General features: G+C 72.4%; 92 protein-coding genes (1 of these 92 running past the window's edge). 44 read left to right on the forward strand and 48 right to left on the reverse strand.

The window, feature by feature from the left end; translation table 11 throughout:
• Positions 1-63: 63 nt before the first annotated feature.
• The 9 genes from ABZ840_RS11760 to ABZ840_RS11800 form a co-directional block, all read right to left on the reverse strand.
• A complete protein-coding gene (locus ABZ840_RS11760; protein WP_361557162.1) occupies positions 64-234 on the reverse strand; it encodes a hypothetical protein in 171 nt (56 codons plus the stop codon).
• 16 nt (positions 235-250) lie between these two features.
• The gene (locus tag ABZ840_RS11765; RefSeq protein WP_361557165.1) at positions 251-826 is read right to left on the reverse strand and encodes a hypothetical protein; all 576 of its coding nucleotides are present in this window, start codon (positions 824-826) and stop codon (positions 251-253) included.
• A gap of 100 nt (positions 827-926) precedes the next feature.
• Entirely contained in the window at positions 927-3,077 is a 2,151-nt protein-coding gene (locus tag ABZ840_RS11770) for an acetate--CoA ligase family protein (protein WP_361557168.1), read from the reverse strand.
• A complete protein-coding gene (locus ABZ840_RS11775) occupies positions 3,074-4,258 on the reverse strand; it encodes a Glu/Leu/Phe/Val dehydrogenase dimerization domain-containing protein (RefSeq protein ID WP_361557171.1) in 1,185 nt (394 codons plus the stop codon). The genes ABZ840_RS11770 and ABZ840_RS11775 overlap by 4 nt, the downstream gene beginning before the upstream one ends.
• Entirely contained in the window at positions 4,255-5,874 is a 1,620-nt protein-coding gene (locus ABZ840_RS11780) for a 5-guanidino-2-oxopentanoate decarboxylase (RefSeq protein ID WP_361557174.1), read from the reverse strand. Before ABZ840_RS11780 ends, ABZ840_RS11775 begins: the two co-directional genes overlap by 4 nt.
• On the reverse strand, positions 5,874-7,031 hold the full coding sequence (locus tag ABZ840_RS11785) for an acyl-CoA dehydrogenase family protein (RefSeq protein ID WP_361557177.1): 1,158 nt from the start codon (positions 7,029-7,031) through the stop codon (positions 5,874-5,876). The genes ABZ840_RS11780 and ABZ840_RS11785 overlap by 1 nt, the downstream gene beginning before the upstream one ends.
• Before the next feature lie 164 nt (positions 7,032-7,195).
• On the reverse strand, positions 7,196-7,525 hold the full coding sequence (locus ABZ840_RS11790; RefSeq protein ID WP_361557180.1) for a hypothetical protein: 330 nt from the start codon (positions 7,523-7,525) through the stop codon (positions 7,196-7,198).
• A gap of 108 nt (positions 7,526-7,633) precedes the next feature.
• Positions 7,634-9,031 carry a condensation domain-containing protein gene (locus ABZ840_RS11795; RefSeq protein ID WP_361557183.1) on the reverse strand — a complete coding sequence of 466 codons (1,398 nt, stop codon included), beginning with the start codon at positions 9,029-9,031 and terminating at the stop codon, positions 7,634-7,636.
• Between the two features lie 149 nt (positions 9,032-9,180).
• Positions 9,181-10,530, reverse strand: coding sequence for an MFS transporter (locus ABZ840_RS11800; protein WP_361557186.1), 1,350 nt, complete (start codon positions 10,528-10,530; stop codon positions 9,181-9,183).
• 290 nt (positions 10,531-10,820) lie between these two features.
• On the opposite strand from ABZ840_RS11800, the gene ABZ840_RS11805 reads away from it, so the two are divergent.
• Positions 10,821-11,573: an IclR family transcriptional regulator gene (locus ABZ840_RS11805; RefSeq protein WP_361557189.1), complete on the forward strand. Its 753-nt coding sequence runs from the start codon at positions 10,821-10,823 to the stop codon at positions 11,571-11,573.
• Between the two features lie 215 nt (positions 11,574-11,788).
• Here the strand turns inward: ABZ840_RS11805 and ABZ840_RS11810 are convergent, their stop codons facing one another.
• Positions 11,789-12,226, reverse strand: a complete 438-nt coding sequence (locus tag ABZ840_RS11810) for a MarR family transcriptional regulator (RefSeq protein WP_361557192.1) — start codon at positions 12,224-12,226, stop codon at positions 11,789-11,791.
• A gap of 134 nt (positions 12,227-12,360) precedes the next feature.
• On the opposite strand from ABZ840_RS11810, the gene ABZ840_RS11815 reads away from it, so the two are divergent.
• The 12 genes from ABZ840_RS11815 to ABZ840_RS11870 all read left to right on the forward strand — a co-directional run bounded on the left by ABZ840_RS11815 (position 12,361) and on the right by ABZ840_RS11870 (position 23,815).
• Entirely contained in the window at positions 12,361-13,203 is an 843-nt protein-coding gene (locus ABZ840_RS11815) for a CoA-transferase (protein WP_361557195.1), read from the forward strand.
• The gene (locus tag ABZ840_RS11820) at positions 13,203-13,982 is read left to right on the forward strand and encodes a CoA-transferase (RefSeq protein WP_361557198.1); all 780 of its coding nucleotides are present in this window, start codon (positions 13,203-13,205) and stop codon (positions 13,980-13,982) included. Before ABZ840_RS11815 ends, ABZ840_RS11820 begins: the two co-directional genes overlap by 1 nt.
• A 9-nt stretch (positions 13,983-13,991) precedes the next feature.
• A complete protein-coding gene (gene pcaH, locus ABZ840_RS11825; RefSeq protein WP_361557201.1) occupies positions 13,992-14,762 on the forward strand; it encodes a protocatechuate 3,4-dioxygenase subunit beta in 771 nt (256 codons plus the stop codon).
• Positions 14,762-15,340: a protocatechuate 3,4-dioxygenase subunit alpha gene (gene pcaG / locus ABZ840_RS11830; RefSeq protein ID WP_361557204.1), complete on the forward strand. Its 579-nt coding sequence runs from the start codon at positions 14,762-14,764 to the stop codon at positions 15,338-15,340. The genes pcaH and pcaG overlap by 1 nt, the downstream gene beginning before the upstream one ends.
• Entirely contained in the window at positions 15,327-16,715 is a 1,389-nt protein-coding gene (gene pcaB, locus ABZ840_RS11835) for a 3-carboxy-cis,cis-muconate cycloisomerase (RefSeq protein WP_361557207.1), read from the forward strand. The genes pcaG and pcaB overlap by 14 nt, the downstream gene beginning before the upstream one ends.
• On the forward strand, positions 16,712-16,909 hold the full coding sequence (locus tag ABZ840_RS11840; protein ID WP_361557210.1) for a hypothetical protein: 198 nt from the start codon (positions 16,712-16,714) through the stop codon (positions 16,907-16,909). The genes pcaB and ABZ840_RS11840 overlap by 4 nt, the downstream gene beginning before the upstream one ends.
• A gap of 60 nt (positions 16,910-16,969) precedes the next feature.
• Positions 16,970-18,145, forward strand: coding sequence for a 3-oxoadipate enol-lactonase (gene pcaD, locus ABZ840_RS11845; RefSeq protein ID WP_361557213.1), 1,176 nt, complete (start codon positions 16,970-16,972; stop codon positions 18,143-18,145).
• A gap of 141 nt (positions 18,146-18,286) precedes the next feature.
• Positions 18,287-19,555 carry a sugar ABC transporter substrate-binding protein gene (locus tag ABZ840_RS11850; RefSeq protein WP_361557216.1) on the forward strand — a complete coding sequence of 423 codons (1,269 nt, stop codon included), beginning with the start codon at positions 18,287-18,289 and terminating at the stop codon, positions 19,553-19,555.
• The gene (locus ABZ840_RS11855) at positions 19,552-20,466 is read left to right on the forward strand and encodes a sugar ABC transporter permease (protein WP_361557219.1); all 915 of its coding nucleotides are present in this window, start codon (positions 19,552-19,554) and stop codon (positions 20,464-20,466) included. The genes ABZ840_RS11850 and ABZ840_RS11855 overlap by 4 nt, the downstream gene beginning before the upstream one ends.
• 3 nt (positions 20,467-20,469) lie before the next feature.
• Positions 20,470-21,306 (forward strand): carbohydrate ABC transporter permease, encoded by an 837-nt coding sequence (locus ABZ840_RS11860; protein WP_361557222.1) that lies wholly within the window; start codon positions 20,470-20,472, stop codon positions 21,304-21,306.
• Positions 21,307-21,584: 278 nt separating this feature from the next.
• Entirely contained in the window at positions 21,585-22,523 is a 939-nt protein-coding gene (locus ABZ840_RS11865; protein WP_361557225.1) for a TauD/TfdA family dioxygenase, read from the forward strand.
• Between the two features lie 125 nt (positions 22,524-22,648).
• Positions 22,649-23,815, forward strand: a complete 1,167-nt coding sequence (locus ABZ840_RS11870) for an alkaline phosphatase PhoX (RefSeq protein ID WP_361557228.1) — start codon at positions 22,649-22,651, stop codon at positions 23,813-23,815.
• Here the strand turns inward: ABZ840_RS11870 and ABZ840_RS11875 are convergent.
• From ABZ840_RS11875 to ABZ840_RS11885, 3 genes are all read right to left on the reverse strand, one after another.
• Positions 23,793-24,800: a winged helix-turn-helix domain-containing protein gene (locus ABZ840_RS11875; RefSeq protein WP_361557231.1), complete on the reverse strand. Its 1,008-nt coding sequence runs from the start codon at positions 24,798-24,800 to the stop codon at positions 23,793-23,795. The genes ABZ840_RS11870 and ABZ840_RS11875 overlap by 23 nt on opposite strands.
• A 488-nt stretch (positions 24,801-25,288) precedes the next feature.
• Positions 25,289-28,036: a pyruvate, phosphate dikinase gene (gene ppdK, locus ABZ840_RS11880; protein ID WP_361557234.1), complete on the reverse strand. Its 2,748-nt coding sequence runs from the start codon at positions 28,034-28,036 to the stop codon at positions 25,289-25,291.
• A 391-nt stretch (positions 28,037-28,427) separates the two neighbouring features.
• Complete coding sequence (locus ABZ840_RS11885; RefSeq protein WP_361557237.1) at positions 28,428-29,168, reverse strand: gamma-glutamyl-gamma-aminobutyrate hydrolase family protein; 741 nt, start codon at positions 29,166-29,168, stop codon at positions 28,428-28,430.
• A gap of 169 nt (positions 29,169-29,337) precedes the next feature.
• Here ABZ840_RS11885 and ABZ840_RS11890 point away from each other — a divergent pair, with 169 nt between their 5' ends.
• A complete protein-coding gene (locus ABZ840_RS11890; protein ID WP_361557240.1) occupies positions 29,338-30,288 on the forward strand; it encodes a TIGR03619 family F420-dependent LLM class oxidoreductase in 951 nt (316 codons plus the stop codon).
• Between the two features lie 65 nt (positions 30,289-30,353).
• Here the strand turns inward: ABZ840_RS11890 and ABZ840_RS11895 are convergent, their stop codons facing one another.
• From ABZ840_RS11895 to ABZ840_RS11905, 3 genes are all read right to left on the reverse strand, one after another.
• Positions 30,354-30,983, reverse strand: coding sequence for an MBL fold metallo-hydrolase (locus ABZ840_RS11895; RefSeq protein WP_361557243.1), 630 nt, complete (start codon positions 30,981-30,983; stop codon positions 30,354-30,356).
• Positions 30,983-32,068, reverse strand: a complete 1,086-nt coding sequence (locus ABZ840_RS11900; protein ID WP_361557246.1) for an S-(hydroxymethyl)mycothiol dehydrogenase — start codon at positions 32,066-32,068, stop codon at positions 30,983-30,985. Before ABZ840_RS11900 ends, ABZ840_RS11895 begins: the two co-directional genes overlap by 1 nt.
• Positions 32,069-32,196: 128 nt before the next feature.
• Entirely contained in the window at positions 32,197-33,114 is a 918-nt protein-coding gene (locus ABZ840_RS11905; protein WP_361557249.1) for a LysR family transcriptional regulator, read from the reverse strand.
• A gap of 329 nt (positions 33,115-33,443) precedes the next feature.
• On the opposite strand from ABZ840_RS11905, the gene ABZ840_RS11910 reads away from it, so the two are divergent.
• The 3 genes from ABZ840_RS11910 (at position 33,444) to ABZ840_RS11920 (ending at position 37,503) form a co-directional block, all read left to right on the forward strand.
• Positions 33,444-35,156, forward strand: coding sequence for an amidohydrolase (locus ABZ840_RS11910; RefSeq protein WP_361557252.1), 1,713 nt, complete (start codon positions 33,444-33,446; stop codon positions 35,154-35,156).
• Positions 35,157-35,221: 65 nt separating this feature from the next.
• Positions 35,222-36,751, forward strand: coding sequence for an aldehyde dehydrogenase (locus ABZ840_RS11915; RefSeq protein WP_361557255.1), 1,530 nt, complete (start codon positions 35,222-35,224; stop codon positions 36,749-36,751).
• The gene (locus ABZ840_RS11920) at positions 36,748-37,503 is read left to right on the forward strand and encodes a gamma-glutamyl-gamma-aminobutyrate hydrolase family protein (RefSeq protein WP_361557258.1); all 756 of its coding nucleotides are present in this window, start codon (positions 36,748-36,750) and stop codon (positions 37,501-37,503) included. Before ABZ840_RS11915 ends, ABZ840_RS11920 begins: the two co-directional genes overlap by 4 nt.
• Before the next feature lie 4 nt (positions 37,504-37,507).
• Here ABZ840_RS11920 and ABZ840_RS11925 read toward each other — a convergent pair whose 3' ends face one another.
• Positions 37,508-38,080 carry a MarR family winged helix-turn-helix transcriptional regulator gene (locus tag ABZ840_RS11925; protein WP_361557261.1) on the reverse strand — a complete coding sequence of 191 codons (573 nt, stop codon included), beginning with the start codon at positions 38,078-38,080 and terminating at the stop codon, positions 37,508-37,510.
• Positions 38,081-38,338: 258 nt separating this feature from the next.
• Here ABZ840_RS11925 and ABZ840_RS11930 point away from each other — a divergent pair, with 258 nt between their 5' ends.
• Both ABZ840_RS11930 and ABZ840_RS11935 read left to right on the forward strand, forming a co-directional pair.
• On the forward strand, positions 38,339-39,877 hold the full coding sequence (locus ABZ840_RS11930) for an APC family permease (RefSeq protein ID WP_361557264.1): 1,539 nt from the start codon (positions 38,339-38,341) through the stop codon (positions 39,875-39,877).
• Between the two features lie 65 nt (positions 39,878-39,942).
• Complete coding sequence (locus ABZ840_RS11935) at positions 39,943-41,064, forward strand: MBL fold metallo-hydrolase (RefSeq protein WP_361557267.1); 1,122 nt, start codon at positions 39,943-39,945, stop codon at positions 41,062-41,064.
• Between the two features lie 18 nt (positions 41,065-41,082).
• Here the strand turns inward: ABZ840_RS11935 and dusB are convergent, their stop codons facing one another.
• The gene (dusB, locus tag ABZ840_RS11940) at positions 41,083-42,222 is read right to left on the reverse strand and encodes a tRNA dihydrouridine synthase DusB (RefSeq protein ID WP_361557269.1); all 1,140 of its coding nucleotides are present in this window, start codon (positions 42,220-42,222) and stop codon (positions 41,083-41,085) included.
• 161 nt (positions 42,223-42,383) lie between these two features.
• Between dusB and ABZ840_RS11945 the strand changes: the two genes are divergently transcribed.
• Positions 42,384-43,862, forward strand: coding sequence for an MFS transporter (locus ABZ840_RS11945; RefSeq protein WP_361557272.1), 1,479 nt, complete (start codon positions 42,384-42,386; stop codon positions 43,860-43,862).
• 142 nt (positions 43,863-44,004) lie between these two features.
• Complete coding sequence (locus ABZ840_RS11950) at positions 44,005-44,733, forward strand: alpha/beta fold hydrolase (RefSeq protein ID WP_361557275.1); 729 nt, start codon at positions 44,005-44,007, stop codon at positions 44,731-44,733.
• Here the strand turns inward: ABZ840_RS11950 and ABZ840_RS11955 are convergent.
• Both ABZ840_RS11955 and ABZ840_RS11960 read right to left on the reverse strand, forming a co-directional pair.
• Positions 44,705-46,069, reverse strand: a complete 1,365-nt coding sequence (locus ABZ840_RS11955; RefSeq protein WP_361557278.1) for a class II 3-deoxy-7-phosphoheptulonate synthase — start codon at positions 46,067-46,069, stop codon at positions 44,705-44,707. The two genes, ABZ840_RS11950 and ABZ840_RS11955, sit on opposite strands and share 29 nt — an antisense overlap.
• Positions 46,070-46,289: 220 nt before the next feature.
• Positions 46,290-47,681, reverse strand: coding sequence for a PLP-dependent aminotransferase family protein (locus tag ABZ840_RS11960; RefSeq protein WP_361557281.1), 1,392 nt, complete (start codon positions 47,679-47,681; stop codon positions 46,290-46,292).
• Positions 47,682-47,800: 119 nt separating this feature from the next.
• On the opposite strand from ABZ840_RS11960, the gene trpD reads away from it, so the two are divergent.
• Complete coding sequence (gene trpD, locus ABZ840_RS11965; protein WP_361557284.1) at positions 47,801-48,862, forward strand: anthranilate phosphoribosyltransferase; 1,062 nt, start codon at positions 47,801-47,803, stop codon at positions 48,860-48,862.
• Here the strand turns inward: trpD and trpC are convergent.
• Entirely contained in the window at positions 48,859-49,665 is an 807-nt protein-coding gene (trpC, locus tag ABZ840_RS11970; protein ID WP_361557287.1) for an indole-3-glycerol phosphate synthase TrpC, read from the reverse strand. The two genes, trpD and trpC, sit on opposite strands and share 4 nt — an antisense overlap.
• Positions 49,666-49,915: 250 nt before the next feature.
• On the opposite strand from trpC, the gene ABZ840_RS11975 reads away from it, so the two are divergent.
• Positions 49,916-50,734 (forward strand): FkbM family methyltransferase, encoded by an 819-nt coding sequence (locus ABZ840_RS11975; protein ID WP_361557290.1) that lies wholly within the window; start codon positions 49,916-49,918, stop codon positions 50,732-50,734.
• A 143-nt stretch (positions 50,735-50,877) separates the two neighbouring features.
• On the opposite strand, the gene ABZ840_RS11980 is transcribed toward ABZ840_RS11975, so the two are convergent.
• The 14 genes from ABZ840_RS11980 to sbnB form a co-directional block, all read right to left on the reverse strand.
• Positions 50,878-51,828, reverse strand: coding sequence for a TauD/TfdA family dioxygenase (locus tag ABZ840_RS11980; protein ID WP_361557293.1), 951 nt, complete (start codon positions 51,826-51,828; stop codon positions 50,878-50,880).
• A gap of 1 nt (position 51,829) precedes the next feature.
• Complete coding sequence (locus ABZ840_RS11985) at positions 51,830-53,134, reverse strand: cytochrome P450 (RefSeq protein ID WP_361557296.1); 1,305 nt, start codon at positions 53,132-53,134, stop codon at positions 51,830-51,832.
• Positions 53,135-53,166: 32 nt separating this feature from the next.
• A complete protein-coding gene (locus tag ABZ840_RS11990; protein WP_361557299.1) occupies positions 53,167-54,018 on the reverse strand; it encodes an ABC transporter permease in 852 nt (283 codons plus the stop codon).
• Positions 54,015-65,591: an amino acid adenylation domain-containing protein gene (locus ABZ840_RS11995; RefSeq protein WP_361557301.1), complete on the reverse strand. Its 11,577-nt coding sequence runs from the start codon at positions 65,589-65,591 to the stop codon at positions 54,015-54,017. The genes ABZ840_RS11990 and ABZ840_RS11995 overlap by 4 nt, the downstream gene beginning before the upstream one ends.
• Before the next feature lie 113 nt (positions 65,592-65,704).
• Entirely contained in the window at positions 65,705-66,412 is a 708-nt protein-coding gene (locus ABZ840_RS12000; protein ID WP_361557304.1) for a DsbA family protein, read from the reverse strand.
• A gap of 55 nt (positions 66,413-66,467) precedes the next feature.
• Positions 66,468-67,214, reverse strand: a complete 747-nt coding sequence (gene fabG, locus ABZ840_RS12005; RefSeq protein ID WP_361557307.1) for a 3-oxoacyl-[acyl-carrier-protein] reductase — start codon at positions 67,212-67,214, stop codon at positions 66,468-66,470.
• Between the two features lie 99 nt (positions 67,215-67,313).
• Positions 67,314-68,414, reverse strand: coding sequence for a beta-ketoacyl synthase N-terminal-like domain-containing protein (locus tag ABZ840_RS12010; RefSeq protein ID WP_361557310.1), 1,101 nt, complete (start codon positions 68,412-68,414; stop codon positions 67,314-67,316).
• Entirely contained in the window at positions 68,414-69,649 is a 1,236-nt protein-coding gene (locus ABZ840_RS12015) for a beta-ketoacyl-[acyl-carrier-protein] synthase family protein (protein WP_361557313.1), read from the reverse strand. The genes ABZ840_RS12010 and ABZ840_RS12015 overlap by 1 nt, the downstream gene beginning before the upstream one ends.
• A 26-nt stretch (positions 69,650-69,675) precedes the next feature.
• Positions 69,676-69,954 carry an acyl carrier protein gene (locus ABZ840_RS12020; RefSeq protein ID WP_361557316.1) on the reverse strand — a complete coding sequence of 93 codons (279 nt, stop codon included), beginning with the start codon at positions 69,952-69,954 and terminating at the stop codon, positions 69,676-69,678.
• A gap of 49 nt (positions 69,955-70,003) precedes the next feature.
• Positions 70,004-71,017, reverse strand: a complete 1,014-nt coding sequence (locus tag ABZ840_RS12025; RefSeq protein ID WP_361557754.1) for a LysR family transcriptional regulator — start codon at positions 71,015-71,017, stop codon at positions 70,004-70,006.
• A gap of 152 nt (positions 71,018-71,169) precedes the next feature.
• On the reverse strand, positions 71,170-71,961 hold the full coding sequence (locus ABZ840_RS12030) for an AfsR/SARP family transcriptional regulator (protein ID WP_361557319.1): 792 nt from the start codon (positions 71,959-71,961) through the stop codon (positions 71,170-71,172).
• A gap of 174 nt (positions 71,962-72,135) precedes the next feature.
• The gene (locus tag ABZ840_RS12035) at positions 72,136-74,355 is read right to left on the reverse strand and encodes an MMPL family transporter (protein ID WP_361557322.1); all 2,220 of its coding nucleotides are present in this window, start codon (positions 74,353-74,355) and stop codon (positions 72,136-72,138) included.
• A 247-nt stretch (positions 74,356-74,602) separates the two neighbouring features.
• The gene (sbnA, locus tag ABZ840_RS12040) at positions 74,603-75,580 is read right to left on the reverse strand and encodes a 2,3-diaminopropionate biosynthesis protein SbnA (protein ID WP_361557325.1); all 978 of its coding nucleotides are present in this window, start codon (positions 75,578-75,580) and stop codon (positions 74,603-74,605) included.
• A 14-nt stretch (positions 75,581-75,594) separates the two neighbouring features.
• Entirely contained in the window at positions 75,595-76,656 is a 1,062-nt protein-coding gene (gene sbnB, locus ABZ840_RS12045) for a 2,3-diaminopropionate biosynthesis protein SbnB (RefSeq protein ID WP_361557328.1), read from the reverse strand.
• 337 nt (positions 76,657-76,993) lie between these two features.
• On the opposite strand from sbnB, the gene ABZ840_RS12050 reads away from it, so the two are divergent.
• The 8 genes from ABZ840_RS12050 to ABZ840_RS12085 all read left to right on the forward strand — a co-directional run bounded on the left by ABZ840_RS12050 (position 76,994) and on the right by ABZ840_RS12085 (position 85,262).
• On the forward strand, positions 76,994-78,544 hold the full coding sequence (locus tag ABZ840_RS12050) for a tryptophan halogenase family protein (protein ID WP_361557331.1): 1,551 nt from the start codon (positions 76,994-76,996) through the stop codon (positions 78,542-78,544).
• 36 nt (positions 78,545-78,580) lie between these two features.
• The gene (locus ABZ840_RS12055; protein ID WP_361557334.1) at positions 78,581-79,867 is read left to right on the forward strand and encodes a cation:proton antiporter; all 1,287 of its coding nucleotides are present in this window, start codon (positions 78,581-78,583) and stop codon (positions 79,865-79,867) included.
• Positions 79,864-80,391, forward strand: coding sequence for a flavin reductase family protein (locus ABZ840_RS12060; RefSeq protein WP_361557337.1), 528 nt, complete (start codon positions 79,864-79,866; stop codon positions 80,389-80,391). Before ABZ840_RS12055 ends, ABZ840_RS12060 begins: the two co-directional genes overlap by 4 nt.
• A 183-nt stretch (positions 80,392-80,574) precedes the next feature.
• Positions 80,575-80,901, forward strand: a complete 327-nt coding sequence (locus tag ABZ840_RS12065; RefSeq protein WP_361557340.1) for a winged helix-turn-helix domain-containing protein — start codon at positions 80,575-80,577, stop codon at positions 80,899-80,901.
• Positions 80,898-81,131: a hypothetical protein gene (locus ABZ840_RS12070; protein ID WP_361557343.1), complete on the forward strand. Its 234-nt coding sequence runs from the start codon at positions 80,898-80,900 to the stop codon at positions 81,129-81,131. Before ABZ840_RS12065 ends, ABZ840_RS12070 begins: the two co-directional genes overlap by 4 nt.
• Positions 81,128-81,916: a sensor domain-containing protein gene (locus tag ABZ840_RS12075; protein ID WP_361557346.1), complete on the forward strand. Its 789-nt coding sequence runs from the start codon at positions 81,128-81,130 to the stop codon at positions 81,914-81,916. The genes ABZ840_RS12070 and ABZ840_RS12075 overlap by 4 nt, the downstream gene beginning before the upstream one ends.
• Positions 81,913-82,710 carry an ABC transporter ATP-binding protein gene (locus ABZ840_RS12080; RefSeq protein WP_361557349.1) on the forward strand — a complete coding sequence of 266 codons (798 nt, stop codon included), beginning with the start codon at positions 81,913-81,915 and terminating at the stop codon, positions 82,708-82,710. Before ABZ840_RS12075 ends, ABZ840_RS12080 begins: the two co-directional genes overlap by 4 nt.
• Entirely contained in the window at positions 82,707-85,262 is a 2,556-nt protein-coding gene (locus ABZ840_RS12085; RefSeq protein WP_361557352.1) for an FtsX-like permease family protein, read from the forward strand. The genes ABZ840_RS12080 and ABZ840_RS12085 overlap by 4 nt, the downstream gene beginning before the upstream one ends.
• A gap of 108 nt (positions 85,263-85,370) precedes the next feature.
• Here the strand turns inward: ABZ840_RS12085 and ABZ840_RS12090 are convergent, their stop codons facing one another.
• From ABZ840_RS12090 to ABZ840_RS12125, 8 genes are all read right to left on the reverse strand, one after another.
• The gene (locus ABZ840_RS12090; RefSeq protein WP_361557355.1) at positions 85,371-86,327 is read right to left on the reverse strand and encodes a winged helix-turn-helix domain-containing protein; all 957 of its coding nucleotides are present in this window, start codon (positions 86,325-86,327) and stop codon (positions 85,371-85,373) included.
• Between the two features lie 111 nt (positions 86,328-86,438).
• Positions 86,439-87,371, reverse strand: coding sequence for an ATP-binding cassette domain-containing protein (locus ABZ840_RS12095; RefSeq protein WP_361557757.1), 933 nt, complete (start codon positions 87,369-87,371; stop codon positions 86,439-86,441).
• 44 nt (positions 87,372-87,415) lie between these two features.
• A complete protein-coding gene (locus ABZ840_RS12100) occupies positions 87,416-87,634 on the reverse strand; it encodes an MbtH family protein (protein ID WP_361557358.1) in 219 nt (72 codons plus the stop codon).
• A gap of 136 nt (positions 87,635-87,770) precedes the next feature.
• Positions 87,771-89,336: an amino acid adenylation domain-containing protein gene (locus ABZ840_RS12105; RefSeq protein WP_361557361.1), complete on the reverse strand. Its 1,566-nt coding sequence runs from the start codon at positions 89,334-89,336 to the stop codon at positions 87,771-87,773.
• Between the two features lie 128 nt (positions 89,337-89,464).
• A complete protein-coding gene (locus ABZ840_RS12110) occupies positions 89,465-90,454 on the reverse strand; it encodes a TauD/TfdA family dioxygenase (protein ID WP_361557364.1) in 990 nt (329 codons plus the stop codon).
• A 275-nt stretch (positions 90,455-90,729) separates the two neighbouring features.
• Positions 90,730-90,963, reverse strand: coding sequence for a hypothetical protein (locus ABZ840_RS12115; RefSeq protein ID WP_361557367.1), 234 nt, complete (start codon positions 90,961-90,963; stop codon positions 90,730-90,732).
• Positions 90,960-91,331: a winged helix-turn-helix domain-containing protein gene (locus tag ABZ840_RS12120; protein WP_361557370.1), complete on the reverse strand. Its 372-nt coding sequence runs from the start codon at positions 91,329-91,331 to the stop codon at positions 90,960-90,962. Before ABZ840_RS12120 ends, ABZ840_RS12115 begins: the two co-directional genes overlap by 4 nt.
• 163 nt (positions 91,332-91,494) lie before the next feature.
• Complete coding sequence (locus ABZ840_RS12125) at positions 91,495-92,940, reverse strand: AMP-binding protein (protein WP_361557373.1); 1,446 nt, start codon at positions 92,938-92,940, stop codon at positions 91,495-91,497.
• A 227-nt stretch (positions 92,941-93,167) separates the two neighbouring features.
• Between ABZ840_RS12125 and ABZ840_RS12130 the strand changes: the two genes are divergently transcribed.
• The 8 genes from ABZ840_RS12130 (at position 93,168) to ABZ840_RS12165 (ending at position 107,593) form a co-directional block, all read left to right on the forward strand.
• On the forward strand, positions 93,168-94,763 hold the full coding sequence (locus ABZ840_RS12130) for an anthranilate synthase component I family protein (RefSeq protein WP_361557376.1): 1,596 nt from the start codon (positions 93,168-93,170) through the stop codon (positions 94,761-94,763).
• A complete protein-coding gene (locus tag ABZ840_RS12135) occupies positions 94,760-95,332 on the forward strand; it encodes an aminodeoxychorismate/anthranilate synthase component II (RefSeq protein WP_361557379.1) in 573 nt (190 codons plus the stop codon). Before ABZ840_RS12130 ends, ABZ840_RS12135 begins: the two co-directional genes overlap by 4 nt.
• Positions 95,333-95,459: 127 nt before the next feature.
• Positions 95,460-96,464, forward strand: coding sequence for an aldo/keto reductase (locus ABZ840_RS12140; RefSeq protein WP_361557382.1), 1,005 nt, complete (start codon positions 95,460-95,462; stop codon positions 96,462-96,464).
• An 87-nt stretch (positions 96,465-96,551) separates the two neighbouring features.
• Positions 96,552-97,148, forward strand: a complete 597-nt coding sequence (locus ABZ840_RS12145; protein WP_361557385.1) for a TetR family transcriptional regulator — start codon at positions 96,552-96,554, stop codon at positions 97,146-97,148.
• A 297-nt stretch (positions 97,149-97,445) separates the two neighbouring features.
• A complete protein-coding gene (locus ABZ840_RS12150) occupies positions 97,446-98,057 on the forward strand; it encodes an EF-hand domain-containing protein (RefSeq protein ID WP_361557388.1) in 612 nt (203 codons plus the stop codon).
• 96 nt (positions 98,058-98,153) lie between these two features.
• A complete protein-coding gene (locus tag ABZ840_RS12155) occupies positions 98,154-103,490 on the forward strand; it encodes a type I polyketide synthase (RefSeq protein ID WP_361557391.1) in 5,337 nt (1,778 codons plus the stop codon).
• A 15-nt stretch (positions 103,491-103,505) separates the two neighbouring features.
• Positions 103,506-104,903 carry a hypothetical protein gene (locus ABZ840_RS12160; RefSeq protein ID WP_361557394.1) on the forward strand — a complete coding sequence of 466 codons (1,398 nt, stop codon included), beginning with the start codon at positions 103,506-103,508 and terminating at the stop codon, positions 104,901-104,903.
• The gene (locus tag ABZ840_RS12165; protein WP_361557397.1) at positions 104,900-107,593 is read left to right on the forward strand and encodes a cytochrome P450; all 2,694 of its coding nucleotides are present in this window, start codon (positions 104,900-104,902) and stop codon (positions 107,591-107,593) included. Before ABZ840_RS12160 ends, ABZ840_RS12165 begins: the two co-directional genes overlap by 4 nt.
• 174 nt (positions 107,594-107,767) lie before the next feature.
• Here the strand turns inward: ABZ840_RS12165 and ABZ840_RS12170 are convergent, their stop codons facing one another.
• Complete coding sequence (locus ABZ840_RS12170) at positions 107,768-109,150, reverse strand: glycine--tRNA ligase (RefSeq protein ID WP_361557400.1); 1,383 nt, start codon at positions 109,148-109,150, stop codon at positions 107,768-107,770.
• A gap of 201 nt (positions 109,151-109,351) precedes the next feature.
• Between ABZ840_RS12170 and ABZ840_RS12175 the strand changes: the two genes are divergently transcribed.
• The 4 genes from ABZ840_RS12175 to ABZ840_RS12190 all read left to right on the forward strand — a co-directional run bounded on the left by ABZ840_RS12175 (position 109,352) and on the right by ABZ840_RS12190 (position 112,647).
• Complete coding sequence (locus ABZ840_RS12175; RefSeq protein WP_361557403.1) at positions 109,352-110,332, forward strand: metal ABC transporter substrate-binding protein; 981 nt, start codon at positions 109,352-109,354, stop codon at positions 110,330-110,332.
• A gap of 29 nt (positions 110,333-110,361) precedes the next feature.
• Complete coding sequence (locus tag ABZ840_RS12180) at positions 110,362-111,156, forward strand: metal ABC transporter ATP-binding protein (RefSeq protein WP_361557406.1); 795 nt, start codon at positions 110,362-110,364, stop codon at positions 111,154-111,156.
• A gap of 1 nt (position 111,157) precedes the next feature.
• The gene (locus ABZ840_RS12185; protein WP_361557409.1) at positions 111,158-112,111 is read left to right on the forward strand and encodes a metal ABC transporter permease; all 954 of its coding nucleotides are present in this window, start codon (positions 111,158-111,160) and stop codon (positions 112,109-112,111) included.
• 110 nt (positions 112,112-112,221) lie between these two features.
• Positions 112,222-112,647, forward strand: a complete 426-nt coding sequence (locus ABZ840_RS12190) for a transcriptional repressor (RefSeq protein WP_361557412.1) — start codon at positions 112,222-112,224, stop codon at positions 112,645-112,647.
• Positions 112,648-112,713: 66 nt separating this feature from the next.
• Here ABZ840_RS12190 and ABZ840_RS12195 read toward each other — a convergent pair whose 3' ends face one another.
• From ABZ840_RS12195 to ABZ840_RS12210, 4 genes are read right to left on the reverse strand one after another with little or no spacing between them, the layout of a single operon-like run.
• Complete coding sequence (locus tag ABZ840_RS12195) at positions 112,714-113,556, reverse strand: isoprenyl transferase (protein ID WP_361557415.1); 843 nt, start codon at positions 113,554-113,556, stop codon at positions 112,714-112,716.
• Positions 113,557-113,585: 29 nt separating this feature from the next.
• Positions 113,586-114,332, reverse strand: a complete 747-nt coding sequence (gene recO, locus ABZ840_RS12200) for a DNA repair protein RecO (RefSeq protein ID WP_361557418.1) — start codon at positions 114,330-114,332, stop codon at positions 113,586-113,588.
• A 43-nt stretch (positions 114,333-114,375) separates the two neighbouring features.
• A complete protein-coding gene (locus tag ABZ840_RS12205; protein WP_361557421.1) occupies positions 114,376-114,591 on the reverse strand; it encodes a hypothetical protein in 216 nt (71 codons plus the stop codon).
• On the reverse strand, positions 114,588-114,869 hold the full coding sequence (locus tag ABZ840_RS12210; RefSeq protein WP_361557424.1) for a hypothetical protein: 282 nt from the start codon (positions 114,867-114,869) through the stop codon (positions 114,588-114,590). Before ABZ840_RS12210 ends, ABZ840_RS12205 begins: the two co-directional genes overlap by 4 nt.
• 80 nt (positions 114,870-114,949) lie before the next feature.
• Here ABZ840_RS12210 and ABZ840_RS12215 point away from each other — a divergent pair, with 80 nt between their 5' ends.
• Positions 114,950-115,343, forward strand: the 5' portion of a protein-coding gene (locus ABZ840_RS12215; protein WP_361557427.1) for a helix-turn-helix transcriptional regulator. Its footprint extends 434 nt past the window's final position; 394 of the gene's 828 nt are visible here — the first part of the coding sequence; the start codon lies at positions 114,950-114,952; its stop codon lies off the right edge, out of view.

Below are 115,343 nucleotides of genomic sequence, written 5' to 3' on the forward strand. Positions count from 1 at the left end.
CAGCGGGTAGCGGACTACCTGCACGACCGAGGGGTCGGCCGATGCATCGGCCGACCCCCTCGCTCATTTGTCTCTGGTACGCATCGCAGAGAACCGGAATACCCCACCGACAATCGCACCGACCACGACCCCCGCGATCAGCTGCGCCGGTTCACCCATGTCCGGCCACAGAAAGTGCGCGAGGCCGAACATCACGAGAACGGTGACGACTCCTGCGATCAATGCCTTTCCCACGACTCGCCCCTCACCCTCAGCAGTCGGCCAGGGAAAGGACGGCTCCGGACACGAGACCGCCGAACGCCCCTGCCGTCGCCCCGGGCGCACAGCCCGTTTCCGCGCCGGCAATGCACCCACCGATACCGCCGGACACCACATAGTCCTTTATCTTGCCGTTGGCGCACTCGGCATAGCTTTTCTTGGCGAGCATTGCCGACGTGGCCCCCAGCTGTTTGAACGTCTTCGAAGAGTGCACACGCACCGTCGAGCCCTTCGCCTTGTATGTGACGTGGGCCGTCTTCCCGTTCTTGAGCTCGATCGTCCTGCCGACCTTGCCCACCCGGTGCCCACCAGGGCTGATGAGCACCAGCGAGCCGTGCGCAACGGTGAAGTGGTAGCCCTTCGGCATGGCGAGGGTCGCCGTGAGGGTCCTGTCGTTCGGCGACTTCAGCGTCTTGAGCTTGATTTTCCCCCCGGTGCGCGCAGAGCTTTGCGACACCTGATGCGCCGTAGCGGCGGACGGACCCGCCTCATGAGCGGATGCCGGTGCGATCGCCGCGCTCAACGCCAAGGCGGCAACCGCGAGAACGGCAGACTTCCGGAAATGCATCTTCCCCGCTTTCCCCGTGTTGTGTGGTCCCCTCCAACCTACGAGCGGGCGCCGTAAATGATCAATCATTCGTGTGCAACTGCGGGGTAAAGGGGGGCGGTTATTCCAACACCGCCGCCGCGTCCAGTGCCACCGTTCCTCCGGGGTGGGTGAGGAGGGGGTTGATTTCTATGTCGGAGAGTTCGGGGTGTTCGGTGGCGCAGTGGGACAGGGCGCAGAGGGCGGTTGCCGCCGCGTCGAGGTCGACGGCGGGGGTGCCGCGCCAGCCGGTGAGGAGGGGGGCGTGGCGCAGGGAGAGGAGGAGGTCGCGGGCGTGGTCGGGGGTGAGCGGGGCGAGGGCCAGGGCGGTGTCGGCGAGGAGTTCGGCCCGTACGCCGCCGATGCCGGCCATGAGGACCGGGCCGAAGGCGGGGTCGCGTCGTACGCCGGCGATCAGTTCGACCGCGTACGGGGGCGTGGCCATGGCTTCGACGGCGTAGCGGTGCGCGCCCGTCGCCGTGGCCATCCGGGCGAAGGCGGCCCGCAGCGCCGTCTCGTCGGCCAGGCCGAGCGCCACCCCGCCCGCCTCCGTCTTGTGGGCCAGCCCCATCGCCTTCAGGGCGAGCGGGAAGCCGACCCGATGGGCGGCGGCCACCGCCTCGTCCGCGGAACGGACGAACTCCGCTGCGGGGAAGGTCAGCCCATAGGAGCAGAGCAGGTCGCGGGTGGTTTCGTAGTCGCCGGTGAGGAGGCGGCGGGGGGACGGCGGCGGGAGCGGCAGCGGCGGTCCGGGGCGGGTGGCGCTCAGTCGTGCCGCGCCGGACAGGGCCGCCGCGGCCTGCTCGATCCGTTCGTAGACCGGCACACCGCGCTGCCGCAGGACGGCGAGGGCCGGGGTGTCGCGGGCCATGGTGTGGACGAGGAGGGGGCGGCCGGAGTCCTCGGCGGCGGTGGCGAGTTCCCGGGCGATCTCCGTCTCGCGGGCGGCCCGGTCCGGCGCGTCGGTGGCGTAGTCGCCGAAGTAGCCGGTGAGGACGACGGCGTCGGCTTCGCCGCAGGTCAGGAGCGTACGGGTGAGGCGCGCGTAGGTGGCCAGGTCGGCTTCGCCGGCGCCGGCGAGGTCCACGGGGTTGCCGCAGCCGGCGCCGGGCGGGAGGAGCGCGGCAACTGCCTCGGCGGTGGCTGCGGAGAACGCCGGTACGTCCGCACCGCGGGCGGCGAACGCGTCGGCGGCCAGCGCCCCTTGTCCGCCGCTGTCTCCGACGACGGCGACGGTAGGGCGCGGCTGCAGGGGCGCGGGGAACTGCGCGACCGGCCGCGGTGGTGGGGCTGTCGCCGGCGGCGGGGCAGGGACCGGCCCGGTCGCCCGACCGTGCGCCCCCAGGAGGCACAGCGCCGTATCCACCACCTCCCCCGCCGTGTCGAGGAGCAGGGCGCCCGCGTCGCGGCAGACCGCTTCGACCGTGGCGCGGGGGCTGACCAGGGCGCCCGTGTGGGAGGCGGCGGCGCGGGCGGATGCGGCGGCGCGGCCGACGGTCAGCAGCAGGACCGGTTTGCCCGCCGCGTGGGCCGCGGCAAGCGCGCGGGCCAGCCGTCGGCCGTCGCGGAAGTCCTCCACGTACGCGGCGACGACGCGCGTCGGGCCGTGCCGCACCAGCGCTTCCAGGGCGTCGGCGGCGTCGATGTCCCGCTGGTTGCCGAGGGAGACGAAGCGGGAGAAGCCCTGGCCGGCGCGGGCCAGCAGGCGGCCGATCTCCAGCGCGAGGTTGCCGCTCTGGGAGACCAGGCCGACCTGGCCGGCCGGGAAGTCGCCCCAGCTCAGCCGGAGGTCGCTGGTGGTGTCGACGACGCCCATGCAGTTCGGGCCGAGGAGCCGGGCGCCGTGTGCCCGGACCAGGGACGACAGTTCCGCTTCCGCCTCGGGGGCCGGGCCGCCCGAGGTGATGACGGTGAAGCAGCGTGCACCGGCCGCCAGCCCTTCGGCGACGATCGCCCGCACCTGGGACGGCGGTACGGCCACGACCACCTGCTCCGGCGGTTCCGGCAGCGCGCCGAGATCCGGCAGGAACGGCACGCCGGACAGCTCGCCGCCCCGGTGGTTGATCAGGTGCACCCTACGGCGCGCCCGTCCGGCCAGCGCCCCGGACGCGAGCCAGTACCCCCATTTCTCGGGGTTGGCCGAGGCCCCGACGACGGCCACGGACCGGGGGTCGAAGAGCGAGGTCAGGGAAGCGGCAGCGGCCGGTGGGCACGGCTCGGGCACGGGCGTCATCGGTACCACCCGAACCGCTCCGCGATCACCGGCAGCCGGTTGGCGACGATGCCGTGGGCGGCCGCGCGCGGTGTGCAGCCGACGGCCTCGGCGCGGGCCAGCATCTGGTCGATCAGAGCGCGCATCGAGCGGCGGGTGTACGCGAACGCCTCGTCCGCGTCGGCGCCGATGTCCCCGAAGAGGGTCCACCACCACCAGGCGTTCGTACCGGAGTTGACGACCACGTCGGGCAGGACGGTCACCCCGCGGGCGGTGAGCAGCGCCTCGGCCTCCTCCCGTACCGGCATGTTCGCCGCCTCGATCACCCAACGCGCGGTGATGTCCGCCTGGTTCCCGGCATCGATCGCGTACGAGACGGCCGCCGGTATCAGCACGTCGGCTTCGGCCGACAGCCAGGCGTCGCCCGGCAGTTCGTGGTCCCCGGGACGCAGCGCGGCACGGTCCACGGTGCCGTGCGCGTCGCGCGCGGCGAGCAGCGCCTCGACGTCCAGCCCGGCGGGGTTGGCGAGGGTGCCCTTGATGTCGGCGACGGCGACGACGCGCAGCCCGGCGCGGGCGAGGAAGCGCGCCGTCGCGCCGCCCATGGTGCCCAGGCCCTGCACGGCCACCCGGGCGCCCGCGTACGGGACGCCCGCGCGGTCCAGCGCGGCGAGCGCGGCCTCCGCGACGCCGCAGCCGCCGACCAGCTCGTCCAGCCCGATGCCGTCCACGTCGATGCGGAAGGCGTCGGCGAGCCGCTGCCGGGCGGCCGTCTCGTCGTCGAGCAGCGGGTAGACCGCCTGGATGGAGGAGACCAGCCCGGCTTCGCCGGCGGCCTTGTCCACCAGGTCCTGGGTCAGGCCCAGGTCCTCGCCGGTCGTCCAGAAGTGCTCGATGTAGGGGCGCATGGCACGCAGGTAGCGCACGAGGACGCCGTACGCCTCCGGCGCGCGCGGGTCGCAGTCGATACCGCCCTTGGCTCCGCCGAGCGGGACGTACCGGCCCTCGGGGTTGTAGTGCAGCACTTCCTTCATGGTCATGCCGCGGGCCAGCCCGGTCACCTCTTCGAGGGAGCAGCCGGCCCGCATCCGGAGCCCGCCGCTGGCCACGCCGCGCACGAGGCGGTCGATGACCAGGTGGCCCCGGTGGCCGGTCTCGTGGTCGGTCCAGGTGAGCGAGGTCAGGGGCGGTTGCTGGGTCATCGGACGGGCTCCTCGGGGACGGTGATGACGGTGGGGCCGGGCGTACGGAGCGCCTTGTGGAGGGCGTCGGCGAGTTCGGCGGGGGTGCCGGCGCGTGCTCCGTGGCCGCCGTACGCGCGGGCCAGCGCGGACAGGTCGACGGGCGGTACGCCGGGCGGTGGCAGGTCTACGGCGACCGGCCGGTCACCGCGGGCCGCCATCTCGTCGCGGATCTCGCCGTACCCCCCGTTGTCGAACACGACGACGGGGAGCGGCAGCCGGAGCTGTACGGCGGTGGCCAGCTCCTGCACGGAGAACTGCAGGCCGCCGTCGCCGCTCAGCGCGACGACCTGGCGCTCGGGGGCCGCCGCCTTGGCGCCGATCGCGGCGGGCAGCGCGTACCCGAGGGTGCCGAATCCGGTGGGGTGCAGGTAGCGGCCTTCGGGGCCGACCGGGAGGTGCGGGAGCGCGCCGTAGTAGCAGCACTGGGCGCTGTCGGAGGTGAGCACGGCGTCCGCCGCCAGCTCCTCGCGGATCGCCCGCAGGTACGGGAGCCAGCGGGCGTCCCGCTCGGCCGTCTCCGCGTCCCGCTCGGCACGCAGCGCCGCGGCCGTACGCGCGGCAGCACCCGCCTCCCGGCCCGCCCCCAGCCCCGCGAGCAGCGCCCGTACCGTCTCCCGCGCGTCCCCCACCAGCGCGATGTCGGCCGGGAGGCCCGCGTACATCTGCGCCGGGTCCAGGTCGGCGCGGAGCAGCGGGCCGCGGAGGGCGAGTGGTTCGGTGGTCCACAGGTCCGCCTCGGCCAGCTCCGTACCGACCGCGAGCAGCGCGTCGCACTCCTCCGCCAGCCGGCGCCGGACCGCCGGGCTGTGCAGCGAGACGCCCAGCGAGAGGGGGTGCGTCTCGGCGAGGATGCCCTTGCCGTTGGCGGTGGCGACCACCCAGGCGTCCAACTCCTCGGCCAGCGCCCGGCATTCGGGCGCCGCGGCCCGGGCGCCGCCGCCCAGGACGAGGGCCGGGCGGCGGGCGCCCCGCAGCGCCTCGGCCGCGGCGGCCAGCGCGCCCGCGCCCGGCGTCGCCGGCACAGCGGGCGGTGCGAGCCGTACGGGACCGGCCGCCGCCGTCTCCGTGAGCAGGTCCAGCGGCACTTCGATGTGGGCCGGCCGGGGCCGCTCCGTACGGAACAGCGTCCAGGCACGGGCGACCGCGGCACCGATCTCCTCGACCGTCGAGACGCGGTGGCTGAACGCCGCCACCGCCCGCAGCGCGTCCGTCTGGCTGCGCATCTCGTGCAGCAGGCCGGTCGCCAGGCGCGGGTGGCGCAGCGGCATCCCGGGCGAGACGACGAGCAGCGGGACGCTGTCGGAGTACGCCTGGCCGACGGCCGCCGCGATGTTGAGGAGGGCCGGGCCCGTCGTGGTGATCGCGACGCCGGGACGCCCCGTGACCCGGGCGTACGCGTCGGCGGCGTAGCCCGCGCCCTGCTCGTGGCGGGGGTTGAGGTGGGCGATGCCGTACGCGTCGAGGTGGCGGTAGATCTCCAGGTTGTGGGTGCCCGGGATGCCGAAGGCCTGCGTGACGCCGTGCGCGGCCAGCGCCCGGACGAGGGCGCGGCCGCCCGTCATGTCCGTCGTCATCACATGCCCCGCGCGATGACGAGGCGCATGATGTCCGAGGTGCCTTCCTCGATCTCCTCCAGCTTGGCGTCGCGCATCCACTGCTCGACCGGATACTCCCGCGAGTAGCCCCAGCCGCCGAGCGTCTGGACGGCCGCCCAGGTGCAGTACGCGGCGGTCTCCGAGGCGGTGAGCTTGGCCATCGCGGCCTCGGAGGTCGCGTCCAGCCCGGCGTCCAGCCGCTTGGCCGCGCGCCAGGTCATCAGCCGGGCCTGCTCGACGCGGGTCCGCATGTCCGCGAGGCGGAAGGCGACGGCCTGGTGTTCGATGATCGGCTTGCCGAACTGGCGCCGGGTGGCGGCGTAGTCGCGGGCGTACTCGTAGGCGGCGCGGGCGATGCCGGTGGCCGCGGCGCCCAGGACCGCGCGGGAGATGTCGAAGGTGCGCATGAGGCCGTGGAAGCCCTGGCCCTCGTCGCCGAGCCGGTTCTCCTCCGGTACGAACGCGTCGCGGAAGAAGATCTCGCGGCAGACGATCGCACGCTGCCCCATCTTCCGCATGGGCGCGCCGAACTCGACGCCCGCGGTGTCCTTGCGCAGCAGGAACGCGGTGACGCCGCGGGCGCGCAGGGCGGGATCGGTCTTGGCGAAGACGACGTAGCTCTCGGCCTCGCCCGCGTTGGAGATCCAGGCCTTCTGGCCGTTGAGCAGGTAGCCGCCGGCGGTGCGGACCGCCGTGGTGGTGATCGACGCGGCGTCGGAGCCGGCACCGGGCTCGGTGGTGGCGAGCGCGGTCATGGGGGTGTCGGGGCCGGTGAGCGGGGTGAGCCAGGTGCGCTGCTGCTCCTTCGTGCCGAGTTCCAGCACCGGGTCGGCGAAGAAGCCGTTGGAGCAGAGGAGGTTGCCGATGCCGAGATCGCCGGCGCACAGCTCCTCCTGGACGAGCACCTGCGTGAACACGTCGGTGAAGCCGCCGCCGCCGTACTCGGCCGGGAGCATGAAGCCGGTGATGCCGACCTCGGCGGCCTTGCGCCACAGGTCCCAGGGGGTGCGGGTGTCGGCCTCGTCCACGTCGCGGGCCCGGGGCCGGATCTCGTCGCGGGCGAAGGCGCGGGTGAGGTCGACGATGTCCCGTTGCTCGTCGCTCAGCGGGACCAGCTCGGTGGGCAGCTCTGGCATGGGCTCTCCCTCTCCGGATGCGACGGCCGCGCCGGGCACGGCGACGGCGGCACCTTACTGAATCGTGAGTCAGTATTTGGAGCGGGAACCGGGCATGTCAATGAGCCCGCTTACTGAATCACCAGTCAGCGGGCGGTTCCGGTGGGAGCGGTGCGGCGGGCGGGTCAGCCGTGGCGGCCGAGGCGCCGGTCGAGTGCCCGGTCCGCCCGGTGGACCGCGTCGGCGGTGGCCCGGCGGGCGGCGTCCGCACCGGGCAGCCCGAGCGCGTCGGCGATCTCGTCCCAGCCGTGCCCGGAGGCCAGCAGGGCCCGCACGGCGGCACCGAGCGCGGAGTCGGCGGCAGCCCGTACCCGCCCGATCTCGGCAAGGGTGGCCAGCAGGTCGGGAGCGGTGCGCGCGGCGGCGCCGTGCTGCTGGACGAGGCCCAGCGACTGGTCGGTGGTGACCCACCAGTCGCCGGCGGTGGCGGCGGGGAGTTCCGGTATCAGGGTCATGAAACCAGCGTAACGACGCCGGACCACGTGACGGGCCACTTGGTCCACTGAGCGGACCTGCACGGACCCGTATCGCCGGCTCTCTCCCGCCCCTCGGAAGGTCCCGTTTCAGAAGGTCCCGTTCGTCCTCATGTTCCTCAGCGTGCCGGCGAGGGTCGTGCCCAGGGCGTGCTTGGTCTTGTGGGCCTGGGGGGTGTCGACGTGGATGGCGTTCATGTGGAGGCCGGCGTCGTTGCGGTGGAACCAGAAGCAGATGCCGTTGCTGCGGGACACCCAGAGGTGCTTCTGGGCGTTGCGGGCCACGTGCTGCTCGGCGCCGGGGGACTTGCGGAAGTCCAGGTAGGAGAAGAAGTTGACCGCGTACGGCCAGTAGCGCAGTGCGGTGTCCTCCTGGGGTGCGAGCAGGTGCCACGCCTTGACGAAGGGCACGTCCGCGTGGCGCTGCATCTCCGCGAAGGCGTCCCGTACGCCGAGCATGACGTCGGGGAAGTCCCTGTCCTCGGCCACCGAGAACTCGATGGGCATCGTGTTGATGAACCAGCCCATGGTGTGCGCGTAGGCGCCCCGGCCCCGTTCGTTGACCGGCATCAGCCCCCGGTAGACGTCGGGCCCGCCCTCCTTGCGCAGGGCCACCCCGACGGCGGCCAGTACGCCCATGAACAGCCTGCCGCCGGCCGCCTCGCACCGGGCCGCCAGTTCGTCGGCCTCCCGGTCGTGCAGAAGCGTTTCCGTAACGTTGACGGAGGGGTACAGCCGGTCCGGTTCTACGCCGAGGTCCAGCGGGAACGGCGGGAAGAAGCAGTCGCCGCGCGCGACGAACTCCTTCCAGTGGTCCAGCCGTTCGTCGTCAACGTCCATGGTGTCGGTGGCGGCGCGCTGGGCCCGGCTGAATTCGAGGTAGCTGCCCACCTCGGGCAGGGCGGGCTCCTCGCCCCGGGCGTACGCCTCGTACGCGGTGGCGATGTCGTTCACCGCGATCGGCGTCGACAGGCCGTCGGTCACCAGGTGATCGCAGGCGAAGAAGACGGTGGTGGAGTCGTCCCTGACCACCGCGCCCATGGTGATCAGCGGCCAGGAGAGCGTGTCGACGCGCTGGAAGAACCGGTGCACGTACTCCCGTACCTCTTCGGCGGAGCCGGTCGGCCCCACGTCGACACACTTCAGCTCGATGTCCTCCGGCGCCAGCGCGTCGCAGGACAGGTCGCCGGCGAGCTGCTGGAATGTGCAGCGCAGCACTTCGTGGCGGCGCACGAAGTGGAGCAGTGCCGCATCCAGCGCGGCCCGGTCGAGCGGTCCGGGGATCTCGAACGTGCCCGCCACGTACGCACAGACGGCGTCCTCGTCGCCGTGCGTCTCGTGGGCCACCGCGAAGTGTTTCGCCTGGTTGTACGTCGTCGTCTCGTACGGCGGTGCGGGGTCGGCCGCGCGCATCCGCGCGCTCACCACCGACCACTCGAAGACATGTCCCGGGGCGATCTCCACGTCTCCGATGGGTACCTGAAGCACTATGGCTCTTTCCGTCGCCTGTCAGTTGCCATGTCGCTCGCGCGGCCGGGGCGGCCAGGCCCCGGACAAGCGCTTCTTCACCCAACGAGCCGGATTGCTGACAGAAACGGGGTACCGAAGGCGGCACCGGCCGGGACGCCGGCCCGCGGTCAGCCCTCGACCCGCTCGACCTTGTCGATGAGCAGGGCGTATGCGAGCAGGCCGACCAGGACGACGACGGCGATGTAGCCGAGCGCCCAGGCGAAGGACCCGGTCCGGTCCACGATCACGCCGATGACCAGCGGGGTCAGCACGCCCCCGGCGTTCGCGGCGAAGCTGAAGACGCCGCCGCCGGTGCCGGTGAGGCGGCGCGGCACCGCGTCGGAGAAGAGCGCCCAGCTGTTCTGCATCAGGCCCTGCGCGAAGAACGCGACGGACATGAAGGTGATCACCAGCGGTACGGAGTCGGTGAAGTTCGCGCAGACGATGACCGAGGCGAGCACGAAGCCGATCATGACGGGGGCCTTGCGGGCGAACGTACGGGAGAACCGGCCCGAGTTCAGCATGCGGTCCGACCAGGCGCCGCCGGCCAGCGTGCCGACCAGCGCGGCGAGGTAGGGCGCCGAGGCCCAGAAGCCGGCCTTGATGATGCCCAGCTGCTTCTCCTCCACCAGGTAGCTGGGGAACCACGTGAGGAAGAAGAAGAGAACCGAGGCGCTGGCGAACTGGCCGATGTACATGCCCCACAGCCGCCGGTCGCTCAGCAGGACCCGCAGGTCGGCGCGGATGCTGGTGTCCAGCACCGCCGCCTCCTCCTTGGCCGCGGCGATCTCCTCGGCGGACTCCAGTTCGTCCGCCTGCCGGATGTGCGCCAGCTCCGCCGCGCTCACCTTCGGACTGTGCTCGGGCCGGTCGTAGACCTTGGCGAACCAGACCACGGAGAAGAGCAGGCCGACGACGCCGGTGATGACGAAGACCGAACGCCAGCCGAAGTGCACGGTGAGGAGGGAGAGGACGGGAGCGGCGACGGCCAGGCCGATGTACTCGCCGGAGGTGTACGTGGCGGTGGCGCGGCCGCGCTCGCGGCCCGGGAACCAGTTCACGACCAGCCGGTTGTTGGACGGGAAGGCGGGTGCCTCGAAGGCGCCGAGCGCCACGCGGATGCCGACCAGCGGGACGAAGCTGCGCGCGGCGGCGACCACGATCGTCGCCAGTGACCAGCCCACCAGTGCGTACCCGAAGGCGAGCTTGGCGCCGATCCGGTCGATGAGCCGGCCCGCCGGGACCTGGAGGAGCAGGTACGCCCAGCCGAAGGAGGAGAGCAGCAGGCCCTGCTGGGTGCCGGAGAGGTGCAGCTCCTCCTTGATGTGCGGCAGGGCGACCGAGAGGTTCGTGCGGTCCAGGTAGTTGATCGCCGTGATGACGAAGAGGCAGGCGAGCAGTCCGTAGCGGGCACGGCTGAGCGCGGGGCGGGCGGCATCGTCCACGACAGGCGGCGCGGGGCGCACGGTCGTGCTCATACGGAGACTCCTTCGTCTCGGGCCCCCGGCCGGGAGCGCGTGGGGGCGCGCGGGGAGGTCCCGGTGCGGGGCGGGAGGCGGCAAGGGGTGGGGGTGCGGGTGCGAGGGGGGCGGCGCCGTCGGGGGTGACCCGGTGGGGTGGTCCGCTGAGTGGACCGATGGGTCCGTGTGACGGCGACGATAGAACGTGTGCTGAGCATCTACAAGAGGTTGCCGGCGAGTAACCGGGCCGTTGCGGGCACGGGCGGCGCCCCTGGTCCGCGGAGCGGACCTCATCCCATACTGTCGCCATGAGCGAGAGCGAGCGCGGCGGCATGCGGACGGTTCAGCGGGCCATCGACATCCTGGGGCTCTTCGGTGAGGAGCGCCCCGCACTGACCCTCCGCGAGATCGTCGAGGGCAGCGGCCTGCCCAAGACCACCGCACTCCGCCTGCTCCAGACGCTCCGCATGAACGGCCTGCTCTGGCTGGACGAACACGGCAGATACACCGCGGGGCCGACGTTCCTGCGCTGGGTCCGGCTGGCGGACCAGGGCTGGCGCCTCCCGGCCACCGCCCGGCGCGCGCTGCGCGAGCTGGCCGCCGAGCACCGGGAGACGGTGCACCTGTACGTCCGGCGCGACGTGCACCGGATCTGCATCGCGCAGGAAGAGGGCCCGCAGGCCCTGCGGCACGTCGTCCGCGTCGGCGACGAGCTGCCGCTGTGGGCCGGCGGGCCGTCCAAGGTCCTGCTGATCGGCGCGGACCCGGCACTGGTCGAGCGGGTCGCGCGCCGCTCCCCGCACGGCACGCGGCACGCCCGCACGCTGACCGAATGGGCGGCGGAGGCGGCCCGTGCCGGGTACGCGGTCAGCCACGGCGAGCACGAGGAGGGGCTGTCGTCGGTGGCCGTACCGGTGCGCTCGCGCAGCGGCGAGGTGGTCGCCACGCTCTCCTTCGGGGGCCCGTCGGCCCGCTTCACCGCCGAGCGACTGCCGCGCTTCGTGTCCTCGCTGACGGCGGCGGCCCGCACGGTGAGCGGCGGCCTGCCCCTCACGGGATGAGGGCGCCGCACACCCTGATGGCCTAGGGTCTGTCGTTTGGATCAGGCTGGATCAGTGAGCGGCGTCTGGTGCCGTGCATCGCAAGGCGGAGGAGGGAGCCACTGCGGAGCGATGGGGGTCCCCCCGCGCCGTTCAGGCGCGGGGGAGAGTGACGACAACGCCGCGAGGTGCGGTGTCCAGGCGTCGCGAGCCCAGCAAGATCCGAACGAGAGGCCCTAGCCCCGCAGCTCCTCCGCCGCGTCCGCGACCCGGGCGATCAGGCGGAGGAGCGTCTCCTGCTCGTCCTCCTCCAGCGGGGCCAGGAAGACCCGGTTCATGCGGGCCGTGCGCGTGACGAGCCTGCGGTGGTGCCGGGCGCCCTCCTCGGAGAGCTTCAGGACGTTGCGGCGGCCGTCGAGCGGGTCGCGCACCCGTTCCACGAGGCCGCGGCGGACCAACCGGGCTACCACGTCGGCGATGGTCGAGCGGTCCAGGTGGACGTGCTCGCTCAGCGTGCGCTGGTCGATGTCCGGCTTCTCCACCAGCGCGTTGAGGACCGCGAACTGCGGAGAGGTGGTCTCCTCGGACACCATCGCGCCCCACAGCAGCGAGTGCGCCTGCTGCAGACGCCGGGCCAGGTGCCCGGGGTGGGTGCTGAGATCGACCGCGGCCATGGGGCCTCCATTGACGAATGAGGAAGTCGATGGAAGTCTACGGCCCATCGACGAATTAATCAGTGCACTGAGCATTCCTTCGGCAGTGCGCGCATCGTCGGTACCTCTTCTGGACCCACACCCGCGGAGTGATGATGGCCGAGATTCGCAGCCTCCACGACGCCGTGGCGGACCTCATCCACGACGGGGACACCGTCGCCATGGAGGGCTTCACCCACCTGATCCCGTTCGCCGCCGCGCACGAGATCATCCGCCAGGGCATCACCGACCTGACCCTCGCCCGGATGACGCCCGACGTCATCTACGACCAGCTGATCGGCGCAGGCCTGGTCAGGAAGCTGATCTTCTCCTGGGGCGGCAATCCCGGCGTCGGCTCGCTGCACCGCTTCCGCGACGCCGTCGAGAACGGCTGGCCGCGCCCCCTGGAGCTGGACGAGCACAGCCACGCCGGCATGGCCAACCGCTACGTCGCGGGCGCCTCCAAGCTGCCGTTCGCCGTGCTGCGCGGCTACCGCGGCAGCGACATCCCGAGCCGTACGGACACCGTCTCCACCGTGACCTGCCCGTTCACCGGCGAGAAGCTGGCGGCGGTCGCGGCGCTCAACCCCGATGTCACCGTCATCCACGCCCAGCAGGCCGACCGCGCGGGCAACGTGCAGCTGTGGGGCCTGACCGGCGTGCAGAAGGAAGCCGCGCTCGCCGCGAGCCGGGTGCTGGTCACCGTCGAGGAGATCGTGGACGAGCTGGAGCCGCGCCCCGGCGGCGTCACCCTGCCCACCTGGGTACTGGACGCGGTCGCCCACGTGCCCGGCGGCGCCCACCCCTCGTACGCCACCGGCTACTCCGTCCGGGACAACGCCTTCTACCAGGCCTGGGACCCGGTCGCGCGGGACCGCGAGGCCTTCACGCAGTGGATCGAGACGCACGTACGCGGGGCCGGGTCCGCTGCCCGTACGGCCGAAGGAGCGAACGCCTGATGTCCGAAGCGAGCGCCCCCGGGGCGGAGTTCACCCGCGACGAGCTGATGGAGGTCAACGCGGCCCGCGCGCTGGCCGGCGCGAAGACCTGCTTCGTCGGCATCGGCCTGCCCAGCACCGCCGCCAACCTGGCCCGTGCCACCGTCAATCCGGACCTCGTCCTCATCTACGAGTCCGGCACGATCGGCTCCAAGCCGACCGCGCTGCCGCTCTCCATCGGCGACGGCGAACTGGCCGAGACCGCCGACGCGGTGGTCCCGGTGCCGGAGATGTTCAACTACTGGCTGCAGGGCGGCCGGATCGACGTCGGCTTCCTCGGCGCGGCCCAGGTCGACCGGTACGCGAACATCAACACCACCGTCGTCAGCCGTGGCGAGGACCGGCCCGAGGGCCGGCTGCCCGGCGCGGGCGGCGCGCCGGAGATCGCGTCCAACTGCGGCCGGGTGCTGATGGTGCTGCGCCACTCGACGCGCAACTTCGTCCGGGCGCTGGACTTCGTCACCACGCTCGGCCACGGCGCCGGGCCCAAGGACCGCGCCGCGCTGGGCATGCCGGGTGCCGGACCCACCGCCGTCATCACCGACCTCGGCGTGCTGCGGCCCGACCCGGAGACCGCCGAACTGGTTCTCACCGAGCTGCACCCCGGCGTCACCGTCGCGCAGGTACGGGCCGCCACCGGCTGGGAGCTGCGGGTCGCGGACGAGGTCGGCGGCACCGCGCCGCCCACCGCAGCGGAGCTGGCCGCGTTGCGCGCACTCAAGGCAGCAGGGAAGAGCTAGGAGACCCCCATGGCACTCACACAGGCCGACATCGACCGCGAAGTCAGCGAGCTGCAGGAGGCGTACGACAAGGCGCGGGCCGGCGGCGCCCCCGCCGCGCACCACCCGCCGCGGGACTACGCCCCCTACCGCTCCAGCACCCTGCGCCACCCCAAGCAGCCGCTCGTCGCGGTGAGCGGCGGCGACCCGGAGACCGTCGAGCTGTCCGGGCCGGTCTTCGGGAGCACCGACGTCACCGCCCTCGACAGCGACCTCACCAAGCAGCACCACGGCGAGCCGCTCGGCGAGCGGATCACCGTCTCCGGGCGCCTGCTGGACAGCGGCGGCCGTCCCGTGCGCGGCCAGCTCGTCGAGATCTGGCAGGCCAACGCCTCCGGCCGGTACGCCCACCAGCGCGACCAGCACCCGGCGCCGCTGGACCCCAACTTCACCGGCGTCGGCCGCGTGCTGACCGGGGACGACGGCAGCTACTCCTTCACCACCGTCAAGCCCGGCGCCTACCCGTGGCGGAACCACGAGAACGCCTGGCGCCCGGCCCACATCCACTTCTCGCTGTTCGGCAACGCGTTCACCCAGCGCCTGGTGACGCAGATGTACTTCCCGAACGACCCGCTCTTCCCGTACGACCCGATCCTGCGTTCGGTGACCGACGAGACCGCCCGGCAGCGGCTGATCGCCACCTACGACCACGACCTGTCCCGGCCGGAGTTCTCGCTGGGCTACCGCTGGGACATCGTCCTGGACGGCCCGTCCGCCACCTGGATCGAGGAAGGCCGCTGATGACCGAGCAGCACTCCCCCGCGCTCGCCCCCACGCCCTCGCACACCGTGGGCCCCTTCTACGGCTACGCGCTGCCCTTCCCCGACGGCGGGAACATCGCGCCCGCCGGCCACCCGGACACCATCACCGTGCACGGCTGCGTGTACGACGGCGCCGGCGAGCCGGTCCCGGACGCGCTGCTGGAGTTCTGGCAGGCGGACCCCGCGGGCTCGCTCGCCGGGGCGCCGGGCTCGCTCCGCCGCGACCCGGTGACCGGCGGCCACTACGGCCGCAACGGCGTGGACTTCACCGGCTTCGGCCGGGTGCCCACCGACGCCGACGGCCACTACGCGGTCCGCACGCTGCCGCCGGGCGGCGCCCCGTACCTCTCCGTCTGCGTCTTCGCGCGCGGCCTCACCCACCACCTCTTCACCCGCGCCTACCTCGCCGAACCCGCCGGCGACACGCTGCTGTCGGGTCTGGAGCCCGCGCGGCGGGAGACTCTTCTCGCCAGGTCCGAGGCGGACAAGCACCGTACGTACCGCTTCGACATCCACCTCCAGGGCGACAAGGAGACGGTCTTCCTTGCCTTCGACTGATCCCGCGGCAGCGGCGCCGGAGGACGTGGGGCTGCTCGCCCCCGTCCGGGCCGGCACGGCCGCCGAGGCCGCGACCCGGGACACCGCGTTCCTCCAGGCCATGCTGGACGCGGAGGCCGCGCTCACCCGGGCGCAGGCCGCGCTCGGCGAGGCCCCCGCCGCCGCGGCCGACGCCGTGACGGCCGCGGCGGACGTGCACCGGTTCGACGTGCGGGACCTGGCGCTGCGTGCCCGCTCCGGCGGCAACCCGGTGATTCCGCTGGTCGCCGACCTCACCGCGGCGGTCAAGGAGACCGCGCCGGACGCCGCCGGGTACGTCCACCGGGGTGCCACCAGCCAGGACATCTGGGACACCGCCGCGATGCTGGTCGCGCGGCGGACGGTGGCGACGGCGCTGGCCGATCTGGCCCGTACGGCGGAGACGCTGCACGGACTGGCGGACACGCACCGCGAGACGGTCATGCCGGGCCGCACCCTCACCCAGCACGCCGTGCCGACCACCTTCGGGCTGAAGGCGGCGGGCTGGCGGGCGCTGGTCCTGGACGCGTACGAGCGGCTGGCCGCGGTCCGGCTGCCGGTCCAGCTGGGCGGCGCGGCGGGCACGCTGGCCGCGTTCGGCGCGCTGTCGGAGACGTTCGCGCCCGCGGACGGGCCCCGGCTGATCGCCGCGTACGCGGCCGAGGCCGGGCTCGACGCGCCGGGCCTCCCCTGGCACACGCTGCGCACGCCCGTCGCCGACCTGGCGTCCGCGCTCGCGTTCACCACCGGCGCGCTCGGCAAGATCGCCGCGGATGTGCTGGTGCTCTCCCGCACCGAGTGCGGCGAGGTCGCCGAGGGCAGCGGCGGGGGCTCCTCCGCGATGCCGCACAAGGCCAACCCGGTACGCGCCACGCTGGTCGCCGCCGCGGCCCGGCAGGCGCCCCAGCTTGCCGCGACCGTACTGGGCTCGCTGGCCGCCGAGGACGAGCGCCCGGCCGGCGCCTGGCACGCCGAGTGGCAGCCGCTGCGCGAGCTGCTGCGGCTGGCGGGCGGCGCCGCCGAGCAGGCCGCCGAACTGGCCGGGGGCCTGCGGGTCTTCCCCGACCGGATGCGCGCGAACCTGATGCGCACCAAGGGCCTGATGGCCGCCGAGCGGCTGTCGGCCGCGCTCGCGCCGGCGCTCGGCCGGCAGGCCGCCAAGGCCGCGCTGACCCGCGCCTCCCGCACCGCCGTCGAGGAGGACCGCACGCTGGCCGAGGTGCTCCGGGCCGATCCGGAGGTGGCAGGCGCGCTGCCCCCGGAGGAGCTGACGGCGCTGGCCGACCCGGCCGGCTACACCGGCTCGGCCACCGCCCTCACCGACCGGGCGCTGCGCCGGCCCGGACCGGCCGCATGACGGTCGCCCGGGCCGGCGCCACGGCCTCGGCCCCGGAACGCCCGCGCGACGGCCACCGGGCACCGCCGCGGCGCAACGGCCCGGCAGGAGCCGCCCCGCAGCCGCCCCGCACCGCGGCGCCGCAGCCGGCCCCGGACCGCCGCACGACCGTCACCGCCCCGGCCGCACCCCCGCCGTACGCAACCGGCGCCTGACCGCCGCCCCGCCGGGCACCCGTACCCCACCCGTACCCGTCACTCCCCCGAGGAGACCCCGTGACCGAGCTCCCCCACCACCGACTCGACGGACCGCAGGACGCCCCGCCGCTGATCCTCGGCCCGTCCATCGGCACCTCGCTCGACGTCTGGGAGCCGCAGCTGGCGGCCCTGACGCGGACGCACCGGGTGCTGCGCTGGGACCTGCCCGGACACGGCGGCTCGGCGGCCGGGCTGGTGTCCGGCGAGCCGGCCATGGCCGACCTCGCCCGCCTCGTGCTGGGGCTGGCCGACGCGCAGGGCTGGGACACCTTCGCGTACGCCGGGATCTCCATCGGCGGCGCGGTCGGCCTGACGCTGGCCGCCGATCACCCCGAGCGGCTGACCCGGCTGGCGGTGGTGTGCTCCTCGGCCCACTTCGGCGGTGCGGACACCTGGCGGGAGCGGGCCGCGCTCGTCCGCGCCGAGGGGACGGAGGCGATGGCGGCGAGCCGTCCGGGCACCTGGTTCGCGCCCGAGTTCGCCGCTGCGCCCCGCGGGCAGGCGCTCATCAAGGACCTGCTGGACACCGACCCGGCCGGGTACGCCGCCTGCTGCGAGGCGCTGGCCTCGTACGACGTCCGGGACCGGCTCGCCGGGATCACCGTGCCCACGCTGGTCGTCGCGGGCCGCGAGGACCCGGCGACGCCGCCCGCGCACGCCAGGGAGATCGCCGACGCCGTCCCCGGCGCGAGCCTGACCGAGGTCGGGGGCGCCTACCACCTCGCGGGCGTGGACCGGCCGGGCCCGGTGACCGCCGCGCTGGCCGCGCACTTCGCGCCGGAGCCGGACGCCGCCGCCGAGGCGGCCGGGCAGCCGGCCGACGACGCGGGCCGCCGGGCCGCGGGCATGGCGGTGCGCCGGGCCGTGCTGGGCGACCCGCACGTGGACCGCGCCGAGGCGAAGAAGACGCAGTTCACCGCCCGCTTCCAGGACTTCATCACGCGCTACGCCTGGGGCGAGATCTGGACCGGCAGCACGCTGGACCGCCGTACCCGCAGCTGCATCACGCTGACCGCGCTGATCGCCCACGGCCACCACGCCGAACTCGCCATGCACGTACGGGCCGCGGTACGCAACGGCCTGACCCCCGAGGAGATCGGCGAGGTGATCCTGCAGAGCGGCATCTACTGCGGCGTCCCGGCCGCCAACACCGCCTTCGGCATCGCCCAGGACGTCCTCGCCGAGCTGGAGTGACGTGCGCGGCCCGGGGTGTCGCCGCCCCGGCCGGAATGATCCCCCGCGCGTTTCATGTTGTTGCCATGCGTGCATCACACCGGTGCGGCAGAGTGGTCGCCGCACCGGTCGATCATTGACGAGCGCTGGGGGACAGCAGGCATGACGGACATCGGCAGACGGCGGCTGTTGGCGGCCGGCGGCGGTATCGCGCTCACCGGCGCCCTGGCGGCCTGCGGCTCCAACACCGGCCGTGGTGGCGGCGGTTCGGGGCCGGCGCTGAGCCAGTGGTACCACCAGTACGGCGAGACCGGCACCGAACAGGCGGTGAAACGGTACGCCGATGCGTACGACAAGGCCGATGTCACCGTTCAGTGGCGGCCGGGCGACTACGACCGGCAGACCTCCGCGGCCCTGCTGACCGACTCGGGTCCGGACGTCTTCGAGGTCAACGGGCCGACGCTGGACCAGATCCGCGGCGGCCAGGTCATCGATCTGACGTCCGCCGTCGAGCCCGTCAAGGACGACTTCAACCAGGCCGTCCTCGCGCCGAAGATCTGGCAGGACAAGATCTGGGCCATCCCCCAGGTCGTCGACATGCAGCTGCTCTACTACCGGAAGAGCATGCTGAAGGACGCCGGGGTGCGGCCGCCCCGGACCTTCGACGAACTGGTCGACGCGGCCCGCGAACTGACCGCCAAGGGCAAGAAGGACAAGGTCAAGGGGCTGTTCCTGGGGAACGACGGCGGCGCGGGCGCGCTCGGCGGCACTCCCCTGTACGCCGCAGGCCTCTCGATCGTCACCGAGGACGGCAAGGTCGGCTTCGACGACCCGGCCGCGGCCCGCACCCTCGCGAAGATCCACGCCCTGTACGCCGACAGGTCGCTGCTCCTCGGCGCGCCCACCGACTGGTCCGACCCGGCCGCCTTCACGCAGGGCCTGACCGCGATGCAGTGGTCGGGGCTGTGGGCGCTGCCGCAGGTGAAGAAGGCCCTGGGGGACGACTTCGGGGTGCTGCCGTTCCCCAAGGACGGTTCCGGCGGCAGGAACGCCGTACCGGTCGGCGCGTACGGCTCGGCGGTCAGCGCGCGCAGCAAGCACAAGAAGGAGGCGGCGGCCTTCGCGAAGTGGCTGTGGATCGACCGCACGGACTACCAGCGGGACTTCGCGCTCTCCTACGGCTTCCACATCCCGGCCCGGATCTCGCTCGCCGAGAAGGCCAAGGAGCTGCGCTCCGGCCCCGCGGCCGACGCCGTCGCCTACGCCACCGACCTCGGCCACGCCGAGCCGCTGCTGTGGACCACCGCGTCGAAGACCGCCTACCAGGACGCGGTCAGCCGGATCATCAAGGACGGCGCGAACCCGGAGAGCGAACTGAAGGCGGTCGTCCGGAAGACCCGTACCGAGCTGGACCGGGTCAAGAAGAAGTGATCCGCACGCTGCTGGGACCCCAGAACCGCAACCTGTGGTTCTGGGTGTTCGTCGGCCCGTTCGCGGTCGGGCTGGCCCTGTTCACGTACGTACCGCTGCTGTGGAGCGTCTGGCTCAGCTTCTTCGACGCGCACAACACCGTCACGCCCACGGAGTTCGTCGGGCTGGACAACTACGCCTCGATGCTGGGCGACGGCGCGTTCCTCCGCAGCCTGGGCACGTTCCTGCTGTTCTCGGCGTTCATCGTGCCCGCGACGTACGTGCTGTCGCTGGGGCTCGCGCTGATGGTGAACCGGGTGCGGTTCGCGCAGGCGTTCTTCCGGTCGGTCTTCTTCCTGCCGACCGCGTGCAGTTACGTCGTCGCCTCGCTGGTGTGGAAGCTGTCGATCTTCAACGGGGTGCGGTTCGGGCTGGCCAACACCGTGCTGGGGTGGTTCGGCGCGGACCAGACGGCGTGGCTGTCGACGACCCACCCGCCCTGGTACTGGCTGGTGATCGTCACCGTACGGCTCTGGCTCCAGGCCGGCTTCTACATGATCCTCTTCCTGGCCGGGCTGCAGCGGATCTCGCCGCGGCTGTACGAAGCGGCCGCGGTGGACGGCGCGAAGCCCGGCTGGCAGACCTTCCGGCACATCACCTTCCCGCAGCTGCGGGCCACGTCCGTCGCGGTCGTCCTGCTCCTCGTCATCAACGCCTTCCAGGCCTTCGACGAGTTCTACAACCTGCTCTCCGACTCCCGCGGCTACCCGCCGTACGCCCGGCCGCCGCTGGTCTACCTGTACTACATCGCGCTCGGCAGCGAGCAGAACCTCGGGCTGGGCAGCGCGGGCGCCGTGATCCTCGCGCTGATCATCGCGGTGGCGACCATCGTCCAGGCCCGCTGGTTCGGGCTGGGCCGCAAGGAGGACTGACCGGTGGACCAGGCACTCATCCGGGCGGGCCGGGCCTTGCGGCTGGTCGTGCTGCTCGTCCTCGCGCTGCTCTTCCTGATCCCGTTCTACCTGCTGCTGCGCAACGGGCTGGCGACCGAGGCCGACATCACGGCCCCGGACTGGACGTTCTTCCCGCGCTCGCTGCGGTGGGACAACATCGGCGAGCTGTTCGCGGACCCGAACCTGCCGATGGCGCGGGCGCTGCTGAACTCCACGGTGATCGCGGTGGCCACGACGCTGGGCACGCTGCTGCTGGCCTCGCTGGCGGGGTACGGCCTGGCCCGCATCCCGTACCGGCACGCGAACGCGGTGTTCTACGCGATCCTCGGCACGCTGATGGTCCCGGCCGCGGTCACCTTCGTACCGAGCTTCGTCCTCGTCTCGTCCCTCGGCTGGATCTCGACCCTGCGCGGCCTGATCATCCCCACCCTTTTCTCCGCCTTCGCGTGCTTTGTCTTCCGGCAGTACTTCGTCGGCTTCCCCCGTGAGCTGGAGGACGCGGCGCGGGTGGACGGGCTGGGGTACTGGCGGACGTACTGGCGAGTGGTGGTGCCGAACTCGCGGCCGGTGTTCGCCGCGGTCGGCACGATCGTCTTCATCGGGGCGTGGAACGCCTTCCTGTGGCCGCTGGTGATCGGCCAGGACCGGGAGGCATGGACGGTGCAGGTGGCGCTGTCGACGTTCACCACCGCGCAGAACGTCAATCTGCACGAGCTGTTCCTGGCGGCCGCGGTCTCGATCCTCCCCCTGATCCTGGTGTTCTTCCTGCTCCAGCGGTACATCGTCGCGGGGGTGGAGCGGACAGGCATCGATGATTGATGTACGGTGCACAGCATGATGGCGCGACCGACCTCCCGTGTGCGGGAGCCGCAGACCTGCGGCCCCCACGGTGAGTGCGCGCCCCGCGGCGTGAGCTTCCTGCGCCGCCGCGGCCGGGTGGGTTCGCCCCCGGCCTGCTGTTTCCCGCGCCGCTGAGCCACCGGCTCCGGCGCTTTCTCCCTCCCCTTTTCCACCCCGCTCCGCCCTTTTCACCCTTTCTACCCTTTTCCCGTGCTTCCGCACGTTCCCTGTCCCTTGGTCTCTTTCAGGAGGATCAGATGACGGCTCTCGCCGTGCCCACCGCCCCTGCCCTGCGCGACCACCGCATCCCCGCCGACGGCCTCTACGAAGGGCAGCGGGTCCTGCACCGGCTGCCCGACGGCTGGGAGGAGCGCCCGTACGAACGCTTCGAGGTCGTCCCGCAGGCCCGCACCATCGGCGCCGAGCTGCGCGGCGTCGACCTCTCCCGTCCGCTGGACGACGGGCTCCGCGCGGAGCTGAACCGGGCACTGCTGGAGTGGAAGGTGCTCTTCTTCCGCGGCGCGCACCTCACCTCCGCCCAGCAGCGCGACTTCGCCCGCAACTGGGGTGAGCTGGAGACCAACCCGCTGCTCGCGCGGGGCGACTCCGAGGACGTGGTGCGGTTCGACAAGAAGGACCCCACGGCGCCCACCTTCGAGAACGTCTGGCACACGGACGTGACCTTCCGGGAGCGGCCCGCGCTGGGCGCGGTGCTCCAGCTGCGCGAGGTGCCGCCGTTCGGCGGGGACACGATGTGGGCGGACATGGCCGCCGCGTACGACAACCTGCCGCGGGACATCAAGGAGCGCATCGACGGGGCCCGCGCGGTGCACGACTTCATCCCGGGCTTCGAGCGCTTCTACCCGGCCGAGCGGCTCGCCCCGCTCCAGGAGCAGTTCCCGCCGGTCGAGCACCCAGTGGTGCGCCGGCACCCGGAGACCGGCCGGAAGATGCTCTTCGTGAACACCTCCTTCACCACCCGCATCGTGGGCTGGGAGCGGGCGGAGAGCGACCGCGTGCTGCGGCTGCTGTTCCAGCAGGCCCATGTGCCGGAGTACCAGGTGCGGTTCCGCTGGCAGCCGGGCGACATCGCCTTCTGGGACAACCGGGCGACGCAGCACTACGCGGTCGCCGACTACGCGCCGCACGGACGAGTGGCGGAGCGGGTCGCCATCGCGGGCGACCGGCCGCAGTAGGACTGTCCGGCCTGCCGTTACCGCTTGTTGAGGTCACGTCAACTCGGGGCTTCTACGGTGCACTTCGCGTCTCCCCCGGCCGCCGTCCCGGCGGCCGGGGCTCTCACGACACACGTGGAGTGACCGTGGAACGTCGTACCTTCCTGCGCGGAGCCGCCATCGGTGCCTCGGCGGCCGCCTTCGGCGGGACCCTGATGCCCGGTGCCGCGTACGCGGCGCCCGCCCAGCCGGGCTCCGGCCCGTACGGCGCGCTCGGCGCCGCGGACGCCAACGGGATCCAGCTGCCCGCCGGTTTCACCAGCCGGGTCATCGCCCGGTCCGGCCGGCAGGTGGGCAGCACCGGCTACACCTGGCACAACGCCCCCGACGGCGGCGCCTGCTTCGCCGATGCCTACGGCACGGGCTGGATCTATGTCTCCAACTCGGAGATCAACCCGGGTGGCGGCGTCAGCGCGGTGAAGTTCGACGCGACCGGTGCGATCACCGGCGCGTACCGCATCCTCGCCAACACCCGGCAGAACTGCGCGGGCGGCAGAACCCCCTGGAACACCTGGCTCTCCTGCGAGGAGGTCGCGCTCGGCGCGGTGTACGAGACGGACCCGTACGGGGCCGAGGCGGCCGTCCGCCGGGACGCGCTGGGCAGGTTCAAGCACGAGGCGGCCGCGGCCGACCCGGTGCGCAAGGCGATCTATCTGACCGAGGACGAGTCGGACGGCTGCCTGTACCGCTTCGTGCCGACCACGTGGGGCGATCTGTCGGCCGGCCGGCTGCAGGTGCTGGTCGCGGGGACCGCCACGTCCGGCTCCTTCGGCTGGGCGGACGTGCCCGACCCGGACGGTTCGCCGGCCACCACCCGTACCCAGGTCTCCGGAGCCAAGCACTTCAACGGCGGCGAGGGCTGCCACTACGCCAACGACACGGTGTGGTTCACCACCAAGGGCGACAACCGCCTCTGGCAGCTGAACCTGACGAACGACACGTACGAGCTGGCGTACGACGACTCGCTGGTCACCGGCGGGAACGCGCCGCTGACCGGGGTCGACAACGTCACCGGCGCGTCCTCCGGCGACCTCTACGTCGCCGAGGACGGCGGCAACATGGAGATCTGCGTGATCACGCCGGACGACGTCGTGGCGCCGTTCGTGCGGATCAACGGCCAGTCGGGCTCGGAGATCACCGGTCCGGCGTTCTCGCCGGACGGGAAGCGGCTGTACTTCTCCAGCCAGCGCGGCACGACCGGCAGTTCGTCCGGTGGCATCACCTATGAGGTCACGGGGCCGTTCCGGGCGTAGCCGCCGGTACCGGGTCCGCCGGGGCGCCGCCGCGGATCAGGGCGGCGCCCAGCGGGGTGAGGGTGTGCAGTACCGCGTTGCCCTGCCGCAGGGTGACCAGCAGCCCGGCCTCCCGCAGGACGGTCGCGTGCTGGCTGGCGGAGGCCAGCGACACCTCGGCGCGCCGGGCCAGTTCGCTGGTGGTGCAGCCGCCGCCGATGCCCCGCAGGATCGCGGAGCGGGTGCGGCCGACCAGCCGGCCGAGCGAACGGCCCGGCGCCGCCGCCGTGGTGGGCCGCGGGGCGTGGTGCTCGACGGGGTAGACCAGGACGGGCGTGAGCTCCGGGTCGTACAGGGTGACCGGGGTGCGGCGGCAGAAGAACGACGGGACCAGCAGCAGCCCCCGCCCGTCCAGGTACAGGTCCCGGTCGACGGGGTAGTCCGCCTCCAGGACGGGCGGCCGCCAGCGCATCATGGGCGGCAGCGAGCCGAGCAGCCGGTCGGCGCCGCCGTCCAGCAGGGCCCGGCCGCGGGCCGCCCGGTCGGCCTCGATCCGGGCCTGTACGTGCGGCCAGTACGGTGCGACGGCCGCGTCGTGGTAGTGCCGCAGGACGCCGGTGAGCCGGTGCAGCGGCCGGGTGTCGCCCTGGGCGAGGTCGGCGAGCCACGGCTGGGGCTGGCGGCCGTCGGCGAGCCGGGTGAGATCCCGGTGCAGCCGCGGGGCCGGAGTGGCTTTCAGCGCGTCGAGTGCGTCATCGATTCCGAGCAGCCCTTCGGGGGGCGTCAGGAAATCGGGAAAATATCCCTTGGCCGGTATCAGCGGGGCGAGGTACCGTGTTTCACCATTCAACCGGGAGCGGGTTTCCGTACGCCATTCGTTGAGCGCCGTACCACCCTGCCGGTCGCGAAGTCGGTGAAAACTTAAAACGGTCTCCCAGAGCACATCAGGGCGTGCGGCAATCCGCACGCGGGCCAGATCCGGTCCACTGAAATGGACGCGCAGCACCGAAACCCCACCATCGCCATCAGTCGTCGGCCCCCCGAGCACCCGAGTATGCACACGGCCACACGGCGTCACCACGTCCTTTTGGCCAGTCTTGAAAAGGGTCGCGCCGGGACCGAACTCCCGGAATGCTGATACTCAATTCGGCGGCGATACGGACGGCACGGATTGCTCGGACCCGTGGGGGGTGACGAGCCATCACCGGCAGTCCCGCTACCCGCCGAAGGCCGCCGCCCGGGCCGAGCTGGCGGCGGCAGCTCCCGAGGGGGGAGTCCGGAAAAGGCGAGGGCGGCACCTCCGCACAGGTGCCGCCCTCGTTTCGCACGAACCGGAGCCCCTACGATCGGCTGAGGGTCGGGGGCCCATCCAGCGGCTCCGGTCGTCCACGGCCGGTGTCCGGCCGCTTGCCGCCTGCCGACCGGTGTTTCGTGCACCGGCCGGCAGACGAGTCTTCGTGCGGCCGGCGCGCACGGCGCCGGCCACTGTCCGCGTCAGCGGCTGTCGCTGCCCTTGGACTCGGCCGCCGCGCGGCCCGCCTCCAGCCGCGCCACGGGGATGCGGAACGGCGAGCAGGAGACGTAGTCCAGGCCCACCTCGTGGAAGAAGTGCACCGACTCCGGGTCGCCGCCGTGCTCGCCGCAGACGCCGAGCTTGAGGTCGGGGCGGGTGGCCCGGCCGGCCTCGGCGGCGTTGCGTACGAGCGAGCCCACGCCGTCCTTGTCGATGGTCTCGAACGGGCTGACGCCGAAGATGCCCTTCTCCAGGTATGCGGTGAAGAAGCTGGCCTCCACGTCGTCCCGGGAGAAGCCCCACACGGTCTGCGTGAGGTCGTTCGTGCCGAAGGAGAAGAAGTCGGCGGACTCGGCGATCTGCCCGGCGGTGAGCGCCGCACGCGGCAGTTCGATCATCGTGCCGAGGGTGAGCCCCAGGTCCACGCCGTGGGCGCGCTCGACCTCGGCGATGACCTGCTCGGCCTCCTCGCGGACGATCTCCAGCTCCTGGACGGTGCCGACCAGCGGAATCATGATCTCCGCACGCGGGTCGCCCTTGGCGGCCCGGCGCTCGGCCGCGGCCTCCGCGATCGCCCGTACCTGCATGGCAAACAGGCCGGGGATGACCAGGCCGAGGCGGACGCCGCGCAGTCCCAGCATCGGGTTCTGCTCGTGCAGCCGGTGGACGGCCTGGAGCAGGCGCAGGTCGTTCTCGTTGGAGTCCTTGCGGGACTCGGCGAGCGCGACGCGCACCGACAGCTCGGTGATGTCGGGCAGGAACTCGTGCAGCGGCGGGTCGAGGAGGCGCACCGTGACCGGCAGCCCGTCCATCGACTCGAAGAGCTCGACGAAGTCGCCCTTCTGCAGCGGCAGCAGCTCGGAGAGCGCGGCCTCGCGCTCCTCCTCGGTGTCGGCGAGGATCAGGTGCTCGACCATCTCGCGCCGCTCACCGAGGAACATGTGCTCGGTACGGCACAGGCCGATGCCCTGGGCGCCGAACCGGCGGGCGCGCGCGGCGTCCTCGGCGTTGTCGGCGTTGGCCCGTACGCGCAGTCGGCGTACCCGGTCCGCGTACGCCATGATCCGGTGCACGGCCTTGACCAGCTCGTCGGCGTCGTCCGCGCCGGCGTGCATGCGGCCCTCGAAGTACTCCACGACCGGCGAGGGCACGACGGGCACCTCACCGAGGTAGATCTTGCCGGTCGAGCCGTCGATGGAGACGACGTCGCCCTCCTCGATGACCACACCGCCGGGCGCGGTCAGGCAGCGCCGCTTGGTGTCGACCTCCAGCTCCTCGGCGCCGCAGACACAGGTCTTGCCCATGCCGCGGGCGACGACGGCGGCGTGCGAGGTCTTGCCGCCGCGCGAGGTGAGGATGCCCTCGGCGGAGATCATGCCGTTGAGGTCGTCGGGGTTGGTCTCGCGGCGGATCAGGATGACCTTCTCGCCCGACCGCGACCACTTCACCGCGGTGTACGAGTCGAAGACGGCCTTGCCGACGGCCGCACCCGGCGAGGCGGCGATGCCGCGGCCGATCAGCTCGGTCTTCGCCTTCTCGTCGAAGCGCGGGAACATCAGCTGCGCGAGCTGCGCGCCGTTGACCCGCTGCAGCGCCTCGGCCTCGTCGATCAGGCCCTGGTCGACGAGCTGCGTGGCGATACGGAAGGCCGCACCCGCGGTCCGCTTGCCGACGCGGGTCTGCAGCATCCAGAGCTTGCCGCGCTCGATGGTGAACTCGATGTCGCACAGGTCCTTGTAGTGCGTTTCGAGCGTCTCCATGATCTGCATCAGCTCGTCGTACGACTTCTTGTCGAGCTGCTCCAGCTCCGCGAGCGGAACCGTGTTGCGGATACCGGCGACGACGTCCTCGCCCTGCGCGTTCTGCAGGTAGTCGCCGTAGACGCCCTGGTGGCCGCTGGCCGGGTCGCGGGTGAAGGCGACGCCGGTGCCGGAGTCCGGGCCGAGGTTGCCGAAGACCATCGAGCAGACGTTGACCGCCGTGCCGAGGTCGCCGGGGATGCGCTCCTGGCGCCGGTACAGCTTGGCCCGGTCGGTGTTCCACGACTCGAAGACCGCGCGGACCGCGAGGTCCATCTGCTCGCGCGGGTCCTGCGGGAACTCCCGGCCCGTCTCCTTGGAGACGATCTCCTTGAACTGCCCGACGAGCTTCTTCATGTCGGCCGCGTCCAGCTCGACGTCGACCTTCACGCCCTTGGCCTGCTTGGCCTCCTCCAGCGCCTCCTCGAAGAGGTCACCGTCGACGCCGAGCACGGTCTTGCCGAACATCTGGATGAGGCGGCGGTACGAGTCCCACGCGAAGCGCTCGGAACCGGCCTGCTGGGCGAGGCCGTTGACCGACTCGTCCGAGAGCCCGATGTTCAGAACGGTGTCCATCATGCCGGGCATGGAGAACTTCGCACCGGAACGCACCGAAACGAGCAGCGGGTTGTCGGCCTGCCCGAGCTGCTTGCCCATCTGGCGCTCCAGGGCGTCCAGATGGCCCGACACCTCGGCACGCAGTGCCGCCGGCTCCGCACCGCTCTCGAGGTACTCCTTGCAGGCCTCGGTGGTGATGGTGAACCCGGGCGGGACGGGAAGTCCCAGATTGGTCATCTCGGCGAGGTTCGCACCCTTCCCGCCGAGCAGATCCTTCAGATCCTTGTTGCCTTCGGTGAAGTCGTAGACGAACTTCGCCGACTTCACGGCCTCGGCCGACTGGGTTACGTGGGGATCTTGTGTTTCCGACACGGGACTTAACTCCTCGCGGACGGCTGCCCTGACGGCGAGGAACATACCCAGATCGAAGGCGTCTGGGTACGTCCACTCGGTCGACATACGCCCGTAACCCGGCGTCAGCCAACAGATCGAAAGTTGACGATCTTGGCGACGTGCATTCATCTTCTGAATGAATGACTCCTCAGAGTGTCACTGATCATGGGTGGATTCTCCACGGAGAGCGATGTAGGTGTTGATCATCTGAAGTGATGGAGCCTGGCACCCAGTGCCAGCATTGGAGAGATATAACCCCTCACCAACTGCTCATCTGAGCGGACCCCTGATCAAGGGTGGCGAGAATCACGCGCCAGAGCGACCCCTGATCCCACGATCCGGACCCGTCGGCGGACGTGTCACGCCGACGTCACTCCGCCGACACGCCTCCGCCCGCCACCCTCGCCAGAAAGGCGTCCACAAGCGCATACGCCCGCTCCCGCGCCTCGGGAAGCGCCGCTCGCACCTCCTTGACCAGCGCCTCGGGATCGACCCCGACCGCGTCCGCGATCCCCTCGTCATCACCGTCGAACCAGGCCTGCAGCACCTCCGGCGTCAGCTCCGGATGGAACTGCACACCGAGCGAGCGCCCGCACGCAAAGGCCTGGGAGGCCACCTCATTACGCGCGAGCTCCCGGATCACGCCCCCCTCCCCACCCCCCGTGACCTGCGGCAACAGCCAGCGGTCGCCGTGGAACTGGAACCACGGGCCGGGCCCGATCAGCTCCGGCTCGTCCGCCTCGATCTCCGACCAGCCGAGCTCGAAGCGCGGGGCGCGCTCAATTGAGCCCCCGAGCGAGGCGGCCAGCAACTGCCCGCCGAAGCAGATACCGAGCACGGGCACGCCCAGCCGGTGCGCGTCCCGCAGCAGGTCCAGCTCGGCCCGTATCCAGGCGTTCATGCGGGTCACGGACCAGGGCGCGCCGAGCGACAGAATCAGGTCATATTCGGCGGCCGGCGGAAATCGGGGCTCGACGTCCGGGGTCGCGTACCGCTCCGCGGGGACCACGAGCAGCTCGTCGAGCGCGTATCCGCGGTGCGCCAGCCGGTCTCCGACGTGGCCGGCGGTGGACAGGTGATCGTGGGCGATGACCAGGGCGCGCTTCGTCACGGCAACCTCGCTCGACTCGTAGGGTTAATCGTTTGGGATCAAATTTACTGGCGCTCGCACGCCTGCCGCCCCCTTGAGGGCAGCCACCTCTCCACATATCGTTTGACCTCAAACAACATTGCCGGATGACACCACCCGATACCGATCGATGCCGACCTGGAGGCCGCGTATGCCGTCCCCCCGCATGCTGCTCGTACTCAGCGAGAACTGGACCATGACCGGCGGCCGCTGCGACCTCGACGCGGTCGTCCGCTGGGCCCGTGAGGCGGAGGACGCCGGGTTCGACTCCGTCATGCTGAGCGAACACCTCGTCCTCGGGCCCGACTCCGACGCGCTCGGCGTCATGCCCAACCCGCGCGAGTACGCCCTCCCGGGCAACCAGGACCCGCACACCCCGTGGCCCAACTCGGTCGTCCTGCTCAGCGCCATCGCCGCCGTCACCGAGCGCCTGCGGCTGGTCGCCGGCGCGATCCTCGCCCCGCTCCGCCACCCCCTCGTCCTCGCCAAGGAGCTGGCCACCCTCGACCTGCTCAGCAAGGGCCGGCTGGTCGTCCTCCCGACGGTGAGCTGGAGCCGCGACGAGTACGCGGCGCTCGACGTGCCGTTCGCGCGGCGCGGCAAGCTGCTCGACGAGCACCTGGCCGCCTGGGAGACCCTCTGGCGCCCCTCCCCCGCCACCTTCGAGGGCGAGCACTACGCCTTCTCCGACGTCTACCTGGAGCCCAAGCCGTACCGGCCCGGCGGCCCGGAGCTGTGGTTCGGCGGCGGCTCGCTGCACGGCCCGCTGCTGCGCCGCCTGGTCCGCCACGGCCACGGCTTCAACCCGCTCGGCCGCCCGGCCCCGGAGGAGCTGGAGAAGCTGCGCGCGGCGATGGCGGAGGCCGGACGCTCGGTGGACGAGCTGGAGATGGTCGGCGGCACCCGGGCGGTCTTCCCCGGCCCGGACGCGGTGGCGGACCTGGGCCGCGCGCTGGAGAGCGTGCCGGAACAGATGGCCCAGGGCTTCGGCACGTTCTGCATCAAGCCGTCCCAGTTCACCGACGACCCGCAGGACGTCGGCCGCTTCTGCCGCGAGGTGATGCGGCGGGTGGAGCGACTGACGTCCTGCGGGTCTGTGTGAGGGAGCGGTGGCGGGCCCGTGAGAGCGGGAGCCATGGCGGGCCCGCGTGAGGGAGCGGTGGCGGCTCAGTGACCGCGGGTGATCCACTCCTCCAGGTGCGGCGCCTCGTCCCCGATGGTGGTGCTGTCGCCGTGACCGGTCAGAACCTTGGTCTCGGGCGGGAGGCTCAGGAGCCGTTCGCGGATGGACTCGACGATGGTCGGGAAGTCCGAGAACGATCGCCCGGTCGCGCCCGGCCCGCCCTGGAAGAGCGTGTCACCGGTGAAGACGGTCGCCAGCGCGGGCGCGTACAGGCATACGGCACCCGGCGCGTGCCCCGGCGTGTGCAGCACGGTCAGCTCCGTACCGGCCACCGTGAAGATCTGCCCGTCGCCCAGTTCGCCGTCCGGCAGCCGCTCGGGGTGGGTCTGCTTCCACAGCGGCCAGTCGTCCGGGTGGAGCAGGACGGGGGCGGCCGCGCGCTCGGCGAGTTCGGGTGCGGCGTCGATGTGGTCGTTGTGCGCGTGCGTGGAGAGGATCGCCAGCAGGCGTCGGCCGCCCACGGCTTCCAGGATGGCGTCGGCGTCGTGCGCCGCGTCGATGACGATCGCCTCGCTGTCGTCCCCGATGATCCAGACGTTGTTGTCGACGTCCCACGTGCCCCCGTCGAGGGAGAACGTGCCGGAGGTGACGAGGTGTTCGATCCGGGCGGCCATCACAGCACCACCACCGAGCGGAGAACGTCACCCTCGTGCATCCGCGCGAACGCCTTCTCCACGTCCTCGATCCCGATCGTCTCCGTCACGAACGCCCCCAGATCCAGGCGGCCCTGCTGATGCAGATCCACCAGCATCGGGAAATCCCGGGAGGGCAGACAGTCCCCGTACCAGGACGACTTCAGCGCCCCACCCCGCCCGAAAACGTCCAGCAGCGGCAGCTCCAACGTCATCTCCGGCGTCGGCACACCCACCAAAACCACCGTCCCGGCCAGATCACGGGCATAGAACGCCTGCTTGTACGTCTCCGGACGCCCCACCGCCTCGATCACCACATCCGCGCCGAAGCCACCGGTCAACTCCCGGATCGCCTCCACGGGGTCGGCGGCCTTGGAGTTGACCGTGTGGGTGGCGCCGATCGACTCCGCCTTCGCCAACTTCCGATCATCAATATCCACCGCAATGATCTTCGCCGCACCCGCCAACCGAGCCCCGGCGATCGCCGCATCACCGACCCCACCACAGCCGATCACCGCGACACTGTCCCCCCGGCCGACATTGCCGGTGTTGATGGCCGCACCAATACCCGCCATCACCCCACACCCCAGCAACCCCGCCACCGCCGGCGACACCGACGGATCCACCTTCGTGCACTGCCCCGCCGCCACCAGCGTCTTCTCCGCAAACGCACCGATACCCAACGCCGGCGACAACTCCGTACCGTCCCGGAGCGTCATCTTCTGCTCCGCGTTGTGCGTCGCAAAGCAGTACTGCGGACGCCCCCGCAAACACGCACGACACTGCCCACACACCGCACGCCAATTCAACACCACGAAATCCCCGGGCCCGACCTCGGTGACACCCTCCCCCACCGACTCCACCACCCCGGCCGCCTCATGCCCCAGCAGAAACGGAAACTCGTCATTGATCCCGCCCTGCTTGTAATGCAGGTCCGTATGACACACCCCGCACGCCTGCACCCGCACCACGGCCTCACCCGGACCCGGATCCGGCACCACGATCGTCTCCACCCGCACCGGCACACCCTTCCCCGGTGCGATGACTCCGCGTACTTCCTGCGCCATGGGAGCAGCCTTTCGCCATGTCGGTTCGCGGGGCGGCGCCCTGTCCTGCCCGCCCTCGCGTCCACCCTGGCGCTCCGGCCCTATGGCGTCCAACATCCAATGCTGATCGAATTCATCATCTCTCGTGCTCAATCATCTTTCTCGTGCTCAATCGCCGCCAGGCTCTCCAGGAGCGCCTGGGCCGCCGGCGAGAGGCGGCCACTGCGGGGTACGGCGATGCCCACGTTCCACACCGTGTCGGCGGCGAGCGGCACGGCGGCGAGGCCGCGGGCCTGGTCCTTGTGGGTCACCGGGCGGGGCACCACCGCGACGCCCAGCCCCCGTGCGACCAGGTCGAGGAGCGTGTAGACGTCGTTGACCTCCAGCGCCACCGTGCGGCGCGTGCCCGCGGCGGCGAAGAGCGCGTCGGCGGCCCGCCGCGCGCCCCAGTCGCGGTGCAGGTCGACGAAGACCTCGCCGGACAGCGCCTGCGCGGCGAGGGGTTCGCCGCTGTACGTGGTGAGCGGCTCGCCGCTGAAGACGAGGGGGTGGTCCGGGCGGCAGAGCAGCATCATCGGCTCGGCGGCCAGGGGGCGGATGCGTACGCCTTCCTCGTGCCCCTCGTACACGACGAACGCCAGGTCCAGCGTGCCGCGGCGGACCTCCTCCAGCAGGTGCGCGGAGCCGGACTGGACCATGTGGACCTCGACGCCGGGGTGCCGTCCGCGCAGGTCGGCCAGGAGGGACACCGGGTCGACGATGCCCATGCACTGCTCGGTGCCGACGGCGAGCGTGCCGGTGAACAGGCCGCGTACGGCGGCGACCGCCTCCCGCGCCGCCGCCGCGCCCGCGAGCGTGCGGCGCGCCTCCACCAGGAAGGCCCGGCCGGCGGCGGTCAGTTGCACGCGGCGGGTGGTGCGGGTGAAGAGGTCGGCGCCGAGTTCCCGCTCCAGGGCGCGCACCGAGGCGGACAGGCCGGACTGCGCGATGTGCAGCCGCTCTGCCGCGCGTGTGAAGTGCTGCTCCTCGGAGACGGCGACGAAGTGTTCCAGGTGCCTGAGTTCCACGATTAAGCACTTTAAATGCTGGGACCGGCCCGCGATACGGGTCGGACAAGCCTTCTGCGCGCAGGCCGTACGCGGCTGTGCGGACCGCGGTACGGGGCGCGCTCGCGGGAGCGTACGGCACTTCCGTCCGACGACGGAATACCCCGCTCGCCCCTCTTGCGCCGGACCCCCGTCCGAGGATTATGTTTGACCCCAAACGAACGACTGCCGCACCGCTCCACCTGGGGCAGCCGCCCTCGCACGACCCACCCTTCGTACGCCTCCACCTCTCGTACGTCCCCCCGACCGACCCACCCCTCGAAGGAACCCGCCCGACGGAAGGGGCTCCCGTGCCACCCGCGCCCAGACCCGCCGATCTCGTCCTCCGCAACGGCCAGGTCCTCACCCTGGACGCCGCCTTCCGTACCGCCGAGGCGGTCGCCGTGCGCGACGGCGTCATCGCCGCCACCGGGACCACCGCCGAGCTGCGCCCGCTGATCGGGCCGCGCACGGAGGTGGTCGACCTCGCGGGCGGCACCGTCCTCCCCGGCATCAACGACTCCCACCTGCACGGCTGCGCGTTCGGCGCCACCCGCCCGCCGCTCGCCGTCGACGTCTCGCCCTCCGCCGTCACCTCGATCGCCGGCATCCGGGACGCCGTACGCGCACAGGCGGACCGGCAGCCGCCGGGCTCCTGGATCTTCGGCAACGGGTGGGACGTCGGCTACCTCGACGAGTGCCGCGCGGACGGCACCCGCACGCCCACCCGCTGGGACCTGGACGAGGTGTCCCCCGACCATCCGGTCCTCCTGTACGAGTTCTCCGGGCACACCGCCTGGCTCAACTCCCGCGCCCTGGAGTCGGCGGGCCTCACCCCGGCCACCGAGGCGCCGCCCGGCGGCGTCATCGAGCGGCGGCCCGACGGCGCGCTCACCGGCATCCTCCGCGAGAGCGCCCAGGAACTGGTCAACACCGTCATCCCGCCCATGACCGACGCGGCCCGCGAGGCGGCGATCCGCGCCGCGATCGACGTCTGCCACGCCCAGGGCATCACCAGCTTCACCGAGCCCGGGCTGGGGCCCGGCGGCAAGAGCCTCTTCCTCGGGTCCGCCGACACCGCGACGCTGAAGGTGTACGCGCGGATGGCGCGCGCGGGCGAACTCCGCGCCCGTGTCGGCGTGCTGCTCCTGCCCCTCGAAATGGGCGGCGCCGCCGCCGACCTCACCGACCGGCTGGCCGCACTCGACGGGATCTGCGACGGCGCCGACCCCCGTCTCCTCTCCGTCCTCGGCGTCAAGCTCTTCGCCGACGGGGTGCCGCCCAGCCGTACGGCCTGGATGAGTGAGGAGTACGCGAACGGCGGCGGCCGCGGCAGCCTCTGCCTGCACGGCCACACCGACGGACAGCGCGTCGAGGAACTGTCGTCGATCGTCCGGCAGGCGCACCGCCTCGGACACCAGCTCGGGGTCCACATCACCGGGGACGCCGGCATCGACGCGGTCGTGGACGCCTTCGCCGCCGCCCAGCTCGACCACCCCCGGCCGGACGCCCGGCACTACATCATCCACGGCGACTTCGCCTCGCCCCGTGCCCTGGCCACCCTCGCCGCACACGGCTGGGGCGCCAACATGAACCCGGGCGTCAAGGATGCCGTCGCGGACCTGATGGACGGCGTCGTCGGCCCGGAACGCTCGGCGTACCAGTGGCCCGTACGCAGCGCGGTGGACGCCGGCATACCCGTCACCGCCAGCTCCGACGCGCCGATCACGTACCCCGACTGGCGCGCGGGCGTCTCCTCCATGCTCCTCCGCCGCTCCAAGGCCACCGGCCGCCCCAGCGGCCCCGACCAGTGCGTCGACCTGCGGACGGCCTTGCGCGCCTACACCACCCACGCGGCCCGCCAGGACTTCGCCGAGTCCTGGAAGGGCTCACTGGAACCCGGCAAGGCCGCCGACCTCTGCGTACTCGACGGCGTCCTCCTCCGCACACCCCCGGAGGACATACCGGCCCTCCCGGTCACCATGACCGTCTTCAACGGCGAAGTCGTCCACGACTCCCGCTGACCGCCTCGCGGCAGCAACCAGCAGACAAGACAGGCAAGGCAGATGAGGCAGACAAGGAGGCCGTGATGGGGCAGCTGCCCGTCGTCACGCTCGACAGCAGTCATGCGGACTGGATACGCACCGCCGGGAGGCTCGTGCCGCCGGTGCGGCATCGGATCGGGGGGCGGGAGGAGGACGGGTCCGGGGCGGTGTTCCGGGTCGTCTCGCCGCGGGACGGTACGACGCTCGCCGAGGTCACCGATGCCGGGGAGAAGGAGGTGGACCTGGCCGTCGCCGCGGCGCGGCGGGCCTTCGACTCGGGGCCCTGGCCGCGGCTCGCGCCGGCCGACCGGGGCCGCGCCCTGCTGCGGATCGCCGATCTGGTCGAGGAGCACCGCTCCGAAATCGCGGCACTGATCTCGCTGGAGAACGGCAAGCCCGTCGCCGAGTCGTACGGCATCGAACTCCGCGCCGTCGCCGGTACGTTCCGCTGGTACGGGCAGCTCGCGGACAAGCTGCACGACGAAGTGCCGCACACCGACCCCGGCGCGCTGGCGCTCGTCACGCGCGAGCCGGCGGGCGTGGTCGGCGCCGTCGTACCGTGGAACTTCCCGCTCACGCTCGCCGCCTGGAAGATCGCCCCGGCGCTCGCCGCCGGCTGCACCGCCGTGCTCAAGCCCTCCGAACTGACGCCACTCTCCGCGCTGTTGCTCGCGCGGCTCGTCGACGAGGCGCTGACGGAGGCGGGGGTGCCGCCCGGAGTGCTCAACGTCGTCGCGGGCGACGGGCCCACCGCGGGCCGCGCGCTCGGACTGCACCCGGACGTCGACGTGCTGGCCTTCACCGGCTCCACCGCCGTCGGCCGCCACTACCTGCGGTACGCGGCCGACTCCAACCTCAAGCGGGTCTGGCTGGAGCTGGGCGGCAAGTCGCCCAACATCGTGCTGCCGGACGCCCCGGACCTGGCCGCCGCCGCGGCCACCGCCGCCTGGGGGATCTTCTTCAACCAGGGCGAGATGTGCACCGCGCCGTCCCGGCTGCTCGTGCACGCCTCGGTCGCGGAGGAGGTCACCGAGGCCGTCGTCGCGCGCGCCGAAGCGCTGCGGGTCGGCGATCCGCTGGACCCGGCGACGGAGATGGGCGCGCTGGCGGGGGCGGCCCGGCTGGACGCCGTGGGACGGCACATCGACGCGGGCCGCGCGGCCGGTGCCCGGCTCCGTACCGGCGGTACGCCACTCGACCCGGCGCCCGTGTCCGGCGGTACGTACCTCCGGCCCACCGTCTTCGACCGGGTCACGCCGGACATGGCGCTCGCCCGCGAGGAGATCTTCGGCCCGGTGCTGTCGGTGTTGACCTTCGACACCGTCGAGGAGGCGGTGGCGCTGGCCAACGACACCGCGTACGGCCTCGCGGCGGGCCTGTGGACCGGCTCGCTGTCCACCGCGCACACCGTCTCGCGCGCGCTGCGCGCCGGCACGGTCTGGGTCAACTGCTACGAGGAGGGCGACCTCACCGTCCCCTTCGGCGGCTACAAGCAGTCCGGGAACGGCCGCGACAAGTCGGCGCACGCGCTGGAGAAATACACCGAACTCAAGACCACCTGGATCCAGTTGTGAACGCCGCACCCTCTGTCGGCACCAGTATCGGAGCCCGGCCGCTGATCGCGCTGCCGCAACGGTTCTCCGCCACCACGTCCGCGCTCCGCTACGAGGCCGTCGTCACCGCGCGGGCGCTGGCCGACGCCGTGCTGCGGGCCGGCGGCGAGCCGTTCATGATGCACCCGTACGCGCCCGAGGGGCGGGTGAGCGAGGCGGAGGTCGCGGGCCGGCTGGCGCGCTGCGACGGGGTGCTGCTGCCGGGCGGCGGGGACCTGACGCCGCGGCTCTACGCGGCGGCGGAAGCGCCGGTGCACGAGAGCGTGTACGACGTGGACGAGGAGCAGGACGCGTTCGACCTGGCGGTGGCCCGGCACGCCCTCGCGCGCGGCCTGCCCACGCTCGCCGTCTGCCGCGGACTGCAGGTCGTCAACGTGGCGCTGGGCGGCACGCTGCGCCAGGACATGGGCGGCCCGGACCGCGAGCACCGGCACGTGGTGCACCCCGTACGGCTGGCGGCCGGGTCGGCCGTGGCGCGAGCGACCGGCACGGAGCGGGTGGACGCGTCCTGCTACCACCACCAGTGCGTGGACCGGCTGGGCGAGGGACTGGTGGCAACCGGCCGGGCCGCCGACGGGACGATCGAGGCGCTGGAACTCCCGGGCGGTCAGGGCTGGTTCACCGCCGTCCAGTGGCACCCGGAGGACACCGCGGCGAAGGACCCGGCACAGCAGGGCCTGTTCGACGCGCTGGTGGCGGCCGCGACGCCGTGAAGGGCTACCCCCGCGCCCGCCGCCCGCTCCTCCGGGGCCTGGGGTCCGCGCCGTTCAGGAGGTCCAGGCGGCGTTGTTCGCCGTCTGTTTCCACTCGAACGACGATGCGGCGCAGGAGGTCGGCGAGTTGGCGGGCCTCGTCGTCGTTGAGGTCGTCGGTGACGAATGCCTCCTCGGCGTTGAACTGCGGGAAGATCTCCGCCATCAGCTCCTCGCCCGCCGGGGTGAGGGAGAGCAGCGCGAGCCGGCCGTCCGTCGGATGCCCGCTGCGCTCCATCAGGCCGCGGCTCTGGAGCGTACGGGCGACGCCGGTGAGCGTGCCCTTGGAGATGCCGGCCTCCTCGGCGACCCGCCGGGTCTCCATCTCGCCCCAGATCCACACCACCCACAGGACCACGAACGAGGTCCAGGTCAGCTCGGCGCCGCGCAGCACCGAGTTCTCGAAGTGCTGGCGGACCGCGGCGGCGGCCCGGTAGATGTTCCCCACCGCGGCCATCTGCGCGTGCCGGATGGGCGTGTCGCCGAGCTTGGCCTGTACCGCCTTCTCCGTGTCCCTGATGGAACGGTGACCGGTCACCACAGCATCTCCTTCGAACCCTCCTGGACCCCGGTGGTCCTGGACCCCGGCGGGCGGCGCGTCCCGCACCGGACCCGTCCGCACCCTTGCCGGGCTTCGTTTGCGGTCGTACGATCTGCGCACCCCGCTATTCGTACGGGCTCAAACGATATCGCGGTATCCCGCGACCCCGCGGCCTCCCCCACCCGCTCGCGCCCGTGCACCCGCACGCCTGCGCCGTACGCACGCGTCCCATCATCCCCGCCCCAGGAGCCCGGCATGGCCATCGACCCACGCCCTCCCGCAGCCCGCCCGGCGGACGCGGCACCGTCCGCGGCCCCGCGGCCCCGCATCGGCGTCCCCGGCATCGTCTTCTTCATCATCGCCGCCTCGGCGCCGCTCACCGTCGCCGCGGGCGGCATCCCGCAGTCCCTCGGCGTCACCGGCGTCCTCGGCATCCCGCTGCTCTACCTGCTGATCGCGCTGCTGCTGGCGGTCTTCAGCGCGGGCTACGCGGCGATGAGCCGGCACATCACCGGCGCCGGCGCCTTCTACGCCTACGCCGCGCACGGCATCGGCCGCACCGCGGGCGTCGCCGCCGCCTTCGTCGCGCTGGTCTCCTACAACGCCATGCAGGTCGGCATCGCCGGGCTCTTCGGCGCCACCACCGCCGACTTCCTGAAGGCCCGCACCGGCCTGGACGTCCCGTGGTGGGCCCTGGTGCTGGCGGCCACGGCACTGGTCGGGGCGCTCGGCTACCGGCGCATCGACGTGGGCATGAAGGTCCTCGCCGTACTCATCGTCATCGAGTCGGGGACCGTCCTCGTCTTCGACATCGCGCAGTTCGGCCACGCCCCGCAGGGCGTCTCGCTCGCCCCGCTGAGCTGGCACGCGGCCACCGACGGCGCGCTCGGCGTCGCCCTGTGCTGCATCTTCGCCGCCTTCATGGGCTTCGAGTCGGCGGCGCTCTACGGCGAGGAGTGCAAGGACCCGCGGCGCACCGTCGGCCGCGCCACCTACACCGCCGTCGCACTCATCGGCGTCTTCTACGCCGTCACGGCCTGGGCGATGATCAGCGGCGCCGGGGACGGGCACGCGGTGCGCTACGCCGCCACGCACGGCCCGGACATGATGTTCGCACTGGGCGCGGACAGCCCCGGCCCGCTCTTCTCCGACCTCGCGCAACTCTTCCTGATCACCTCCCTGATCGCCGCACTGCTCTCCTTCCACAACGCGGTGGCCCGCTACGTACGTTCCCTCGGCCGCGAAGGAGTGCTGCCGCGCGGGCTGGGTGCGCTGCACCCCCGGTACGGCTCGCCCGCGCGCGGCTCCCTCGCGCAGACCGCGGTGACGGTGGCCGTCACCGTCCTCTTCGCGCTGGCCGGGCGCGACCCGGTGGACGACGTCTTCACCTGGCTCACCAACCTCGGCGCGCTGGGCGTCATCCTGTTGCTGCTCGTCACGTCGGTGGCGGTGATCTGCTACTTCGCACGCCGGGGCAGGAGCCGTACGGACGAGGGGCGGAGCGGCAGCCGTACGGAGGAGCGGCGTGCCACCGACCGTACGGACGAGGGGCTGTGGCAGCGGCTGATCGCCCCTGCGCTCTCCGCCGTCGCGCTCGCCGTGATCTTCTACCTCGCGCTCACCAACTTCAGCGTCCAGCTGGGCGTCGGCCCCGGCAATCCGCTGCGCTGGATCCTGCCCTGCCTGGTGCTCGTGGCCGCCGTCCTGGGCACCGCCTGGGCCCGCTACCTGCGCGTCGCCCGTCCCGACGCGTACGTCGCCATCGGCACCTGCGCGACGGACGACACCCCCTGACCGACCACTGACCGACCACCCACTCTGCCCCCTTCTCCCCGTCGCCTCTTCCGAGGAGCCGCCTCATGCCCGGACAGCCCGTCTCCCGCCGTCGTCTGCTCTCCGCGACCGGCGCCGCCACGCTCGCCGGCGGGGCCGCGGCGCTGGGCCCGGCCACCGCGGCAGCGGCCGCGGCGCCACGGATCCGCCCGCTCGACGGTCCCCGCCTCGTCCTGCTCGGTACCGCGGCGGGCCCGCCCCCGGAGGCGTCCCGCCGCGGCATCGCCAGCGCCCTCGTCGTGGACGGCCGTACGTACGTGATCGACTGCGGCCGCTCGGCGGTGACGCAGTACGGGCTGGCCGGGCTGAAGCTGGCCGATCTGAAGGCGATCTTCCTGACGCATCTGCACGCCGATCACATCGCGGATTACTACAACTTCTTCCTCCTCGGCGCGCAGCTCTCCAACGACGAGGACGACCTGATCACGAAGCCGGTGGACGTGTACGGGCCCGGTCCGGCCGGTGCCCTGCCGCCCGCCTTCGACCACGACGGCGACCCGCCGGTCGTCGCCCCGCACCACCCCACGCCGGGTCTGAAGCGGCTGACGGAGAAGCAGATCGAGGCGTTCGCGTACAGCACCAACGTCTTCCTCCGGGACTCCGGCATCGCGGACCCCCGGACCCTGATCCGTACCCACGAGATCGAGCTGCCGGAGGGTACGGGCGCGCATCCGCTCGGCCCGACCGCGCCGCCGATGGAGCCTTTCGAGGTGGCGGACGACGGGACGGTGCGGGTGACGGCGATCCTGGTGGACCACGGCCCGGTGTTCCCGTCGTACGCGTTCCGGTTCGACACCGCGCACGGGTCGGTGGTCTTCTCCGGCGACACGGTGAAGCACGACAACGTCGTACGCCTCGCAAGGGGCGCCGACCTCCTCGTGCACGAGGTGATGGACGCGGACTTCTACCGCAAGGCCGGACTGCCGCCGGCGTACCTGGACCACATGCTGCAGTCACACACGGACGTCACGGAGGTCGGCCCGATCGCCGAACGGGCGGGCGTGGACACCCTCGTCCTGAGCCACATCTGCCCCGCCGACCCGAAGGCCGTCTCCTCGGCGCAGTGGCGCCGCCGCGCGGGCAAGGGCTTCTCGGGCCGCGTCGTCGCGGGCGAGGACCTCCAGCAGATACCGCTGCGGAGGCGGTAGGGCAGCGCCCCGGGGCCGTCAGCCCCCCGAGGTGTCCAGTTCCGCGTCCGCGCTCACGCCCGTGCAGTCGTACGGGTCGTTCAGCCAGCCGTCCGGGAGGACGACCTTGTTGCGGCCCGAGGTGCGGCCGCGGGGGCCGTCGGCGCCGGTGGGCCAGGGCTGGTCGAGGTCCAGTGCGGAGAGGTGGTCGGCCAGCTCGCCCAGGGAGGAGGAGACGGCCAGCTTGCGGCGCATCTCGGAGCCGACCGAGAAGCCCTTGGTGTACCAGGCCACGTGCTTGCGGAAGTCGATCACGCCGCGGGCCTCGTCGCCCAGCCACTCGCCGAGGAGGGTGGCGTGCCGGAGCATGACGTCCGCGACCTCCTTCATGGTCGGCCGGGCGTAATCCTCGGGCCGGTCCTCGAAGGCGGCGACCAGGTCGCCGAAGAGCCAGGGGCGGCCCAGGCAGCCGCGGCCGACGACGACGCCGTCGCAGCCGGTCTCGCGCATCATCCGCTTCGCGTCGTCGGCGGACCAGATGTCGCCGTTGCCGAGCACGGGGATGTCACTGATCGCGCCGACGTGCTCCTTCAGGCGGGCGATGGTGTCCCAGTCGGCGGTGCCGCTGTAGTGCTGGGCGGCGGTGCGGCCGTGCAGCGCGACGGCGGTGATGCCCTCCTCGACGGCGATCCGGCCCGCGTCGAGGTAGGTGAGGTGGTCGTCGTCGATGCCCTTGCGCATCTTGATCGTGACGGGCAGCGAGCCGGCGTTGCCGACCGCCTCGCGCAGGATGGCGCGGAGCAGGTTCCGCTTGTACGGGAGGGCCGAGCCGCCGCCCTTGCGGGTCACCTTCGGGACGGGGCAGCCGAAGTTCAGGTCGATGTGGTCGGCCAGGTCCTCTTCCGCGATCATGCGGACGGCCTTGCCGACGGTGTCCGGGTCGACGCCGTACAGCTGGATCGAGCGCGGCTTCTCGCTCGCGTCGAAGTGGATCAGCTGCATGGTCTTCTCGTTGCGCTCGACCAGCGCCCGCGTGGTGATCATCTCGCTGACGAAGAGACCCTTGCCGCCCGAGAACTCCCGGCACAGGGTCCGGAAGGGCGCGTTGGTGATCCCGGCCATCGGCGCGAGGACCACCGGGGGCTGCACAGTGTGCGGGCCGATCTGCAGCGACGACATCTGAAGCGGGTTCCTTCGACGGGTACGGATTTCGACGTACGGGGGCGGGTGCGGTCTCCCATTGTCCCGCACGTGGCGGGTGCGCCGTACGCGCGCTCCCCGGAGGGCCGGTACGGGCCGCTCCGGGAGCCCGGTACCGCTACTCGTTGTAACGTTCAACCATGCCCGAGCTCAGCCACCGGCGGCGGATGCTGGTGCTGGCGATCTGCTGCATGAGCCTGCTGATCGTCAGCCTGGACAACACCGTCCTGAACGTCGCCCTGCCCTCCCTCCGCCAGGATCTGCACGCCTCCGTGTCCGGCATGCAGTGGACGATCGACGCCTACACCCTCGTGCTGGCGTCGCTGCTGATGCTGGCCGGCTCCACGGCGGACCGGCTCGGCCGCCGCCGGGTGTTCCAGGTGGGGCTGATCGTCTTCACCCTGGGTTCGCTGCTGTGCAGTCTCGCGCCGAGCCTGTCGTGGCTGGTGGCGTTCCGGATGGTGCAGGCGGTGGGCGGCTCGATGCTCAACCCCGTGGCGATGTCGATCATCACCAACACCTTCACCGAGCCGCGCGAACGGGCCCGCGCGATCGGCGTGTGGGGCGGCGTGGTCGGCCTCAGCATGGCCGCGGGGCCGGTGGTCGGCGGGCTGCTCGTGGAGGCCGTGGACTGGCGGGCGATCTTCTGGATCAACGTCCCCATCGGGCTGCTCGCGCTCTTCCTGACCATGCGCTACGTCCCGCACTCCCGCGCGCCCCACCCGCGCCGCCCCGACCCCGTGGGCCAGGTGCTGGTCATCCTGCTGCTCGGCTCCCTGACGTACGCGATCATCGAGGCGCCCGAGTCGGGCTGGGGCTCGCCGCTGATCATGGGCTGCAGCGCGCTGGCCGTCCTGTCGCTCGCCGGGCTGATCGGGTACGAGCGGCGGCGCACCGAGCCGCTGATCGAGCTGCGCTTCTTCCGCAGCGCCCCGTTCAGCGGCGCGACCGTGATCGCCGTGAGCGCGTTCGCGGCGCTCGGCGGCTTCCTCTTCGTCAACACCCTCTACCTCCAGGACGTCCGCGGCCTCTCGGCGCTGCACGCGGGCCTGTACATGCTGCCGATGGCGGCCATGACGCTGGTCTTCGCGCCGCTGTCGGGGCGGCTGGTGGGGGCCCGCGGGCCGCGCCTGTCGCTGCTGCTGGCCGGTGCGGGGATGGTGATCAGCGGCGTCCTCTTCGCCGGCTTCCGGGCGGAGGACAGCACCCCGCTGCTCTTCACCGGGTACGTGCTCTTCGGCATCGGCTTCGGCCTGGTGAACGCGCCGATCACCAATACCGCGGTGTCCGGGATGCCGCGGGCGCAGGCCGGGGTCGCGGCGGCGGTGGCGTCCACCAGCCGCCAGGTGGGCCAGTCGCTGGGCGTGGCCGTGATCGGGGCCGTGCTGGCGAGCGGCGGCGCTGCCGCCACCACCGGCGCCTTCGCGGAGGCGAGCCGCCCGGCCTGGTGGGTCATCACCGGCTGCGGCGTGGCCGTGCTCCTCGTCGGCGCCCTGACCAGCGGAAACTGGGCCCGCGAAACGGCCCGCCGCGCCGCCCGGCAGTTGGAGGGCGCGGCGGACGGCGGTCCCGCGGCCGCGGCGGAGGCGGGCGACCGCAGCGCGGGGAAGCGGCACTGACGGGCTCGGGCCGCACGAGCAGGGAGCGGGCGGTCGGGCCGCCGTACCGGTGCCGGTGCGGCGGCCCGACCGCTGTCAGCGGTCTGTCAGTCCCGGGCAGGATCGTGGAGGTCCAGGGCGGAATCCGGGTGCGGGGAGCAGGATGATGTGGACACAGTGCATCGAGCCACGGCCGTTCGCGACGCGACGGCTCGTCTGCTTCCCGCACGCCGGGGGCTCCCCGTACTTCTTCCGTACTTGGGGCAAGGCGCTGAGCGGCTACGAGGTGCACGCGGTGTGCTATCCGGGCCGTGCCGAGCGCATCGCCGAGCCGCCGGCCGCCGACCTCGCGTCGATGGCCCGCGAGATCGCCGCGGCGATGGCCCCGTCGGCGGCCGAGCGGCCGACGTCGTTCTTCGGGCACAGCATGGGGGCGATCGTCGCCTACGAGGTGGCCTGCGCGCTGGAGGAAGCGGGCCACCCCATCGAGCATCTCTTCGCATCTGCCGCACGGGCGCCGCAGCTGCTGCGGGCGACGCCCGACACGGCCGCGGCCTGGGACGACGAGGCGATCATCGGCAAGCTGGTGGAGCTGGGCGGCACCGACGCCGAACTGCTGCACAATCCGGCCTTCGTGGACCTGGTGCTGCCCTACATCGGCGCCGACTTCCGCATGCTCGCCGGCTACGAGTCCGGGCGACGGGCTCCGCTGCGGTGCCCCGTCACCGCGCTGGTGGGGCGGGCGGACCCGCAGGTGGGCTCCGACGGGGTCGCGGCGTGGCGGGAGACGACCCGAGGGGAGTTCCGCATGCGGACGCTCCCCGGGGACCACTTCTACCTGGCCGCCGAGCCGCCCTTCGACATCATCGAAGCGGCCGCCGGGGAGCAGTGAGCTGCTGCTCCCGGTACATCTCGGCCAGCAGGAAGGCCAGGTCGAGCGACTGGGTGTGGTTCAGGCGGGGGTCGCAGGCCGTCTCGTAGCGGTGGTGCAGGTCCTCGGCCAGTACGGCGTTGCCGCCGCCGACGCACTCGGTCACGTCGTCGCCGGTGAGCTCGACGTGCACCCCGCCGGGATGCGTACCCAGGGCCCGGTGCACCTCCATGAAACCGCGGACCTCGTCGAGGATCGCGTCGAAGCGGCGGGTCTTGTGACCGCTGGGCGCGGTGATGGTGTTGCCGTGCATCGGATCGCTGACCCAGCAGACCGTGGCACCCTCGGCGGTGACCTTCTCCACGAGGACGGGGAGCACGTCGCGGACCCGGTCGGCGCCGGCGCGGACCACGAAAGTCAGCCGGCCCGGTTCGCGGCACGGGTCGAGCCGGTCGATGAGACCGAGGGCGGTGTCCGGGGTGGTGGCCGGGCCGAGTTTGACGGCGATGGGGTTGTCGATGGTCGAGAAGTACTCGACGTGCGCGCCCTTCAGGTCCCGGGTCCGCTCACCGATCCACAGCAGGTGGCCGCTGGTGGCGTAGGTCCGCCCGGACTCCGGCTCGGTGCGGGTCAGCGCCGCCTCGTAGTCGAGCAGGAGGCCTTCGTGTCCGACGTAGAACTCGGCGGTGCCCAGTTCGCCGGTGTCGACGCCGCAGGCCTGCATGAAGGCGAGGCTGCGGTCGATCTCGCGAGCGAGCGCCTCGTAGCGCTCGCCGGCCCGCGAGTCGGCGACGAAGCCGCGGTTCCAGTCGTGCACCTGCCGCAGGTCGGCGAAGCCGCCGGTGGTGAGGGCGCGGACCAGGTTGAGCGTCATCACGGAGCTCTCGTACATCCGCCGCATGCGCCGCGGGTCGGGGCGGCGGGCCTCGGCCGTGAAGGCCACGGCGTTCACCGCGTCGCCGCGGTAGGAGGGCAGCTCGCGGCCGTCCCGGCGCTCGACCGGGCTGGAGCGGGGCTTGGCGTACTGGCCCGCCATCCGGCCGACCTTGACGACGGGCAGGGCGGTCGCGTGGGTGAGCACCACCGCCATCTGCAGCAGCGTCTTGAGCTTGCCGCGGATCGCGTCGGCGGTCACCCGGTCGAAGGTTTCGGCGCAGTCACCGCCCTGGAGGAGTACGGCCTCCCCGCGGGCGACGGCGGCCATCCGGCGGCGCAGCGCGTCGCATTCGTCGGCGAAGACCAGCGGCGGTGCGTCGGCCAGCCATCCGGTCACCGCGCGCACCTCCGCGCCGTCGGGCCAGTCCGGTTGCTGTGCCGCCGGGAATTCCCTCCAGGAATGGGTGACAGAATTCTGCATTGCGGTTCCCCCTTCGCTATTTGCGAGCGCCGACGCGCTGCCGGTCGGCGGACCACCGGCCGCCGAAATGGAGCGGGGCGGTAAGGCTCAGCTCAATGCACCCGGCGGACGCGGGTCAAGGAATTCTGGCGTGGTCCGTACGCGGGACGGGGAATTGGTCCGCCGCGGAAATCGGGACCGTGCCGCGCACACCTCCGGGTGGCCCGGGCCGGCGCGCCGCTCACCTGAGAAGCCGGGCCTCCCCCAGCGCGCGCACGGCCTCCGCCAGTCCGGAGCGCGGCAGATGGGCGTGGCCGACGACCAGAGCGGGCCGGTCCCGCCGCGGGCGCACCTGGAAGGCCGCGCCGCCGCGCACCAGGACGGAGCGGCGCAGCGCCCCGGCCACCAGCGCCGCCTCGTCGACGTGCCGGGGCAGCCGTACGTACGCGTGCAGCCCCGCGGCGCGGCCGACGACCTCGGCGCCCGGCAGGTGTTTGCGGACCGCTTCCACCAGCGTGTCGCGGCGGCTGCGGCACTGGGAGTTGAGCCGGCGCAGGTGGCGGTCGAAGAGCCCGCTGCGCAGCATCTCTGCGAAGGCCAGCTGAGTGAGGCTCTCGGTGCCCAGGTCGTGCCGGGCGCGGGCTCTCAGCAGGCGGTCGAGCAGCTCGGCGGGTGCGGCCAGCCAGCCCAGACGCAGGCCGGGCGCGAGCGCCTTGCTGGCGGTGCCGGCGTACACCACGTGCTCGGGGGCGAGGCGCTGCAGGGCCAGCGGGCGGGTGCCGCGCTCGTACCAGAGGCCGCCGTCGTAGTCGTCCTCGATGATCAGGCCGCCGGTGTCGCGGGCCCAGCGGACCAGCGCCTCGCGGCGGCGCGCCGACAGGGTGACGCCGGTGGGGAACTGATGGGCGGGGGTGACCAGCACGGCCCGCGCCCCGGAGACGGCCAGCGCCGCGACGTCGATGCCCTCGTCGTCGACGGGCACCGGGACGGTGTGCAGGCCGCTCTCCCGGACGAACTGCCGCTGCCCCGGGTGCCCGGGGTCCTCGATGGCGAGGGCGTTCACCCCCTCCTCCCGCAGGACCGTGCAGAGCAGCCCGAGCGCCTGGGCGAACCCTGCCACCACCATCACCTGCTCGGCGGCGGCCCGCACCCCGCGCGCCCGCCCCAGGTAGCGGGCGAGTTCGATGCGCAGTCCCGGCTCGCCGGCCAGCGGCGGGTAGTCGTGGTCCGCGGGGGCGGCCGACTGCAGGACGCGCTGGTAGCAGCCGAGCCACTCGCGGCGCGGGAAGGCGGGGACGTTGTGCCCTCCGGTGCGCAGGTCCCAGCGGGCGGCCGGCACCTGCCCCTCGTCGAGCAGGGCGGGCACGACGGGCTGGGTGGCCAGGTGGCCGACGACGCGGGTGCCGGCGCCCTGCGTCGCCTCCAGGTATCCCTCGGCGACCAGCTGTCCGTACGCCTCGACGACGACGCTGCGCGAGACGTCCAGGTCGTCGGCGAGCCGGCGGCTGGCGGGCAGCCGGGTACCCGGCTGCAGAATGCCGTCCGCAATTTCCCTCTTGATGAAGCGCTGGATCTGGGCGGTCAGGGAGAGTTCGGAATCCCTGACCACTTCGACGGCCATATGGAGGGCCACACGCTTTCTCCTTCCGAATTGGACCGTACAGCTCTGCTTGCATTGGTCTGGAACGCGGCCGCGCCGCTTCGCACACTGAACGGAGTCACAGCCCGTGGTGCCGCCCGAGGAGAATTCCCGTGACCACCGAACAGATCTGCAGCTGGCCGGAATTGCTGAATGCATTGCTCGACCGGAAGGACCTGTCCACGCGGGAGACCGAATGGGCCATGGACCAGGTGATGGCCGGCAGCGCGGGCCCGGTCCGGCTGGCCGGGCTCCTGGTGGCGCTGCGCGCCAAAGGAGAGACCGTCGAGGAGATCGAGGGCCTCGTGCGGGCGATGGGCCGGCACGCGGTGCCACTGGAGGTGCCGGGCCCCGCGCTGGACATCGTGGGCACCGGCGGCGACGGCTCGAACAGCGTGAACATCTCCACGATGTCGGCAGTGGTGGCCGCCGGCGCGGGTGCCAGGGTCGTCAAGCACGGCAACCGCTCCGCCTCCTCCGCCTGCGGCTCCGCCGACGTGCTGCAGGAGCTGGGGGTGGCGTTGGAACTGCCCTCCACCGCGGTCGCGGAGGTGGCCGAGGAGACCGGTATCACCTTCTGCTTCGCTCCGGTGTTCCACCCCGCGATGCGGCATGCGGCCGCGCCGCGCCGGGAGCTGGGTGTCCGCACCGTCTTCAACGCGCTGGGACCGCTGGCCAACCCGGCCTCGCCCGCGGCGCTGGCGATCGGCGTCGCGGACCGGCGGCTGGCGCCGCTGATCGCCGGGGTGCTGTCCCGCCGCGGGGTCTCGGCCCTGGTGTTCCGGGGCGACGACGGGATGGACGAACTGACGGTCACCACAACCTCCACGGTCTGGTCGGTGAGCGGCTCCGGCGTGCGCACCGAGGTCTTCGATCCGCGGGACCTCGGCATCCCGCTCGCGGCGCCCGACGCACTGCGTGGCGGGGACCGCGCCCACAACGCCCGGGTGGCACGCGAGGTGTTCGCGGGGGCGCGCGGGCCGGTGCGGGACGCGGTGCTGCTGTCGGCGGCGGCCGGGCTGGCGGCGCTCGCCCCGGAGGACCGGCCGGTCACCGAGCGGCTGGCGGCCGGGCTGGCGCGCGCCGCGGACGCCGTCGACTCCGGTGCGGCGGCGGCCGTCATGGAGCGGTGGGCTGCGGTGTCCACGAAGCGAGCCGCTGAACCGGCCCGCTAGTGGGGCGCGGCGGCGTCGTGACGGCCCGCCGCGAGCAGGTCGCCGACCGCGGCGCGCGGTCGCCCGCCGGTCACCAGCGCCTCGCCGACCAGGACCGCGTCCGCACCGTGCGCCGCGTACGCCGCGACGTCCCGCGGCCCGCGCACCCCGGACTCGGCGATCTTCACCACGCCGGCCGGGAGATGGGGCGCGACCCGCGCGAACGTGGCACGGTCCACGGTGAGGGTGCGCAGGTCGCGGGTGTTGACGCCGACCACCGTGGCCCCGGCGGCCAGTGCCCGCTCCGCCTCCGCCGCGTCGTGCACCTCGACCAGCGGCGTCAGCCCTGCCGCCGCCGCAGTGGTCACGAGGTCGGCGAGCAGCGGCTGTTCGAGCGCGGCGACGATGAGCAGGGCCAGGTCGGCGCCGTGCGCCCGCGCCTCCCACAGCTGGTAGGGCGTGACGATGAAGTCCTTGCGCAGGAGGGGGACGCCGACCCGCGCACGGACCGCGTCCAGGTCGTCCAGGGAGCCGCCGAAGCGGTGCCGCTCGGTGAGCACGCTGATCGCGGTGGCGCCGCCCGCCTCGTAGTCGGCGGCGAGCGCGGCCGGGTCGCCGATCTCGGCGAGCGGCCCCTTGGAGGGGCTGGCCCGCTTCACTTCGGCGATGACGGACGTGCCGCCACCGGTTCGGAGCAGGGCGGCACAGTCCTTCGCGGGGCCGGCCGCCGCCGCCCGCTCCCGCAGCTCCCGCTCCGGTATGCGTGCCTGCCTTGCCCGCAGATCGGCGCGGACCCCTTCGATGATGTCGTCGAGCACGTTCACGGCGGTGCCTCCCTCGCGCCGCCCGGGCTCCGGTGCGGCCGGCGGATTCGGCCGGCCGGAGAACGGCGCTGTCGGTTGTGAACCATAAGGACGGCGGAAGGGCCCGGCCACGTCCTTAAGTGTTCGACGAAAATCACAGGTGACCAGCGGTTTCGCGGCCTCGGTGACCGCATGGTGGGATGTCAGTTCGCTGTCAGCGCGCGGCGGCAAGCTGGCCCTGCCGTATGTCCGCGAGCCTCAGGAGAGCGCAGTGCCGGTCGACCGGAGCCACCTCATCGATCCGAGCCGTATAGAAGGCGTCAACGCGCACGAGACGTCCTTCCTCTACGACGAGATCTTCACCCGCAGCTCCTACCTCCCCGACGGGATGTCGCTGCCGAGCGATGCCGTGGTGTTCGACGTGGGCGCGAACATCGGTGTGTTCGCGCTCTTCGCGCACGCCGTCTGCCCGGACGCGACGGTCTACGCGTTCGAGCCGCTGCCGCCGGTCTTCGAGAAGCTGCGGCACAACACGTCCGTGTACGGCGTGCCGGCGCACCTTTTCCCGTACGCGCTCGGCGACGCCGAGGGCGAGGTCGACTTCACCTTCTACCCCGGCTACACCACGATGTCGGCCACCTCGTCCCACGCGGCCACCGAGGCCGACAGGGAATTCATCAAGCGGCAGGTGTCCGACGCGGCGCGGGAGGACCTCGGCGACGCCGCGGAACTCCTCGACGAGATGCTGGAGTACCGGTTCCGCGAGGTGCCGTACGTGTGCCGGACCCGACGCCTCTCGGACGTCATCGCGGAGCAGGGCGTGACCCGTATCGACCTGCTGAAGGTGGACGTCCAGCGCGCCGAGGCCGATGTCCTGCGCGGCCTCGACGAGGCCCACTGGCCGCTGGTCCGCCGGATCGCCCTGGAGGTGCACGACGAGCCGGGAACCCCGACCGAAGGGCGGCTCGCACTGCTGAGCGACGAGCTGCGGCGCCGCGGGTTCGAGGTGCCGCCGCCGGCCGGTGACGGCCTGGTGGAGTCCGGACGCCACTCCGTCTTCGCGACCCGGCCGGGCAGCAGCGCTGCCTGAAGGGCGGGAGCGCTGCCTGAAGGGCGGGAGCGCTGCCTGAAGGGCGGGAGCGCTGCCTGAAGGGCGGAGCCGCCGGGGCGGGCCGCGGTACTCACGGCCCACCCCGGCGGCTCCGCCCGGGCCGGAGGGCTCGGGCGCCGGCCTCAGGTCATGGAGACGACGATCCGGCGCGGCCCGGTGAAGGCCTCGCGGCCGTGCAGCACCGACATATTGGCGACGATCATGATGTCGCCGGCCTGCCAGGGCTCGACGAGCCGGTTGCGCCGCGCCACCGCGCGCACGTGGTCCAGGTCCTCGTCGGGGATGGGGCTGCCGTCTCCGTACGTCACCCAGTGCGGCAGGTCGTCCACGCTGCCGATCAGCGACAGCAGCGTCGCGCCCTCGTCCTCCGGCAGGTTCGACGGGTGCCACTGATCGGCCTGGTTGAACCACACGTCGCGGCCGGTGAGCGGGTTGCGCCGGATACCGGGCCGGTGCTGGGCGACCCGCAGGCCGCCCTCGGGCGTCCACCGGAAGTCCGCCTCGGAGGCGGTCAGGAACTCCTCGGCCACCGTGCGGTCCGTGGTCTCGAAGGTGTCCTGCCAGGACTTGCCGAGCCCGGCGCCGCCGTGCAGGTGCTGCCGGTAGACCACCCCGGACGCGAACCGCTCCCGCACCCGCGGGTCCAGGTCCGCGAGCAGCGCATGCCCGTCGCACACCGGGGTGGCGCCGCCGGTCTCCGCGGCCACCAGACAGCCGAAGAACAGCCGGCTGGGCCAGCGGTGCGCGTAGGACATCTCGTTGTGCAGCGAGATCTCGAAGCGCGCCGGGTATTCCGTGGAGGTGAAGACACCGTCGGCGACGGTCACGCGCGGGGTGTTGCCGCCGCGGTAGCTGTCGATCAGCGGGTCGCCGAAGGCGGAGACGGCGTGATGAAACGCGCCGGAGTCGGCGATGCCGAGCCCCCGGACCAGTACGGCGCCGAATTGGCCCAGCGCCTCCTCGACCCGGTGTCGCACCGCGCCCCGCCGCTCCCCGTCCCAGTCCGCCATCGGCTCCTCGGCGTGCAGGACGGCCAGGGTGGTGCCGCCTGCCGTACGTCTCTCGGCTCGCATGTCAGGCCGTCACCTCCCCGGCCGGCTCGGCGGTGAGCGCGACCGGCAGGCCGCTGTAGCCGTGGACGAAGTTGGAGTACAGGCGCTGGGCGCTGCCCGCCAGCCGGATCTCGGCGACCGACGTGCGCAGCGCCTCGACCATCGCGTTCACGTGCACCCGGCCGAGGAAGGCGCCGAGGCAGAAGTGCGGTCCGTGCCCGAACGCCACGTGCTTGTTGGGCGTACGGCCGATGTCGAAGGCGAACGGGTCGGGAAAGACGTCCTCGTCGAAGTTGGCCGAGCTGTTCCACAGGGTCACCACGTCGCCGGCCTTGACGACCCGGTCGCGTACGGGCACGTCCACGAGCGCGCGGCGCCCGAAGTGCATGGCCGGGGTGGTCCAGCGCAGCACCTCCTCGGTGGCGCTGTCCGCGCCGGCTTCGCCGGTCTTCAGCCTCCGCCACTGCTCGGGGTTCTCGGCGAAGGCGATGAGGCCGCCGATGGACGACATCCGGCTCGACTCGTCGCCGCCGAGGATGAGGCTGTAGCAGTTGAAGACGATCTCGTCCTCGGAGAGCGGCTCGCCGTCCACGGTGGCCGTGGCCAGGGCGCTGATGACGTCTTCGCCGGGGTTCCGGCGGCGCTCGGCGGCCAGCTCGGAGAAGTAGAGCAGGATCTCGTTCCGCGCCATCACCTCCTCGAACATGCTGTCGTCCGAGCTGTGCCGGGAGAGGGTCTTGGTGTTCCACTCGACCAGCCGCTCGCGGTCGGCGGCCGGCACGTCCATCAGGTCGCCGATCGTATTGATCGGGATGTGGTCGGCGACGTCGGTGACGAAGTCCAGCTCGCCCCGGTCCAGCGCCTGGGCGACCAGCTCGCGGGTGCGGCGGTGCACGCCGGCCACGACCGGCTCCAGGACCCGCGGCGAGAAGGACTTGAGCATCAGGTTGCGGATCTCGCGGTGCCGCGGCCCGTCGGTGACGGCGAGCATCTTGCGGGAGGCGGAGTCCTCGCCCTGCAGCAGGGTCGCGAGGACGTTGCCGCGCTCGGAGGTGAACCGCTTGTTGTCCCGGTAGATGTCCACCGCGTCCTGGTACTTGGAGATCACCCAGAAGCCGGGGACCGGCGCGTCGGCCGGGTGCCAGTGGACCGGGCTCTCGGCACGGAACCGCCGCCACATGGCGTGCGGGTCGACGTCCAGGAACGTCTGCGGGTCGGTCAGGTCCAGGGTGTCCAGGTCGGGCACGTCGGCCGGGGCGGGCCCCGGACCGCCCGGCCGCGGGCCGAGGCCCGTGCGGAGTGCGGGCGGGTGGGCTTGCGTGGTCATGGCGGTTCCTCTCCAGGCTTGGGTGGGCTCGCTCAGGAGCCCGGGGTGCGATAGCGGCGCAGGCTCACGACGGCGCAGGCCGTGAACAGCGCGCCCAGCGTCACGGCGACCACGGTCAGCGGGTGTTCGGTGGGGAAGCTGCCGCCGGCCGCCGCGGGGTTGCCCCACAGGTCCCGGCAGGCGGCGATCACCGCGCTGACCGGGTTCCACTCCGCGAGCGGGCGGATCGGGCCCGGCATGGACTCCGGGGCGAGGAACGCGTTGGACAGGAAGGGCAGGACCACGACGATGAACGGGGTAACGACGCTGATCGTCTCCACGTTGCGCAGCGTCGTGGCCAGCAGCACGCCGAGCCAGAGCATGACGTAGACGAAGAGCGCGATCAGGCCGAAGGCCGCGAGCGTCGGCAGCAGGCCGGTGCGGCTGCGCCAGCCGAGCAGCAGCCCGGCGCCGGTGACGACGGCCAGCCCGAGCAGCCCCACCAGCAGGTCGGCGAGGGTGTGCCCGAGCAGCACCGACGACCGGCTGATGGGCAGCGACCGGAAGCGGTCGACCAGCCCGCCCTTGAGGTCCAGGGCGACCGACACCGCGGTCGGGCCGACGCAGGCCAGGGCGACCTGGACCGCGCCGCCGGCGAAGACGTACTCGCCGTACGACCCGCCGGCGGGGAGCTGGATGGCGTCCCGGAAGAGGTACCCGAGCATCACCATCGACACCAGGGGGCTGAGCGCCACGCCGACCACCCGGCCGGGCGCCCGGCGCAGATGGCGCAGGCGCCGCCCAGTGACCGCGAGGACCTCGGTGAGCAGGGCGCGCGGGCCGCCGGCGGCCCGCGTGCCGTGCGGGCCGCCGCCCCGGCCGCTGTCGATGAGGGCCGTCGTCATGCCTGCTCACGTCCGTTCTCGCGGTGCAGCCGGTCGAGTTCGGCGGCGACGGCCGGGCCGACCTCGGACAGCGGGCCCGGGTTGAGGATGTCGTCGTGCGTGCAGGCGACCCGGTGGATGTCCAGCGTGCCGCTGAAGTACGGCCGCCACAGGCCTTCCTTGTCCGTGCCGGCCTCACCCCACTCCGAGTGCTCGGCGAGGAAGAGCTGCATCGTGCCGTCGAAGTCGCCCGGCGTATAACGGGTGTTGAGGCCCTGGTGGTGGAGCATCAGATCGACCATGCGGGCCATCCGCTCGTCGCCCATGCGGGCCATCGGGCTGCCGTCGCGCCGCAGTGCGTCGATGATGTCCCCGGTCGCCAGGTCGCGGTCGCCGTACTCGGAGCGGTGGTGGCCGATGCCCTCCAGGAGCCAGGCCAGCAGGGACTGCCGGTCCCGGTCGTCGGTGACGCCGGAGCGCGGGTAGGAGTCCAGGTTGGCCACCAGGCCCACCTCGTCCCCGGCCCGGCGCAGCTGGACGGCGATCTCGTAGGCCAGCAGACCGCCGAGCGACCAGCCGAAGAGGTGGTACGGGCCGGTGGGCCGGACCTCCTTCATCATCGCGATGTACTCCGCCGCGATCTCCTCGATGCTGCCCGGCAGCGGGGCGCCGGCCACGACGCACGGTGCCTGGATGCCGTAGAGGGGGTATTCCTCGCCGATGTAGCGGGTCAGCGGCAGGTAGGACAGGGCGAAGCCGACGCCGCTGTGCAGGCAGAACACCGGCGGCCTGGTGCCGCCCGGCCGGATGGCCAGCAGCGTGCCGAACGGGTCGGCGTGCTCCAGTCGGTCGGTCTCGTCGATCGCGTCCGCCATGATCTGCGTGCTGTGGCGGCGTGCCGGGGCCGCGGCCGAAGCCGGAGCCGGCGATGCGGCCTCGGGCGCCGGCGGCTCGGGGGCGGACTCCACGGTGGCCGCGAGCGCCCGCACGGTCTGGTGCACGAACACGTCCGCGATGCTGATCCCCAGCCCCGCCTTCCGCGCCATGCTCACCACCCGCAGCGACTTCATGCTGTCCATCCCCGTCCCCGGCACCTCGAAGAAGTTCTCCTCGACCCCGAACCGGTCCGTCCCCAGCACCTCCGCCACGATCCCGTGCAGCGCCTCCTCCGCCGGGCTGAGCGCCTCGGCCGCGACGGTGGCCGCCAGCGCCCGCACGGTCTGGTGCACGAACACGTCCGCGATGCTGATCCCCAGCCCCGCCTTCCGCGCCATGCTCACCACCCGCAGCGACTTCATGCTGTCCATCCCCGTCCCCGGCACCTCGAAGAAGTTCTCCTCGACCCCGAACCGGTCCGTCCCCAGCACCTCCGCCACGATCCCGTGCAGCGCCTCCTCCGCCGGGTTCGACGGGCCGCCGTCACCGGTCTCATCGGTCCCGTCGGCGCCGCTGGTCTCCGTGCGGGCCGCCACCGCGGCGGCGGACAGCGCGTCGGGGGCCAGCAGGTTTCCTTCGGTGTCCCACTTCGCGCGCTCGCCGGTCCGGTACAGCCGGGACCCTGCCGCGCCGAAGGGGTCGGCGACGTACCGCTCGGCGGTGGGGCCGGGGCGGTTCACGTAGCCGCGGGCCAGTCCGGCGCCGGCCACGTACAGCTCACCGGTCACGCCGGGCGGCACGGGGCTCAGCCACTCGTCCAGGACGTACATCCGGGTGTTCCACGCCGCCTCTCCCGCGGCGGACGTGGCGGGCGTCGCCCAGTCCAGCGGCAGCGGCTCCGTGCCGCGCACGCCCGCGCCGGACAGCAGCGGCCCGAACAGCCCCTCGTCCGCGCCCTTTCCGGACTCCAGTGCCCGGGCCAGGTGGTTGACGGCGGCCCGGTGCTCGACGACCGTGCCGCGCGGCCGGTCGGCCGCGTCCTCGGCGCGGATCACGTACGCGGCGTGCTCGGGGCGCAGCGGCTCCGGGCGGTCGGTGTCCCGTACCGGATCGACCGGACCGCCGCGCACCTCGGCCGCGTCCAGGACGACGATCCGCACGCCGGTGCTGCGCAGCCGGCTGGCCAGGCCGGCCGTGGTGAGTACGCACACCGGGCGGGTGTCGGCGAAGAGCGCCTTGATCCGGGCGGCCGGTTCGTCCGCCGCGAGCGGTACGTAGGCCGCGCCGGCCTTGAGCACCGCGAGCGCCGCGAGCGCCCGGTCCTCGGGGCGTGAGGCCGCGAGGGCGACGATCCGCTCGGGCCCGGCGCCGGCCGCGATCAGGTGGTGGGCCAGCTGGTTGCTGCGTGCGTCCAGGTCCGCGTAGGTGAGGGCGTGCGGCCCGGTGCCGACGGCGGGCGCGTCCGGCGTGCGGGCGGCCTGCGCGGCGAACAGCTCGGGCAGCGTGGCCGCGGGCAGTTCGCGCTCGGTGGCGTTCCAGCCGTGCAGCACCCGCTCCCGCTCGTCGCCGGAGAGCAGGCCCAGGCCGCTCAGCCGGACGTCGGGGTCGGCGGCCACGGCGCGCAGCACCCGCTGGAACTGCTCGACCATGCGCTCGGCGGTGGCCCGGGTGAAGAGGTCGGTGCTGAAGTTGAACAGGCCGCGCATGCCGCCCTCGCCGGGCCACGGCAGCAGCTCCATGACCAGGTCGAGCTTGGCCCGGTCGGACCCGACGTACTCGGGCCGCACGGTGAGGCCCGGCAGGTGCAGCGGCTGCTCGCCGTGCGCCTGGACGCTCAGCACGATCTGGAAGAGCGGGTGCCGGGCCAGCGAGCGGGCCGGCCGGAGCGCGTCCACGACCTGGTCGAACGGCACGTCCTGGTGGGAGTAGGCGGCGAGGTCGGTCTCCCGCAGCCGGTCCAGGAGTTCGCGGAAGGTCGGGTCGCCGCTGGTGTCGCTGCGCAGCACGAGGGAGTTGATGAACATGCCGACCAGGTCGTTGAGCGCCTCGTCGGTACGTCCGGCGACCGAGACGCCCAGCGGGATGTCGGTACCGGCACCCAGGCGGGTCAGCAGGGCCGACAGCGCGGCCTGGAAGACGATGAACTCGGTACTGCCGGTCCCCCGCGCCAACTCGGTCAGTGAGTGGTGCAGTTCGGGCTCCAGATCGAACATCACCGTGTCACCGGAGGAACTGCTGACCTCCGGGCGCGGGAAGTCCGTGGGCAGGTCGAGCTCCTCCGGCAGCCCGGCGAGCGCGTCCTTCCAGAAGGACAGCTGGCGCGAGGCCACGCTGTCGAGGTCGTCCGCGGCGCCGAGCAGCTCGCGCTGCCAGACGGCGAAGTCGGCGTACTGCACCGGCAGCGGCGCCCACTGCGGGGCCCGGCCTGTCGTGCGCGCCCGGTAGGCGGTGGACAGGTCGGTGAGCAGCGGCACGATCGACCAGCCGTCGAAGGCGATGTGGTGGAAGACCAGCAGCAGCACGCACTCGTCCTGGCCGACCGGGAAGAGCCGGACCCGCAGCGGCGGCTCGGCGGTGAGGTCGAAGCCGAGGTCGGTCTCGGCGGCCAGGGCGGCCCGCAGGCCGTCCTCGGTGACCGTGCGGGCCTTGAGCGCCGGACCGCCCGAGGCGGCGTCGAGGAGCTTGAGGGACGGTACGCCGTCGGTGTCCGGGATGACGGTCCGCAGCACCTCGTGGCGCTCGGCCACGTCGGTCAGCGCGGCCTGCAGGGCGGTGGTGTCCAGCCGCCCGGAGAGCCGGAAGGCCATCGGCGTGTTGTACGTGCCGTCGGCCTCCTCCTGGCGCCGGTTGAGGAACCACTGCCGCTGCTGGGTGAAGGACAGCGGCCGTTCGGCGTCCCGCGGGGCCGGCGCCAGCGGCGGCCTGGCCTGCGCGGCGGCCTCCACGACACCCGCCAGTGCGGCCACGGTCCGCGCCTCGAACAGGGCGCGGATCGGCAGTTCGACGCCGAGCGCCGTACGGGCCCGGCTGATCAGCCGGGTGGCCAGCAGTGAGTGCCCGCCGATCTCGAAGAAATCGTCGTCCACGGAGACCCGGGGGACGCCGAGGATGTCGGCGAAGAGCCCGCAGAGGATCTCCTCCACCGGGGTGCGCGGACCGCGGCCCGCGGAGCCGCCGGCGAGGTCGGGCGCGGGCAGCGCCTTACGGTCGATCTTGCCCTGCGCGGTGAGCGGCAGCGCTTCGAGGGCGACCACCGCCGAGGGCACCATGTAGTCGGGCAGGGTACGGGCCAGCCGCTCGCGCAGCGTGCCGCTCAGCGACGCGTCGGCGAGCGCCGCCGGGTCGGCGGCCACGACGTACGCCACCAGCCGCCGGTCGCCCGCCTCGTCCTCGCGCACGACGACCGTGGCCTGGTCGATGCCGGGCTGGGCCAGCAGGGCGGAGGAGATCTCCCCCAGCTCGACCCGGAAACCGCGCAGCTGGACCTGCTCGTCGGCGCGGCCGATGTAGTCGAGTTCGCCGTCCGGGAGCCAGCGCACCAGGTCACCGGTGCGGTACATGCGGGCACCGGCCGGGCCGAACGGGTCGGCCACGAACCGCTGCGCGGTCAGGTCGGGGCGGCGCAGGTAGCCGCGGGCCAGGCCGCCGCCGACGTACAGCTCACCGACGACGCCGACCGGGGCGGGCCGCAGGTGGCGGTCCAGGACGTACACCCGGTGTGCGGTGGTCGGCCGGCCGATCGGCGGCCGCCCGGTGCCCGCCAGCGGGCCGCTGACGGTGGAGCTGACCACCGCCTCGGTCGGGCCGTAGCCGTTGTAGAGCTTGACGCCGCCGGCGAAGCGCTCGACGATCTCGGCCGGTACGGCCTCGCCGGCCACGGCCAGACGCAGGTCGGCGGGGAGCGTGGCGTCCGCGGGCAGCCCGCTGACGACGACCGGCGGCAGGCCCGCCAGGTTGATCCGGGCCGTGTTGATCAGGTCGACCAGCGGCCGGCCCGGCGTACGGCACTCCTCGTCGGCGATGACCAGCGTGCCGCCCGTGAGCAGCGCCAGCATGATCTCCCAGACGGAGGCGTCGAAGCTGAAGGACGCGAACTGCAGCACCCGGGTGTCCTCGTCCAGGCCGAAGCGCTCGACGAGGCTGTCGACCATCGCCAGCAGCCCTTCGTGCGCCACCACGACGCCCTTGGGCCGGCCGGTGGAACCCGAGGTGTAGATGACGTACGCGGGGTGCCCGGGCCGCAGCGCGGCGGTGCGGTCCGCGTCGGTGACAGCGGTGTCCGGCAGGACCGCGAGCTGCTCGGCGGTGCCGGGCGAGTCGAGGACCAGCGGCGCGGTCTCCAGGTCCGGCAGGCCCGCCGGGCGGGCCGCGGTCGCCTCGTCGGTCAGCAGGGCCACCGGGCGGGCGTCGTCCAGCATGTAGGCGATGCGGTCGACGGGGTACGCCGCGTCCACGGGCAGGTACGCCGCGCCGGCCTTGAGCACCGCGAGCGCCGCGACCGTCTGCTCGGCCGTACGGGGCAGCATCACGGCGACCACCTGCTCGGGGCCCACACCTCGCCCGACGAGCAGGCGCGCCAGCCGGTTGGCCCGCGCGTCGAGCTCCGCGTAAGTGAGCCGGTCGGCGCCGAGCACGACGGCTTCCTTGTCCGGCGTGGCCGCGGCGCGCGCCTCGAAGACCTCGGGGGTCACCGTGGTGCGCGGCGCCGCCGTGGTGCCGCTGCCGGACCAGTCGGCGAGCAGCAGCTGCCGCTCGTCGTCGCCGAGGGTGTCGAGCCGGCCGAGGGTGGCATCCGGCGCGGCGGCGAGCGCCTCCAGCACCCGGACGAACCGCCGCAGGACCGCGTCGACCTGCTCGGTCGTGAAGATGTCCGGCCGGTACTGGGCCTCCAGGCGCATCCGCTCACCCGGGAACACGCCCAGGGCGAGGGGATATTCGGCGATGACCCGGGCCTCCCAGCCGCGCATGTGCAGGCCGGGGATGCGGGTGCCGATGGAGTCCAGCACGCCGGACGGGTAGTTGTGGAAGCTGACCACCGTGTCGAACAGCTCGCCGATGCCGGCGCCCTGCTGCACCTCGGCGAGGCCCAGGTGCTGGTGCGGCTCCAGGCCGAGCTGGCGTTCCTGAAGACCGGTCAGCATCACTTCGAAGGTGAGCGACGGGTCCAGCGTGACCCGTACGGGGAGGGTGTGCATGAAGGCGCCCACCATCCGCTCGACGTCCGGCAGGTCCTCGGGCCGCCCGGAGGCCACCGCGCCGAAGGTCACGTCCTGACGCCCGGTCAGCCGGCCGAGGGCGATCGCCCAGCAGCCCTGCGCGACCGTGTTCATCGTGAGGCCCTCCGCGTGCGCCCAGGCGGTCACCGCGTCGGTCAGCTCGCGGGGCAGCTCCACCGCGTGCGTACCGGGCAGCGCCGAGACCCGCGGCCGGTCGGCCGGGCCGAGCCGGGTGGGCTCGTCGATACCGGCAAGCTCCTTCTGCCAGGCCTCGCGGGCCGCCTCCTTGTCCTGCGCGGCGGACCACTCCAGGTAGCCGCTCACCGGGGCGACGGGCGGCAGCGCGCTCGCGTCGGCACCGTTGGACCAGAGGGTCACCAGCTCGTCGGCGAGGACCGCGGAGAGCGACCAGCCGTCCACCAGGATGTGGTGCGCGGTCCAGACGACGCGGTGGCGTTCGGCGGCGTGCCGGTAGACCGTGAAGCGGGTCAGCGGGGACCGGGTGACGTCGAAGCGGCGCAGCCACTCCTCGTCGGTCCGCCGGGCGATCTCGGCGTCGAACTCCGCCTCGGTCGTACCGGACAGGTCGACCTCGGTCCACGGCAGCTCCACCGCGGCCGGGACGAGCTGGACCGGATCGCCCGGGTCACGCTCGCGGAAGCAGGCCCGCAGGCCCGGGTTGCGGTCGAGCAGGGCGGTCACGGCGTCGCGCAGCGCGTCGCGGTCCAGCGGCCCGTCCACGTCCATGATCACCTGGAGGGTGTACGCGTCCATGCCGTGGCGGTCGAACTCGGCCTGGAAGAGCAGGCCGCGCTGGAGCGGGGAGAGCGGCAGGATGTCCGCCAGCCCCTCGATGTCCCGCTCGAACGCTTCGATCTCCTGCTGGGAGACGGTCACCAACGGGAATTCGGAGGGGGTGCGCCCACCGGCACCGGGCTGCCCGGCGTGTGCGGCGAGGGCGTCCAGGGCCGTGAACCAGCCTTCGGCGACGGCTCGTACGTCGTCCTCGGTGAGCAGCCCCGCCGCCCACGTCCACTCGGCGACCAGCACCGGACCGCCGGGGCGGTCCTCGGTCATCACCACTGCTTCCAGTACGTGCCGCAGCGGGGTACCGGGGGCGGCGGTGAGGCCTGAGCCGCCTGCCTGCAGGGCCCAGTCGCCGTCGCTGCCGGTGGTGAAGCGGCCCAGGTAGTTGAAGCCGATCTCCGGAGTGGCGTGGCGGGCCAGCGCGGCGGCGGTCTGCGGGTTCAGGTGCCGCAACAGGCCGTACCCGAACCCGTGGTCGGGCAGGGCGCGCAGGGCCTCCTTGACCTGCTTGAGCGCGGCGCCGCAGGCGGCCCCGCCGGCGCGCACCTCGGCCCGGTCGGGCTCGCCGATCTCCAGGCCGACGGGGTACACGCTGGTGAACCAGCCGACGGTGCGGGACAGGTCGAGCGGGCCCGTGGCGTCGGACAGCTCCGCGCGGCCGTGGCCCTCCAGCTCGACCAGGGCGCGGGTGCCGGTACGGCCGAGACGGCGCTCCCGGTCGGCGAGGGTCAGCGCGAGGCCGGTGAGGAGGACCTCGTCGACCTGGGCGTGGAAGACGGCGGGCACCTGCGTGAGCACCTCTGCCGCGCGCTCGGCGGGCAGTTCGAGGCGCAGCCGGCCCGCGTTGCCGTACGTGTCGCGGGCGGGGTCCAGCGGGCGGTCGCCGAGCAGGATGCGGTTGCCCTCCGCCTGGGCGGTCCACAGGGGCAGTTCGGCGACGCGCTGGGCGGTCCGCGCGTGTTCGGAGAGGGTACGCGCCCAGCGGCGGTAGGAGGTGCCGACCGGGTCCAGGTGGACCGTGCGGCCTTCGGTGACGGCGTCCCAGGCGGCCCGGAGGTCGCCCAGCAGGATCCGCCAGGAGACGCCGTCGACGGCCAGGTGGTGGATCACCAGCAGCAGCCGCCCGGGCTCGGCGGGGCCCGCGTCGAGCAGCACGGCCTGCACCAGCACGCCGTCCTCGGGGCGCAGTCGGCGCCGGGCGGCCGCGAGCTGCTCGGCGAGGACCGCGTCCCGGTCGGTGCCGGCCGGCACGTCCACCTTGCTGAGGATCTCGGTGGCGGACCCCGCGTCCCGCGGCATCGCCGCCAGGGACCACAGGCCCGGTACCGGCGCGGTCAGCCGCATGCGCAGCGCGTCGTGTCTGTCCAGGACGGCGCACAGCACCGGCGTGAGGCGGGCGAGGTCGGCGCCGGCGGGCACCGAGACCGTCACGTACTGGCTGTACTCGCGGGTCGCGTCGGGGAGAGCGGCCAGTTCCTCGCGGAGCTGATCGGCAATGGGGGTCAGCTCGATCTCGCCGACGCCGTCGTCCACGGCGACGGCCGCCGCGGGCGCGGCCGGCGTCGCGGCCGCGGCGATGGCGGCCGGGGTGCGGTGCTGGAAGACGTCGCGCGAGGTGACGGTCAGCCCGGCCTTGCGGGCCCGGCCGACGACCTGGATGGCGCTGATGCTGTCGCCGCCGAGCGCGAAGAAGCTGTCGTCGACGCCGATGCGGGGCAGGCCGAGCACCTCGGCCAGGATCGTGCAGAGCAACTGCTCCTGCGGGCTGCCCGGAGCACGGCCGCCGGCCGCCGCCGCGGAGAAGTCCGGGGCCGGCAGCGCCTTGCGGTCCACCTTGCCGTGCGCCGTCAACGGCAGCTCCGGCAGCGGCAGCAGGAGGGAGGGCACCATCTGCTCGGGCAGCGTCCGGATCAACCGGTCCCGTACGGCGGCGGTGTCCAGGGGCGCGTCGCCGGGCTCGGCGACGAGGTAGCCGACCAGGCGCTGGTGGCCCGCCGGGTCCGGCACCGCGACAGCCACCGCGTCGGCGACCGCGGGCTGCTCCCGCAGGGCCGCCTCGACCTCGCCCAGCTCGATGCGCTGGCCGCGGATCTTGACCTGGTGGTCGCGGCGTCCGGTGAAGACGAGCTGCCCGTCCTCGCCCAGCACGACGTGGTCACCGGTGCGGTACATGCGGGAGCCGTCGGCCGCGAACGGGTCGGGGACGAAGGTGGTGGCAGTGCGGCCCGGGTCCCCCAGGTAGCCGCGGCCGACGCCCGCGCCGGCGATGAACAGCTCGCCCAGGACGCCGCGCGGCACCGGGCGCAGGTCGTCGCCGAGTACGTACAGCCGGGTGTTGCGCAGCGGCCGGCCGATGGGCATGGAGGCGTGCCGCACGTCGGCGGCGCTGTGCGCATATCCGTGGGTGACGTCGTCGGAGCACTCGGTGGGACCGTAGACGTTGGCCAGCGCGATGTCCGGGTAGCGCGCGAACCAGCGCGTGCACAGGTCGGCGGGGAGCGCCTCGCCGTTGGAGATCATCCAGCGCAGGCCGGGCAGCGCGGGGGCGGTGCCGGCCGCGTCCCAGGCGTCCAGGGTGGCCCGCAGCAGGGACGGTACGACCTCCAGTACGGTCAGCCCCTCGGCGGCGATGGTGCCGAACAGGGCGTCCGGGTCGGCGGCGGCGTCACGGGGGACGGCACGGACCCGGCCGCCGACGAGGAGGGTGGTCAGCGACTGCCAGACGGTCACGTCGAAGGTGACGGGCGCGTTGTGCACAAGTGTGTCCGCGTGGTCCAGGGACAGCTCCTCGACCTTGGCCAGCAGGTGGTTCACCATGCCGCCGCGCTGCACCATGGCGCCCTTGGGCTTGCCGGTGGAGCCGGAGGTGTAGATGACGTACGCCAGGTCCTGCGGGCCGCCGAGCACGGGGGCGAGGCCGTCGGCGGGATCCTGCGCGCCGTCCAGGACGTGCACCGGCAGCGGCTGCGCGGCGGCGTCGGCCGCGGCCCGCTCGGCGAGCGCGCTGTTGGTGGTGTCGGCGAGGACGCAGGTGGCGCCGCTGTCCCGGAGCAGGCCCACGAGGCGGGCCAGCGGGGCGCGGGGGTCCAGCGGCAGGAACGCCCGGCCCGCGCCGAGCACGCCGAGTTCCGCGGTGACGAAGTCCCGGCCCGGCTCGGTGAGCAGGGCCACCGGGCCGGTGCCCGCCAGCCGGCGCGCGACGGCGGAGGCGCGGCCGACCAGCTCGGCGTAGGTCAGGCTGCCGCCCTCGTCGGTGACGGCCCCCGCGTCCGGGCGCTCGGCGGCGTGCGCCCGCACCCGCTCCACGACGCCGAGGTAGGGCTCGTCTCGTACGGGTCCGGTGAGCGCGGCGGCCAGCTGCTCCGCCTCGTCGTCGGCGAGTATGCCGAGCGCGTCCAGCGGTGCGTCGGCGTCCGCGGTCACGAAGCGGTCGAGGAAGGCGATGAAGCGGTGGAGGTGGTCGCGGACCTCGCTCCGGTCGTAGCGGGCCTCATTGCCGCTGAGGTCGACGCCGATGCCGTCCTCGCCCTTGTCCGCGACGGTGAACTCCATGTCGTCCACGAGTCCGGTGGAGGGGCTGTGGATGGTCGCCTCGCACGGGCCGACGCTCAACTTCTCCACCTGCGGCATCATGTTGATGAACGGCCCGAACGGACGACGGTCGTCGCTGGTCAGGCCCATCGCGCGGCGGATCCGGCTGACGCGGTGGCGCTGGTGCTTGAGCGCCTGCGAGAACGTCCGGTAGGTGGTGGTGAGCAGCTCGCCGCGGGTCGTGCCGGGACGCACGGCCAGGCGCAGCGGCAGGTAGTTGACGACCATGCCCGGGATGTTCTGCATGGTGCCGCCCACCCGGGCGGTCACCGGCAGGGACAGCAGCACGTCCTCGGTGCCGGCCATCCGCCGGGTGTACGCGCCGAGCGCCGCGACCAGCACGGTCTGCCAGGTCACCCGGGAGTCCCAGGCCACGGTGCGGAGGCGCTCGGCGAGCGCGTCCGGCAGCACGGTCTCCTCGCGATGGAACGTCTGCGCCGGGTCCGCTTCGCGGGTGGCCAGGGTGACCGGCTCGGGCCGGTCGGCGAGGTGCTCCGCCCAGTAGGCGCGGTCCCGCTCGGCGCGCGCGGTGTCCGCGTACGCTGCCTCGGCCTCGACGAGCGTGCCGAGCGGCGGGAAGCGGTCCTCGTCGAGCGAGGTGCCGGCGAGCATCGCCTCGTAGATCGCGGACAGCCGCTGCCAGTAGATGACGTAGCTGAAGCCGTCGGAGACCAGGTGGTGGTTGAGCAGGCAGAAGAACGTCCGGTCCGGGCCGAGGGTGAAGACGCTCAGCCGGAACAGCGGCACGTGCGGCGCAGCGGTCGGCGAGAGCGGGATGCGCAGGTCGGCCTGGATCGCCTCACGGGCGGCACCGGCCGGGTCGGCGGCGCCGCCGACGTCGGTGACGGTCAGCGGCAGTTCCGTCAGCTCCTCGACGAACTGCCGCGGCTCGCCGTCCACTTCGGTGAAGCGGGTGCGCAGGCACTCCGACTCCGCCACCAGCCGCGTGAGCGCGGCACGGAACAGGTCGCGGTCCAGCGGCCCGCGGATGTCCCAGTAGATGGCGGTGTTGTAGCTGGCGCCGCCGCCGGAGAGCTTCTCGTCGAACCAGATGTCCTTCTGACCAGCGGTGAGTGGAAGGCCGGCCGTCTGAACAGAAGTCATTGCAATCCCCTAGCGAAGGTCACCGAGTGCACACCGTGATGATTGACAAGCGCGCTGACACAGGGCTGACCGGCAACTGACGCGCTGCGGAGGCCGGCCGGGCGCCGCCCTGGTCAGCCGCAGCCGCCCGCGTGCCCGTCTTCGGCGGAGCGGCCCAGGCCCACCGCGCCGACCAGCGGCTCGGGTACGGACGTCGCCGGCTGTGCCTGGGAGCGCAGGTGCGTGCGGAAGGCGTCGAGCCGGTCCAGCCCCCAGAAGCGGGTGAAGCCGTGCACGAAGAAGGGCACGCCGAAAACGCCGTCCTTGCAGACGTCCAGGAGCGCGCGGAGGCCTTCGGCGCGCAGCTCGGGGTCGTCCGCGGCGTCGGCGATCCGGCGCCGGTCGATGCCGAGCGCGGCGCCGATGTCGGCGATGGTGGCGCGGTCGCAGATGTTGCGCCCTTCGCCGAAGCGGGCCCGGTAGCAGGCCGCGATGTAGTCGTGGCCGCGGCCTTCACGGGCGGCGACCAGGTATCCCAGGTGCGGCACCTCCCACACGGGGTCGCGGTCGACCGGCCAGGTCACCGTGATGCCGCGGGCCTTGGTGAGCCGCCCGACGTCCTGCAGGACGTAGCGGTTCTTCTCCCGCGACATCTCGGAGTACGGGAAGCGGCCGCCCTGGTCGTCGAGCATCCGGGCGCTGAGCGCGTCGGGCTCGAAGAAGGGCACCCACTCCAGCTGCTCGACCAGGTCGGGGTGGTGCTCGGTCAACTCCTGGTACGCGAGCCAGGAGTACGGGCTGCGCAGGCTGAAGTAGCACCGCGGCGTCTTGTTCTTGGGCATGGTGGTGGTCCTGTTTCCGGGAGGAGGAGTGTTGCGGTCCGGTGGGGCCGGGGCGTCAGACGACGAGTCCGCCGTCGACCCCGAAGACCTGTCCGGTGATGTACGAGGCGCGGTCGGACGCGAGGAACGACACCAGGTCGGCGACCTCTTCGGGGCGGCCGAACCGGCCGAGCGGGATGCGCTCGGTCATCTTCGTCACGTGCTCGTCGGTGAGCCCGGACAGCATGTCCGTCTCGATGAAGCCCGGCGCGACGGCATTGGCCCGGATTCCGTACCGTCCGGACTCCTTGGCCAGGGCCTTGGTGAAGCCGATGATGCCGGCCTTGGTCGCGGAGTAGTTGGTCTGCGTGGCGTTGCCGTACACCCCGGCGACGGAGGAGAGCGTGACCACGGAGCCGGCCCGGCGCTTCATCATCGCGAAGACGGCGGCCTTGCACAGGTTGTACGTGCCGTCGAGGTTGACCCGCAGCACCGCGTCCCAGTCGGCCTCGCCGAGCATGACCAGGGGGTTGTCGCGGACGATACCCGCGCAGGAGACGACCGTGTGGAGCGGGCCGAGCGTGCTCTCGCTGTCGCGGACGAAGGTGCGGACCGCGTCGTGCGCGGCGACGTCGACCTGTGCCGCGTACACCCGCGCCCCGGCTCCGGTGGCCTCCTCGGCGACCGCGTCGGCCGCCTCCTTGTTCGCCTGGTAGCAGAAGGCCACGTCGTAGCCGTCCTGGGCGAGCCGGGTCACCACGTGGCGGCCGATGCCCCGTGAGCCCCCGGTCACCAGCGCGACGCGTCGATCGGTTGCGGACATGCTTCTTCTCCTCGATGGGTGCCTTACGGGCATGCGCGGGCCCTGGCCGGGCCGGCTCGGAGGCGGCCCGGCCAGGGGCCGGTGGTGCGGAAGGGTCGTTCAGGCGCGGGAGCCGGCGCCGCCGAGCACCGCGCAGCCCACGGTGCCGTCCCGCTCGATGCCGGTGACCAGCGCCGCTTCGCCGGGGCCGAGGCCGGAACCGCCCGCGGCGGCGAGCACCGCCGCCAGCTGCAGGCTGGTGGCGGCCGCCGAGGTGTCGCCGAGCAGCGGCCGGCAGCGGATCCACTCGGGTCGCGCCGCGCCGAGCGCGTCGGTGACGGCGGTCTCCTCCAGCTTCTCCGCGAGGGTGCCGCCGACGCCCAACGGCGCCACCAGCCGTACGTTCTCGGGCGCCACGCCGGACGTCTCCAGCGCGCCGCGCACGCACGCGGCCAGCGCCTCGCCCGCCTCGGCCGGCTCGCCGTACGCCCGGAAGCGCGTCGTAAGGATCTTCGCCAGCGCGCCGCGCCCGGCGGCCTGCGCGTCCTCGGCACTCTCCAGCAGGAAGACGGCGCTGCCCTCGCCGAGCGGGGTGTCCCGCTCCTCGGGGGTGCGGCCGTGCCACTCCAGCCAGGCCCGCTGGGTGGAGTACTCCTCCGCGGCGCCGCACAGCACGCGGGCGCAGTGGCCGCCGCGGTGCAGGCGGACGGCGTAGCTGAGGGCGAGCAGCCCGGTCAGCGAGCCGCCGGCGACCGTGGTGTTGGGCCCTTTGATGCCGTGCCAGATGGCGCTCGAACCGGCGGCGCGGTTCATCACGGTGTTCGGGAAGCGGGACGGGTCGACGTGGTACGGCCGCTCCCCCTGCAGCGAGTCCTTGGTGAAGTCCATGATGCTCTGGACGCTGCCGGAGCCGGTGCCGAGCACCAGGGCGACCTGCTCGGGCGCCTCGGTGAGCGCGTCGTCGCACGAGGCGAGCAGCCGGCCGACCGCGGTGACGGCGATGGCGGTCACCCGGTCCATGGTGCGGGTGCCCTTCTTGCCGACGTACTCCGCGGCGGTGAAGTCCGGGACCAGGCCGCACCGGTCGAAGGGCCCCGGGTAGGCCTCGGTGTCCAGCTCGCCGACGGCGCTGCGGGCCGTGGTGATGCCCTCGGTGAACGCCTCGGTGCCGACACCGTACGGAGAGACCGCCGACCAGGCGGAGAGCACGAGCTCGGACATCACGCGGCCTCCCGGTACCGGCCGAGTATCAGCACGGCGTTGTTGCCCGCGAAGGCGAGCGCGTTGTTCTGGACGACGTTCAGTTCGGCGGGCCGCGCGACGTTGGGTACGCAGTCCAGACCGCACTCCGGGTCGGTCTCCCGGTGGTTGATCGTGGGCGGGATGAAGCCCTCGGTGATGGCCAGCGCGCAGGCCGCCGAGGCCAGGGCGCTCGCCGCGCCCATGGAGTGCCCGATCATGGACTTGATGGAGATGGTCGGCGGCGGCGTGGCGAAGACCTGCCGGATGGCGCCGGTCTCGGTCACGTCGTTGGCCCGGGTGCCGGTGCCGTGTGCCGAGATGAAGTCGATGTCCTGCGGCTTGACCCCGGCGTTGCGGTGCGCGACCTCCATGCAGCGGGCCAGGCTGTCCTGGTCGGGTGCCACGGGGTGGTGCGCGTCGCAGTTGAGGCCGTAGCCCAGGACCTCGGCGTAGATGCGGGCGCCGCGCGCCCGCGCCGATGCCAGGCTCTCCATCAGCAGGATGCCGGCGCCCTCGCCGGTCAGGATGCCCTTGCGGTCCTTGTCGAAGGGCTGGCAGACCTCCGGCGCGATGGTGCCGAGCCGGTAGAAGCCGGCGAAGGTCTTGCGGCAGACCGCGTCCGCGCCGCCGCACAGCGCGAACTCCACCTCGCCGTCGCGGATCGCGTCGAATCCACTGCCGATGGCGTAGTTGCCGGCCGCGCAGGCGGTGGGCAGGGTGAGCGCCTCCACGTCGACCAGGCCCAGCTCGCGGACGATCCCGGTGGAGAGCCGCCCGGCATGCGCCCGACGCACCACGCCGGGCGCCAAGTTCTCGGGCCCGTCCTGCAGTTGGGTGCCCACCAGGGCGTCGAGGTCCCGGGATTCCGCGTCGGTGGTGCCGACGGAGACCAGCGACCGGTGGCGCCGCAGCTCCGCCGGGTCCAGGCCCGCGTCCGCCACGGCCATGGAAGCCGCGGCGACCGAGAACTGCGTCGCCCGGCCGAGCTCTTCGGGGTTCACCTGCCGGATCCAGTCCGCCGGGTCGAAGTCGTCGACCTCGCACCCGTTGGCGTGCGCGAACCCCGTCGTGTCGAAGGCCGTGATCGGCTTGACCCCGCTGCGCCCGGACCGCAGCCCCGCCAGGAAGGCCGGGACGCCGAGGCCGATACTGGTGACCGTGCCGAGGCCGGTGATCACCACGCGGCGCGGTCGCTGATCGCTGTCGTACACCATGTGCTCCCGTCCTCCGTCGCCGGCGCCTAGTGGGCCGGGGCCGCCTTGGCCGCCACGGCTTCGCCGACAACGTTGACGACGCACTCCAGGTTGACCATCCGGGCCAGTTCGGCCTGCTCGATGTCGATCCCGAAGGCGCGCTCGAGCTGGGAGAGGATCTCGATGGCACCCATGGAGTCCGCCGCGTGGTCCTCCTTGAAGCGGCTGGTGTCGGTCATGTCGTCCGGCTCGATCTCCAGGACGTCACAGATGATGCCCTTGATCGTGGCGCGGCTCTCGGTGTCCAGCTGGTTCGCAGTAGTCATGGCGACGATGCTCGCGAACCGCTCTGACACGGGGCTGATAACCGACTGACTAGGGACTGACAGGAGCCGCCAAGTGGTGCCGCAGCTCGGGGAACTCGGCGGCGTTCTCCTTCAGCCAGGACCAGTAGCGGGGGATGGTCCGCGCGTACTCGCAGTAGTACCTGCGGACCGTCTCGACCAGCTGGCTCAGGGTGTTCCGGGCGACGGACCCGCTGCGCCAGACCATCAGCATCTCGGTGCTCTCCGTGCCGCGGATCGGCACCAGGGAGACGTCCCGGGTGGCCCCGGTGGGTGTGGTCAGCGCGGCCGCGTCGGCGTCACGCACCCAGCTCATCGCTTCGTGGTGACCGTCGACGTAGTGCAGCACATCGGGCCGGACCCGTTCGAACTTGGCGAACAGGTGCTGTTCCATCGGGTGGAACCAGTGGTCGCGGGCGTAGCACACCCAGCTCAGTGAGGCGAGGTGGCGCGTCTCCACGGCGGTCAGGCGGCAGAGCGGATGCCCCGGCCGCAGCGCGAGCCAGACGGGCTCGCGCACCACGACCTGCCGGGCGAGGGCGGGTTCGGGCTCACTGGCCGGCGCGGACAGCGCCATGCTGGGGATCAGCGCGGCGCTCAGCGACCCGCGGCGTACCGACTCCACGGCGGCGGCCGGGCTGAGCGTCTCGGTCTGCACCTCCGTGGTGGGCATGGAGGACTGCAGCGCCGTGCGCAAGGACGGCGGCGTCCATTCCGCATTCCCGAAGCGGAATACGTCCGAGGCGTGCGCCGCCGCCTCGACGATCACCATGTCGGCCCGCTGGACCAATTCGGTCAGCATGGGAATGATCCGCTCCCCCAGGGCCGTGGGCACGACGCCGGCGGGGGAACGGATGAACAGCTGGCCGCCCACTGCTTTCTCGATACGGCGCAGTTGAGCCGTCAGACTCGACTGCGGAACACTCAGTTCGGCCGCGGCCTTGGAAATACTCCCGACCCGGCTGATTACGGTCACTATTCTGGCATGGCGCAGCTCGACATCCACACAATCCCCCGTTGAACCAACGCTTGTCACGCGTGCCACCTCGGCATCGAAGGCCGAGGAGATCCACACGCTAACAGGACGGTCACATTTCGTCCACCGTCCTTCACAAGCGGGCCCGCGACGGAATTCAAACTGCGGACGCGTTCGTAAAAACGCAGCTCCGGGCGGGAAAGCGGGAGCTCGGAAGGTTTCTACATAGCCATCCGCAGAAGGGCTCGACGAGGCTCTCCGAGGGTGTCGTCCTGCGTCAGGATCGCCTGGTAGGCGCGGTGCAAAGCGCGCCCCGGCTCCAGTCCCAGGTCGTCGGCGAGCCGACGGCGCGCTCCGTGGAAAACCTCGAGCGCCTCTGCCTGCCGGCCGTCGCGGTACAGGGCCAGCATGAGCAGTTCGCTGAGGCGCTCGCGCCCGGAGTGCTCGGCGGCCAACTGGCGCAGCTCCGCCAGCGACACCCGCTCGGCGTCGACCACGAGCTTCGCCGCGATCAGGTCCTCGTACGCGGTGATTCGACGTTCTTCCAGGTGGGCGGCCCAGGACCGGCACCGCAGACCGTCGCAGGTGTCCAGCAGCGCGGGTCCGCGCCACAGGGCGAGCGCCGCCTCCAGCGCGGCGACCGCGCCGGCCGGGTCGTGGTGGACAAGGGCCGCTCCGGTGTCCGCCAGCTGTCCGAACCGATGCGCGTCCACCGTCTCGGCCGGAGCCTCCAGAACATATCCGGTGCCGACCGTACGAACGAGTAGGTCACCTTCTCGGCCCGTGATCACCTTCAGAAGTTTGCGCAACCGTCCCACATTGGCTTGCAGCGCATTCCGCGCGTTGACCATCGAGCGGTCCGCCCAGAGTTCATCCACTATTTGGTCGAATGGCACCGGGGAGCCGGGCTGAAGAGCCAGCAGAGTAAGTATGGCGCCGGCGCGTCTGGATGCCACGGCATACCGTTCGGTGCCCTGCGACAGGAAAAGCGAACCCAGCACATTGATTTCCACAGCCAAATCCCCCGTTAACTTCGGCAGCAGCGACTCGATTGTGCCGAGCGAGGGCCGGCCGGGGAAATACCATCTGACGCACCGCGGGGCGCCACGATGGTATGGGCCCCAGCACAGCGGGAGGCGCCGAACCGGCGGGGGATCCGGTCCGGCGCCCGACTGGGGGCCGGCGGCCTACGAGACGTAGGACGCCGGGGCGGTGGTCGTGCTGCCACCGGTTGCGGAACCCGTTCCCGCGCGGCGCAGCTTGCGCGAGGGCCACCAGGCGGTGTCGCCCAGCAGGATGAGGGCGGACGGGAGGATCATGACCCGGATGATGAAGGCGTCCAACAGCACCGCCACCGCGAGGCTGAAGCCGATCTGCTTCATTTCGGCCAGGTGCAGCAGCATGAAGCTGGCGAACACGGTCACCATCACGACGGCCGCGCTGGTCACGACCTTGGCGGACTTCTCGATGCCCTCCAGTGCCGCCTCGCGGGGCGACCGGCCGTTCTCCAGGGCCTCCTTGATCCGGCTGACGACGAACACCTGGTAGTCCATCGACAGACCGAAGAGGATCACGAAGAGGAAGAGCGGTACCCGGGAGCCGATGGCGCTGGTGGCACTCTCGTCGAACCCGAAGAGCGTCGAGGCCAGGCCCCACTGGAAGAAGACGACCACCAGGCCGAACGCGGCGCCGACGGACAGCAGGTTGAGCACCACGCCGATCGCGCCGATGACGACCGAGCGGAAGACCAGGACGGTCATCAGGAAGGTCAGCAGCAGCAGGAACCCGACGACGAGCGGCAGCTTCTCGTTCTGGTGGGCGAGGTAGTCGACGTCGACCGCGACCGGTCCGTCGACGCCGTACTCGGCGCCCGGGACCTTGCCGAGGGTGGCCGGCAGGTAGTCGGCGCGCAGGTGGTCCAGCGAGCCGGTGGCCTCGGGAGAGCTGAGCCGGTGCGGTACGGCCAGCGTCATCACACTGGTCCGCCCGTCGGCCGACGACTGCACCTTCGGCTCGTTCTTGGAGAACATCGGGTCGCTCTGGGCCCGTTGGGCCAGCTCGCGCAGGGCCGTGCGGGTCGCGTCGACATGCGCCGCGTCGCTGCGCACGACGACCCAGTGCTCGGACCGCCGGTCGGGGAAGGCGTCGTTCAGCCGGTCGTACGTCTGCATCTCCGGGATCGCCCGGGAGTGCGTGTCCTTGTTCAGCACCCGCAGCTCCATGCCGAAGGCGGGAAGCGTGAGTCCGAACATCACGAGCACCGACACCAGGAGCGTGGCCACCGGGCGCTTGCGCGCCGGCGACAGCAGGGCGGTGAACACCCGACCGGTGCGCTCCGGCTTGGGCAGCTTCGGCCGCTTGCCGCTCGCCTCCCGGCGGGCCGCCCGGCGCTCGATGCGCCGGCCGATCTTCACCAACAGGGCGGGCAGCACGGTCACCGAGCTGACGACGGCGACGAAGACGACGAGGATGGTGGCGGTCGCCAGCGAGGAGAAGATGATGTCGGTGGCCAGGAACAGGGTGGCGCTGGAGACGATCACCGCGAGTCCGGAGACCGCGATCGCCCGGCCCGCGGTCGCCGCGGCGATGCCGACGAGCGCTTCCGGACTGAGCCGCCCTGCCGCCTTCTCCCGCTCCTCGCGTTCCCGCTTGAGATAGAAGAGCGTGTAGTCCACGCCGACCGCCATGCCGATCAGCAGGATGACGTTCATGCCGACGCCGGCGTCCGGCACCAGGTGCGAGACGATCATCGACAGGCCCACGGCGGCGGCGATCGAGGAGAGCGCCAGCAGCAGCGGCACGCCGACCATGACCAGCGAGCCGAACACGATCAGCAGCGTCACCAGGGTGACCGGGAAGGTGATCGCCTCGGACGTCGCGAGGTCGTCGCTGCGCTGCTTGTTGAGGCCCTTGCTGACCGAGGCGTCACCGGTCTCCTCGACCAGCAGGTCGGGGTGGGCCTTCTGCACCGCCGCCGTCTGCTCCAGCAGCGGGTCGACGTGGTTGAGCGCCTCGCGCTTGACGCCGTTCATGGTCACTTCGACCATCAGCATCTTGCCGTTCCCGGAGAGGACCGGGTCGGCCACCTTCCGGACCTCGGGAAGCTTGGCCATCCGGGTGGTGAGGTCCTGCGCGGCGCTGCGTGCCGCAGGCCGGTCCAGGGCGCCGTCCTTGGCGCTGAACATGATCTGCTCGGTCGGCTTGCGTTCGAGGTGCGCCTCGGTGGCGATGGCCTCGGCCCGCCCGGACTCACCCACGCGGTAGTCCTTGGCGACGGCACTGTTCGTGCCGACCGCGATGCCGATGGCGAGGCACACGGCGACGAAGGCGAACCACGTGGCGATCGCCCGTCCCGAGTGCAAGGCGCTCCAGCTCGCCACCCTCACGGTGATCGGCTGTTTCTTCACTGTCCCCAGCTCCTTCGAGGTCGTCACGACCGCCCAACGGGTGTAAGAGAACAATTACAGGTGCAGTAGCGAGCCGTCAACCGTAAGCCGAAGAGAGGAGATGAAGTGCCGGCCCGACAGTCAGTGGCCAACCGCCCCTGACCAGCAGCTCCGTGACCGACAGGCCCGGAAAGCGGTTCGGCTCCCGTCCCCGGGCGGGGTACGGGAGCCGTGTTGCCGTGAGCCGGTCGTGCCGCACCGGAGGCCGTCAGCGGCTCCGGATCGAGTCACGGTCCAGTACGTGTGATCCGTAGAGGTCACCGACCCAGTTGCTCTGGTAGACGGTGTCGAGATAGCGCTCGCCCAGGTCCGGGGAGATCGCCACGGCCGTGACCGGCTCGCCCGGCCGGTGGTCGGCCAGCCAGCCGACGGCTCCGGCGATCACCGTTCCGGTGGAGCCGCCGAAGAGGTAGCCGCCGGTGGCCAGCCGGTGTGCGACCCGGATCGCCTCGGCCTCCGGCACGTGCACCACGTCATCCACGTACGACTCGTCGAGGATCGGCGGCCGGACACCGGCACCGAGCCCCGGGATCATCCGCGGCCCCGGCGGCCCGCCGAACGTCACCGAGCCGACGGAGTCGACGGCCACCACCGTGACCGGGCGCTCGGTCTCCTTGAAGTACCGGGCGCAGCCCATCAGGGTGCCCGTCGTGCCGGCGCCGACGAAGAGCACGTCCAGCTCGGGGAAGTGCGCCGCGATGGAGGGTGCCGTCGTGCGGTGGTGAGCCATCCAGTTGTGCGGGTTGGCGTGCTGGTTCAGCCACAGGTGCCGGTCGTCGGACGCGCACAGCTGCCGTACGTGGTTCAGCCGGGCGCCGAGGAACCCGGTCTCGGGGTCCGGCTCGGTGATGATGTGCACCTGGGTGCCCATCGCCTCCATCAGCCGTCTGGTGACCAGGTTGCAGCGGGTATCCGTCACGCACAGGAAGCGGTAGCCCTTGTCGGCCGCGATCATGCTCAGGGCGACGCCGAGGTTGCCCGACGAGGACTCCACGATGACCGAGTCGGCGGTGAGCGCCCCCCTGCGCTCGGCGTCGGCGATCATCGACGCCGCGGCCTTCAGCTTGATCGAGCCGGCGAAGTTGAAGCCCTCGCACTTCAAGTACAGCGGCGCGTCGAGAGTGGTCCGGAGGTCCACGTAGAGATCCTCCACGTGGAATTCCCCCGGCGCGGAGATGACGGGCACTCCGACCCCCCGCCTCAGGAACGGCCGTCGGGCACACCGGAGCGCCCGTACCGGTCGATCTCGTGGAAGAAGCCGTCGACGACGTGCAGTCGGCCGCTCTCGCGCACCGCGTCGTACACGTGCTTGCCGAGCGCGAGGTCGAGGACGCCCAGGCCGAACGGCGAGAAGACCACCGTCCGGTCCGCCGGGACGCGCAGCCGCCCGTCGATCACGTCGTACAGCGTGCCGTCGATGAAGTCCCGGTTGCCGGTCAGCTGCTCGGTCAGGTGCGGCGAGGTGTCGGCCTTCAGGCAGTGCTCGATGTCGTCCACGACGTTCGCCGAGTCGAGCAGCACCTGCGGCGCGAGGTCGCGCAGCGAGACATTGAGGACGAGGGGGTGGTGCGCGAACCACGTGACGTCCGTGACGTGCGGCTTGGCCGCGACGGTCGCGAAGACCACCAGGTCCGAGGAGCGGACGAGGTCCTCGGCCCGCTCGTGCACGGTGACCCGGCCGCCGGCTCCGGAGTCCGTCACGTACGAGGCGAAGCCCGCCGCGTGCTCGGCGGACAGGTCGTGCACCCCGACCTCGTCGAAGTCCCAGCCTGTGCCGGCCAGGTAGGTGTGGATGTGGCGGGCGATCAGCCCGGTGCCGATGAACCCCACCCGGCGCGGGCGGTCCCGGTCGCGGGAGAGCAGGTCGGCCGCGAGCGCGGCGGAGGCCGCGGTGCGGGCCGCACTGATGATCGAGCTTTCCAGGCACGCGAACGGATAGCCCGTGTCGTAGTCGTTGAGCACCAGGACCGCGGAGGCGCGGGGTATCCCCGCCGCGACGTTCTCCGGGAAGCTGGAGATCCATTTCAGCCCCTCGACCCGTGTCCCACCGCCGATCGAGGCGGGCAGGGCGATGATGCGCGAGGAAGGGCGGTCGGGGAAGCGCAGGAAGTAGGAGGGCGGGTTCACCGTGTCGCCCTCGCCGTGCACCCGGTAGGCCTCTGCCACCAGTTCCAGGGTGCGCTTCTCGTGTCCGGCCAGAACGCGATGCACCTGTTCGCCCGGGATCACGGCGAACGGCGGTACATGGACTTGCTGTGTCATGCACAACTCCATTGCAAGTAGGCGGGTGGACCCGTTGCCACCTCGACGGAGCGCCACCGGTTCGACGTCCCGTCACCATTCGCGCGGCAATGTTGCCGGTCCGCACTGACACTGTGCTGACGCGCGGTAAAACCCGCCCGAATCAGGCCCGGACAGAAGCCCACCTGCGTTTTTAGTGGACCGCTTAATGACCTGGTCCGCCCTTCCCCCTCGGCCTACGGTCATTCCTTGGTGGCGCCACCCCGCACGGTTGAATCATCGGGCCGGAGTCACCGTCGTCCGGTCGACCGGCTTTTCCGGTACCGGAATTCGTGGAGATACCGACAGGAGACCCCTCGTGCTCAACAAAGTCGTGATCGTGGGCGGCGGTACCGCAGGCTGGATGACCGCCTCGTATTTCAAGGCGGCCTTCGGCGACCGAATAGACATCACGCTCGTCGAATCGGGGAACGTAGGCGCGGTCGGCGTCGGCGAGGCCACCTTCAGTGACATCCGGCACTTCTTCGACTTCCTTGGTCTCAAGGAGAAGGACTGGATGCCGGCCTGCAACGCCACGTACAAGCTCGCCGTCCGCTTCGAGAACTGGCGCCGGCCGGGCCACTACTTCTACCACCCCTTCGAGCAGATGCGGTCGGTCAACGGCTTCCCGCTCACCGACTGGTGGCTCAAGGAGCGGCCCACCGACCGGTTCGACAAGGACTGCTTCGTCATGTCCTCGATCATCGACGCCGGCTGCAGCCCGCGGCACCTCGACGGCACCCTCATCGACCAGCCCTTCGACGAGGGCGCGGAAGAGATGCAGGGCCTGACGATGTCGGAGCACCAGGGCAAGACCCAGTTCCCCTACGCCTACCAGTTCGAGGCAGCGCTGCTCGCGAAGTACCTGACCCGGTACTCGGTGGAGCGCGGCGTGAAGCACATCGTGGACGACGTCCAGAACGTCTCCCTGGACGAGCGCGGCTGGATCACCGGGGTACGCACCGCCGAGCACGGGGACCTCTCCGGCGACCTGTACATCGACTGCACCGGATTCCGGTCGCTGCTGCTGAACAAGGCGCTGGAGGAGCCGTTCATCTCCTACCAGGACACCCTGCCGAACGACAGCGCGGTGGCGCTGCAGGTGCCCATGGACATGGAGCGCCGCGGCATTCTGCCGTGCACCACCGCCACCGCCCAGGACGCCGGGTGGATCTGGACGATCCCGCTGACCGGCCGGGTCGGCACGGGTTACGTCTACGCGAAGGACTACCTCTCCCCGGAGGACGCGGAGCGTACGCTGCGTGAATTCGTGGGACCGGCCGCGGCCGACGTCGAGGCGAACCACATTCGTATGCGGATCGGCCGCAGCCAGAATTCCTGGGTGAAGAACTGCGTGGCGATCGGCCTTTCCAGTGGATTCGTCGAGCCGCTGGAGTCGACCGGCATCTTCTTCATTCACCACGCCATCGAGCAGCTCGCGAAGTACTTCCCGGACGAGAGCTGGAACCCGGTCCAGCGGGAGAGCTACAACACCGCCGTCTCCCATGTCATGGACGGTGTGCGGGAATTCCTGGTGCTGCACTACGTCGCCGCGAAGCGACAGGACACCCAGTACTGGCGTGACACCAAGACCCGGAAGATTCCGGATTCGCTGGCGGAGCGCCTGGAGAAGTGGAAGACGCAGCTTCCCGACTCGGAGACGGTTTACCCGTACTACCACGGTCTGCCGCCGTACTCGTACATGTGCGTCCTGCTCGGCATGGGCGGAATCGACCTGAAGCCGTCGCCGGCGCTCGCGCTGTCCGACAACTCGGCCGCGCTGCGCGAGTTCGAGCAGATCCGGGAGAAGACGCAGCGGCTCACCAAGGTGCTGCCGAAGGCGTACGACTACTTCACGCAGGTGGGCTGAGGGCCGCCGGGCCGACCGGGAAAGGATTCCATCGGAATGGACGCCCTCAACCTCCTGCTGCGGTTCGCGCACGCGGTGGCGGCACTGGCCGTCGTCCTGCTGCTCGCCGCCCTGGGCAGGGAACTGGCCCGGCGGCTGCGCCAGCCGGAGGTCATCGGGGAGATCACCATGGGCCTGCTGGCCGGGCCCCTGGTGATCGTGGCACTCGGCAGGAGCGCCTTCGACCTGCTCCTGCCGGGCCCGGTGTTCGACCTCATCAAGCTCGCGGCCGAGGCCGGTCTGGTGCTTTTCCTGGTCGGCCTGGCCCACAAACTGCGGCTCGGGCCGAACCGGCCGCCACAGCGGGCCACGGCCTGGGTCGCCTTCGGGTCCCTGGTACCTCCCCTGCTCACCGGGCTCCTGCTGTCCGGCTGGGTGCTGGTCAGCGGCGACAGCGCGGCCCGCGGCAGCGCGCCGCTGCCGGCCTTCGTGCTGATGATCGCGGTGTCGATGTCCATCACCGCGGTGCCGGTGCTGGCGCGCATCCTGGCGGACCGGGGCATGAGCGAATCGACGGCGGGCCGGCTGGCGCTGGCCGCGGCCGTCGTCATCGACGCACTGGGCTGGCTGCTCCTCACGGTCGCCGTCAGCCTGGGCGCGAAGGACTTCGCCGACTCCCTGGCATCCGTGCGCGCGCTGCTGACCGGTGTGCTGTGCGCGCTGGTCATCCGGTACGGGCTGCGGACGCGCTTCGCACGGAGCGTGTGCGAGCGACTGCCGCGGACCGTGGCCGTCGTGCTCGGCGCCGCGGCGATCGCCGTCGCCCTGACCATGGAGCACATGGGCATGACGGCCATCCTCGGCGCGGCCCTGGTCGGGCTGGCGATCCCCGGGGACGAGAAGGCCCCCTGGGCACGGGCGGTGGCCACCGTCTCCAGGGCCGGACGCGCGCTGGCCCCGGCCTTCTTCGTGGTCACCGGTGTCACCGTGCTGGCCGAGGGTTTCGCCGCCACCTCCTGGCTGCTGATCGTGGTGGCCCTGGTGCTGGGGACCTTGGGCAAGACGGTGGGCGGCTACCTCGGGGCGCGGTGGGCCGGGCAGCCGCGCGGCACCGCGCGCCGGATCGGCGTACTGATGAACACCCGTGGGCTCACCGAACTGATCGTGCTCCAGGCCGGCCTCAGCTCCGGAATCCTGACCGCGCCCCTGGTCCTGGCGCTGGTGGTGATGGCGCTGGCGACCACCGCGATGACCGGACCGCTCCTGAACCTCCTCGACCGTCGTACGGGCCGGAGCACCGGGCCCGAGGAGATACCCGTAGCGACAGAAAGCGGCACGCGATGACCGACCCCGCCGTACAGGCACCCACCGTCCTGGCCGACGAGGCCACCCCCGACGACTTCCGCGCGATGATGAGCAGCTTCCCGACGGGCGTCGCCGTCGTCACCACCACCGACCACGAAGGCGCGCCGCGCGGGATGACCTGCTCATCGGTGTGCAGCGTCTCGCTCGCGCCCCCGACGCTGCTGGTCTGCCTGCGGGACGGCAGTCCTACGCTGGCCGCGATCCTCAAGAGCGGCATGTTCGCGGTCAACCTGCTGCACGAGGGCGCGCAGGAGGCGGCCGAGCTGTTCGCCTCCGGCGACCCGCACCGGTTCCACGCGCTGCCGTGGGAGGAGACACCGGACACGGCCGGGCCGCACCTGATCCGGGACGCGCACACCGTCGCCGACTGCGATGTGACGCTGACGCAGCAGGTGGGCGACCACATCACCGTGTTCGGCCAGGCGCGCCGGATCGTCCGGCGGCACGGCGTACCGCCGCTCCTCTACGGCCTGCGGCAGTTCCGCTCCTGGTCCCGGACCTGAGGCTCCGTCGGCACCACCCCTCTCACCCCGCAAGGCCCGGCCCGCTCAACCGGCCGGGCCTTCGTGCTGGCCGCCCGTGTGGTCGTGGAGCCCCGACAAGAAGGTCGTTCCTGACGTTTGACAGCCTTAGAATCCATGTGTAAGTCTCAACTTACACGCTTCAGCGGCGAGAGGACATGAGTCATGACGAGCGAAGAGCTGCTGGTCGTCCTCGCCGCCGTGGGCCACGCCCAGCGTCTCCGGGTCATCGCGGAGATCGCGGGGGGCCGGGTGTACGTCAGCGAGCTGGCCCGGCGCCTGGGGATGTCCCGGCCGCTGCTGTACATGCACCTGGAACGGCTGGAGAAGGCCGGCCTGGTGGTCGGCAGCCTGGAGCTGTCCGACACCGGCAAAGCACTCAAGTACTTCGAACTGAGCCCGTTCGACCTGCATGTGAACGCCGAGACGATCGTCGCGGCGGTGGCGGCGAGCACGGAAGGGCAAGGCGACATGAAGGGGGACCCCACATGACCGGCGCCGTGATCACGATCGCCATCATCCTGATCATCGTCGGCGGCAGCACGGCCGGCGTGGTCGCGTACTTCCGACTGCAGAGGCACCGAGCCGACGCCGTGGCCATGGCCTCGTACCGCAAACTCGCCGAGGAGGCGACCACCGGACAGCAGCTGCTGCGCCAGGAGTTGACCCTGCTCGACCAGCGCCTGAAGTCGATCGAAGACCTGCTGCGGAGCGTCGGATGATCACGCTCGTGGCCGGCCGGCGGCTGGTCCGGCACAGCAATCCGCTGCACATGCTGCGCTCTGCCACTCCCTGGCGGGCGGCCGGCTACCTCGCCGGTCATCTGCTGGCCGGCACCGTCTTCTTCGCCGTCTCGCTCACCGCCGTCGTCGCCGGACTGGTCTTCAGCCAGCTCACCGTGACCGTCGTACTGACCGTCGGCTCCGCCTGGGTCGTACGGTGCTGCGCACAGGTCGAACGCGGCCGGGCCGTCCTGGTCGACGCGCCGATCCCGTACGCCTACCAGGACGCCACCGAAGCCGGCCTGGTGGGCCAGTTGAAGGCCCGGTGCACCGATCCCGCGTTCTTCCGGGACTGCTGCTACCTGATCCTGGCCTACCCTCTCCTGCTCCTCCTGGACGCGCTCGCCCTCGCTCTCTGGCTGCTGCTCCTGACCGGCGTCACGCTCCCGCTGTGGTTCTGGGCGGTGAGTTCGCGACTGGCCGGCGGCGGCCACAAGGACGGCGTGCGGCTGGGGCGTTCGGACGGCACCGGTATCGGCGTGTGGATCGACAGCTGGCCGGCCGCACTGATCGCCTCAGCCGTCTTCCTCCTCCTGACCATGTATGCCGCCTACGCCGTGACGGCGGCGGCCCGACTCCACCTGACCGTCACCCACACCCTGCTGCGCCCGGCGCCCGACCCGCTCGCGCGGGCCAAGGACGTGCTCACCGCGCCCGGCCCCCTGTCGCTCACTTCACCCGGCCCGGCCCTCGGGCCCACCGCACACGGAGGACACCGCACATGAACGGGACGCCGAGTCCGCAGCGCTACGAAGTCGTCTCGCTCGACTCCGTGCGCAAGATCTACGGCGGTTCGAAGAACCGGGTCGCCGCCCTCGACGACGTGACCGTCGGCCTGCCGCGCGGCAGCTTCACCGCGGTGATGGGCCCCTCCGGGTCCGGCAAGAGCACCTTCCTGCACTGCGCCGCCGGGCTCGACCGGCCCACCTCGGGCACCGTGCGGCTCGACGGCACGGACCTCGCGCCGCTGAGCGAGAAGGAGCTGACCAAACTCCGCCGGGAGCGCATCGGCTTCATCTTCCAGGCCTTCAACCTGCTGCCCGCGCTGAGCGTGGTGGACAACGTGACGCTGCCGATCCGGCTCGCCGGCCGCCGGCCCAAGAAGGCCGAGGTCGACGAGGTCATCGAGCGCGTCGGGCTCGCCGACCGGCGGCGCAACCGCCCCGGCGAGCTCTCCGGCGGCCAGCAGCAGCGCGTCGCCATCGCCCGGGCACTGGTCACCAAGCCCGCGGTGATCTTCGGTGACGAGCCGACCGGCGCACTGGACACCTACACCGCGCGCGAGGTGCTCACCCTGCTGCGGGAGGCCGTGCAGTGGGCCGGCCAGAGCATCGTGATGGTCACCCACGACCCGGTGGCCGCCGCTCACGCGGACCGCGTCCTCTTCCTCGCCGACGGCCGTATCGTCAGCGCCCTGGAGGCGCCCACCGCCGACCTGGTGGCCGAACGGATGACCCACCTCGGCGCCTGGGGCACCCCTTCCGCCGAGCCGGGTTCCGCGCAGGGAGCCCGACGATGATCAGAATCGCGTTCAAGACCCTGCGGTACCACAAGGGCGGCTTCATCGCGACGTTCATCGCGCTGTTCTTCGGCGCGGCGATCGTCGTGGGCTGCGGCGGGCTCTTCGAGACCGGGCTGCACAAGGCCGCGCCGCCCGAGCGCCTGATCACCTCGCCGATCGTCGTCACCGGCGACCAGCGCTACCCCGACACCGAGCGCGACCTCTTCCCCGAGCGCATCCGCTTGGACACGGACCTGGTGCGACAGGTCGAGGAGGTACCCGGCGTCGCCGCCGCGGTGCCCGACGTCTCCTTCCCCGCCACACTGCTGCCGAGCGGCGACGGGGGCAGCCCCGCCGAGCTGACCGGTCACGGCTGGTCCTCCGCCCGGCTCACGCCGTACCGGGTCGTCGAAGGGAGCCGGCCGTCGCAGGCCGGCGAGATCGCCCTGGACCAGCGGTTCGCCGAACGGGCGGGCCTGCGCGTCGGCCAGCGGGCCGGGCTCCTGGTGGGCGCCGACGCCACGCAGTACAAGATCACCGCGCTGGTCTCCGGGCCCGGCGCCTCCGAGACGGCCTTCCTGCCCGACGCACAGGCCGCCCGGGTCGCGGGCCACGCCGGACGCGCCGACTCCATCGGTGTGTTCACCGAGCAGGGCGCCGCGACGGACACGGTGGCCGCGGCCGTCGCCAAGGCGGTCGAGGGCAGCCCGGTTTCGGTTCTCACCGGCGACGAACGCGGCTGGGCCGAGAACCCCGACGTGATCGCCCAGGGCAGCAAGCTCGTCACCCTCGCCTCGGTCTTCGGCGGCCTGTCCGCGGCCGTCACCGTCTTCGTCGTCTCCAGCACCGTCGGCCTCGCCCTCAACCAGCGGCAGCGCGAGTCGGCACTGCTGCGCGCGATCGGCACCACGCCCGGCCAGCTGCGCCGCATGGTGCTCGGCGAGACCCTGGTCATCGCCGTGGTCGCGACCGCGCTCGCCTGCATACCCGGGCCACGGATCGGTGCCTGGCTGCTGGACGCCTTCGCCGGGGCCGGCGTCGTCCCGGAAAGCATCGCCTTCCGCGCCGGGTGGATCCCGACGGCCGTCGGTGTGGCCGCGGCCCTGCTCACCGCTCTCGGGGCCGCGTTCCTCGGAGCGCGCGCCGCGTCGCGCACCCGGCCGACCGAGGCCCTGGCCGAAGCATCCCTGCAGCGCCGCTGGTTCAGCGTGCCGCGGCTGATCTTCGCACTGCTCTTTCTCGGCGGCGGCACCGCACTGGCCCTGGTCACCGCCAATATGGACGGTCCCTCGGCAGGCAGCACGGCGACCCCCGCCGCGATGCTGTGGACCGCCGGGTTCGGCCTGCTCGGTCCGGGCCTGGCCAAGGCGATCACCGCGATGCTGCGCGGGCCGCTGCGCGCCTTCACCGGCCTCGCCGGGCAGCTGGCCACGCTCAACGCCAAGGCGCGCACCAGCCGGCTGGCGGGCGCGGTGATGCCCGTCATGCTCGCCACCGGCCTGGCCACCGCGCTGATCTACCTGCAGACCACGCAGTCCGCCGGGGCCGAGCGGGCCTTCCACGAGAGCCTGCGGGCCGACCTCGTCGTCACCTCCCCCGGCGGCCTCACCCTGGACACGGTGGACGCCGTGGCCGGGCAGCCCGGGGTCGCGGCCGCCTCCGCGCAGGTGTCCACGATCGGGTACATCGAGCCGCCCGCTCCCCCGAAGCCCGAGGACCCCGACGACGAGCCGGACGAGCCGGAGCCCACCGAGGTGCCCATGCAGGGCGTCACCGCCAAGGGCGTCGAAGGCACCACCGCCTTCCGCGCCTCCAGCGGCAGCCTCACCGAGCTGGAAGGGAACACCGTCGCCCTGCCGACCGAGTTCGCCAAGGAGTCGGGCCACCGGCTCGGTGACACGGTCCCGATGCGGCTGGGCGACGGCACCCGTGCGGAGCTCAAGCTGGTCGCCACGCTCGACGGCAAGCGCGGGTACGAGACCGCGCTGCTGCCGGCCGCGCTGCTCGCCCCGCACACCGACTCCGGGCTGGTACCGCAGATCATGGTCAAGGCCGAAGCGGGCACCGGAACCGGCGAGTTGACCAAGACACTGTCCGCGCTGGCGAGCAGTCACCCCGGCCTTCGGGTCGCCGACCGGGAGGCGCTCGCCACCGTGCAGGCCGAGCAGGACGACACCCAGACCTGGATGTCCTACCTGCTGCTCGGCATGGTCGTGGGGTACGCGACCATCGCCCTGGTGAACACGCAGGTGATCGCCACCACCGAGCGGCGCCGGGAGCTGCTCCTCCAGCGGCTCATCGGGGCCACCCGCCGCCAGGTCATGCAGATGATGACGGTGGAAGGCGTCCTGGTCTCGGTGGCCGGGATCGTGCTCGGCGTGCTGGTCGCGGCGCTGACGCTGGTACCGCTGAGCGTGAGCGTGCTCGGCTCGCCGGTCCCGGACGGCTCCCCGTGGATCTTCATCGGGGTGGTCGCCGCGGCCCTGGGCCTCACCCTGGCCACCACGCTCCTCTCCACGCTGCTGGTCCTGCGCAGCCGCCCCGGTGACGTGGTCGGCATGCGCGAGTGAGGACGGGAACGGCACAGCGGCGCGGCCCCGGTGGAGATCACCGGGGCCGCGCCGCGTCGGGTGTGTCCGTCGTTGCCGCGGAGTACGGGCCGCGGCGAAAGCCCCCGGCTAGGAGGCCTGCTGCACGACCGGCCGGGACACCGGCTGCGGCAGGTGCCGGGCGGAACGGTTCGGGCCCTGCCGCAGGGCACGGCCGTCCAGCAGGGCCATGCCCAGCGGAGTCACCGTGTGCAGCACGGTGTTGCGGATGCGGCGGGTGGTGATCAGGCCGGTCTCGCGGAGTACCGCGGTGTGCTGGCTGGCGCCCGCCGCGGAGATGCCGAGCTGGTCGGCGAGCTGGCTGGTGGTGCAGGTGGCCCGCAGCACGCGCAGCGCGGCGGCCCGGGTCTGGCCGACCAGCGCGCCGAGGGACTGCGTACTGCCGTCGGGCTCGTCCCACAGCCGCGCGGCGCGCCGGGCGTCCGGCGGCGCGGCGAAGGCCAGCACCGCCTGGCCGCCGTCCGCCTTGCTGCCCATCAGCTGGGCGGGCCGGTGGTGCAGGAAGACCGAGGGCGTGAGCGTCAGTCCGCGCCCGTCGAGGTGGACGTCCTCGTCCGGCCCGCCGGGGATCTCCAGCACCGGTGACCGCCAGTTGATCCTGGGGTGCAGGGTGGCCAGCAGCTGATCCAGCCCGCCCGCCATCACGATCCGGCCGCGCGTCTCGCACTCGGCCTCCAGGTACCCCAGCATCCGCTCCCAGTACGGGGCCACGGCCGCCCGCCAGACCTCGGGCAGATCGGGTGCGGCGGCCCGGCCGGTCCACCGGGTGTCCCGGGGCCCGGTGCCGGCCTCCTCGCCGTAGTACTCGGCCTGTCTGAGCAGTGCCTCCAGGTCCTGGGCGGTGCCGGCGGCGGGGGCCGGCCGGCCCGGCAGCTGTTTGCCGACCTGTCTGCGCCAGCGCGCGTACGGCGCGCCGACGTTGCGCCCGAGCAGTCCGACCGCGAAGGCGGTCTCGGCGAGCGGCCCCACGGTGATGCCCAGCCGGGTGCTGGCGAAGTCTGCTGCGGTGAAGTGGATCCTTTGCATGTCGGTATGGCCCCCCGTAAAGCTGAAGGAAAGCGCTGCCGGCCGGTGCGCGGCGGCGCGGCGCACGGGCCCGGCGTGCGGTCCGGGCCCGTGGCGAACTGCGGTGCAGGGTCAGGCGCTCTGTCCGGTCAGCGAGACGAAGACGTCGTCCAGCGTCGGCCTGCGGAGCGCGAAGTCGGCGACGTCGACGCCCTCGTGCCGCAGCGCGGCGGCGGCGGTCGCGATGCCGTCGAGCCCGTCGCCGAGCGCGACGGAGACGGTCTTCCCGTCGGCGTCCACCGACGGCTCGGCCGCGGTCACCCGGCGCAGCGCGGCCACCGCGCCGGGCACTCCGTCCGGCCCGGCCACGACGACTTCCAGGCGCTCCTCGCCGACCTTCCGCTTCAGTTCGTTCGGTGTGCCGTCGGCGATGACCCGGCCGGTGTCGACGACCACGATCCGGTCGGCGAGGAAGTCGGCCTCTTCCAGGTACTGCGTGGTCAGCAGCACGGTGACGCCGTCGCCGACCAGTTCCTTGACCGCGGACCACAGCGCCATCCGGCTCACCGGGTCCAGCCCGGTGGTGGGCTCGTCGAGGAAGAGGACCGAAGGCCGCGCGACCAGACAGGCCGCCAGGTCCAGGCGGCGCCGCATACCGCCCGAGTAGGTGCGGGCCGGGCGGTCGGCCGCGCCGTCCAGGTCGAAGCGGGTCAGCAGCTGTGCCGCCCGCTCCCGCGCGGCACGCCGGCCCAGGTGCAGCAGGGTGCCGATCAGCACCAGGTTCTCGCGCCCGGTGAGCAGTTCGTCCACCGCCGCGTACTGGCCGGCCAGGCCGATGCGCCGGCGGACCTCGTCCGGCCGGCGCACCACGTCGTAGCCGGCCACTTCGGCGCGGCCGCCGTCCGGCTCCAGCAGGGTTGCGAGGGTGCGCACCGTGGTGGTCTTGCCGGCGCCGTTCGGGCCGAGCAGGCCGAGTACGGTGCCGGCCGGTACGGCGAGGTCGACGCCCCGCAGTGCGGGGGTCTGCCGGTAGACCTTGCGCAGTCCCTCCGCCTGAATCGCCATGTTCACGTTACGTTCCTCCGGCTCCCTGGCGGGCCGACGGGCGGTCAAGAAGCCTGGGCACCGGCGGCCTCACGCAGGCTGCGCGGGCGCATGTCCGTCCAGTTCTCCTCGACGTAGGCGAGCGCCGCGTCGCGCGGTCCCGCCTCGAGTGCCACCGTCCAGCCGTCCGGGCGCTGGGCGAACGCGGGCCACAGGGAGTGCTGGCCTTCGTCGTTCACCAGCACGAGGAACATTCCGTCCTGGTCGTCAAAAGGGTTCGACACGTCGCGTACTCCGTATCCGAGTCGTATGCGATGCGCACCTCCTGAGTGGCCTTCACACAGGCCTCAGGAATCGCGGTACGCACCGTCATGCTCTCGCCGCCCGCTGACACGACGCTGACCGTCCTCTGATGCCTGGTTACCGGCGCGTTTGCTCCACCAGCCGCCGGGTCGCCGCGACATCGCACTTGCCGTTGGCGTTCAGCACGATCTCGCGCGCGGGGTGCACGGCATTGGGGACCAGAGCCGAAGGCAGCACCTCGGCGAGGGCCTTCCGCACGGTCCCGGCGAGCGCTTCGCCGTCGGCACCCGGGTGGGCCGGCCGGACGAAGAGCTCCAGGGTGTCGACCGGCCCCCGCACGATGTCGAAGGCCGCGTCGGCGACCCCGGGGACGGCGAGGACGTGGTGGCGCAGCTCCCCCAGTTCGACGCGGTGGCCATTGACCTTCAACTGGTCGTCGCCGCGACCGAGATGGAGCAGGGTGCCGTCGGCGAGCAGCTCGACCATGTCGCCGGTGCGGTAGGCCCGCCCGTGCCCGCCGCCGAGCTCGCGCTCGTCGATGAACTTCCCACCCTGCCCCTGCTGCCCCAGGTAGCCCGCCGCCACCGCACGGCCGGCGATGACCAGTTCGCCGGGGCGGCCGGGGCCGACCGGGCGCAGGTCCTCGTCGACCACGTGGGCCCGGGTGTTCCACGCGGGCGTCCCGATGGGCACCGTCGGCGTGCTCGGGAGGGTGGTGAGGTCGAAGGTGTGGGCGCAGCAGCCGATCGTCGTCTCGGTCGGCCCGTAGTGGTTGACCAGCCGTACGCCGTCGAGCCGGGCGCCCAGGGAGCGGACCAGCGCGGGGTCGAGCCCCTCGCCGCCGAACATCAGCAGCCGGGTGGCCCGGTCGTAGCGCGGCGGCTCGGCCAGGACATCGAAGAAGCGCGCGTGGGAGGGGGTCAGCTTGAGGAAGGTGTACCTGTCCTCGCGGGCCCCGAAGAGGGTGGCCTGATCCCACATCCCGGCCACCGTCACGACCCGCCCGCCCTGGGCCAGCGGCACCCACAGCGAGGTCATCGCCAGGTCGAAGCCGAGGCTGGCGAAGAGCGGGCTGCCGGCACCGGCCCGGCCGACGAGCGCGCCGCACCAGGACACATAGTTGGCCAGCGAGCCGTGCGGCACCATGACGCCCTTGGGAGTGCCGGTCGACCCGGAGGTGAAGACGACGTATGCGATGTCCTCGGCGCGCGGCAGCTCCCGCTCCGGCGGCGTGCGGAGGTCGGGGAGCTCCCGGACGTCGACGACCGGCACGTCCAGGGCGGGCAGCGCACCGCCGGCCGCGGCGCCGTCGTGGACCAGTGCGGTGGGCCGCGCACCGGCGAGCACCGTGTGGACGCGCTCGGCCGGGTGTGTCGGGTCCAGGGGGACGTAGGCCGCGCGCAGGGCCATGACCGCAAGGGCCGCGGCCGTCACGCCCGCCGTACGGTCGGCCCACAGGGCGACCCGGTCGCCGGGCCCGACGCCGGCCTCCTCCAGCGCGGCGGCGACGACCAGCGTGCGGTGCCACAGACGCCGGTAGGTGGTGAGGGCTCCGCCCGATTCCACGGCCACTGCGTCCGGGCGCAGCATCGCGTGCTCACGCACCATGTGCACCAACGAGTCCGCTTCGATCTCGCGCACCTCGCCGGCCAGCATGCCGGGGTGTGTCGCTGACGGGGCCATCGCCGCTCCTGTTGTTCGCTCCGCGCATCGGGTGGGTGGGCCGGGGCTGCCGGCAGCCGTTCGAACGGGTGCCGGACGGGACGCACGGCGTCCGGTCCGGCACCCGGTGAGAGAAGGTGAAGGAAGGGTCAGTGGGTCAGGGCGGAGCCGCCCACCGCTTCGCGGGTGACCATGTCGCCCATCGCCACGATGATCTTCCGCTCGCCTTCGAAGGGGTCGCGGCCGTGCGAGACGAGCATGTTGTCGATGACCGCCATGTCGCCCTGCTGCCAGGTGAACCGCTGGGCCAGCGAGTCGTACACGGACCGCAGCAGCGCGACCGCGCTGTCGTCGATCGGCGAGCCGTCACCGAAGGACGCGCTGCGCGGGTAGGCGCTCTCGTCGTCGCCGAAGAGGGACTGCATCACCTCCCGCACCGAAGGCTCCAGGCAGGCGGTGTGGTGCAGGAAGAGCTGATTGAAGAAGACCCGCTCGCCGGTGCCGGGGTGGCTGATCACGGCCGGGGCCTGCTGCACGGTCCGCAGCGTGCCGTCGGGCTGCCACTGGCACTCCACGCCCTGGGCGAGGCAGCGCCGCTCCACTTCCTCGCGGTCGGTCGTGCCGAACATCTGCTCCCAGCCGACATCGAGGCCCGGGATGAAGTTGCGGACGTAGCGGATCCCCCGCTCCTCGAAGCGGTCGCGCAGGTCGTCGGGGAGCGCCGCCCACACCTTGCGGCCGTCGACGATCGGGGTCGCGCCGCCCGCACTCGACGGCTGGACGCAGCAGAAGAACTGCCGGCTCGGCCACTGCGGCATGTGCGAGCTCTCGTGGTGGAAAAGGATCGACTGCTGGGCCGGGTAGGGAGTCGACTTGTAGACGCGGTCCGCGTCCTTCTCGTGCGGGAGGTCGCCGTAGTCGCCGTAGAGGGTGCTCACCAGTGAGGCGGCGACCGCCTCGAACGCGTCGGCGTCCTTGATGCCGAAGTCGCGCAGGACGATGGCTCCGTGGGTGCGCAGGAGTTCGTCGACGGCCGGCCGGTGCGCGGCCGCCCACGCGGCCGCGTCCGTCTCCGGTTTCTCGCACCGGAGCACCGGGGGGTAGGTCTTGTCATGGAAGTAGATGCCAGGACCGAACATTCCCGACCATCCCTTCATCTCGTGGGTCGCAGACACCGGCCGCGCCTCGTCCGAGGCCGCTTCGGTCGACCCACGAAAGCGGTGCACGCCGGGAGCCCGGCGGCGCCGAGGGACGTGTTCGGCTTTCGGCGTTGCGTCAACAGGCTTGGCGCCGTGCTCAGCAGGAACGGTCACGAGTCTAGAAACGCCCCCGCCGCCCCACCATGCTCTTAAGCACCCGGCGAAAATCGCAGGTCAGGACGGTGTTTTCGCCTTTGCCGCAGCAGGTCGGCAGGTCAGTCGATGCTGCGCAGCAGACCCTCGACGGCCTTGACCCGGTCGCCCAGCTCGGCCAGCTGCTTCTGCAGCGCCTCCTGGCGCTCGACGGCGTCCTCCGCGAGCTTGCGGTACGACGCCATGGCGACCGCATCGGACCGGTGCCGCTGGAGTCTGAAGTACGCGACCACACTCGCCGTGATGCCACCGACAATGATGAGGACGACGGCGATGGCGATGATGGCCCCGGTCATGTGCGTTTCCCCTTAACGTCTTCTGGTCCCTGCGCGCCCGCCGGCTCCCCCGCTTCCCCCGCGCCCTGAGCGGCGGCCGCGTCGGCCCGTACGGCCGCGAGGATCGTATCGACATTCAGCCGCAGGTCGAACGGCGCCAGTTCGAAGTACTTGAGGGCCTTCCCGTCCTCGGACAGCTCCAGGCTCCCCACCACCAGACCGGCCTTCTCCAGCCGCTCCAGGTGCATGTACAGCAGGGGCCGGGACATCCCCAGGCGCCGGGCCAGCTCGCTGACGTACATCCGGCCCTCGGCGAGCTCGGCGACGATCCGGAGGCGCTGGGCGTGCCCCACCGCAGCGAGCACAGCCAGAAGCTCCTCGCTGGTCATGGGCCCACCTCTGACATTCCGGAAAACTGTGGGGCAAGACTTTCCCACGGCGTTGACCAGTGTCAAACGACCGCGGACCCCGCAACGGCCGCGGCATGCGGCCGCCGCGGCCCGCAGGGTCCGACCGGTCAGCCGGCGGTCGCGCCGCCGGGCACGTCAGGGGTCACCGCGCGAGGGCCGGCAGGACGTACAGCTCACCGTCGTCGAGGAAGCCGGAGTCACCCGTGCGGACGTAGCCGCCGTCCGGCAGGCTGTCGTCGCCGACCGTACGGGCCTCGAAGTCCCCGGCAGAGCGCTCGTCCGTGCCCCAGCGCCCGGCGCTGACGCCGGGTGCGGCCACCCAGATCTCCCCCACGGTCCGCTCGCCCAGCACGCGCCGCGTCCCGGGATCCACGATGCGCAGCTGCGTGCCGGTCAGCGCGGCACCGGAGCCGACCAGCTCCACCGCCCCTTCGGGCGCGGCGGCGGGCACCGCCTTCCCCTCGGTGAGCGCCGCGCGGTCGTAGCGGCCGGCCGGCGTCTCGTACAGCGGGCGGCCCATGGTGACGCCCAGCGTGCCCCCGGCGAGCCCGTAGCCCGGCGTGAACACCTCCTCACGGAAGAGACAGGTACGGAATGCCGTGGCGAACCGGCGCAGGGTGGCGGGCCGCAGGGGCTCGGCGTCGTTGGCCGCCACCCGCCACGTCGCCAGGTCGATGGCGTCCCGCTCCGCCTGTGTGGTCCGGGTGACGCACAGGTCGTACGCGAAGTCCGGGGCAGCGGCGAACACGTCGTCCTCCGCCTCGATGGCGCGCAGCCAGACGCGGGGGTCCCGGACGAAGGTGGCCGGTTTCATGACGACCGCTGCCGCGCCGGTCATGAGGGGCAGCACGAGGGAGGTGGCCAGGCCGGTGCCGTGGGAGAGCGGCAGCCAGCTGACGACGGTGGTTCCGGCGTCGGTGTCGCAGCGCTCGCCCAGCGCCGCCCCGCCGGCGGCCAGGCTGCCGTGGCTGACGGCGACGCCGCGCGGGTCGCGGGTGTCGTCCGAGGCGTACTGCAGCAGCGCCGTGGTTTCGGAGCGCAGCGCCGACGGGTCGGGGAAGGCCGCATCCGCGGCGGCCGGGCCGCCGGGGTCAGCGGACGGCCGACGCACCGCGACCCGCGCGACACCGGGCAGCGGGTCGGGGCCGGCCGCCTCCTCGGGCGTGGCCGTCAGCACCGCGCGGGGAGAACAGTCGCGGCGGACGGCCGCGAGGCGCTCGGCCCGGAGCAGGCCGTCCCGGTGCGGGTCCCGCGGCAGGGCGGGCACGGGCACCGCGATCATCCCGGCGTAGAGGCAGCCGAGGAAACCCACGTGGAAGTCGAGGCCGGGCAGATCCGGCACGATCACCCGGTCCCCGGCCCCGCCGACGGCACGCAGGGCCGCGGCCACCTCCCGTACGCGGCGGTCGAGTTCGGCGGCGGTCAGCCGCGCGACGCGCTCACCCGCGGAGCCCAGCGCGGTGAAGACCGGGAGGTCGGCGACCGGGCCCGTCGCGCGGTCGATGAGCGCGGTCACGAGGGACCGGGGCCGCGTCCCGCCACCGGAACGCGCGGCGGCGGTCGTGCCGGGGGTCGGAGTGTTGCTCATGGGATCGGTCCTCCCGTTCGAGCCACTGGGTGACGGCGGCCGGGGGCGAGGGTGGCACCCCTTGAGCGGCGATGCTGACACGCCGCGCTGACGCGGTGCTGACACCCGCTATGGACTGCTCCGGCGGGCATCGACTGGTCTGGTTGGCGCGCATTTTCCGGTGTTTGACTCGCAGCCGGCAGGGCCCCCGAGACCGTTGTGCAGGCTTCGAGCAGACAAGGATCGACATGGCAACGACGACACGAGCCGGAACGGCCGCACCGCGCGGTACCGGCACGGTTTCCGCCCCGGCGCGGCCCGCCGCGGCCGGCACCGCGCCGGCGGGCCGGGTGGCCGTGCGGGTGGTCTCCGAGGAGCTGCCGGCGCACGACCCGCTGCGGCTGTACGCCGAGTTGTCCGCCCGCCTCGGCAGCCAGGACGCCTTCCTCTTCGAGAGCCTGGCGGGCCCGGACAAGGACCGCCGCTCGGCGGTGGTCGGGTACGGGCGGCTCGCCGAGATCCGCGTCCACCACGGCCGGGTGGAGATCGAGGGTCCGGACGCGCTGCGCGCCGCCCTGCTGGGTGCCGCGGACGCCGCAGGCATGCGGGCGGACGAGCAGGGCCGGAGACCGGGCACCGAGGTGCGCCTCTTCCGCGGCTCCGGGCAGGTCTGGGACCTGATGCGGCGGGCCCGGGCACTGTTCTCGGTGGAGACCGAAGTACCGGACGACGCCTACGCTTTCGGCTTCCTGTCCTGCCTGGCGTACGAGTCCGCCTGGCACATGGACACGCTGCCCGAGCGCGACGCGGAGCGCGGCGGTCCGGACATGACGTTCACGCTCTTCCGGGACACCGTCTGGTACGACCTGGAGACCCGGCGGCCACGCCATCTCGCCGCCGACGCACCGGAGTTCCCGGACCGCCCGGCGCAGGACACGTACGCCCTGGCGGAGGCGGCGGCGCGGGTCCCCGCAGGCCCCGGCCACGCCTGCCCGCCGGCCCCCGCGCCCCGCTCGGTGCGGGACAGTGTGGCGCGCGGGACGTTCCTCGGCTGGGCCCGGCGCTGCCTGGAGCACATACGGATCGGCGACATCTATCAGATCCAGATCGGACACCGCATCGACGTCGAGTCGGCCCTGACGCCGCTCGACGTCTACCGCCGGCTGCGCTCGCGCAACCCCTCGCCGTACATGTACCTGGCCCCCCGCGCCGGTGACACCCTGATCGGCGCCAGCCCCGAGCTCTTCTTCCGCACCCAGGGCGGGACCCTCGCCATGCGGCCCATCGCCGGCACCACGCCTCGTGCCACCACGGACGAGGAGAACGAGCGGCGCATCAAGGAAATGCTGGCCAGCACCAAGGAGCGGGCCGAGCACGTGATGCTGGTCGACCTGTGCCGCAACGACGTCGGGCGGGTGTGCCGCCCGGGGACGCTGGCGGCGGAGGACCTGATGACCGTGGAGGCGTACTCGCACGTCTTCCACATCGTCTCGACCGTGACGGGCGAGCTGGAGCCGGACGCCGACGTGTGGCGGTCGCTCTGCGCGACGTTTCCCGCCGGCACCATGACCGGCGCGCCCAAGCTGCGCGCCATGGAGATCATCGACGGGATCGAGGAGGAGCCGCGCGGGATCTACGCGGGCGCGGTCGGCCTGATCGACACCCGCGGCTGGAGCGAGCTGGCCCTGTGCATCCGCACCATCGTGCACGACGGCCGTACGTACTCCACCCAGAGCTCGGCGGGCATCGTCGCCGAGTCGGACCCGGAGAGCGAGTGGAACGAGACCCTGGCGAAGATGGGCGCCGCCCACTGGGCGCTGACCGGTGAGGAGCTGTTGTCATGAAGGTACTGCTCGTGGACGCCTACGACAGCTTTGTGCACATCATCGACCAGTACCTGCGCGCCCTCGGGGTGGAGACGGAGGTGGTGCGCTCGCGCACTCGCACCCCCGACGAGCTGGCTGCGGGCCGGCCGTCCGCGGTGGTGCTCGGCCCCGGTCCGGGCCACCCGGCCGACTCGGGCCACGTCGAGCTGGTGCATCGCTTCGCCGGCGAGGTGCCCCTGCTGGGGGTCTGCCTGGGCCACCAGGCGATCGCGCTGGCCTTCGGCGGCCGGGTGTCCGTCGCCGACCACCTGATGCACGGCCGGACGAGCTCGGTGCGGCACGACGGCGCGGGCGTCTTCCGTGGCCTCGGGACGCACACGGTCGCCACCCGCTACCACTCGCTGATCGTCGACAGGCCGCTCCCCGCCGAGCTCACGGAGACCGCGACCGCCGAGGACGACGGGTACGTCATGGGCCTGCGGCACCGGTCGCTGCCGGTGGAGTCGGTCCAGTTCCACCCGGAGAGCATCACGACCGAGGGCGGGCTGCAACTGCTGGAGAACTTCCTCGCCGCCGGGGTCTGCTAGCACGCCGGCTCCGGCGCGCGCCGGCGCATGGCAGCTGACGGCCAACGACTGACAGCCAACGGCTGACGGCCGACACCAACAAATGACAATTATTGAAATCTGTCAGCTGTCATGCGACGGTGGATACATGCAGACGCGCACTCTTGGCACCACCGGCCCCCAGACCTCCGCCCTCGGCCTCGGCTGCATGGGCATGTCCGCGCTCTACGGCGACAGCGACCGCACCGAATCGATCGCCACCGTCCACGCGGCGCTGGACGCCGGGATCACCCTCCTGGACACCGGCGACTTCTACGGCATGGGCCACAACGAACTGCTCCTCAACGAAGCGCTGCGCACCGCCCCGGCGGCCGCCCGCGACAACGCCCTGATCAGCGTCAAGTTCGGCGCCCTGCGGACGGTCGAGGGCGCGTTCACCGGCTACGACGGGCGGCCGGCCGCGGTGAAGAACTTCGCCGCGTACTCCCTCCAGCGCCTCGGCACCGACCACATCGACGTCTACCGCATCGCCCGCCTGGACCCGGACGTGCCGGTCGAGGAGACCGTCGGCGCCATCGCCGAGCTGATCGAGGCCGGGCACGTCCGCCACGTCGGCCTCTCCGAGGTCGGCGCGGAGACGCTGCGCAGAGCGGCGGCCGTGGCGCCCGTCTCCGACCTCCAGATCGAGTACTCCCTCATCTCGCGCGGCATCGAGGAGGAGATCCTGCCCACGGCCCGCGAGCTGGGCATCGGGATCACCGCGTACGGCGTCCTCTCCCGCGGCCTGATCAGCGGGCACTTCAGCCGGGACCGGAAGCTCGCCGCGAACGACTTCCGCGGCATGAGCCCGCGCTTCCAGGGCGACAACCTCGACCACAACCTCGGGCTGGTCGAGGCGCTGCGGGCCATCGCCGACCGCAAGGGCGCCTCGGTCGCGCAGACCGCCATCGCCTGGGTGCTCGCCCGCGGCGAGGACATCGTCCCGCTGATCGGCGCCCGTACCCGCGAGCGGCTGACCGAGGCGCTCGGCGCGCTGGACCTCACCCTGGACGCCGGCGACCTGGCCGCCATCGAGCGGGCGGTCCCGGCCGGCGCGGCGGCGGGCGACCGCTACCCGGCCAACCAGATGGCGCACCTGGACAGCGAGCGCTGACCCGGCCCGGCGGCGGGCGGGGCGTCGGATACCGTCCGTAGCACGGCACCCCGCCCGCCGCCCCCGACCAGGAAGGCCCGACGCCCCATGCCGCCCGAGCCGCTGACCCGCGAACGCATCCTCCAGGCCACCGAAGAGGTGCTGCGCCGGCACGGCCAGGCCAAGGCCACGGTGGTCGACGTGGCGCGGGCGCTGGGCGTCAGCCACGGCAGCGTCTACCGGCACTTCCCCACGAAGGCGGCGCTGCGCGAGGCGGTCACGGGGCGCTGGCTGGAGCGCACGACCGGCGTGCTCGACGAACTCGCCGGGGACCCGGCCGTCCCGGCGGCCGACCGGCTGGCGCGGTGGCTGGACGCACTCTTCGCGGCGAAGCGGCGCAAGGCGGGCGACGACCCCGAATTGTTCGCGACGTACCTGGTCCTGGCGTCCGAGGCCGCCGAGGTCGTGGACGCACATATCGCCGTACTGGTCCGGCAGCTCGCCCGGATCGTCGCGGACGGCATCACGGAGGGCACGTTCGCGCCCGCCCCGGACACCGAAGCCACCGCCCGCGCCGTCTTCGACGCCACCGCGCGATTCCACGACCCGTGCCATGCCGGTGAATGGCAGCACCCCGAAATCGAAGAGCAGTTCGCGGTGGTACGTGGACTCGTCCTTCGCGGGTTGTGCGCCCCGGCGCAGTAGTCCGCGCCATGGCCGAATGCGACGGCGGAATGGTTCAATCGGTCAAGCAGGCCAGAGATTCACCCATCGCATTCCCCGCTGGCCGGGCGTACGGAATACCTCGTACCGCCGGCCGGCCCCGCGCACGTTCGAATGCGTATCCCGCCTTTCCGTATCCGCACCCGTTGGAGTTCTTGTTAACGGCGAAGCGGCGCACTTAAGTTGATCCCACCGCAGCCCGATTCCGGCACAACAGCCGGATTCCGATGCTGTCGGCGCACGTTTCCATGCCGCAAATCCGAGAAAAGGTGGTGTGCGATGCCGAGTCCGCAGGGCATTCCGGCGAAGGACTTCCTCAACCGCAAGATCGATGTGTGCTTCAAGCACGGCGACCAGGACGGCGACGGCGCGATGACCGTACGCGACATCTACGCTCTCGCCACCCGGATCGTCGCCGAACTGGGCGAGCCGCTCGACTCGCAGAAGTCGCAGGCGCTGCTCGCGGCGTTCCAGGGCTTCTGGCAGGACGTGAAGCAGGCCATGGACATCGACCGCGACGGCGTCATCACCCCGCTGGAGTGGCGTATCGCCCTGACCGAATTCGCCAACGAGCCCAAGAAGTTCGAGGGCGACTTCAACCCGCTGGCGCGGGCGCTCTTCGAGCTGTGCGACAAGGACGGGAACGGCAAGGTCACCCAGCGGGAGTTCGCGCGGTTCCAGAAGGCCTTCGGGACCACGCCGGAGAACAGCGAGCGGGCGTTCCGCGAGCTCGACCGCGACGGCAACGGCTACCTCACGGTCGACGAACTCACCGAGGCGTGGCGCGAGTACTACACGAGCGCCGACCCGAACGCCCGCGGCAACTGGCTCTACGGTGACATCTTCCAGCCGAGCATCTGGGAAGACACCAAGGCGCCTGTGAGGGCCTGACCCAGCCGGAAAGACCCTTGGCGCGCGGATCCCTTTCCCCGCACCAAGGGTCTTTTCCTCCCGCTGTTTTCCTTTCGGCCGGACAGGGAGACACCCGTGACCACGTCCCTCGACCCCATTGCCGTCATCGGACTGGACTGCCGTTTCGCAGCCGGTATCGACTCACCCGAATCACTGTGGGCATTTCTCAACGAGCGGCGGGACGCGGTACGGGACATTCCACCGGACCGCTGGTCGTCGTACATGCGGAACGGCAGCGACGCCGCCGTGGTCAGAAACACGACGGCCCGCGGCGCCTACCTCGACGACATCGCCGGCTTCGACGCCGAATTCTTCGGGATATCCCCGCGCGAGGCGCAGCTGATGGATCCGCAGCAGCGGCTGTGCCTGGAGGTGGCCTGGGAGGCGCTCGAACGCTCCGGCCTGCCGCCGCACACCCTTGCGGGCTCCGACACCGGTGTCTTCATCGGCATCGGCAGCGACGACTACGGCCGGCGCCTGCTGGAGGACCTGCCGGGCATCGAGGCGTGGACCGGCATCGGCGCCGCCCTGTGCGGCACCCCCAACCGGCTCTCGCACGCCCTCGACCTGCGCGGCCCGAGCGTCGCCGTCGACACCGCCTGCTCGTCCTCGCTCGTCGCGGTCCACCAGGCGTGCCAGGCGCTGCGTACGGACCGGATCCCGCTCGCGCTGGCCGGCGGCGTCAGCCTGATCGCGGCTCCCGGCCTCGCCGTCGTCCTGGACGCGGCGGGCGCGGTGGCCGGGGACGGCCGCTCGAAGGCCTTCGACGCCGCCGCCGACGGCTACGGCCGCGGCGAGGGCTGCGCCGTGCTCGTACTCAAGCGGCTGGCCGACGCGGAACGGGACGGCGACCACGTGCACGCGGTGATCGTGGGCAGCGCGGTGCACCAGGACGGCCGCACCGAGGGCATCATGGCCCCGAGCCGCGCCGCCCAGGAGCACCTGCTCCGCTCCGCGTACCGCGCCGCCGGGATCGCCCCGGACACCGTCGACTACGTGGAGGCGCACGGCACCGGCACCCCGGTCGGCGACCCGGCCGAGGCGGGGGCGCTCGCCGCGGTGCTCGGCGCGGGCCGCCCGCCGCACCGCCGCTGCCTGATCGGCTCGCTCAAGCCCCACATCGGCCACTTGGAGGCCGCGGCGGGCGCTGCCGGTCTCCTGAAGGCCGTACTCGCCGTCGAACGCGGCGTCATCCCGCCGACCCTGACCACGGAAGGCCCCACCCCGGCCATCCCCTGGGCCGATTCGGGCCTCGCGCTGGTCACCGAGGCGACCGACTGGCCCGCCACCGGCGGCCGTCCGCGCCACGCGGGCGTCGCCGGTTACGGCTACGGCGGCACCATCGCGCACGCGGTGCTCCGGTCCGCCCCGCGCCGCCCGGAACCGCCGGACCGCGGCCGGACCACGGCCGACACCCCGACCGACACCGCGACCGACACCGAACTCCGCCCGCTGTCCGCGCTCTTCCCGCTGTCCGGCGCCACCGAGGCCGGCCTGCGGGCCAACGCGGGCCGGCTCGCCGCGTGGCTGGACGCCCACCCGGACCCGGGCGGCCTCGCCGCAGTCGGGCGGACGCTCGCCCACCACCGCACCCACCTGCCCGTACGCGCCGTCGTCCGGGCCACGAGCCCCGCCGCCCTGGCGGACCGGCTGCGCTCCCTCGCCGGGGGACGCACCGGCGGCGAGACGGTGACGGGCCGGTCCGCGAGCCCGGCCACCGAACCCGCCGACCCGGTGTGGGTCTTCTCCGGGCACGGCGCGCAGTGGTCCGGCATGGGCCGCGGGCTGCTCGCGGACGAGCCCGCGTTCGCCGCGGCGCTGGACCGGCTGGACCCGGTCTTCCGCGAGGAGGCCGGCTACTCCCCCCGCGACCTGCTGCTGGCCGGCGACATCGGCGCCGCCGACCGGGTGCAGACCCTGACGTACGCCGTCCAGAGCGGTCTCGCCGCCGCCTGGCGCTCCTACGGGGTGCGGCCGGCCGCGGTCATCGGCCACTCGGTGGGCGAGTTCGCCGCGGCTGTCGCCGCCGGTGCGCTCACCGAGGAGGACGGCGCGCGACTGGTCTGCCGCCGCTCGCTGCTGCTCCGGCCGCTCGCCGGCACGGGCGCGATGGCGCTGGCCGGCCTGGACTTCGAGGAGGCGGCGGCCCGGCTCGCGGGCCATCCGCTGCTGGCCGCCGCGGTGCACGCCGCGCCGGGCTCGACCGTGGTCTCCGGCGAGGCCCTGGCGGTACGCAGGCTCACCGCGCGCTGGGCGGGGGAGGGCATTCCCGTCCGCCCGGTCGCCTCCGACCTCCCCTTCCACAGCCCCCTGATGGAGCCGCTGCGGGCCGACCTCGTCGCGGCGCTCAAGGACATCGACCCGGCACCCGGCACCGCCGTGCCGCTCTACTCCACCGCGCTGCCCGACCCGCGCGACCGCGCGCCGCGCGACGCCGAGTACTGGGCGGTGAACCTGTGCGGCCCGGTGCGGTTCGCGCAGGCGGTGGCGGCCGCCGTGGCGGACGGGCACCGCGCCTTCCTGGAGCTGTCCGCGCACCCGATCGTGACCCACTCGATCGAGGAGACCCTCGCGGACGCGGGCGTACGGGGCACCTGCGTGACCCACTCCGTGCGCCGCCGGTCCCACGAGCGGGCCACCGTACGGGAGAACCTCGCCACGCTGCACTGCCACGGCGTACGCGTCGACTGGTCCGTCCTGCACCGGCCCGCCGGCCCGCGCGCCGAGCTGCCTCCGTACGCGTGGCAGCACCGCCGCCACTGGGCGGAACCGTCCCCCGCGCGTGCCGGGTCCGGCGCGGGCCACGACCCCGCCTCGCACACCCTCCTGGGCGACCGCCTGACCGTGGACGGCACGTCCCGCGCCCACGTCTGGCGCACCCGCCTCGACCACGCGAACCGGCCCTACCCCGGCGGCCACGCCGTGTCCGGCACCGAGATCGTGCCGGCGGCGGTCCTCCTGCACACGCTGCTGTCGGCGGCGGCGCTGACCGGCGCGCGGCCCGCGCTGCGCGACGTGACCCTGCGGGTGCCGGTCTCCACCGGCGTCGCCCGGGACGTCCAGGTCGTCTGCCAGGACGGAGCGCTGCGCCTCTCCTCCCGTACGGCCGACGCCACCACCGCCGATGCCACCACCGCGGGCGACGCGCGCCCCGAGGACGGCTGGCTCACGCACACCACGGCGTTCGTCTCCGCCGAGGAACCGGGCAGGACAGCAGGCGAGTTGGACGCGGCGCCCGGCACGAACGGCGAGCTCTGCGATCCCGCCTTCGTCGTGGACACCCTCGCCTCCCTCGGCGTGGCCTCCATGGGGTTCCCCTGGCACATACGCGAACTCCGCCGATCGGGAGCGGAGTTGACGGCCACCGTAAGGGCCGGGGCGGAAGATCCAGGCACTTGGGCCCCCGTCCTGGACGCCGCCCTCTCCACGGCCTCGCTCTGCTTCCCGGGCTCGCCGACCCTGCGCATGCCCGCCCGTATCGGCTCCGCCGTCCTCCTCGCCGGGCGCACGGCCCCGCCCGCCGAGGCGCTGCTCCGGGTCCGCCTCGATCCGGTGGCGCGCGACAGCGTGGACGTGGACATCGCCGACGCGCACGGCACCCCGGCCGCGCGCCTGCGGGGCGTGCGCTTCGGCAGCCCCGAGCCCGACCCCGGCACGGCCGGGAGCCCCGCCGCGCTGCTGCACGACGTGGTGTGGCGCCCGTACGCACCGGACAACGCGCGGGACGTCCCGCTGCGCCGCGTCGTCCTCGTCGGCGGCGACCGGTCCCTGGCGGCGGCCCTCGCCCCGCACCTCGGACGCGCGGGCATCCGCCTGACCACCGTTCCCGACGCGGCCGGCCTCGGCCCGCTGAGCGACGACCTCTCACCCGCCGACGCGGTGGTCGTGGCCCCCTCGCCGCTGCCCCCGCCGGCCGGCGTCGCCGAGGCCGCGGCACACCACACCGCTCTGGCGGTCCGGGTGGCCCGCCGACTGAGCACGGCGGGAGCGGGCCGGCCGCCGGCGCTGTGGTGGGTCACCCGCGGCGCCGGCCCCGCACGCACCGCCGCCGGGCTGGCCCAGGCGTCCCTGTGGGGGCTGGGGCCGGTCGTCGCCGGCGAGCACCCGGAGCTGGGGAGCACCACCGTCGAGCTGCCCGGGGAGCCGGCCGGAACGGATCTGGCCGCCCTGACCGCCCTGTTGCGGTCCCGCTGCGACGAGGACGTCGTCACCGTCCGGGACGGCGTACCGGCCACCGCGCGGCTGGCCCGCGCCACCGGCCTGCGGCCCGGTACGGGGCCCGTGTGCCGGGCGGACGGCACCTACCTGGTGACCGGCGGGCTCGGCGCGCTCGGCCTGCACGTGGCCCAGTGGCTCGCCGACCGCGGCGCGCGCCGCCTCGTCCTCACCGGCCGCCGCCCGCTGCCGCCCCGCACGGCCTGGGACGCGCCGCACGACCCCGCCACGGCCCGCCGTATCGAGACCCTCCGCGCCCTGGAGGCCGGCGGGGTCACCGTGCGCACCCTCGCCGCCGACATCGCCGACCACGACCGCGTCGCGCGGCTGCTCGCGCCCGACGCGCTCGGTCTGCCGCCGGTACGCGGCGTGGTGCACGCGGCGGGCATCGCGGACAACGCGCTCCTGCGGTCCCTGGACGCGGAGACGGTACAGGCGGTGCTGCGCCCGAAGGTCGACGGCGCGCTCGTGCTGGACCGGCTGTTCCCGCCCGGCAGCGTGGACTTCTTCGTGCTGTTCTCCTCGGCCGGGCAGCTGCTGCGGATGCCGGGCCAGGCCGCGTACGCCGCCGCCAACGCCTTCCTCGACGCGCTGGCCCGGCACCGCGGGGCCGGTGGCCATCGCGGCACGCTGGCGCTGGCCTGGACGAGCTGGCACGGCCTGGGCCTGTCGACGTCCTCGGACGCCATCGACGCCGAGCTGCACGCCCGTGGCACCGCGGACATCACCGCCGCCCAGGCCCTGCGCGCCTGGGACAGCGCCGGCTCCCCGGCGGACGGCCGGCGCGCCGTACTGCGCGTACTGCCCGACACCCCTGGGATGCAACGCCCGCCGCTGCTACGGGAGTTGAAGCCCGACCCGGTCCCTTCCGGTACGCCGGGAGAGGACGGCGCGTGGCGGGAGCTGACCGGTACCGCGCTCCGGGAGCACCTCCTCACGGAGGTGACGGGGGCCGCGGCGGAGACCCTGCGTACCGACCCCGGGGCGGTGGACCCGCACCGGCCGCTCGCGGAAGCGGGCCTGGACTCGGTGCTCTCGGTCACGCTCCGCCGCGCCCTCCAGGAGCGGCTGGGCGCCGTCCTCCCCGCGGCCCTCCTGTGGAACCGGCCCACCGTCACCGAGATCGCCGGTCATCTCGCCGAGCTGACCGCACGCCCCCAGGACCCCGCCCCCTCCACCGGCACCAGCAAGAAGTGAGCGAAGGAGCACGTCATGCCCACCGACGCAGACATCCACGGCTTCGCGAGCGACCCGATCACCTACTTCTCCTACTCACGGCACGCCATGCACACGCTCCCGCCGCGGGAGCTGGCGGAGCTCCAGCTCGCGGCCCTGCAACTGCGTTTCGCGCAGCTGCGCGACCGGCTCCCGGTGGTGCGGACCATGGCGGACGAGCAGGACGTACGGGCAATCCACGAGCTCGACGACGCGGCGCCCCTGCTGTTCCCGCACACCGTCTACAAGTCCTATCCGCCGTCGCTCCTCACCGAGTGCCGCTTCGACCAGCTCACCACCTGGCTCTCGCGGCTGACGACGGTGGACCTGTCGGGCGTGGACGCCACCGGCTGCGACTCCATCGACGGCTGGCTGGAGTTGCTGGACACCCACACCGCACTGCGGCCTGCGCATTCCACCGGCACCTCGGGCACGATGTCCTTCGCCCCGCACTCGTACGACGACTTCGACAAGCTCTACGAGATCATGCGGCTGGACGTCTTCCCCGACCCCACGCAGCGCGAGGAGGCCATCGACTTCGTCTACCCGTACTTCCGCACCGGGCGCAGCGGCATCGCCCGGCACGGCGCCGCCATCGCGGAGCGTGTCGCCCGCGACCCGGACCGCGTGCACACGCTCCACCCGGGCCTGGCCAGCGCGGACGTGATGTTCCTCGCCGGGCGGCTGCGGGCGGCCGCGGCCCGCGGCGAGCGGGACCGGGTGGTCATCCCGGAGTCGATGCGCAAGCGCCGCGAGGAGTTCGAGGAGGCGCAGCGCGCGGCGCGGACCGGCATGGGGGCCTTCGTCGAGCGGCTCGCGGACCGGCTGCGCGGCCGGCGGATCGTCAGCCTGGGCACCTGGGACGTCAACTACCGCATGGCGGAGGCCGGTCTGGAGCGCGGCATCGAGGGGCTGTTCGCGCCGGACTCGGTGTACTGCTGGGGCGGCGGCTCCAAGGACGGTTCGATGCCGGACGACTGGGAGGCGGCGGCGCGGCGCTTCGCGGGCGTGCCTCGGCTGCACCACGTGTACGCGATGGCCGAGGTGACGGCGCTCAACCTCTTCTGCACGCACGGCAGGTACCACATCGAGCCGTGGACGGTGCTGTACGTGCTGGACGCGGAGACCGGCCGGCCGCTGCCACGCGACGGCGTGCGCACGGGCCGGGCCGCGTTCTTCGACCTGCTCGCGGACTCCCACTGGGGCGGCTTCGTCTCCGGGGACCGGGTCACCGTCGACTGGTCGCCGTGCGCCTGCGGCCGCACCTCGCCGGGCCTGGAGCAGTCCATCGGCCGCTTCAGCGAGCAGCAGGGCGGCGACGACAAGATCACCTGCGCGGCGAGCGACGAGGCCCTGGGCGAGGCCCTGGAGTTCCTCAACGAGGAGCTGGTATGACCACCACGTCCCCCGGCCGGCAGACCACCACGGCGCTGACCGTCCCCGCGTACCTCCGTGGCGAGACCGTCGGCGACCGGCTGATCCCCTTCGCCGGGCGCGGCCGGGACGCGGGCTTCCGGGCGCCCGATCCGGTCACGGTCCTGGACCGGCTGCCGCTCGGCGACCCGGAGCGCATGCGTGACCTGTACGCGCTGACCACCGACGACGTCATCGACTGCCTCGCCGCGCTCGGCCCCCGGCTGGCCCTGTCCGAGAACGCGCTCCTCCAGGAGGCGCTGGCCCACGCGGCGGACTGGTCCGACCTGCCCCCGAGCGTGCTGCGCGGCTGCTACGAGCGGCTGCCGGAGTTCTTCGCCCCCGACGCCGTCCGCGAGATCGCCGAACAGGCCGTCGGCACCGCGGCGCTGGACGGCTGGGCACGGGTCCGCACGACGGACGGCTGGCGCGCCTCGGTACGTGCCGTGGGCTCCCGCGCCGTGCACATCATCGCGGGCAACAGCCCGGAGATCGCCGCCCTCACGATCATCCGCAACGCCGTCACCCGCGGCGACGCGATCGTCAAGAGCCCGTCCAACGACCCGCTCACCGCGCTCGCCATCGCCCGCACGCTGGCCGCCACGGCACCGGACCACCCGCTCACCCGGCACCTGGCCGTGGCGTACTGGAAGGGCGGTGACGAGCGGATCGAGCGGGCCCTGTACCGGCCCGAGAACGTCGAGAAGATCGTCGCGTGGGGCGGCTTCGCCTCGGTACGGCACGTGACCCGGTACATCCAGCCGGGCCTGGAGCTGATCTCGCTCGACCCGAAGCTGAGCGCCACCGTCATCGGCCCGGAGGCGTTCGCCGACTCCGCGGCGATGGCACGTACGGCCCGGCTGGCCGCCGTCGACGTCGGCGCGCTCAACCAGCTCGGCTGCTTCAACGCCCGGGTCATCTACGCGGTGACCGGCCGCGACGAGGCGGGCCTGCGGCGCGCGGGCGAGTGGGCCGAGCTGCTGCACCAGGAGGTCCAGCGGCTGCCCGGACACCTCAGCAGCCGTGCCAAGCGCTTCGACCCCGACCTGCGTGCCGGGCTGCTCGCGCTGCGCGCCGCGCCCGACTGGTACCGGGTGACCGGCGGCCGCGCGGACGAGGGCGCGGTGATCGTCTCGCTGACCGGCGAGCCGGTGGCCTTCCACACCTCGCTCTCCGGCCGGGTCGCCAACGTCGTACCGGTCGACGGCCCCGAGGACGCGGTGCGGGCCATGACGTCCGCCACCCAGACCGTCGGCGTCTACCCCGACTCCCTCAAGGAGCGGCTGCGCGACCTCGTACCGCTCTACGGCGTCCAGCGCCTGGTCTCCCTCGGCCACGCCACCCGCTTCCGCCCGGAACTCCCCCAGGACGCGATGGAGCCGCTGCGCCGGATGGTCAAGTGGATCGTGGACGAGACGTACGACGAACCGGCGGAGGTGCCGGAGACGGCCGAGGTCGCGGAGGTGACGGAGGTCGCGGCAGCCCCCGTCTCACCGTGCCCCGTCGTCACCCGCCTCACCGGCGCCTTCGACCATCACGACCCGGAGTTCACCCCCGAGATCGCGCACCAGGTGCACCAGGCGTTACGCGAGCAGGGTCGGGTCGCCCGCACCGAGGCGTACGGCGGCGCGTGGGTGCTGTCCCGCTACCAGGACGTGCTGCGGGCGCTGACGGAGGACGGGACGTTCAGCTCCGGCTCGGGCATCTTCTTCCCGCGCGCGGAGGGGACGCCGCGCTTCGCGCCGCTGGAGTACGACCCGCCGGAGCACACCTTCTTCCGCGCGCTGATGCGGCCCGCTTTCGTGCGCGCCCAGGTGGCGCGGCTGGCGCCCCGGGTCCGCGAGGTGGTGTCCGGCCTCGTCGCGCCGCTCGTCTCCCGCGGCGGCGGGGACCTGGTCCGGGAGCTGTGCACCCCGCTCCCCCTCGTCGTCCTCGGCCTCGCGGTCGGCTTCACGGAGGAGGCCCAGCGGCGCCTCCGCGACCTGACCCGCAACATGTGGGCCCGGATGCCGAAGGACGGCTCAGCGGCGGGGTTCTGGCCGCAGATGGAGGAGCTGCTGCAGAGCGAGATCCGGCAGGCGCGGAAGCGGGACGGCGGGGACTTCCTCGCCCGGCTGGTACGGGCGGAGCGGGCGGGCCGGCCGCTCACCGACGCCGAACTGCGCGTCATGCTCGTCGGCTTCGCGGTCGGCGGCCACCAGACGACCCTGAACGCCCTCGCCCACCTGCTGTGGACCCTGGCCGGCGACCGGGCGCTCCAGGACCGGCTGCGGGACCGGCCCGAGCTGATGCCCGCCGCGGCGGAGGAGGCGCTGCGGCTGTGGACCCCGGCGGATCACAGCACGCGCGTGACGACCAGGGAGGTGGAGATCGACGGGGTGACGATCCCGGCCGGGGACCGGGTCATCCTGCTGACCGGCGCCGCGAACCGCGACCCCGCGGTCTTCCCCGACCCGGCGGAATTCCGCCTCGACCGCCCGCCGAACCTCCACCTGACCTTCGGCCGCGGCATCCACTTCTGCATAGGCGCACCCCTGGCCCGCCTCGAATTCCGCCTCGTCCTGGAAGAACTCTCCCGCCACGCCCCGTACACCCTGACGGCCACCCCCACCCGCTTCTACGAAAACGGTCGCCACTTGGCCCTGGACGGCCTCCAGGTCCGCTTCGGCTGACGCGGCGGCCCCAAGGGGCCGGGCCCCCGTCGCCGCCCCGTCCCACCGTCGTGGCCGCTCGCGCAGTTCCCCGCGCCCCTGAGGGGCGCGGGGAACTGCGCGAGCAAGCACAACGGCGCGGCACGTCCGCTGCGGCGGCCCGGCCCCGCCACGGGGGCCCGGAAAACCGCTGGGTCAGCACCCCAGCAAACGCGCGCCCAGGTAGGCCTGGATCTGGTCCAGGGACACCCGCTCCTGCTTCATCGTGTCGCGCTCGCGCACGGTCACGGCGTTGTCGTCGAGGGTGTCGAAGTCGACCGTGACGCAGAACGGCGTGCCGATCTCGTCCTGGCGGCGGTAGCGGCGGCCGATGGCGCCCGCGTCGTCGAACTCGATGTTCCAGTTCTTGCGCAGGTCCGCCGCGAGGCCCTTGGCCTTCGGGGACAGCTGCGGGTTCCGGGACAGCGGGAGGACGGCGACCTTGACCGGCGACAGGCGCGGGTCGAGGCGCATGACCGTGCGCTTCTCCATCTTGCCCTTGGCGTTCGGCGCCTCGTCCTCGAAGTACGCGTCGAGCATGAAGGCGAGCATCGCGCGGCCGACACCGGCCGCGGGCTCGATGACGAACGGGGTGTAGCGCTCGCCGGCCTCCTGGTCGAAGTAGGACAGGTCCTGGCCGGAGGCCTTGGAGTGCGACGCGAGGTCGTAGTCCGTACGGTTCGCGACGCCCTCCAGCTCGCCCCACTCCGAGCCGCCGAACTGGAAGCGGTACTCGATGTCAGCGGTGCGCTTGGAGTAGTGGGAGAGCTTCTCCTTGGGGTGCTCGTACCACCGGATGTTCTCCTCGCGCAGGCCCAGGTCGCGGTACCAGTTCCAGCGCTGCTCCATCCAGTACTCGTGCCACGTCTCGTCCTCGCCCGGCTTGACGAAGAACTCCATCTCCATCTGCTCGAACTCGCGGGTGCGGAAGATGAAGTTGCCCGGCGTGATCTCGTTCCGGAAGGACTTGCCCATCTGGGCGATGCCGAACGGGGGCTTCTTGCGCGAGGTCTGCTGCACCTGGGCGAAGTTGGTGAAGATGCCCTGGGCGGTCTCGGGGCGGAGGTACGCCACCGAGCCGGAGTCCTGGGTCGGGCCGAGGTGCGTGGAGAGCAGGCCGGAGAACTGCTTGGGCTCGGTGAAGCTGCCCTTGTTGCCGCAGTGCGGGCAGTTGACGTCGGCGAGGCCGTTCTCGGGCAGGCGCCCGTGCTTCGCCTCGTAGGCCTCTTCGAGGTGGTCGGCGCGGAAGCGCTTGTGGCAGGAGGTGCACTCGGTCAGCGGGTCCGTGAAGGTCGCGACGTGACCGGACGCCACCCAGACCTCCGAGGCCAGGATGACCGACGAGTCGAGACCGACCACGTCCTCGCGCGAGGTGACCATGTTGCGCCACCACTGACGCTTGATGTTCTCCTTCAGCTCCACACCGAGGGGACCGTAGTCCCAGGCGGCGCGCTGGCCACCGTAGATCTCACTGCACGGGTATACGAAGCCACGGCGCTTGCTCAGGCTGACGATGGTGTCGATCTTGTCGGCGGCCACGGTGCTCTCTTCATTGCGACGACGAACGATTAATAGGAGCGGCGCCCTGGTGCCTCCTGGAGGGGCGTGGTCGGGAGGCGGGCGGGCGAATGCTTCAGGTTACCGGCGGCCATGCCCCCCGGATCAAATCGGTTCCCGTCGCTGTCCCCCTCTCACCTGGTTTGTTGACAATCGTTTCCAGTCCAGTTGAAAATGACTGTCATGAACGTACGCCGTCGAATATCCACCGCGGCCCTTGCCGGCTCCGCTGTCCTGGGCCTTCTCGCCGTCTCCGCCTGCTCCGCCACCTCCGGTGCGGCCGGCAAGGAGGACGGCAAGCTCGCCGTGACGGCGTCCTTCTACCCCATGCAGTTCCTCGCCGAGAAGATCGGCGGCGAGCACGTGTCGGTGACCAGCCTCACCGCCCCCGGCACCGAGCCGCACGACCTGGAGCTCAGCCCCAAACAGACCGCCCAGCTCGGCGAGTCCGACGCGGTCGTCTACCTCAAGGGCGTCCAGCCCGCCGTCGACGAGGCCGTCAAGCAGTCCGGCGTGCAGCACACCGCCGACGCCGCCTCCTTCACGAAGCTGGAGCAGCACGGCAGCGAGGTCGGCGGCCACGAAGAGCACGGCCACGAGGAGCACGGCCACGAGGGCCACGACCACGGCGACGAGTCCGGCCTCGACCCGCACATCTGGCTGGACCCCGTGAAGTACGCCGAGGCCGCCAAGGGCGTCGGCAAGACCCTCGCCGCGGCCGACCCCAAGCACAAGGCCGACTACGAGAAGAACACCGCCGCCCTGGTGAAGCAGCTGGACAAGCTGAACCAGGAGTACAAGGACGGGCTGAAGAACCGTAAGTCGGACACCTTCATCACCACCCACGCCGCCTTCGGCTACCTCGCCGAGCGCTACGGCCTCACCGAGGAGGCCATCAGCGGCCTGGACCCGGAAGCCACCGACGTCAGCGGCAGCCGGGTGAAGGAGCTGCAGGGGCTGGCGAAGGAGCACGACGTCCACACCGTCTTCTTCGAGACGCTGACCAGCCCCGACATGGCCAAGACGCTGGCCAATGACGTGCACGCCAAGACGGACGTGCTCGACCCCATCGAGGGCATCACCAAGAAGTCGCGGGGCGACGACTACCTCGCCGTCATGGAGTCCAACCTCAAGGCGCTGCAGAAGGCACTGGGCGCCAAGTGAGCGGGCCGGACGCCGGAGAAGGAGCTGCCATGAGCGGTACGGACAGCGGTCCCCACGAGGCACCGGCCGTCGTCTCGCTGCGCGGCGCGAGCGCGTCGCTGGGCGCCCGCCCCGTGCTGCGCGGCATCGACCTGACCGTGCGGAGCGGCGAGGTCGTCGCGCTGCTCGGCGCCAACGGCTCCGGCAAGTCCACCGCCGTCCGCGCCGTGGTCGGCCAGGTCCCGCTGAGCGCCGGCGAGCTGGAGCTGTTCGGTACGCCCGCGCGCCGCTTCAAGGACTGGGCACGCATCGGCTACGTACCGCAGCGCACCACGGCGGCGGGCGGCGTGCCCGCCACGGTCCGCGAGGTCGTGGCGGCCGGCCGGCTGGCCCGTACGAAGCTGAAGTGGCCGGGGAAGGCCGACCGCGCGGCCGTCATGGCGGCGCTGGAGCAGGTCGGCATGGCCGACCGCGCGAAGGACTCGGTCGGCGCACTCTCCGGCGGCCAGCACCAGCGCGTCCTGATCGCCCGCGCGCTGGTCGCCGAGCCCGAGCTGCTGATCATGGACGAGCCGATGGCCGGCGTGGACCTCGCCAGCCAGGAGGTGCTGGCGGCGACGCTGCGCGCACAGGTCGCGGCGGGCGCCACGGTCCTGCTCGTGCTGCACGAGCTGGGCCCGCTGGAGCCGCTCATCGACCGTGCCGTGGTGCTGCGGGACGGCTGTGTCGTCCACGACGGCCCGCCCCCGGAGGCCGTCGGCCAGCACGCCCTGCCCGGCCACGATCACGTACACCCGCACGCGGACGCGGCCCACGAGCCCGTCCGGACAGGACTGCTGACCTGAGATGGACATCCTCACCTACGCCTTCATGCAGCGGGCGCTGATCGCGGCCGCACTGGTCGGCATCACCGCGCCCGCCGTCGGCATCTATCTCGTGCAGCGCCGCCAGGCGATCATGGGCGACGGCATCGGGCACGTGGCGCTGACCGGTGTCGCGCTCGGCGTCCTGCTCAACACCTCGCCGGTGTGGATGGCCGTCCTGGTCGCCACCATCGGCGCGGTGATCATGGAGCTGGTCCGGTCGTACGGCAAGACCCGCGGCGACATCGCGCTCGCCATGCTCTTCTACGGCGGCATGGCCGGCGGCGTACTGATCATCAACCTCGCCCCCGGCGGCTCCACCGCCAACCTCACGAGCTACCTCTTCGGCTCCATCACCAGCGTCTCCCCCGAGGACGTCACGGTCACCGCGATCCTGGCCGCCTTCGTGCTCGTGATCACTCTCGGCCTGCGCCGCCAGCTCTTCGCGATCTGCCAGGACGAGGAGTTCGCCCGCGTCACCGGGCTGCCGGTCCGCGTCCTGAACCTCCTGCTCGCGGTCACCGCCGCCGTCACCGTCACCGTCGCCATGCGCGCCGTCGGCCTGCTGCTGGTCAGCGCGCTGCTGGTGGTGCCGGTCGCGGCCGCCCAGCAGGCCACCCGCGGCTTCGCCGCGACCCTCGCCATCTCGGTGGCGATCGGCGTGATCGTCACCCTCTCGGGTACGGCCGTGTCGTTCTACGTGGACGTGCCGCCGGGCGCGAGCATCGTGCTGCTGGCCATCGCGGTGTTCGCCGTCTTCTCGCTGGTCGCCGCGCCACTGGCGAAAAGACGCGCGCGAGCTGTCGTCCGGGACGAGCAGGGGTGCACCCTGGAGGGGCCGGGCCGGGGGTACCCCCAGCTCGAACGAAGTGGAGAGCTTGGGGGAGTGCCGGCCGTCCGGAAGCCGGCGGACGACGTCGGTGTGAGCGCGCCGTGAGCGTACGGATGCACGTGCGGGTGTAAGCGTCCCACCTGGCTTCCGGTCATCACCTGGCACAATGGCCGGACGTTCCGCAGGGGGATGTTCTACGCCTAAGGGAGGCAACGGTGGCGACGAGCGCGGGATCTCCGGTGCGCGGCCGGTCGACGCGGCAGCGAGCCGCCGTGGCCGCGGCTCTCGACGAGGTCGACGAGTTCCGCAGCGCACAGGAACTGCACGACATGCTCAAGCACCGGGGCGACTCGGTGGGGCTCACCACGGTCTACCGCACGCTCCAGTCGCTGGCCGACGCCGGCGAGGTGGACGTGCTGCGCACCAGCGAGGGCGAGGCCGTCTACCGCCGGTGCAGCACCGACGACCACCATCACCACCTGGTCTGCCGCTCCTGCGGCAAGGCCGTGGAGGTCGAGGGCCCCGCGGTGGAGCGGTGGGCCGATCAGATCGCGGCGGAGCACGGCTTCCGTGACGTCGGGCACACGATCGAGATCTTCGGTACGTGCGGGGACTGCGCGAAGGCCGCGGAGGCGTCCTGAGGGACGCCGAGAAGCAGGAAGGGCCCGGGAAGCCGTACGGCGGCTCCCGGGCCCTTCAGCGTCCGCTCAGGCCTGCTGCCCGGCGCCCTCCTGCGCGGATCCGGACACCTCGTTCGGCAGCGCGCCGCCGAAGCGCCGGTCCCGCTTGGCGTACTCCATGCACGCGTCCCACAGGTTCCGCCGGTCGAAGTCGGGCCACAGCACGTCCTGGAAGACCATCTCGGCGTAGGCGCTCTGCCAGATCAGGTAGTTCGACGTGCGCTGCTCGCCGGAGGGCCGCAGAAACATGTCCACGTCCGGCATGTCCGGGTAGTACATGTACTTCGAGAAGGTCTTCTCGCTGACCTTCGACGGGTCCAGCCGGCCCGCCTTCACGTCCTCGGCCATCGCCTGCGCCGCGTCCGCGATCTCCGCGCGCCCGCCGTAGTTCATGCAGAAGTACAGCGTGAGGCCGTCGTTGTCCTTCGTCTGCTCCTGCGCGATCTGGAGCTCCTTGGCCACCGACTTCCACAGCTTGGGCATCCGCCCGACCCAGCGCACCCGGATCCCGAGCGCGTCCAGCTGGTCCCGGGTCTTGCGGATGAAGTCGCGGTTGAAGTTCATCAGGAAGCGGACCTCGTCGGGCGACCGCTTCCAGTTCTCGGTGGAGAAGGCGTACAGCGAGATGGCCTTCACGCCCATCTCGATGGCGCCCTGCAGCACGTCCAGCACCTGCTCGGCGCCGACCTTGTGCCCCTCGGTGCGCGGCAGCCCGCGCTCCTTGGCCCAGCGCCCGTTGCCGTCCATCACGATGGCCACGTGCTCGGGGACCAGCTCACCGGGGATCTTCGGCGGCCGCGCACCGGACGGGTGCGGCTCCGGCGCCTGGTACTCCCGCCGCGAACGGCCCAGAATCCCACGTCGTGCCATGCGTGCCACGTCTCCTAGTTCTCGGGTGGTTACTTCTCTACGTAGCGGAGCGAGCGCAGTCCCCGCTCCAGGTGCCACTGCAGATACGCCGCGACCAGCCCGCTGCCCTCCCGGACGTGCCGGGCCTCGGCCGCGTCCGCCGTCTGCCAGTCCCCCGTCAGCAACGCGCTGAGCAGCGCGATCGACTCAGAGGAGGGTACGACGCTGCCGGGCACGCGGCACTCCCCGCATATCACTCCGCCCGCGCCGACCGAGAAGAACCGGTTCGGACCGGGCATTCCGCACCGCGCGCAGTCGTCAAAACTCGGTGCGTAGCCGTTCACGGCGAGCGACCGCAGCAGAAAGGCGTCGAGCACGAGGTGCGGAAGGTGCTCCCCGTTGGCGAGCGTCCGCAGTCCGCCCACGAGGAGGAGGTACTGCTGCACCGCCGGCTCGCCCTCGTGATCGGTGAACCGCTCCGCCGTCTCCAGCATCGCGGTCCCCGCGGTGTACCGGTCGTAGTCCCGCACGATGCCGCCACCGTATGCGGCGATCGTCTCGCTCTGCGTGCACAGCGGCAGCCCGCGCCCGATCAGCTCCGAGCCCCGCGCGAAGAACTGCACGTCCACGTGGGAGAACGGCTCCAGCCGGGCGCCGAACTTCGACTTCGTACGCCGTACGCCGCGGGCCACGGCCCGAACCCTGCCGTGCCCGCGGGTCAGCAGCGTGATGATCCGGTCCGCCTCACCCAGCTTCTGGGTGCGCAGCACGACACCGTCATCACGGAACAGACTCATACGCCCATTGTCGCGTACCGCGCGAGGGCGACCCGGCCCGCCCTCAGCCCACCTCGCCGCGGCTGCGGGCGTTCACGTACGCCGTGGCCGCGCTCAGCCGCTCCTGCGCGGTGGCGTCCCGTACCGCCTCGGGATCGCAGTCCCACTCCCGCCCGCCGCCCACCGGGCGCAGCTGGAGGTACGGCCCCTCGCTCCCCATCACCAGTCCCACTCTGCCCGTCCGGGTGTCCACGACGTACGAACCCACCGCGGCGCTCATCGCTCTTCGCTCGCTTCCTTTTCTCGCTCCTGCAGCACGGCGATCAGTTTCCGTGCCGTTCCGACCGTGCAGCGTCCGAATTCGACCAGTGGCCGTGGCCGTTCGTCCGCCCACGAAATGAGGTCGACCCGGAGAGAAGGGAGCACGACACCGACCCGCGCGAGCACATCCCGCAATTCCCGCACCGCCGCCTCCGCATCCCCGAGACTTTCCGCCGCCGACCGCCGGTCCCACTTTCCCGTCACGTTCTTTTCCTCCGGGAGATTTTCGCTGTTCACATCCTCAGGATGGGGGTGGCGATCTAAAATCTGCAGCGGTGTACGCGCTACAACTGCGCGGCAGAGGAGTGGGGTTGGGCATGGCCAGATCACGTCAGGTCGCCTGGGAATTCTTCGGGGCCGAACTGAAGCGACGACGAGAGGCCGCCGGTTTCACCCAGCAGGAGCTGGGAAGCCGGGTCTTCGTGTCGGGTGGTTACATCGGTCAGTTCGAACAGGCTTTTCGGAAGCCGCAGGTGGATGTCGCCGAACGGATTGACGAGGCTCTGGAGACGGGCGGCTTTTTCGCTAGACTGTGCGAAAAGTTGATTCACCACCCCAGCGTCATTCACTACTTCGCGCCAGTAGCGGAGCTGGAGCAGCACGCCACCAAGATCTGCGAATACGATCCGATGGTCGTGCCGGGGCTGCTCCAGACGCCCGGGTACACACGGGCACTCGTCGTTGCTGCGACCCCACTCAAGCCCGACGAAT

Source organism: Streptomyces sp. NPDC047117 (assembly GCF_040643545.1).
In the GTDB taxonomy this organism is placed as follows: Bacteria; Actinomycetota; Actinomycetes; order Streptomycetales; family Streptomycetaceae; genus Streptomyces.

Bases quoted from the DNA above. Each gene is read 5' to 3' on its own strand.
- ABZ840_RS11765 (WP_361557165.1), bottom strand. From the start codon at position 826: ATGCATTTCCGGAAGTCTGCCGTTCTCGCGGTTGCCGCCTTGGCGTTG.
- ABZ840_RS11770 (WP_361557168.1), bottom strand. From the start codon at position 3,077: ATGACGCCCGTGCCCGAGCCGTGCCCACCGGCCGCTGCCGCTTCCCTG.
- ABZ840_RS11775 (WP_361557171.1), bottom strand. From the start codon at position 4,258: ATGACCCAGCAACCGCCCCTGACCTCGCTCACCTGGACCGACCACGAG.
- ABZ840_RS11780 (WP_361557174.1), bottom strand. From the start codon at position 5,874: ATGACGACGGACATGACGGGCGGCCGCGCCCTCGTCCGGGCGCTGGCC.
- ABZ840_RS11785 (WP_361557177.1), bottom strand. From the start codon at position 7,031: ATGCCAGAGCTGCCCACCGAGCTGGTCCCGCTGAGCGACGAGCAACGG.
- ABZ840_RS11790 (WP_361557180.1), bottom strand. From the start codon at position 7,525: ATGACCCTGATACCGGAACTCCCCGCCGCCACCGCCGGCGACTGGTGG.
- ABZ840_RS11800 (WP_361557186.1), bottom strand. From the start codon at position 10,530: ATGAGCACGACCGTGCGCCCCGCGCCGCCTGTCGTGGACGATGCCGCC.
- ABZ840_RS11805 (WP_361557189.1), top strand. From the start codon at position 10,821: ATGAGCGAGAGCGAGCGCGGCGGCATGCGGACGGTTCAGCGGGCCATC.
- ABZ840_RS11810 (WP_361557192.1), bottom strand. From the start codon at position 12,226: ATGGCCGCGGTCGATCTCAGCACCCACCCCGGGCACCTGGCCCGGCGT.
- ABZ840_RS11815 (WP_361557195.1), top strand. From the start codon at position 12,361: ATGGCCGAGATTCGCAGCCTCCACGACGCCGTGGCGGACCTCATCCAC.
- ABZ840_RS11820 (WP_361557198.1), top strand. From the start codon at position 13,203: ATGTCCGAAGCGAGCGCCCCCGGGGCGGAGTTCACCCGCGACGAGCTG.
- pcaH (WP_361557201.1), top strand. From the start codon at position 13,992: ATGGCACTCACACAGGCCGACATCGACCGCGAAGTCAGCGAGCTGCAG.
- pcaG (WP_361557204.1), top strand. From the start codon at position 14,762: ATGACCGAGCAGCACTCCCCCGCGCTCGCCCCCACGCCCTCGCACACC.
- ABZ840_RS11840 (WP_361557210.1), top strand. From the start codon at position 16,712: ATGACGGTCGCCCGGGCCGGCGCCACGGCCTCGGCCCCGGAACGCCCG.
- ABZ840_RS11850 (WP_361557216.1), top strand. From the start codon at position 18,287: ATGACGGACATCGGCAGACGGCGGCTGTTGGCGGCCGGCGGCGGTATC.
- ABZ840_RS11865 (WP_361557225.1), top strand. From the start codon at position 21,585: ATGACGGCTCTCGCCGTGCCCACCGCCCCTGCCCTGCGCGACCACCGC.
- ABZ840_RS11890 (WP_361557240.1), top strand. From the start codon at position 29,338: ATGCCGTCCCCCCGCATGCTGCTCGTACTCAGCGAGAACTGGACCATG.
- ABZ840_RS11895 (WP_361557243.1), bottom strand. From the start codon at position 30,983: ATGGCCGCCCGGATCGAACACCTCGTCACCTCCGGCACGTTCTCCCTC.
- ABZ840_RS11900 (WP_361557246.1), bottom strand. From the start codon at position 32,068: ATGGCGCAGGAAGTACGCGGAGTCATCGCACCGGGGAAGGGTGTGCCG.
- ABZ840_RS11915 (WP_361557255.1), top strand. From the start codon at position 35,222: ATGGGGCAGCTGCCCGTCGTCACGCTCGACAGCAGTCATGCGGACTGG.
- ABZ840_RS11930 (WP_361557264.1), top strand. From the start codon at position 38,339: ATGGCCATCGACCCACGCCCTCCCGCAGCCCGCCCGGCGGACGCGGCA.
- ABZ840_RS11935 (WP_361557267.1), top strand. From the start codon at position 39,943: ATGCCCGGACAGCCCGTCTCCCGCCGTCGTCTGCTCTCCGCGACCGGC.
- dusB (WP_361557269.1), bottom strand. From the start codon at position 42,222: ATGTCGTCGCTGCAGATCGGCCCGCACACTGTGCAGCCCCCGGTGGTC.
- ABZ840_RS11945 (WP_361557272.1), top strand. From the start codon at position 42,384: ATGCCCGAGCTCAGCCACCGGCGGCGGATGCTGGTGCTGGCGATCTGC.
- ABZ840_RS11950 (WP_361557275.1), top strand. From the start codon at position 44,005: ATGATGTGGACACAGTGCATCGAGCCACGGCCGTTCGCGACGCGACGG.
- ABZ840_RS11955 (WP_361557278.1), bottom strand. From the start codon at position 46,069: ATGCAGAATTCTGTCACCCATTCCTGGAGGGAATTCCCGGCGGCACAG.
- ABZ840_RS11980 (WP_361557293.1), bottom strand. From the start codon at position 51,828: ATGCGAGCCGAGAGACGTACGGCAGGCGGCACCACCCTGGCCGTCCTG.
- ABZ840_RS11985 (WP_361557296.1), bottom strand. From the start codon at position 53,134: ATGACCACGCAAGCCCACCCGCCCGCACTCCGCACGGGCCTCGGCCCG.
- ABZ840_RS11990 (WP_361557299.1), bottom strand. From the start codon at position 54,018: ATGACGACGGCCCTCATCGACAGCGGCCGGGGCGGCGGCCCGCACGGC.
- ABZ840_RS11995 (WP_361557301.1), bottom strand. From the start codon at position 65,591: ATGACTTCTGTTCAGACGGCCGGCCTTCCACTCACCGCTGGTCAGAAG.
- ABZ840_RS12000 (WP_361557304.1), bottom strand. From the start codon at position 66,412: ATGCCCAAGAACAAGACGCCGCGGTGCTACTTCAGCCTGCGCAGCCCG.
- fabG (WP_361557307.1), bottom strand. From the start codon at position 67,214: ATGTCCGCAACCGATCGACGCGTCGCGCTGGTGACCGGGGGCTCACGG.
- ABZ840_RS12010 (WP_361557310.1), bottom strand. From the start codon at position 68,414: ATGTCCGAGCTCGTGCTCTCCGCCTGGTCGGCGGTCTCTCCGTACGGT.
- ABZ840_RS12015 (WP_361557313.1), bottom strand. From the start codon at position 69,649: ATGGTGTACGACAGCGATCAGCGACCGCGCCGCGTGGTGATCACCGGC.
- ABZ840_RS12020 (WP_361557316.1), bottom strand. From the start codon at position 69,954: ATGACTACTGCGAACCAGCTGGACACCGAGAGCCGCGCCACGATCAAG.
- sbnB (WP_361557328.1), bottom strand. From the start codon at position 76,656: ATGACACAGCAAGTCCATGTACCGCCGTTCGCCGTGATCCCGGGCGAA.
- ABZ840_RS12055 (WP_361557334.1), top strand. From the start codon at position 78,581: ATGGACGCCCTCAACCTCCTGCTGCGGTTCGCGCACGCGGTGGCGGCA.
- ABZ840_RS12060 (WP_361557337.1), top strand. From the start codon at position 79,864: ATGACCGACCCCGCCGTACAGGCACCCACCGTCCTGGCCGACGAGGCC.
- ABZ840_RS12065 (WP_361557340.1), top strand. From the start codon at position 80,575: ATGACGAGCGAAGAGCTGCTGGTCGTCCTCGCCGCCGTGGGCCACGCC.
- ABZ840_RS12070 (WP_361557343.1), top strand. From the start codon at position 80,898: ATGACCGGCGCCGTGATCACGATCGCCATCATCCTGATCATCGTCGGC.
- ABZ840_RS12075 (WP_361557346.1), top strand. From the start codon at position 81,128: ATGATCACGCTCGTGGCCGGCCGGCGGCTGGTCCGGCACAGCAATCCG.
- ABZ840_RS12080 (WP_361557349.1), top strand. From the start codon at position 81,913: ATGAACGGGACGCCGAGTCCGCAGCGCTACGAAGTCGTCTCGCTCGAC.
- ABZ840_RS12085 (WP_361557352.1), top strand. From the start codon at position 82,707: ATGATCAGAATCGCGTTCAAGACCCTGCGGTACCACAAGGGCGGCTTC.
- ABZ840_RS12090 (WP_361557355.1), bottom strand. From the start codon at position 86,327: ATGCAAAGGATCCACTTCACCGCAGCAGACTTCGCCAGCACCCGGCTG.
- ABZ840_RS12095 (WP_361557757.1), bottom strand. From the start codon at position 87,371: ATGGCGATTCAGGCGGAGGGACTGCGCAAGGTCTACCGGCAGACCCCC.
- ABZ840_RS12105 (WP_361557361.1), bottom strand. From the start codon at position 89,336: ATGGCCCCGTCAGCGACACACCCCGGCATGCTGGCCGGCGAGGTGCGC.
- ABZ840_RS12110 (WP_361557364.1), bottom strand. From the start codon at position 90,454: ATGTTCGGTCCTGGCATCTACTTCCATGACAAGACCTACCCCCCGGTG.
- ABZ840_RS12115 (WP_361557367.1), bottom strand. From the start codon at position 90,963: ATGACCGGGGCCATCATCGCCATCGCCGTCGTCCTCATCATTGTCGGT.
- ABZ840_RS12120 (WP_361557370.1), bottom strand. From the start codon at position 91,331: ATGACCAGCGAGGAGCTTCTGGCTGTGCTCGCTGCGGTGGGGCACGCC.
- ABZ840_RS12125 (WP_361557373.1), bottom strand. From the start codon at position 92,940: ATGAGCAACACTCCGACCCCCGGCACGACCGCCGCCGCGCGTTCCGGT.
- ABZ840_RS12130 (WP_361557376.1), top strand. From the start codon at position 93,168: ATGGCAACGACGACACGAGCCGGAACGGCCGCACCGCGCGGTACCGGC.
- ABZ840_RS12135 (WP_361557379.1), top strand. From the start codon at position 94,760: ATGAAGGTACTGCTCGTGGACGCCTACGACAGCTTTGTGCACATCATC.
- ABZ840_RS12140 (WP_361557382.1), top strand. From the start codon at position 95,460: ATGCAGACGCGCACTCTTGGCACCACCGGCCCCCAGACCTCCGCCCTC.
- ABZ840_RS12145 (WP_361557385.1), top strand. From the start codon at position 96,552: ATGCCGCCCGAGCCGCTGACCCGCGAACGCATCCTCCAGGCCACCGAA.
- ABZ840_RS12150 (WP_361557388.1), top strand. From the start codon at position 97,446: ATGCCGAGTCCGCAGGGCATTCCGGCGAAGGACTTCCTCAACCGCAAG.
- ABZ840_RS12160 (WP_361557394.1), top strand. From the start codon at position 103,506: ATGCCCACCGACGCAGACATCCACGGCTTCGCGAGCGACCCGATCACC.
- ABZ840_RS12165 (WP_361557397.1), top strand. From the start codon at position 104,900: ATGACCACCACGTCCCCCGGCCGGCAGACCACCACGGCGCTGACCGTC.
- ABZ840_RS12175 (WP_361557403.1), top strand. From the start codon at position 109,352: ATGAACGTACGCCGTCGAATATCCACCGCGGCCCTTGCCGGCTCCGCT.
- ABZ840_RS12180 (WP_361557406.1), top strand. From the start codon at position 110,362: ATGAGCGGTACGGACAGCGGTCCCCACGAGGCACCGGCCGTCGTCTCG.
- ABZ840_RS12185 (WP_361557409.1), top strand. From the start codon at position 111,158: ATGGACATCCTCACCTACGCCTTCATGCAGCGGGCGCTGATCGCGGCC.
- ABZ840_RS12195 (WP_361557415.1), bottom strand. From the start codon at position 113,556: ATGGCACGACGTGGGATTCTGGGCCGTTCGCGGCGGGAGTACCAGGCG.
- recO (WP_361557418.1), bottom strand. From the start codon at position 114,332: ATGAGTCTGTTCCGTGATGACGGTGTCGTGCTGCGCACCCAGAAGCTG.
- ABZ840_RS12205 (WP_361557421.1), bottom strand. From the start codon at position 114,591: ATGAGCGCCGCGGTGGGTTCGTACGTCGTGGACACCCGGACGGGCAGA.